This window comes from Rhodoplanes tepidamans (genome assembly GCF_030813915.1).
GTDB lineage: Bacteria > Pseudomonadota > Alphaproteobacteria > Rhizobiales > Xanthobacteraceae > Rhodoplanes > Rhodoplanes tepidamans.
In genome coordinates, this window is the sequence record NZ_JAUSUJ010000017.1 from 1 (window position 1) to 115343 (window position 115343).

Sequence of the window (115343 nt, forward strand, 5' to 3'; positions counted from 1 at the left end):
TAGACACAAGCCGATCTCCGATTCAGACCTCGATGATCGGCACCCTCCGCCCTCACGAACCCCCGAAGAAGGTGGGGCCAAAACGACGCTTACGCTGAAGTTCGAGAGCCTGGAATTTACGCGCAGCGGAATCGAGCTTTGCGCCGTGAGGCGGCTAGCCGACGGTCGCATGCAGGCGACCGTCTTCGTGCCGGACGGCAAGCTTGCATTTTTCCTCAAACGTATCGAAGCCTATCGCGACAGCGTTACGCGGCCGCGCGACGATGGTTCGACAAGCCCCCAGAATAAGGATTTGGTCGAGAGCATCTCGCATATCAGACTTGCTGCACTCGAAGCACTTTGGACCGACGACCCCAGCCTGTATCCGCAGGCCGATCAACCCGCGACATGGGAGGTGTGGCTACGCCGGTCGAATACCGTCGATCCCTTGGCACGGCTTCGCGAACATGCCGACCGCTTCGGCCTGACAGTGGGCGAGAACGCGATTGAGTTCGTCGACCGGACCATTGTGCTCGTACATGCCACCGCCGCGGCCATGTCGCGCTCGATCGACATCCTTGGTGCCATAGCGGAGTTGCGGCTGGCGAAAACCACTGCGGCCTTCTTTACCGAAATGAACGCCGTCGAACAGCGCGCATGGGTCGAGAACCTAGCCATACGATTGACGCCGCCGACCGAAGGCGCACCCTACGTTTGCTTGCTGGATACGGGCGTCAACGCCGCCCATCCGCTCCTCGCGCCGGTCGTTGATGCGAATGATCTGCACACCTACAAGCCGGCCTGGGGCGCGGACGACCGGCAGGGCCATGGCACGCCGATGGCCGGGATTGCCGCTTACGGAGATCTGGCGCCCTTGCTGGCGTCGCGGGATCCGGTGCCTTTGACGCACCGAATCGAGTCCGTCAAGATCATCAATCCGGCCGATCCGCATGAGAAAGACCTGTACGGCGCCGTCACCCGCGAATGCGCGTACCGGGTTGAGGTCACGGCGGATCGCCCGCGCGTTTTTTGCCTTTCGGTGACGACCACCGACAGCCGCGACCGGGGCCGTCCCTCGTCGTGGTCGGCGGCCGTAGATGCGCTGGCGGCGGGCGCGGACGATCAACGGCGCCTGTTCATTCTGTCCGCCGGCAACACCGATCCCGCAAAGCGAAAGGATTACCCGCATTCCAACATGACCGACGGCGTACATGATCCGGCACAAGCATGGAACGCCTTGACCGTCGGTGGATACACGGAAAAAGCCGTTGTTGACGCCGCGCGCTTTCCGGGCTGGATCCCCGTGGCGCGGGCCGGCGATCTGGCCCCGTGCAGTTGCACATCGACCACGTGGATGAAGACCAAATGGCCCATCAAGCCGGACATCGTGCTTGAAGCGGGCAACATGGCGGCAAATCCCGCGCATCCTGACCCCGACTATATCGATGACGGGCTTCAGCTTCTTTCGACCCACCATAATTTCACGCGCGACAAGCCGCTCGCGACCTTCGGCGACACCAGCGCGGCAGCGGCTGACGCCGCCCGGATGGCGGCGGCGCTTTGGGCGAAATATCCCGACTTCACGCCTGAAACTATCCGGGCGCTCATGATCCATGCTGCTGAATGGACGCCGGCAATGCTCGATCGTGTCACCGGACCTGACGGATCAGTGAATTACGAAACCTTACTTCGCTGCTACGGCTACGGCGTACCAAACTTCCGGCGGCTGATGTCGAGTGCAACCAATTCCCTGACCCTTATCTCACAAGGTTCGATTCAGCCGTTTTTCAAGCATAAGGACAAGAATGGCAAAGAGTCTGTGAAGACGCGGGAGATGCGGTTGCACGCTCTTCCCTGGCCCGCGGACATCCTCCGCGACCTCCAGGACGCTCCCGTCAAGATGCGCGTGACCCTGTCATATTTCATTGAGCCAAGTCCGGGCGCTCGGGGCTGGACCTCAAAATACGGTTATCAATCGTACGGATTGAGGTTTTCCGTGAAGAGACCTCTGGAAAGCCCGGGGGCATTTAAAGATCGCATTAACAAGTTTGATCGCGAAGATGACTATGAAGCCCCAGGATTGAAGGATACCGGGCGGTGGCTTTACGGCCATGCCGGACGGTCGCTTGTGACGCTCGGTTCGGTTCACTCCGATCTGTGGAGCGGAACGGCTGCTGATCTCGCGGCCCGGGACCATATCGCCGTGTTTCCCACCCTGGGGTGGTGGAACAAGCGTCCGCACCTCGGCGCATGGGAAAAGCAAGCCAAGTACGCGCTGATCGTAACCATCGCCACGCCGGAGTCCGACGTCGATATTTACACTCCGGTGGCGAACGAGATCGGCATACCGGTGGTCGTCGAAGCCTGATATCCCCAAGGCTGGGGTGGTGGGCCTAGGCGACTCGGCAGCGGAACGGGACGGCCGGTAGGGAATGTTGGTAGCGGAATCCCGTTACGTGCCCCCACAATGAGGTGAGTATGTAATATCGTACGGGAAAACAGCCGCTTGACCTGGAAAGTGGATCAGGAGGTCGGTGGTTCGAGTTTCGAGTCAACCCACCTGTACCACATGGCGTCCCGGCCCGGATTTTCACGTTTCAGCTTGCCAGCTCCGGGGTTCCAGCTCCGGCCCGCTCCTCCGATCGACAACCAGACAGTCCGCGCCCCGTTGCCCGGCGCCGCCTGCCTCACGCCTTCAGGGCGCGGACGTCCGGGCCGGCCAGCAGGGCGCGGGCGGCCGCGACGTCGGCCGTCGCGGGGCCGTCCGGCAGGCGGGCCAGGACGGCGCGGAGGGCCGACAGGGCGCTCACGGATGCCGCGTCGCGACCGGAGTCGCCGCCGCGGCGCCGGGCCCGAGCCGCGATGCTGGTCGCGGTCCGCAGCTCCCAGGCGAGCGCCTTCTGGGCGCGGGCGACGTCGAGCGATCGCGCGAACCAGTCCGTCGCCGAAGCGTCGGCGGGGTCGCGGCCGGCGATCTCGCCCTTGATGCGCAGGAGCTCGGCGACGCACCACGCCTCGTCGGTCGCCTCGCAGCGGGTCAGCGCCTCGTCGATCACGGCGCGCGCCTCGTCGAGCCGGTCGGCCCGGCACAGGCCGGCGGCGAGCTGGCCGAGAAAGCACGTCAGGTACTGCACGAAGGTCGCCTTGCGCAGCGTGTCGATGCCGGCCTGCAGCCGCGCGATGCCGCCGGCGAGATCGCCGGACTGCAGCAGCGCGTCGCCCTCGAAGCAGGTCGCGTAGGTGCGCCAGCCGTGCAGCGCGTCGCGCGTCGTCAGGCCGACCAGCAGCGCGGTCCAGCGCCGCGCCGCGTCGAGATCGCCGACCATCAGGGCGATCGGGCAGGCGGCCTGGGCGAGCAGGTTGCACAGCGACAGCGGATGGTCGAGCGCCTCGGCGGCCGCGACCGTCTCGGCCGCCATCCGCAGCGCCTGGTCGGGCCGGCCCTGCAGCCACAGGACGCGGCTCAGCGTCATCCGGGCCGTCACGGTCTGGTCGAACTGGAAGCGGACCAGATCGGAGCGATGCCGCGGCGCCCGATAGGTGGCCAGCATGCGCTCGATGTGCCGCCTTGCGGCGTCCTGCTCGCCGAGGAAGTGGAGCGAGTCGCCGATCATTCGCTCGCCGACCAGCACGTCGCTGGTCTGCCCGGTCGCCTTCGCCAGCGCGCTGAACCGCCCGGCGATCGCGGCGGCGTCGCGGAACCGGCCGCGGTTCTTCGAATCCGCCCACAGGCCCCACAGGGCGCGCAGCTGGTGGTCGACGTCGCCGAAGGCCTCCGCCAGCGCCAGCGCGTGCGACCACATCGCGCTCGTCTCGCGGGCGCGCGTCGACGTGTACATCTGCGACCAGGCGAGCGCCGTGTAGAGCCGCATCGCGTCCGGGCTCTCGGCCGTGCCGGCCTGCTCGAGCGCGACCAGCGCCTTCTCGGCGCGGACCCGGCACTCCTCCAGCAGCGACAGCTCGAGCCACAGCGGCACCGCCGCGACCGTGAGGGCGACGGCGAGCGCGACGTCGCCGTCCGGGCCGCAGGCCCAGTTGAGCGCGGCGCGCAGATCGTCGGCGAGCGGCTGCCACGCCGCCCGCCACGCCGCGGTCGGCTGCAGATCCCACTCGCGCTCCGCGGTGACGAACAGGTCGCGGCAATGCGCGGCATGGGCGCGCTTCGCGGGGCCGAGCTCGCCGGTCTCGGCGAGCTTTTCGAGCGCGTAGGCCCGCGTGGTGTCGAGCAGGCGATAGCGCGCCGTCTCGCCGGCGACGTCGACGACGACGAGCGATTTCGAGGCGAGGCTCGCGATCGCCTCGGCGACGCAGAGCGGGCCGATCTCGTCGGCCGTCACCATGGTCTCGGCCGCCGTGGCCGTGAACCAGCCGGCGAACACGCCGAGCCGGCGGAAGAGCAGGCGCTCCGGTGCGGGCAGCAGGCCGTAGCTCCAGTCGAGCGCCGCCGCGAGGGTCTGGTGGCGGGCGAGCGCCGTGCGCCGGCCACGCGTCAGCAGACGGAAGCGGTCGTCGAGCAGACGCGCGATGTCGGCGAGGCCGAGCGAGTCGACGCAGCCCGCCGCCATCTCGATCGCCAGCGCGATGCCGTCGAGCCTGCGGCAGATCGCGGCGACGAGCGGCGCCTCGGCGTCCGTGAAGGTGAAGCTGTCGCGGGTCGCGATGGCGCGCTCGACGAACATGCGGACCGCCGGAAAGGCCAGCGCCTCGGCGGCGGAGAGGCCCTCGCTGCGGTCCGGCACGGCGAGCGGCGGCAGCCGCAGCACCCGCTCGCCGCCGGCGCGCAGCGGCTCGCGGCTGGTGGCGAGCACGGCGCACGCGGTGTCGCGCACCAGCGCCTCGGCGAGGCCGGCGGCCGCGGCGACGAGATGCTCGCAGTTGTCGAGCACGATCAGCATCGCCTTGTCCTGAAGCGACGTGATCAGCTCCGGGATCGGCAGCGTCGAGCGTACCGGACGCCCGAGCAGCGCGGCGAGCGCGGTCGGCACCAGCGCCGGGTCGGTCACGGGTGCGAGATCGACGAACCAGACGCCGTCCGGGAAGCGGGCGAGGAGCCGGCCGGCGGCCGCGACCGCGACCGTCGTCTTGCCGATGCCGCCCGGACCGACGACGGTGACGAGGCGGGCGTCCGACACCAGGCGGACGATCGTCTCGACCTGATCGGCGCGGCCGACGACGCTCCCGAGCTGCGCGGGAAGATTGCTGGGCGGCGGAGCGACGCCGGCACCGGGACACGGCGCGTCCGGCTCCTCGACCACGCGGACCGGGGCGACGAACTTGTAGCCGCGGCCCGGGATGTTGACGATGTAGCGGAGGTCGGCCTGACCGTCGCGCAGCGCCTTGCGCAACGCCGCGACGTGCACCTTCAGATTGCCTTCGTCGACGAAGGTGCTGGGCCACGCCCGGGCGATCAGCTCCTGCTTGGTGACGAGATCGCCGGCGCGCTCCACCAGGGCGAGGAGGATGTCGAGCGCGCGATGGCCGACGCGCACCGGCTGCTCGTTCTCGAGGAGAACGAGCTCCGCCGGACTCAGTCGGAAGGGGCCGAAGGACAATACACGACCCGGTCCGGCGGGCGCCGGCTGCTCCACTGCTCGTCCCCGATCTGCCGTCCACGAGGAGAGCATCATAGAAGCGGGCGGCGGGAACCTCCAAATGCGCCGCGGCCGTTCCGGACAGGCATCGCGAGGCCGGCCGATCGTGTCGCGCCAGCTTCGTCTTGCACGATGGTAGTCAGGTCCGTCGGGCGGACCGGCGGGGCCGCTCGAGCCCTCAGCGCTTGCGGTTCGTCTCGAACAGGAACCAGGCGCGCCGCTCGGCCCCGTCGGTCCAGTCGTCGATCAGGCTCGACGAGGCGTTGTCCTTGGCCTCGTCGGCGATCTCCTTGGCGGCCCGCAGCGTCTCGACGAGGGTGCGGTTGTCCTGCTCGAGCTCCGCCAGCATCGCGTCGGGCGGCACGAACTCGGCGTCGTTGTCGGCGATGCGCTGGCGGCGCGCGATGTCGCCGATTGAGCGCAGCGTGGTGCCGCCGATCTTGCGCACGCGCTCGGCGATATCGTCGGTGGTGGCGAGGATCTGGCTGGCCTGCTCGTCGAGCATCAGGTGGTAGTCGCGGAAGTGCGGCCCCGACATGTGCCAGTGGAAGTTCTTCGTCTTCAGGTAGAGCGCGAAGGTGTCGGCGAGGACGCCGTTGAGCGCGTCGGCGACGCCCGAGACGGCGTTGCGGGCGAGGTCGGTCGGTGTCGCGAGGGCGTTCTTGGACGGCATCGGGGGTCTCCGGGTCGTGAGGATCGTGGTCGTCCTCGATGAAACTCCGACCGTGGTATCGGGTTCGAGGCGGTCGCGACGATGTGTGCGGCGCGCGCGAACGATGTCGGACCGGGCCGGCGTTGTCACGTCGCCCCGGGCGGGCTTTACCGAAATTTACTCGCCTCGCGTCGCCCCGGCGCGCACCGTCGCCCGGCGCGAGGGGCAGCGGAGACGACCGGCGGAGCCATGACGACATCGACCCGCACACTCGGCGGTCTCGCGCCGGCGACCGGCCGGGCTTCCGCGCCCGTGCCGGGCCCGGCCTCCGGCGCCGCGGCCGGCACGGCGCCCCGCGGCGGGGCGCTGGCGGCCCTGTTCCATGCCACGGCGACCCAGGCGGGGGTCGCCGTCGTGGTGGTGCTCGCGCTCCTCGCGGCGCTGGTGGGAACGGCGCCGTTCGCGCGGCAGCCGACACAGGGGACCGAGATCCTCGTCCCGGCCTACGCGGCCGCGAGCTTCGTGCTGGAGACGCTGACCGCCGCGCTGCTGTTCGCCATGTTCCATGTCCAGCGCTCGCGGGCGCTGTTGCGGCTGGCCGCCGGCTATCTGTTCGCGGCCCTGATGGTGCCGGCCTGGGCGCTGACCTTCCCGGGCGTGCTCTCGGGCCTCGGCGTCGACGCCGGGCTGCAGACCACGGCGGCGATCGCGGCGGTGCGTCGGCTCGGCTTTCCGCTGTTCGTGCTCGGCTACGCGCTCGCCCCGGTCTGCTCGGACACCAGCCCGCGGAGCCTGGTGCCGATCCTGCGCACCGTGCTGGCCGTGGCGGGGCTGGCGGCCGTGTGCCTGTGGCTGATCGTCGAAGGGCGGCCGGTGCTGCCCGGCTTCATGGCCGACGATCGCGACGTGACGCGGCTGTGGTACCGGGTGCCGGCCGTCGCCATCCTGCTGTACGGCCTCGCGGCGGCGATCCTGGTGTGGCGCCGCCGCTTCGCCCTCGACATGTGGGTCTGCCTGGTCCTCGTCTCGCTGACCGTCGAGCTGGCGTTGATGTCGTGGCTCGGCGGCGCGACGCGGCTCGGCGTCGGCTGGTGGGCCGGCCGGCTCTACGGCCTCGCCGCGGCCAGCATCGTGCTCCTCGTGCTGCTGTCGGAGACGACGACGGTCCATCTGCGGCTCGCCCGCGCGGTCGCCGCCGAGCGCCGCGCCCGCCAGGATCGCCTGACCGCCATGGAGGCGCTGTCGGCCACGATCGCGCACGAGATCAACCAGCCGCTCGCCAGCATGGTCACCAATGCCGACGCTGGCCTGCGCTGGCTCGGCAAGGCCGAGCCGCGGATCGACATGGTCGACGCCGCGCTGCGCCGCATCGTCGCCGACGGCCATCGCGCCAACAAGGTGGTGGTCGGCATCCGCACCATGTTCATGACCGGCGCGCAGGAGCGCGAGCCGCTCGACCTCGGGGCGCTCCTGCGCGAGACGGTGCGGGACAAGGCGTCGGAGGCGCGGGCCGCCGGCATCGCGATCGACCTCGATCTCGACCCGGCGCTGCCGCCGGTGATCGGCAACGCGCTGCAGCTGCGCCAGGTCGTCGCCAACCTGATCGAGAACGCCATCGACGCGATGACGGCGACGGCCGGGCGCGAGCGCCGGCTGCGCATCGCGGCGCGGGGTGCCGAGCGCGGCGAAGCGGAGGTCTCCGTCGCCGACACGGGCGGCGGCGTTCCGCCCGAGCTCGCCGAGCGCATCTTCGAGCCGTTCGTCTCCACCAAGCCGGAGGGCATGGGCATGGGACTGATGTTCTGCCGCGCCGTGGTCGAGGCGCATGGCGGCCGGCTGTGGGTCGCGCCGGCGCGCCCGCGCGGCGCCGTCTTCGCGTTCTCGATTCCCACCGCCCTCGTGCCGACGAATGCCCCGGAGGTGTCGCGATGACCGAGCAGTCCGCCGTGTTCGTGGTCGACGACGACCACTCCGTCCGTGCCTCGCTGGAGAGCCTGCTGAGCTCGGAGGGTCACGACGTGCACGTGTTCGGCAGCGCCGAGGCCTTCATCGCGGCGGAGCGTCCCGACCTGCCGGGCTGCATGGTGCTCGACGTGCGGCTGCGCCGCGAGAGCGGGCTCGAGGTCCAGCGCGAGCTCGGCCGGCGCGGCATCGACCTGCCGGTCGTCTTCATCACCGGTCACGGCGACGTGCCGATGTCGGTCGCCGCCATGAAGGCGGGCGCGATCGAGTTCCTGCTGAAGCCCTTCCGCGACCAGGATCTGCTCGACGCCGTGAACAAGGGAATCGCGATCGACCAGTCGCGCCGCGAGCGGGCCGCCCGCATGGCCGAGCTGCGCGATCGCTTCGCCGCGCTCACGCCGCGCGAGCGCGAGATCATGCCGCTGGTCGCCGGCGGCCTGCTCAACAAGCAGATCGCCGGCCATCTGCAGCTCTCGGAAGTCACCGTGAAGGTGCATCGCGCCCAGATCATGCAGAAGCTGCGCGCCCGCTCGCTGCCCGACCTCGTGCGCATGGCCGACCGCCTCGCCGACGATATCGCAAAGGCGTAGACGCGCGACCGATAAGAACAATTGCCATCGTCCCGGGCAGCCTCGACCCTGACCGGGTCCGGCACTCCGCCGGTGCGGCGGTGAGGAGCGCGATGGCGAGCGACGCGGCGGTGGCGATAGTCGAGGACGACGGCTCCGTTCGCGCCGCGCTGATCAGCCTCGTGGGAGCGTTGGGATTCACGGCCTGCGGCTTCGCCGACGCCGAGAGCTTCCTCGCCGACACGAGAGCCGGGCGGGTGGGCTGCCTCGTCGCCGACGTCCGGCTGCCGGGCCTCAGCGGGCTCGCGCTCCATCACGTCCTGCGTGCCTCCGGCATCGCGGTGCCGACCATCCTGATCACGGCCTATCCGGACGAGGCGAGCCGCGGCGTCGCGCTGCGGGCCGGCGCCTTCGGCTATCTCGTCAAGCCGGTGCAGCCGGAGGCGCTGCTCGCCTGCATCCGCGCGGCGCTCGGATCGTGACGCGGCGTCGTCCTATCCGCAGGTCCAGGGCCGACGATACCAGGGCACAATTGTCCCGAACCCGTGCTTCTCCATACAACTGCGCGTACACATCGAGAGGAGCCCGCATGCCCACCGCAACCCCCACGCCCGGCAGGACGCTCGTCGATCCGCGCAACCACATGCTGATCATGATCGACTTCCAGTCGCAGATGTCGTTCGCGACGAAGTCGATCGACGCCGTCGCGCTGCGCAACAACGCGGCGCTGGTCGCTCACGCGGCGGCCGGCTTCCAGGTGCCGACGATTCTCACGACGGTCGCCGAGAAGAGCTTCTCGGGCCCGATGTTCTCCGAGATCACCGACGCCTTCCCGGGCCAGGCGCTGCTCGACCGCACCTCGATGAACACCTGGGAGGACGCCCCCGTCATCGCCGAGGTGAACCGCATCGGCAGGGACCGCGTCGTGCTGTGCGGCCTGTGGACCAGCGTGTGCATCGTCGGCCCGGCGCTGTCGGCCATCGACCAGGGCTTCGAGGTGCACGTGATCGCCGACGCCTGCGGCGACATCTCCGAGGAGGCGCACGCGCGCGCCATGGACCGCATGGTGCAGGCCGGCGCGCGGCCGATGACCTCGCTCCAGTATCTGCTCGAGCTGCAGCGCGACTGGGCCCGCACCGGCACCTACGACATGACCACCGGCATCGCCAAGCAGTTCGGCGGCGCCTACGGGCTCGGCATCATCTACGCCAAGACGATGTTCGGCGCCGCCGAAGGCCACGCCAAGAGCGCCGCATGAGCGGCGTCGAGACGGCGACCCGGGACGTGATCACGACCACGCGAAGGACGGCGCTCGGCCTCGGCGCCGCCGCGGCGCTCGCCGCCGCCGCGGGCCTTCCGGGCGGGCCTCCGGCGGCCCGCGCCCAGACCTCCACCACCCCGAAAGGAAGCACCCCCATGCCCTTCGTCACCACCAAGGACGGCGTCGACATCTTCTACAAGGACTGGGGGCCGAAGGACGCCCGGCCGATCGTCTTCCATCACGGCTGGCCGCTCTCCTCGGACGACTGGGACGCCCAGATGCTGTTCTTCGTGCAGAAGGGCTTCCGCGTCGTCGCGCACGACCGCCGCGGCCACGGGCGCTCGACCCAGGTGTCGGACGGCCACGACATGGACCATTACGCCGCCGACGTCGCCGCCGTGGTCGAGCATCTCGACCTGAGGAACGCCGTGCATATCGGCCACTCCACCGGCGGCGGCGAGGCGCTGCACTACGTCGTCAAGCACGGCAAGGGCCGGGTCGGCAAGCTGGTGATGATCGGCGCCGTGCCGCCCATCATGCTGAAGACCGAAGCCAATCCGGGCGGCCTGCCGCGCGAGGTGTTCGACGGCTTCCGTGCGGCGCTCGCCGCCGACCGGGCGCAGTTCTATCTCGACGTCGCCTCGGGCCCGTTCTTCGGCTTCAACCGGCCGGGCGCGAAGGTGTCGCAGGGTGCCGTCCAGAACTGGTGGCGGCAGGGCATGATCGGCAGCGCCAAGGCGCATTACGACGGCATCAAGGCGTTCTCGGAGACCGACTTCACCGACGACCTGAAGGCCGTGACGGTGCCGACGCTTGTGATGCACGGCGACGACGACCAGATCGTGCCGATCGCCGACTCGGCGCTGCTCTCCGCCAAGCTGGTGAAGGGCGCGCAGCTCAAGGTCTACGAGAAGTTCCCGCACGGCATGTGCACGACCCATCCGGACGTGATCAACGCGGATCTGCTCGCCTTCGTCCAGACCTGACCGGGACGGTCGTATCCGCCGTCCCGCCATCTTCCGCTCGTGCCCGCGCAGGCGGGCATCCAGGGTGTCCCTGCCGTGTCGCCCCTGGGCCCCCGCCGGCGCGGGGACGAGCGGAGGTCGTGCGCCACGCCGTGAGCCGTCATGCGCGGGCGCGACCCGCGCATCCATCGCCGTCCGAGGACCGTGTGCCTTCTCGAAGACGGATGGATCGCCGGGTCGAGCCCCATGGACGCCGAGTTAGCAGCGAAGGCACAGCCTCTCGGTGGTCGTCGTCCGCGCAGGCGGACGACCCAGTATCCACCAGCGTTCGTTGTTTCAGTCGAAACGCTGCGGCGTACTGGGTGCTCCGCTTTCGCGGAGCACGACGACGGAGAGGCTTCGGACCTGAACACAGCGCCCATGGGTCGCGCCCGGCGACGACGCCGAGACAGCCAGCCGACGGGATCACGAGAATGCCCGATCTGAAAGCCTATCTCCTGTCGCTCGGCGCCGGCCTGCTGGTCGGCGTCGTCTACAGCCTGATCGGCGTGCGCTCGCCGGCGCCGCCCACCATCGCGCTGATCGGCCTGCTCGGCATCCTGCTCGGCGAGCAGGTCGTGCCGGTCGTGAAGCGGCTGATCGCCGGGCACGACGTCGCGGGCTTCGTCCGCACGACCTGCGCCGCGCACGTGCTCGGGCCGCTTCCGGGCGGCGAGCCCGCCGTGACGCCCGGTCCGGTAGCCCGCAGCTCGGCGGGCGCAGACGAGCCATCCTGATCACGAGCCCGACCCGATCCCGAGAATCCCCCCGAACCGGGAGATCCGCCGTGGCCCAGAACCCCGACCGCCGGACCGTCGTCGGCACGCTCGCCGCACTCGCCGCCGGCCTTTCCACGAGAGACAGCGTGACCGCCCAGACCGCTTCGCCCCCCGACCTCGTCCTGTTCAACGGCAGGATCACGACGCTCGACCGCGCGGCCCCCGAGGCGTGCGCGATCGCGATCCGGGACGGCCGCTTCGTCGCCGTCGGCAGCGACCGCGACGTGATCGCGCTCGCCGGTCCCCAGACGCGCCGCATCGACCTGCGCGGCCGCCGGGCGATCCCCGGCCTGATCGACAGCCACATGCACATCATCCGGGGCGGCCTCAACTACAACATGGAGTTGCGCTGGGACGGCGTGCGCTCGCTCGAGCAGGCGATGCGGATGCTGAAGGACCAAGTCGACCGCACGCCGGCGCCGCAGTGGGTGCGCGTCGTCGGCGGCTTCACCGAGCATCAGTTCGCCGAGAAGCGGCTGCCCACGCTCGACGAGATCAACGCCGTCGCGCCCGACACGCCGGTGTTCATCCTGCATCTCTACGATCGCGCGCTCCTCAACGGCGCCGCGCTGCGCGCCGTCGGCTACGGCAAGGACACGCCGGCGCCGCCCGGCGGCGAGATCGCCCGCGACGGCGCCGGCAATCCGACCGGCCTCCTGGTCGCCAGGCCGAACGCGACGATCCTCTACGCGACGCTCGCCAAGGGGCCGAAGCTGCCGCCCGAGTATCAGAAGAACTCGTCGCGCCACTTCATGCGCGAGGTCAACCGGCTCGGCGTGACGAGCGTGATCGATGCCGGCGGCGGCTTCCAGAACTACCCCGAGGACTATTCGATCATCGAGGAGCTGCACCGCGACGGCCAGCTCACGGTGCGCATCGCCTACAACCTGTTCACCCAGAAGCCCAAGGAGGAGCTGAAGGATTTCTCCACCTGGGCCGGCCAGGTGAAGCCGGGGCAGGGCGACGACACCTACCGGGCGAACGGCGCAGGCGAGATGCTGGTCTACTCCGCCGCCGACTTCGAGGACTTCAAGGTCGAGCGCCCCGAGATGCCGCCGACCATGGAGGGCGATCTCGAGCCGGTCGTCCGGCTGCTCGCCGAGAAGCGCTGGCCGTGGCGCCTGCACGCGACCTACGACGAGACGATCTCGCGCGCCCTCGACGTGTTCGAGAGGGTGAACCGCGACGTTCCCTTCGACGGGCTGCACTGGTTCTTCGATCACGCCGAGACGATCGACGACCGCAACATCGATCGCATCGCGGCGCTCGGCGGCGGCATCGCGGTCCAGCACCGGATGGCGTTCCAGGGCGAGGACTTCGTCGCCCGCTACGGCGAGCGCGCCGCCGAGCGCACGCCGCCGGTGCGGCGCATGCTGGCCGCCGGCCTGCCGGTCGGCGCCGGCACGGACGCGACGCGCGTCGCCTCCTACAATCCGTGGGTCTCGCTCGCCTGGCTCGTCACCGGCAGGACGCTCGGCGGGCTCGCGCTCTACCCGGCCGCCAACCGGCTCGACCGCGAGACGGCGCTGCGGCTGTGGACCGAGGGCAACACCTGGTTCTCGACCGAGCCCGGCAAGAAGGGGCGGGTCGAGGCCGGCCAGCTCGCCGATCTCGCGGTGCTGTCGGACGACTTCTTCGCGGTGCCCGAAGACGCGATCCAGGACATCACGTCGGTGCTCACGCTGCTCGGCGGCACGCCCGTGCACGGCGACAAGGAGTTCTCCGACCTCGCCCCGCCGCTGCCACCGGCGATGCCGGACTGGTCGCCGGTGCGCCGCTTCGGCGGCTATCAGATGCGGGCGGGCGCCGAGGGCGCGCGGCCGTATGCGTTCTCGTCCGAGGGGGCCGGAGCCGTCACGGCCGCGGCAGCCGGCGCCTGTGGCTGCGCGACGGGGTGCGGCGTGCACGGCCACGCACACGCGTCGGCCTGGGGGGCGGGCGTGCCGGTGTCGGACGCACGCGCCTTCTGGGGCGTGCTCGGCTGCTCCTGCTGGGCGTTCTGAGAACGGGGTCTTCGCTCGCTCGTCATTCCGGGGCGCCGCGCAGCGGCGAACCCGGAATCCAACCAAGAGTTCGTAGGTTGCCGCTGGATTCCGGGTTCGCACCTTCGGTGCGCCCCGGAATGACGGCGAGCCTATCGAATGAACAGGAATGTGAGGAGTCGTCGTGAGCGACATCATGCGTCCCGCCGCGGTGGCGCGTCTTCTCGATGTGCCCGGGCTCGATTATCTGCTCCGGCTGGCGCTCGCCTCGCCGTTCCTGATCAGCGGCGTGGTCAAGCTCCTGGACTTTTCCGGCGCCACCGCCGAGGTGGCCGGCTTGGGCGTCCAGCCGGCGGTGCCGGTCGCCGTGGCGGTGATCGCGACCGAGCTCGTCGGCTCGGCCCTGTTCCTGACCCGCCGCTGGTGCTGGCTCGGGGCCGGGCTGCTGGCCGGGTTCACGGTCGTCGCCACCCTGCTGGCGCACGCCTTCTGGACCTTCGACGGGCCGGAGCGTGCCCGGCAGGCCGCGACCTTCTTCGAGCATGTCTCGATGATCGGGGGGCTGGGGATGGCGGCGCTGTTGGCCGCCCGCGCGGTTTTGCCGCGATGACGGCGACCCGGGATCACGCCGATCCGGCCGGCCGGACGGCCGCCGCGGCCCCCGCGGGCGGTGCCTTCGCGCCGCTGCGCCACCGGCTATTCGCGGTGATCTGGGCCGCCACCGTGCTCGGCAATGTCGGCACCTTCATGCGCGACGTGGCGAGCGCCTGGCTGGTCACCGAGATCAGCCCGACGCCGGCCGCCGTGGCGCTGATCCAGGCCGCCGCGTCGCTGCCGATCTTCCTGTTCGCGATTCCCGCCGGCGTGCTGTCCGACATCCTGGATCGCCGAAAATTCCTGATCGTCGTCCAGGTGATGCTCGGCACGGTCAGCGCCGTCCTGGCCGGGCTCGCCGCGACCGGCGCGGTGTCGGTCACGTCGCTGGCGCTCCTCACCTTCCTGGGCGGCACCGGGGCGGCGCTGGCGATGCCGACCTGGCAGGCGATCGTGCCCGAGCTGGTGCCGCGGCCCGATCTCAAGGGCGCCGTGGCGCTCGGCTCGCTCGGCTTCAACATCGCGCGGGCGGTCGGCCCGGCGCTCGGCGGCGTCGCGCTCGCCGTCTTCGGCGCCGCCGTCACCTACGGGCTCGACGTCGCGAGCTACGTCCTGGTGATCGGCGCGCTGATCTGGTGGCGGCGCGACGCGACGGCCGACGACGAGCTGCGCGAGCATTTCGGCGGGGCGCTGCGGGCCGGCCTGCGCTTCGCGCGGGCGAGCCGCGACATGCACCGCCTGCTGTGGCGCGCCGTGCTGTTCTTCGTCTTCGCCAGCGCCGTGTGGGCGCTGCTGCCGCTGGTCGCCCGCCAGGAGCTCGGCGGCAGCCCCGGCTTCTACGGCCTGATGCTGGGCAGCGTCGGCGCCGGCGCGATTCTCGGCGCCCTGCTGCTGCCGCGGCTGCGCGCCGCCATCGGTCAGGATCGGCTGGTGCTCGGCGCCTCGCTCGTCACCGCGGCATCGACCATCCTGCTCGCGCCGGCGCAGGCGCCCTGGCACGGCATCGTGCTCATGGTGATTCTCGGGGCCGCCTGGATCGCCATCCTCACGACGCTCAACGCGACCATGCAGGCGATCCTGCCGAACTGGACGCGCGGCCGCGGGCTCGCGATCTATCTCACGGTGTTCAACGGCGCCATGGCGGCCGGCAGCCTCGGCTGGGGCGTTTTTGCCCAGGCGGTCGGCATCGACGCGGCGCTGGTGACGGCCGGCCTCGGGCTCGCCGCGGCCTCGGCGCTCGCCTGTCGGGCGCGGCTGCCGAGCGGCGAGGCCGACCTGATGCCATCGATGCACTGGCCCGAGCCGATCGTCGCCGATCCGGTGCCGGACGACCGCGGTCCCGTGCTGATCACGATCACGTACCGGGTCGCGGCGCAGGACCGGGCGGCGTTCGCCGCCGTGCTCGACCGGCTCTCCGCCGCGCGGCGGCGCGACGGCGCCTATGCCTGGGGGCTCACCGAGGACGCCGCCGATCCGGAGCGGCTGGTGGAGTGGTTCTTCGTCGAGTCCTGGGCCGAGCACCGCCGCCAGCATCGCCGCGTGTCGCGGGTCGACGCCGACCTGCAGGCCGAGGCGGTCGCGCTGCACCGCGGACCGGAGCCGCCGGTCGTGCGGCATCACCTCGCCGTCCGGGTGCGGGGGGCGTCCACGCCCCGCGCGGCGGACGCGCCGTCGACCTGAGCGCCGTCCGCGCGACGGGTCCGGATGATCACGGCCGGCCGCGGCGCACCCTCACGCCGTGGCGTCGAGCAGCGTCTGGGTCATCTCGTCGTCGGCCTGGACGAGGCGGGCATCGGCCGTGAACGTGTAGCTGGCGATCACCTGCTCGACCATCTCCTGGGAGAGGTCGACGATCGGGGCGGCGACGAGGCCGTTCGGGTCGGCGAACGGGGCCTGCGGATCGGAGGTCGGCACATGGGCCGGGGTCGCGGCCGTCACGGTCGCGCGGGTGCCGCCGCCCGCCACCGCGGTCTGGGTGACGCGCAACGGCGTGTAGGCCTGCTGCAGGCCCTCCGGCACGCGGCCGTCGGCGGCCGGGAGCGCACCGGTGGAGCGGACGTTCGCGACATTGCCGGCGGAGACCTCGACGCGGCGCACCGCGGCGGTCATGCCGGACACTGCGATGGTCGAGATGCTGCTCACGCTGGCCTCGTGGGACGGTCGCGGGACCCCCATAGGCGCACGCCGCCCGGAAAGGCCGGCTTGACGCGGCCGCCGCAAGTCGAGCGATCCCGTCAACCGGGCGTCAACCTCGTCGGGTCGACGCGACGTAGGACATCCGGCCCGACCTCCGGCCCAATCGTCCGTGCGGCGGGCCGGGCGGTGCCCGGCCCGCGACGCTGCCGGGGCCGGGGGCGTCGGTCAGGCCGGCTCCGGCTGCAGGGTCGGATAGTCCGTGTAGCCCGCGGCGCCGCCGCCGTAGAAGGTCGCCTGGTCGGGGGTGTTCAGCGGCGCACCGCGGCGCAGCCGCTCGACCAGGTCGGGGTTGGCGATGAACGCCTTGCCGAAGGCGACGAGATCGGCGCGACCCTCCGCCACCGCCGCCTCGGCCAGTGCCGGCGTGTAGCCGTTGTTGGCGATGTAGGCGCCCTTGAAGGCGCGGCGCAGCGCCGTCCAGTCGAACGGCACGTTGTCGCGCGGCCCGCCGGTCGCCCCCTCGATCACGTGCAGATAGGCGGGCGCCAGCGTGTTCATGCGGGCGACCAGGTGGCCGAACAGGGCGGCCGGGTCGCTGTCGGCGATGTCGTTGGCCGGCGACACCGGCGAGATGCGGATGCCGGTGCGCTCGCGACCGATCTCGCCGATCACCGCGGCGAGCACCTGGAGGGTCAGCCGCACCCGGTTCTCCAGCGCTCCGCCGTAGTCGTCGGTCCGCTGGTTGGTGGAATCGCGCAGGAACTGGTCGAGCAGATAGCCGTTGGCGGCGTGCACCTCGACGCCGTCGAAGCCGGCCGCGACGGCGTTGGCGGCGGCCTGCCGATAGGCGTCGACGATGCCGGGCAGCTCCTCGGTGCGCAGCGCCCGCGGCGCCGAGGTCTCGACGAACTTGCCGCCGACCCAGGTCTTGGTCTTCGCGGGAATGGCCGACGGCGCCACCGGGGCGCGGCCGCCCGGCTGCAGCGCCACGTGCGAGACGCGCCCGACATGCCAGAGCTGGATGACGATGCGGCCGCCCTTCGCGTGCACGGCGTCGGTCACCTTGCGCCAGCCGGCGATCTGCTCGCGCGAATGGATGCCCGGCGTCGCCTCGTAGCCCTGGCCTTCCGGCACGATCTGGCTCGCCTCGGTGATCAGGAGGCCGGCGCTCGCGCGCTGCGCATAGTAGGTGGCGGCGAGCGGGCCCGGCACGTTGCCGGCGGCGGCGCGGTTGCGCGTCAGCGGCGCCATGACGATCCGGTTGGGGAGCTCCATCCCGCCGAGCCGGAACGGCTCGAAGAGCTTGCCCGTGGATGCGGGACTGGCCATCGTGATGTCCTTCGTTGATCGCGTCGTGATTGCATGCGACGAGACGCGCCGCGAAGCGAGGCGCAGCGCGTCGGGGGTTGCGGGGGCGCCGTTGCTGCGGCGCCCGCGGCTGACGTGGGTGCGGTGCACGCGTTCGTCAATGGCGCCGGTCTCGGCGCATCGGAGCAGCGGCCATGCAGCCGATCACGGATCCGCGAGACGGCGACGCCGAGGACGACGCGTCCAGCACCCGCCAGCGCTCGCTGCTCGCGCTCGCCGGCAGCCTGCTGGCCGAGATCAGCCTGCCGAAGCTGGTCGTCGCCTGGCTGCTGCTGATCGGCCTGCCCGGCCTGCTGCTCGGGCTGGCGCCGCTCCTCGCCTCGATCTGGCTGTCGGCGGTATCGACCAAAGTCGCATATGCGCTGTCCGGCGCCTGGTCGGCGCTGGTGCTCGCCGCCGTGGTGGCGCTCGGCTGGTTCGGCGGGCGACGCCTGTTCCGAATCGCCGAGGGCAGCTTCTGGGCGCTCGCCTCGCTCGCCGTGCAGCCGGTCTATGCGATGGCGCGCGAGGCGCTGCGCCACCTCGCCGAGGCCGGGCTGGCGAGCCGGGCCGGGCCGGCGACGCGGGCGCGGCTGCGTGCCGCGACGGCCGCGGTCGCCGGGATCGCCGTGGCGGTGCCGGCCGTGCTGCTGGTCGCCTGGCTGTGGCCGGCGACCCGCTGGACCGGCACGCTCGCCGATCTCGCCGCGCCGCTGCGCCTCGCCTCGGCCGGCATCGCCAACGGGGTCGTGCTGGTGGCCGGCTATTTCGCCGCGGCGGCCGCCGTGTGGGGCTTCGCCGACGCGACCATGGACCAGCCGCGCACCCGCCGGTTCGAGGGCGAGCCGGCGCCGCCCGACACGGCGCCGCGCTGGCGCATCGTCCATCTGTCGGACATCCACGTCGTCGGCGAGCCTTACGGCTTCCGCATCGAGTGTGGCCGGGCGGGGCCGCGCGGCGACGACCGCCTGCACCGCGTGCTCGCGCGGATCGCGGCGATTCACGCGGCGGCGCCGCTCGACCTCGTGCTGATCACCGGCGACGTGACGGACGCGGGCCGCTCCGGCGAATGGGCCGCGTTCTTCGATGCGCTGGCGCCGTATCCGGCGATCGCCGCGCGGCTGCTGATCCAGCCCGGCAATCACGACGTCAACGTGGTCGACCGCGCCAATCCGGCACGGCTCGACCTGCCGTTCAGCCCGGTGAAGCGGCTGCGTCAGGTGCGGGCGCTCTCCGCCATGGCGGCCGTGCAGGGTGGGCGCGTGCGCGTCGTCGACCTCGCCGGCGAGGCGCTCGGCGACACGCTCGACGCGGCGCTGGCACCGCACCGCGCGCGGCTCGCCGGCTTCGCCGACACGGGGGCGCTGCGCGACGTGCCGTTCGTCGCCGACCTGTGGGCGCGGCTGTTCCCGATGGTGCTGCCGCCGGAGCGGCCGGACGGGCTCGGCATCGTGCTGCTCGACTCCAACGCCGACACGCATTTCTCCTTCACCAACGCGCTCGGCCTCGTGTCGACCGAGCAGATGCGCGGAATCGAGATCGCCATCGCGGCTTGGCCGGCGGCCTCCTGGCTGGTCGCGCTGCACCACCACGTGGTCGAGTATCCGATGCCGGCGAAGCAGCTCTCCGAGCGGATCGGCACGGCGCTGGTCAACGGCAGCTGGTTCGTCCGCCGCCTGCAAAGGATCGCGCCCGACGCCGTGGTGATGCACGGCCACCGCCATGTCGACTGGATCGGCGCCTGCGGCGACCTCACCATCGTCTCGGCGCCGTCGCCCGTCATGGAGGCGACCGACGACCGCGACACCGCCTTCTACGTCCACACGCTGACGAGCGACCAGGACGGCCGGCTGCATCTCCTGGCACCGGAGCGGATCGTGATCCCGGGCGACCCGTCATTCCGGGGCGCGGCCTGAAAGGCCGCGAACCCGGAATCCAGCCGGGGCCACGGATTGCGTCGCTGGATTCCGGGCTCGCCGCTGCGCGGCGCCCCGGAATGACCGGAACTGGTCGTCAGGCGGACGGTGCCGCCGTCTCCTCCGCCTCCCGCCCGGCCTCCTCGTCCGGGGCCTCGCCCGCCAGCAGGGCGGCGACCCAGCGGCTCGCCGGGTACTGCTCGCACACGGTGAGGATGGCGATGACGATCGGCACGCCCATGAAGGCGCCGGCGATGCCCCACAGGAAGCTCCACAGGAACACGGCGAGCAGCACCACGAAGGGGGACAGCGACAGCCGGCTGCCGGCGACGCGCGGCTCCAGATAGCTGCCGACCACGAACTGGATCAGGTTGAGGGCGGCGAAGACGACGAGCATCGTCTCCCACGACTGGAAGTGCGCCAGCGCGAACAGGGTCGGCGCCAGCGTCGCGACGAACGGGCCGATGAACGGGACGTAGTTCAGCGCGAAGGCGATGACGCCCCATTCGGCGTAGAGCGGCAGCCCGATCGCGGCGGCGAATCCGGCGACCAGCGCGCCGGTGATCACGCTCATCACGCTGCGCACCAGCATGTAGGTCTGCAGCTTGGCGGCGGTCGTCGCCCCGGCCCGGACCAGCGCGTCGCCGCCGACCGCGCGCAGCTTGCGGGCCGTGGCCTCGACCTCGAGCAGGCCGAGGATGAGGAACACCAGCGCCACCACGGCGAAGCTCGCGACGCTCTGCAGGCGCGAGGCGACCTCCTGGACGGCGCGCACCATCCAGCTCGTGCTGAACACGTCGCTGAACACGCCGGTGACGACGAAGCCGTGGCCCTCCAGCCAGATCGTCGCCTCCTGGTACATGGCCTGGAACCGCGCCGTGTCGGCGATCAGCCAGCGCGCCGCGCGGCCGAAGCCCCAGCCGATCATGGTGCCGAGTCCGGTCAGCACCACGGCCACCGCGACCACGGTGACCAGCAGGGCGACGAGCTTCGGCAGGCGGGCCTGCAGGGCCGCCTGCACGGGCCACGCCACGGCGACCACGAACAGCGCGAACACCACGGGCGCCAGGATGGCGCGGCCGTAATGGAGCGCGATGCACACCAGCACGGTGGTGCACACCGCCAGCAGGGTCAGGTGTCCGCGGTGGGGCGTCACAGGCATCGACTAAGCACCTCGCGCGCCGGGAGCATGAGGGGGGCGGCGGCCGCGGTCAGGCCGTCACCGTGTCGGGTGCCTCGATCGCCTTCCGCCAGTGGCAGTCGCGGAAGCAGCAGCCGCGGATGCCGCGCTGCAGCCGTTCCTCGATGCGGGCGAGCCGCCCGGAGAGGCCCGCCGCCACGATCGGCTTGCCGATCGGATAGCAGGCGTTCAGGCCGATCCCGTAAGCGAAGTCGGCGGCGGCGAAGCGGTGGGCGCGGTTGCCGGTGCCGGTGAGCAGCACCGGGGCCGTGTAGAAGAGCTCGGCGAGCGTCCGCAGGAAGCCGGCGACCGGCGCGCCCTCGACCGTCAGGTCGGTGACGATGCAGTCGAAGTTCTCGCTGCCGAGCAGCATCTCGCCCTCGGCGAAGCTCGCCGCCGCGATGGCCGCCCAGCCGGTGCGGTCGGCGATCGCGCAGACGTGGCGGCGGACGGCGGGATCGTCGTCGAGGACGAGCAGGCCTCGTCGCCAGGCGGTCTCGCAGGGCTGCGGCTGCAGCGGACTCGAACGGCTCGGCACCCGCGTCTCCCGTCGTGCGTCGTCGGCCGGCCCGGCGCGCCGGCCGATCTGTTCCGGACAGCGGATCATGCCCGCGCTTCGCTGAAAAGCGGTTAATGCGGCCGCCGACGCGCGCCGGTGGTGCCGGGCACGGCGGCTGCGGCACCGTGCCTCCGGCAAAATCGCGGGGCAGGGTCTGCGGGAGGCCCGCTACCGGGCCGTTCCGGCCCCCGTGTAAGAGGAGAAATCGACACAAGAACGAGGAAACCGCCATGGGTCGTCTGGAAGGGAAGGTGGCCGTCGTCACGGGAGCCGGCGGCGGCATCGGAGCCGCCATCTGCCGTGCCTTCGCCGCCGAGGGAGCCGCCGTCGTCGCGCTCGACATCGCCGCGGCGCCGCTCGAGCAGGTGGTGGCCGAGGTGACGGGGGCGGGCGGGCGCATCGCCGGCCTGGTCGCCGACGTCGCCGAGGAGGCGACCGCCGAGGCCGCTGTGGCCCGTGCCGTGACCGAGTTCGGCCGGCTCGACGTGCTGGTCTCCAACGCCGTGTTCGACCTGCCGCTGGCGCCGCTGACCACACTGTCGCTCGCCGACTGGCGGCGCACCTTCGCGGTCAACCTGGATTCCTCGTTCCTGCTCTCCAAGCACGCCATCCCGGTGATGGAGCGGGGCGGCGGCGGCAGCATCGTCCTGGTGGCGTCGCAGCAGGCCCGCGTCGCCCGCCCCGGCCGGCCGTGGTACTGCGCCGCCAAGGGCGCGCTGGTGCAGCTCGCCAAGGCGATGGCGGTCGACCATTCGGCGCAGGGGATCCGGGTCAACACGCTGTCGCCCGGCCCGGTCGAGACCGGCCGCTACCTGAAGAACTTCGCCACCCTCGAGGCGGCGCGCGCCAGCCACCACACCCTGCTGGGCCGGCTCGGCGCCCCCGACGAGGTCGCCACCGGGGCCGTGTTCCTGGCGAGCGACGAGTCCTCCTTCATGACCGGCTCGGATCTCCTCATCGACGGCGGCTACACGGCCGTGTGAACCTGTTCCCGGGCGATCAGTGCTCCGTCATTCCGGGGCGCGGCGCAGCCGCGAACCCGAAGTCAAGCGACAAGCTCCGAGTTCTCGGCTGGATGCCGGGGTCGGCGCTGCGCGCCGCCCCGGAATGACCAAGACGTTGTTCGGCCGGATGCCGTACGAGCTGAACGAAAGCGCCCGGGACGGGCCCGGGCGCTTCCTTCGCAACGACGGCGGCTGCGACGCGCGGCCGGTCAGTTCCCCGCGCCGCGGTCGAGCTCGCGGTGCAGCGTCTCGTGATCGAGCGCGCCGTCCCAGTCGGCGATGAAGATCGTCGCCACCGCGCTGCCGATGTAGTTCACCGGCACCAGGCCCTCGGCCAGCAGGCGGTGCACGCCGAGGATCAGCGCCACGCTGGTGACCGGGATGCTGCCGACCGACGACAACGTCGCCGCCAGCACGACGAAGGCGGCGCCGGAGACGCCGGCCGCGCCTTTCGAGGTGAGCAGCAGGACCAGCAGCAGGCCGACCTGATGGTACAGGGTCAGCGGCGTGTTGGTCGCCTGGGCGAGGAAGACGGCGGCGAAGGAGAGATACAGGCAGGTGCCGTCGAGATTGAACGAGTAGCCGGTCGGGACCACGAGGCCGACGATGCTCTTGCGGCAGCCGATCCGTTCCATCTTGTCGAGCAGCCGCGGCAGCACCACCTCGGACGACGTGGTGGCGAGGCAGATCAGCAGCTCCTCGCGCAGGTAGCGGATCAGCTTGACGATGCTGAAGCCGCACCAGCGCGCCACCAGGCCGAGCACGCCGAACACGAAGACGAGGCACACGGCGTAGAAGCCGAGCAGCAGCTTGCCGAGCGTGATCAGCGAGCCGGCGCCGTACTTGCCGACCGTGAAGGCGATGGCGCCGAAGGCGCCGATCGGGGCCGCCCACATGACGATGCCGACGGCGCCGAACAGCATCTTGGAGCCGACCTCGACGAGATGGACGAGCGGCTTGCCGGAGTCGCCCAGCGCCGCCAGCGAGAAGCCGAACAGCACCGACAGCACCAGCACCTGCAGGATGTTGCCGTCGGCGAGGGCGCCGAACACGGTGTTGGGGATGAGGCCCATCAGGAACTGGACGGTCCCGTGGTCCTGGGCCTGGGTGACGTAGTGCTTGACCGCGCCGGCGTCGATCGCGCCGACGTCGATGTTCATGCCGGCGCCCGGCTGCAGCAGGTTGACGCCGAGCAGGCCGAGCACGAGGGCGATCGTCGTCAGCACCTCGAAATAGATCAGCGCCTGGATGGCGACCTTGCCGACCTTGGCCATGTCGCCCATGCCGGCGATGCCGAGCACCACCGTGCACAGGATGATCGGCGCGATCAGCATCCGGATCGCGCGGATGAAGCCGTCGCCGAACGGCTGCATCATGGTACCGAATTCCGGATACCAGTGCCCCACCGCCACGCCGAGGATCATCGACAGCAGCACGTAGAACCACAACTGTCGGTACCAGGCGTTCTTGCCGGTGGCCGGTGCGTGCACGGTTGTAAGGGTGACGTCAGTCATCGACTGCCCCAGTCTGGAACATTGTTGATTTGTCGGGGGTCTTCGGGCGCAACGCGGCGCGTCTCGATATAGGGGTGCGCGCTGATGGCGACCAAGGATGCTGGTTTTCTATCAGCTATCGATTTCGGTTATAGTGAGATCCGCTCATGGCCGCCGGTCGCCCGGTGTGAAGACGGCCGGGTGATGAATCGATAGAGAGTGCGCCCGAGGCTCCACCGCGCGATCCGTCGCGGCGGAGCGGACCCGGACGCATCGCGGTCGGTCGAGGATCCGTTGAATCTCAGACAGCTCGAATACTTCGTCTGCGTCGCCGAGCAGGGCAGCTTCAGCAAGGCCGCCATCGTGCTGGGCGTCGCGCAGCCGGCGCTGTCGCGCCAGGTGCGTCTGCTGGAGGAGGATCTCAAGGTCCGTCTCCTCACCCGCAACGGGCGCGGCGTGGTGCTGACCGAGTCCGGCAAGCACCTGTTCCGCCACTCGATCGACGTCATGCAGATGATGTCGCGCATCCGCGAGCAGATCCTGTCGGAGCGCGACGAGCCGTCCGGCCTGATCACCATCGGCATGCCGCCGAGCTTCGGGCGGATGCTGACGCTGCGCCTGGCCGCCGAGTTCCGCAGCAACCTGCCGCGCGCCCGCCTGTCGATCATCGAGGGGCTGACGACGCATCTCACCGAGTGGATCGCCACCGACCGGATCGACCTCGCGGTGCTGCTCAATCCGGAGCCCTACACGGCGCTCGACATCCTGCCGGTGCTCGACGATCCGGTCTGCCTCGTCTCGGCCGCAGACGGCGGCAGGCCCGCGACGCCGACGATCGCCTTCGCGGACCTGCCGGGCCTGCCGCTGATCCTGCCCGGGCAGAGCCACTCGATCCGGCGGCTGGTCGAGACCCAGGCGGTGCTCGCCGGCATCAAGCTCGACGTCGCCTGGGAGGTGGCGAGCGTGCCGTCGATCCTGGAGCTCGTGCTGGCGGGCTACGGTCACGCGGTGCTGCCGTCCTCGGCCATCGCCGCGAGCCACGCGCCCGAGCGCTACCGGCTGCAGACCGTGACCCGGCCGAACCTGACCAGCACGCTGTGCCTCGCCGCCTCGGCCTACAAGAAGCCGACGCCGCTGCTGCTGCATGTCCGCGAGATGCTGGCCACGAGCCTGGTCGAGGCGGTGGCGCGTCCGGCCGGGGCGGCCGGGCCCGGCGCGGCGGAGCCGGGGCCGGCGCGCGACGACGGGGACGGCGGAGCCGGGGGGTTGCGGAATCGCGTCCGGCTCCGGCATACCCCAGCCCCCGGCGCCGTGGTTCCCGCGGCGGCCGGCCGAGGGTCGGGAGGACGAAGGTGAGCGCAACCATCAATCGCCGCATCGCCGAGGAGCTGGGCGTCCGCGAGGAGCAGGTCGCGGCCGCCGTGGAGCTCCTGGACGGCGGCGCCACCGTCCCGTTCGTCGCCCGCTACCGCAAGGAGGCGACCGGCGCGCTCGACGACGCGCAGCTCCGCACCCTGGAGGAGCGGCTGCGCTACCTGCGCGAGCTGGAGGAGCGCCGTACCGCCATCCTCGAGTCGATCAGGAGCCAGGGCAAGCTCGACGACGCCCTCGAGGCCCAGATCATGGCGGCCGACTCGAAGGCGCGGCTCGAGGACATCTACCTGCCGTTCAAGCCGAAACGCCGCACCAAGGCCGAGATCGCCCGCGAGGCGGGCCTCGCCCCGCTCGCCGAGCAGCTCCTCGCCGACCCGACCAACGATCCGCAGGCGCTCGCCGCCAGCTTCGTGAACCCCGACAAGAACGTCGCCGACGCGGCGGCGGCCCTCGACGGCGCCCGCGCCATCCTGGTGGAGCGCTTCGCCGAGGATGCCGACCTGATCGGCAAGCTGCGCGAGGCGCTGTGGACGAGCGGCCGGCTGGTCTCCAAGGTGCGCGACGGCAAGGCCGAGGCCGGTGCCAAGTTCGCCGACTATTTCGACTTCTCCGAGCCGCTGGCGAAGCTGCCGTCGCACCGGATTCTGGCGATGTTCCGCGGCGAGCGCGAGGAGATGCTCGACGTGCGCATCGAGGGCGAGGACGCCGGCTCCTCGGGCCCGAGCTCCTACGAGCTGTCGATCATGCACCGCTTCGCCATCGCCGACCGCGGGCGGCCGGCCGACAAATGGCTGGTCGACACGGCGCGCTGGGCGTGGCGCACCAAGATCTTCGTCCACCTCACCATCGACCTGCGGCTCCGCCTGTGGACGGCGGCCGAGGAGGAGGCGGTGCGGGTCTTCGCCGCCAATCTGCGCGACCTGCTGCTCGCCGCGCCGGCCGGCACCCGCGCCACCATGGGGCTCGATCCCGGCTACCGTACCGGCGTCAAGGTCGCCGTGGTCGACGCCACCGGAAAGGTGGTGGCGACCGACGCGATCTTCCCGCACGAGCCGCAGCGGCGCTGGGACGCCTCGATCGCCACGCTCGCCGCGCTCGCCCGCGCCCACAAGGTCGAGCTGATCGCCATTGGCAACGGCACCGCCTCGCGCGAGACCGACAAGCTCGCCGTCGAGCTGATCAAGAAGCACCCCGAGCTGAAGCTCTCCAAGATCGTCGTGTCGGAGGCGGGCGCCTCGGTCTACTCGGCCTCGGCCTACGCGTCCGAGGAGCTGCCCGGGCTCGACGTGACGCTGCGCGGCGCCGTGTCGATCGCGCGGCGGCTGCAGGATCCGCTCGCCGAGCTGGTCAAGATCGACCCGAAGTCGATCGGCGTCGGCCAGTACCAGCACGACCTCTCCGAGTCCAAGCTGTCGCGCTCGCTCGACGCCGTGGTCGAGGACTGCGTCAACGCGGTCGGCGTCGACGTCAACACGGCGTCGGCGCCGCTGCTCGCCCGCGTCTCCGGCATCGGCTCCGGCCTCGCCCAGAACATCGTCCTGCATCGCGACACCAACGGCCCGTTCAAGAGCCGCAAGGCCCTGAAGGAGGTGCCGCGGCTCGGGCCGAAGGCGTTCGAGCAGTGCGCCGGGTTCCTGCGCATCCGCGACGGCGAGGATCCCCTCGACGCCTCGGGCGTGCACCCGGAGGCCTATCCGGTGGTGCGGCGGATCCTCCAGGCGACCAAGAGCGACATCAAGGCGCTGATCGGCAATTCGGCGACGCTGCGCGGTCTCGCGCCGAAGAGCTTCGTCGACGAGACGTTCGGGCTGCCGACCGTCACCGACATCCTCAAGGAGCTGGAGAAGCCGGGCCGCGACCCGCGCCCGGCCTTCAAGACCGCCGAGTTCAAGGAGGGCGTCGAGACGCTCGACGACCTCAAGCCCGGCATGATCCTGGAAGGCGTCGTCACCAACGTCGCGGCGTTCGGCGCCTTCGTCGACGTCGGGGTGCACCAGGACGGGCTCGTCCACGTCTCGGCGATGTCGAAGACCTTCGTGAAGGATCCGCGCGAGGTGGCGAAGCCCGGCGACATCGTGCGGGTGAAGGTGCTGGAGGTCGACAAGCCGAGGAAGCGCATCTCGCTCACCATGCGGCTCGACGACCAGCCCGGACAGGACCAGCGCTCCGGCGCCGGCCGTGCGGGCGGCGGCCGCGACCAGCGCGACGCGCGCGGCGGCGGAGGGCGCAACGACTACGGGCGGAAGCCCGAGCGCGACACCGGCAACAACGCGCTCGCCGAGGCGCTGCGCCGTGCCGGGCTCGGCGGCGGCAGCAACGAGAAGGGCCGGCGCTGACACCTGCTTCGCGGGCTCATGCCCTCTGCTCGGAGGAGGATGCTCCGTTCGTCCCCGCGAAGGCGGGGACCCAGGAGCGGCACGACCTGGGACCCTGGATTCCCGCTTGCGCGGGAATGAGCCGAGTTCGGGAAGAGCCGCCGGACGTCTGATCAGCTCCCGCCACCGCCCCACGGCCGCAGCTTCTCGGGGAACCGCATGTCCTTCGGCACGACCGCGTCGCGGGCGATGCCGCGCATCCGGTCCGGCAGATCGCGAAAGCCGCGGCGGCGGTCGTAGCCGTAGGTGAGGCGGCGGCGCGGCCGCTCGGTTCCGCTCGCCGCGAGCGCGGCGGCGACGTCGAGCGCCGTGACGCCGAGCACCGCCGCCATCGCGAGCCCGCGGGCGCCGCGCCGGCGGCTCGACCCGTCGCTCCCGGCCGCCAGCGTCGCGAGGTCGAGCACGTCGCCGGCGACCCGGCCCCACAGCCACGGCGCCGGCTGCGACGTGGTGAGAAGCCCGATGCCGGTGGTGATCTCGCGGGCTCCACAGGCCTGCACGAGCCCTTCCTGGCCGCGCAGGCCGATCCGCCGGGTGAGGGCGCGGGGCGCGAACAGCTCCGCCGCGCCGAGCGCGAGGGAGAACCAGCCGAGCCCGCGGGCGAGCGCGTGCGCGGTCGAGGCGGACGGCATCCGGGTGCGATCGAGCATCTCGGTTCTCCTCACGGCTGCAGGACGACCTTGACGCAGCCGTCATGCTTGTCGCGGAACGTCTTGTAGAGCTCGGGCCCGTCGGCGAGGCTCGCCCGGTGCGTGATCACGAAGGTCGGGTCGATCTGGCCCTCCTCGATCCGCTTCAGCAGGTCGTCGGTCCACCGGTTCACGTGGGTCTGGCCGGTCCGAATGGTGAGGCTCTTGTTCATCGCCATGCCGAACGGGATCTTGTCGAGCACGCCGCCGTACACGCCCGGCACCGAGAGGACGCCGGCCGGGCGGCACACATACATCATCTCGCGCAGCACGTGCGGCCGGTCGGTCTCCAGCATCACGGCCTGCTTGGCACGGTCGTACATCGAGTCGAGCGTGGCGGTCGCGTGCGCCTCCAGCCCGACCGCGTCGATGCACTTCTCGGGGCCCTTGCCGCCGGTGAGGTCGTTGAGCCGCTCGACGACGCTCTCGGTCTCGAAATCGATCGTGGTCGCGCCGCCGGCCCTGGCCATCGCCAGGCGCTCCGGCACGCGGTCGATGGCGATCACCTGCCGGGCGCCGAGCATCACGGCGCTGCGGATGCAGAACTGGCCGACCGGGCCGCAGCCCCAGATCGCCACCGTGTCGGTCGGCTCGATGTCGCACTGCACGACCGCCTGCCAGCCGGTCGGGAAGATGTCGCCGAGAAACAGCACCTGCTCGTCGGTCAAATTGCTCGGCACCTTCACGGGCGCCACGTCGGCATAGGGCACCCGGACGTATTCGGCCTGGCCGCCGGCATAGCCCCCGGTGAGATGCGTGTAGCCGAACAGGCCCGCGGTGGTGTGCCCGAACACCTTGTCGCCGACCGACTTGTTGCGGTTGGAGCGCTCGCAGACCGAGAAGTAACCGCGCCGGCACTGATCGCATTCGCCGCAACAGATCGTGAACGGGACGACGACGCGATCGCCGACCTTCAGCTTCTTGTTCTCCGATCCGACCTCGACCACCTCGCCCATGAACTCGTGGCCCATGATGTCGCCGGACTCCATGCCGGGCATGAAGCCGTCGTAAAGGTGCAGGTCCGAGCCGCAGATGGCGCAGCTCGTCACCTTCACGATCGCATCGCGCGGATGCTCGATCTTCGGATCCGGAACTTCGTCGCAGCGGATGTCCTGCTTGCCGTGCCAGCACAATGCCTTCATTGCGATCTCCCGAGGCGCGATCCGCACCCCCTCGGCGGACCGCGGCCGCCGGCCGTCCGGGCGGGAGCCGCGACCTGTGCGGCTCGTGCCGCCGGGCCGATGCGATCATTGCGGGGTCAACGTCGCGCCGCGGCCGGCGTTCCTGGCCGGGACGCCCGGCGGACGCTGTGTGCGGAACCCCACGGAACAAAACGCGGCCCCGGTGTCTTGATACGGAGGACCGAACCGACTCCGAGCCCGCGATGCCCCGCTACACGATCAGGATCAGCAACGAGGAGACCGCCTACGAGGCGTCCGACCTCGTTCTCCCGGACCCCGACAAGGCCTGCGAGCTGGCGGTCAAGCTGGTCGCCGACCTGTTCTCGTCCGGCCCGTCCGCCTTCGCGGACGGATGGTCGCGCTGCTCGATCCGGGTGATGGCGGAGGACGGGGAACAGGTCTTCGCGGCGAGCGCCGCCGAGGCGGCGCTGATCGAGCGCGACATCGTCCGCTCGGAATCCGCGGCCCTGGCCAACAACTGAGCGGCGCCCGACAGGGCGGGCGCGTCGGCGGGGCGACCGGCGCCCTCCCGCGATACGCCGCGGCCGCGTCGCAGCTCACGCATCCACGCCGCGAATGCATGCCTGAATCACGAAACGCCCCGGCCGGCCGTTCTCCGCGGGGAGAACGGTCGACAAGAGCAGGAACCGCGAACTGCGATCTGGGCGCCGGTCGTGAGCGGCCGGCGCGCGGCCGTGCGAGAGGCGGTCGCGGAGCCGGCCGGGCCGAGGCTCCGTTCCGCGCAGGCTCAGCGACGCGAGTCGAGCGACACGCCGAGCGAATAGGCCTTCTGGCGGGTCGCCCCTTCGGTGCGCTTCAGCGCCTTGGCGATCTTCGCCGTCGGCAGCTTCTGCTTGGCGAGCGCCTTCAGCTCCTTCACGTCGTCCTTGGTCCAGCCACGCCGCTTCGACGCGCCCGTCTTCTTGGCGGCAGCCGCCGTCTTGACCGTGGTGGCCGCCTTGCCGGCGGTCGCCTTCTTGGCAGCCGTGGCCGTCACCTTCTTGGCCGGAGCCGGCTTCTTGGCCGGGGCGGCCTTCTTCTTGGGGGCGGGCGCCTTCTTGGCGGTCGTCGCTCGTGCCATCGAATACTCCTCGATAATGGCTGGGGCAGAACGCGCGATGCTGCGGCCTCGAGACGCTGCGGTCCTGCGATGTCGATCGTGCGAGTCTGTCTAAAGATGCTCGGTTCTGGTCGGCCGCATCACGACACGATGGAACGCATGACGACCATCGCGCGGCATTCAAAGGAATGCTTCGGTTATCTCATCACGACGCGGATGTAAACCTTTCGTCCGCATTTCATGTCGCATAACCGTCGGACAACTCGATCAGACCGCGTGTGACGCGCCGCGAGATGGAATTAGATCGGGTGCCGGACCGGCTTTTGCAGCAGCGCGAGGGCCCCGGCCCGCGATGCGGTCCGGCGACGATAACGAATTGTTAACACGACGACATCTTCTCGTGATCACGTCGAGAGGCGAGGCCGTTCCGCGGCCGCCGCCTCAGCTGATCAGCAGCACGGTGCGAGCGGCCTGCTGTGATCAGACCCGGCGGCGTCGGGTTTTCTCTCCATACGCGGAACCCGCGGTTCGATCGGGCGCGGCAGCGCGCCGCACGGGCGCGCTCGACGGGCCGGGCCTGCTGATCAGGCGGCCGATGCCGGGACGTGATGCCCGCGACGGTTGCCGCGGCACGGCGATCTGCTCACGACGGCCGGTGCCGCCGTCGTGAGCCGCGTTCGACGGAGCGTCCGGGCGCGCCGCGGCTCAGCCGCCGAGGGTCGACGTCTCGACCGGCGTGGCGAAGGGCCGGCCCTTCACGGCCCGGCGGGCGTTGTCGGCGCACACCGCGGCGAGCCGCCCGGCGAGCGCGCGGCTGCCGATGCCGGCGAGATGCGGCGTGACGATCAGGTTCGGCGCCGTCCAGACCGGACTGTCCGCCGGCACCGGCTCGCGCTCGAACACGTCGAGCGCCGCGCCGCCGAGGCCGCCGTCGGCGAGCGCCGCGATCAGCGCGTCCTGCACGATGGTGTCGCCGCGTCCGACATTGACGACGAGCGCGCCGCGCGGCAGCCGCGCCAGCCGCTCGGCGTCGAGCAGGCCGCGGGTCGCCGGCGTCGAGGGCAGGACCGCGACCAGCGCGTCGGCGCGCGGCAGCACCTCGTCGAGTGCCTCGACGGTCGCGAACTCGTCGACGTCGGCATGGCTGCGACGGGTGCGGGCGACGGCGATCACGTGTGCATCGAACGCCTTCAGGCGGCGGGCGATCGCCTGCCCGATGGCGCCGAAGCCGAGCAGCACGATCGTGCTCGCCTCCAGCGACCGCAGGCGCGGCCGCAGATCCGCGGCGGCCCAGCGCCGCTCGCGTTGCGCTGCCACGGCGGCCGGCAGCTGACGGAGCAGGGCGGAGAGGAGCGTCACCGCGTGCTCGGCGACCGTCGGAGCCCAGGCGGCGGCCGAGTTGGTGATCGCGACGCCCGCCGGCGGCGGAAAGCGCAGCAGCGGATCGACGCCCGACGAGACGAAGTGAATCCAGCGCAGCCGCGGCGCCGCCGCGACCGCATCGGCGGTCTCCTGGTCGTAGAGGCTCGCCATCACGGCGAGCGCGTCGGCCGAGGCGAGCGCGGCGCTCAGCTCCTCCTTGGTCGTCGCGACCACCGGCGCGGCGCCGGGGATCTCCCGCAAGGCCGCGACGAAGGCCTCGGCGCCGAACGGGACATGGAGGGCGATGCGCATGACGGAACTCCGGATGTGCTGCTTCGATGCGAAGCCGGGGGCGAAAGACCGCACGATACGTCAGAAGCGGTCGCCGCAGGACGTGCCCGCGTCGCGTTTCGTTTTCGTGTCGTCGGCCGGCGGAGGCCGGCTTGCGCTTCGGAGAGAATTATTTTTTACTGCGCGAACCAGAGATTCATGCGGAAGAAAAATTATTCTTCCGAAGTGAGAAGAAATGAAGCAGGACACTCCTCCGACCCGGGTCCGCAAGGTGGATGCGGTCGATCGCCGGATTCTCACGGTGCTGCAGCGCGACGCCAGCATCACGCTCGCCGCGCTCGCCAAGCAGGTGCATCTGTCGCAGACGCCGTGCTGGAAGCGCATCCAGCGGCTGGAAGCCGACGGCGTCATCACCGGCCGGGTGGCGCTGGTGTCGCCCGAGAAGATCGGCCTCGGCCTCACCGTGTTCGTCTCGATCGAGACCGGCGACCATTCGAAGGAGTGGCTCGACGCCTTCGCCAAGTCGATCTCGGCGATGCCCGAGGTGATGGACGTCTACCGCATGGCCGGCGACGTCGACTACATGCTGCGCGTCGTGGTGGCCGACATGGGCGCCTACGACACCTTCTACAAGAAGCTGATCGAGACGGTGCCGCTGAAGAACGTGACGTCGCGCTTCGCCATGGAGCGGGTCAAGTCGAGCACCGCCTATCCGGTGCCGGGTCCGGCCGCCGAGCCCCGCGTCGCTACCCGCGCCCCGGCGTCAGCGAGGTGGCGAGTAGCGAACGGCGAGTAGCAGCGCCGGTCCTCTTCCCTATTCGCCATTCGCCACTCGCTAGCTGTTCGCCCCGTCCGTTCCGAACAGCCGCATCGTGCGCAGCCGGACGTGCATCACGTCGCCGCGGGCGACCGAGACGTCGGCCGGCAGCTCGATCTCGACCGGCGGCACGCCGTCGGCGAGCCGCAGCTCGGCGCGCCGCGCCGGCCCGGCGCGGCGGACGCCGATCACGGTGGCGGCGAGCGCGCCCGACCGGGCGTCGGCGGCGACCAGGTCGCGCGGCCGCACGAACAGTGCCGCGGTCCCGGACACGGTGGCGTCGGGAGCGGGCAGCACGTGCTCGCCGATCCGCACCAGCCCGCCCTCGACCGTCACCGTCACCCGCACCGCCTCGCCGATGAAGCCGGCCACGAAGGCGCTCGCCGGCCGGTCGTAGACCTCGTCGGGCGTGCCGATCTGCTCGATGCGGCCCTGGTTGAGGATCGCCACCCGGTCCGAGAGCTCCAGCGCCTCGTCCTGGTCGTGGGTGACGAACAGCGTGGTGTGGCCGGTGCGGTCGTGCAGCTCGCGCAGCCAGCGGCGCAGCTCGCGCCGCACCTTGGCGTCGAGCGCGCCGAACGGCTCGTCGAGCAGCAGCACCTTGGGCTCGACCGCGAGCGCCCGGGCGAGCGCCACGCGCTGCCGCTGGCCGCCGGAGAGCTGCGAGGGGAACCGCCGTTCGAGGCCGCCGAGCTGGACGAGGTCGAGCAGCTCGGCGACCCTGCTGCGGATCGCCGCGCGGCTCGGCCGGGCATGGCGCGGCCGCACCTTCAGCCCGTAGGCGACGTTGCCGCCGACGTCGAGATGCTTGAACAGCGCGTAGCTCTGGAACACGAAGCCGACCCGGCGCGCCTGCACAGGCAGGGCGGTCGCCTCCTCGCCGCCGAACCAGATGTGTCCGGCGGTCGGCCGCTCCAGGCCGGCGACGATGCGCAGCAGCGTGGTCTTGCCGGAGCCCGACGGGCCGAGCAGCGCCACGAGCTCGCCGGCCTCGACCGACAGGTCGACGCCGTTGAGCGCCGGCGTGCCGCCGAACCTCTTCTCCAGCCCTTCGGCCCGTATCGCGACCGTGTCCACGTGGTCAGTATAGCCGGGTCCGGCCGAGCGCGTCACCGTAGCGCCACTCGAGGACGGACTTGGCGAGGAGGGTGACGAGGGCGAGGCCGGCGAGGAGGGAAGCGACCGCGAAAGCCGCCACGAAGTTGTACTCATTGTAGAGAATCTCCACGTGCAGCGGCATCGTGTTGGTCAGGCCGCGCACGTGGCCGGAGACCACCGAGACGGCGCCGAACTCGCCCATCGCGCGGGCGTTGCACAGGAGCACGCCGTAGAGCAGCGCCCATTTGGTGTTCGGCAGCGTGACGGTCAGGAAGGTGCGCAGTCCCGAGGCGCCGAGGGTGAGGGCGGCCTCCTCCTCGGCCGTGCCCTGCTCCTGCATCAGCGGGATCAGCTCGCGGGCGACGAACGGGAAGGTGACGAAGACGGTGGCGAGCACGATGCCGGGCACCGCGAAGACGATCTGCAGGTCGTGCGCGGCGAGCCACTTGCCGAAATAGCCCTGCGCCCCGAACAGGAGCACGAAGACCAGGCCCGAGACCACCGGCGACACCGAGAAGGGCAGGTCGATCAGCGTGGTCAGCAGGCTCTTGCCGGGGAACTCGAACTTGGCGATCGCCCAGGCCGCGCAGATGCCGAACACCAGGTTGAGCGGCACCGCGATGGCCGCCACCGTGAGGGTGAGGCGGATGGCCGCCTGGGTGTCGGGATCGGCGAAGGACTCGAGATAGTGGTCGACGCCGCGGCGAAACGCCTCGGCGAACACGGCGATCAGCGGCAGCACGACGAACAGGGCCAGGAACGCCACCGCGGTGCCGATCAGGATCGCCTTGGTGGCCCGGGTCTCGTCCACGGTCGGCCGCGGCCGGATCACCGGCGTCGGCCTGGCGGCGGGGCGGCCGGACCCCTCGTCGGGCAGCGCCGCGGGCTGATCAGACATGGCCGAATCTCCGCCGGCTGAACGCCTGCAGCAGGTTGATGGCGAGCAGCAGCAGGAACGAGATCGCCAGCATCACGGTGGCGATGGCGGTGGCGCCGGCATAGTTGAACTCCTCGAGCTGGATGACGATGAGGAGCGGCGCGATCTCCGACTTGAACGGGAGGTTGCCGGCGATGAAGATCACCGAGCCGTACTCGCCGACGGCGCGGCCGAAGGCGAGCGCGAAGCCGGTCAGCACCGCCGGCAGCAGCGCCGGCAGCACCACCCGCACGATGGTCTGCCGCCGCGTCGCGCCGAGCGTCGCCGAGGCCTCCTCGATCTCGCGGTCGAAGTCGGCCAGCACGGGCTGCACGGTGCGCACCACGAAGGGCAGGCCGACGAACACCAGCGCGATGAAGATGCCGAGCGGCGTGAACGCGATCTGGATGCCGAGCGGCGCGACCAGGCCGCCGATCCAGCCGTTGGGGGCGTAGATGGCGGCGAGCGCGATGCCGGCGACCGCGGTCGGCAGCGCGAAGGGCAGATCCACCACGGCGTCGAGCAGGCGGCGCCCGGGGAACTCGTAGCGGGTCAGCACCCAGGCGACCAGGAGGCCGAACACGGCGTTCACGGCGGCGGCGGCGAGCGACAGGCCGAAGCTGGTCTGCAGCGCCGCCAGCACGCGCGGCGACGACGTGATGCGCCAGATGCCGTCGAGCCCGAGGCCGCTCGCCCGCATCACCAGGGCGGCGAGCGGGATCAGCACGATCAGCGACAGCCAGGTGACGGCGAAGCCGAAGGTGAGGCCGAAGCCGGGCAGCGCGCTCGGCTGCCGGAACCGCCAAGGGGCCGCCGCGGCGCGCGGCGATGCGGATGCGGTCGCGGTCATCGTCCCTGGGCGCCCGCCTGGTAGATCTGGTCGAACACGGCGCCGTCGGCGAAGTGCTCGGCCTGCGCCTTCGCCCAGCCGCCGAACACCCCGTCGATGGTCACGAGCCGCGTCTTGCCGAAGCGCGCCAGATCCTCGGGCGCGGCGTGCTCGGGCCGGAACGGCCGGTAGAAATGCGACGCGATGAGGCGCTGCGCTGCCGGCCCGTAGAGGAACGCGAGATAGGCCTGCGCCACCGCGCGGGTGCCGCGCTTGTCGACGACCTGGTCGACCAGCGCCACCGGCGGCTCGGCGACGATGGAGAGCGACGGATAGACGATGTCGAACCGGTCGGCGCCGAACTCCTGCTTGGCCAGGAACGCCTCGTTCTCCCAGGCGACCAGCACGTCGCCGAGGCCGCGCTGGACGAACGTGGTGGTCGAGCCGCGCGCCCCGGTGTCGAGCACCGGCACGTTGCGGAAGATCGCCGCGACCAGCGCCTTCGCCTTGCCGGCGTCGCCGCCCGAGCGGTCGAGCTCGAAGGCCCAGGCGGCGAGATAGTTCCAGCGCGCGCCGCCCGAGGTCTTCGGGTTCGGCGTGATCACCTGGACGCCCGGCTTCGCCAGGTCGTCCCAGTCCTTGATGCCCTTGGGGTTGCCCTTGCGGACGAGCAGCACGATCGTCGAGGTGTAGGGCGACGAATTGTTCGGCAGGCGCGTCTGCCAGTCGGCCGGCAGGCGCTTCGATTCGCGAGCGATGGCGTCGATGTCGCCGGCCAGCGCCAGCGTCACCACGTCGGCGTCGAGGCCGTCGATGACCGAGCGGGCCTGGCGGCCGGAGCCGCCGTGCGACGTGCGGATCGTCACCTTCTGGCCGGTCTTGGCCTGCCACTCCTTGGCGAAGGCGTCGTTGACGGCGCGGTAGAGCTCGCGGGTCGGATCGTAGGAGACGTTGACGAGCGTGACCGCCTGGGCGCGCGCCGCGGCCGGCAGGCCGCAGATCAGGCCGACGCCGAGGACGAGCAGCGCCGCGAGCCGTGCGGCCGCCGGCGCCGCCGCGCAGTGAACGGCCGGGCGAGCCGGCGTCGAACGGACCGCAATGGGTCGGAGAAGCATCGCGTCACCTGTCTTCCTGTCGTCCGCAGTTCGGCGCGACCGGGATCGGTTCGATCGCGAGCCGCCGTCACGGGCGGTCCCGAGGCCGCCGAATCGAAGCGGCGCGTGCGGCCTGCCGTCCGGCCGGGAACCTTGCGTCGTCCGGGCCGGGATGCGGAACGGATCCGTTGTCGCAGAGCGCGGCAGGCCGGATCATGACGGCCGCATGCTGGACAAGCGCCGCCTTCGGGTCAACCCGCCGCGCGGGAGCGATCCGGGTCCGCGGCGGCCGCGGTTCGCGCGAAAGCTGCGGTGCGGCCGGGGCGCCCGCCGGGCCGGTTCCGGCTCACAGATGATAAAGCCGCACCGCGTTGTCGTGCAGCACCGCGCGCCGCTCGGCCGCGCCGCGCTCGGCGAGCGCCGTCCGCACCGCGTCGACGATCGCGCCGTAATTCGTCCACAGCTTCTCGATCGGGAAGTTGGAGCCCCAGACGCAGCGCTCCGGGCCGAACAGCTCCAGCGTCTCGTGCACGATCTCGGCGATGTGGGCGGGATCGTTGCGGCGGACGAAGGTGCCGAGCGCCGACAGCTTGGTGCTCACATTGGGCGCGTCGGCGAGGCGCCGCATGCCGTCGCGCCAGGCGCGGCGACCCTCCGGCGAGCGATCCTCCGGCATCCCGGCATGCTCCAGCACCAGCGTGACGCCCGGGAAGGCGCGGGCGAGCGCGGCGCCGTCCGCCATCTGGCCGGCGAACACCTGCAGCTCGAACAGGAAGCCGAAATCCTCCAGCCGCGCGAAATTGCGCCGGAAGGCGGCGTCGTTCATCACGTCCGGGCGCGGCGCGAAGCGGTACAGCGGGTTGTCGTGCCAGTGCAGCTGCTGGCGCACGCCGCGCATCCGCGGGCAGCGCGCCTGCGCCGTCATCACGTCGGCGGCGTCGTCCGCGGTCAGGTCGACGAAGCCGACGATGGCGTGCGGCCAGCCGGTGCGGTCGGCGACCGACTGGACCCACTCGACCTCCTCGACGGCGCCGGCCGGGGCCCAGTTGGTCTGGACGTAGACCGAGCGGACGACGCCGCAGCCGTCGAGATCCTGGAGGAACTCCTCGATCGGGTAGTCGCGCTTGATCGGCTCGTAGTCGCCGAAGATGCGCGGCACGGTCGGGCCCTGCAGCCAGGGCTGGTCGGCACGGCGCCAGATGTGATGATGGGCGTCGACGATCGGTTCGACCACGGGAGGCGTCCTTGCGGGGCGGGAGGGCACGCGGCGGAGCGGACGGGCGAAGGTCGCAACGAAAGCGAAAACGACGGCGGGTGTCGAGCCGCGGCCGGCGCGGATCAGACGAGCGCGAGCAGCGCACCGGCGCCCGCACCGAGCAGCACGACCAGCCATGGCGGCGCCGCCCAGGCGGTGAGCAGCAGGAACGCCGCGCCGGCGAGCGCCACGTCGGTGCCGCCGTGGATCGCCGCGGTCCACACCGGATCGTAAAGGGCGGCGAGCAGGATGCCGACCACGGCGGCGTTGACGCCCTTCAGCATCGCCTGGGCGGCGGCGCGCCGGCGCAGCGCCTCCCAGAACGGCAGGGCGCCGATCACCAGCAGGAAGGACGGCAGGAAGATCGCGGCGAGCGCGACCGTCGCGCCGAGCCAGCCGTTGGGGGCGGGACCGGCCACGGCGCCCAGATAGGCCGCGAAGGTGAACAGCGGTCCCGGCACCGCCTGGGCGGCGCCGTAGCCGGCCAGGAAGGCGTCGTTGCTCACCCAGCCGGGCGGCACCACGGCGGCCTGCAGCAGCGGCAGCACCACGTGGCCGCCGCCGAACACCAGCGACCCGGCCCGGTAGAACGCCTCGACCATGGCGGCGAGATGCGATCCCGTCGCGGCGGCGACGAGCGGCAGGCCGGCGAGCAACATGACGAACAGCACGAGCGAGACGATGCCGGCGGTGCGGCCGACCGTCAGCGGCAGCGCCGCGTGATCGGGCGCGTCCGTCTCGCGCGGCAGCAGCACGAGGCCCGCGAGGCCGCCGAGCAGAATGGCGCCGATCTGGCTCCACGCCGACGGCATGGTCAGCACGATCGCGGCGGCGATCACGGCGAAGGTGGCGCGCCGCCGGTCGGGCGCGAGCGCGCGCATCATCCCGAGCACCGCCTGGGCGACGACCGCGACGGCGACGATCTTCAGCCCGTGCAACCAGCCCGCCCCGGAGACGTCGCCGAGCGCCTTCACGCCATAGGCGAACAGGACGAGCGCGATCGCCGACGGCAGCGTGAATCCGGTCCACGCCGCGAGCGCGCCGGGCAGGCCGGCGCGCGAGAGGCCGATGGCGATGCCGACCTGGCTCGACGCCGGCCCGGGCAGGAACTGGCAGAGCGCGACCAGATCCGCATAGGCGCGGTCGTCGAGCCAGCGCAGGCGGGTCACGAAGGCATCGCGGAAATAGCCGAGATGCGCGACCGGGCCGCCGAACGAGGTGAGGCCGAGACACAGGAACACGACCAGCACCTCGGCGGCGGTGCCGCGCGTCGCGCCCGTCGCGGCGGCCGGCTCGTCCGCGTTCATTCGGAACCCTCTCGGCCGGAACCCTCTCGGCGCGCCCCCGTTGGCTCAGCGACCGAGGCGTCGAGCGATGCCGCCGTCGGTCCGGCTTCAACGGCTCCGACCGGCACAGGGAGAAGCACCATGGCGAGCGCCGCCGACAGGGATCCCCGGCAGCATACCCAGAAGATGCAGAAGGCGTTGACCGACATCAAGAATCATCTACGCGAGGACATCCACAAGGTGGACGAGCCGCAGCTCAAGGCGATGTTCGAGACCTCGGCCGAGGTGCTGGAGGGACTCGCCAAGGCGTTCCGCGACTACGAGCAGAAGAACGAAGCCGCGTGGCGCTGATGTGACGGCCGGCTCCGCGCCGGCGACCGGCCCCCGAAGGGGCTTCGATCGTCGCGATGCGGTCGCGGCGCCGGTTGCTGGCGTCACGGCCGGATCAGCCGGTTTCTCAGCACGCCGATCTTCTCGATCTCGAGCTCGATCACGTCGCCCGAGGACAGCGTGCGGCCGAGCTCGTGGGCCGAGCCGGTGCCGACCGTGCCGGAGCCGATGATCTCGCCGGCATAGAGCGTCTCGCCGCGCGAGACGTAGGCGAGGATGTCCCAGAACGTCCAGTGCATGTCGGCCGAGTTGCCGCCGCCCCAGCGCTCGCCGTTGACCCGCACCTCCATGGCCAGCGCGTGCGGGTCGCCGATCTCGTCGGGCGTCACGATCCACGGGCCGAACACGTTGCCGGTGTCGAAGTCCTTCCCCTTGGCCGGGCCGAGGCCCGCCCGCATCTCGTCGAACTGCACGTCGCGGGCGCTGAAGTCGTTGTAGATGGTGAAGCCGAACACGTGGGCGGGCGCGTCCGCCACGGCGATGTCCTTGCCGGTGCGGCCGATCACGCAGGCGAGCTCGAGCTCGTAGTCCATCCAGTCCGAGAAGGACGGCCAGATCACGTCGGCCTCGTGGCCGACCACGTTGAAGCGGTTGCACTTGTAGTAGACGGGGTGCTCGTACCAGACGTCCGGCATCTTCTGCGGCCGGCCGGTGCGCTTCGCCACCTGGTCGCGGCTGTTCCTCACATGCGCCTCGAACGCCATGCCGTCACGGAGCTGGCGCGGGATCGGAATCGGCGCCAGGAACCGGACGCCGTCGAGATCGTCCACCGCCTCGGTCGGCCACTCGCGCACCAGTTCGTCGACGCGCGCGAGCCCGGGGGCCGCGGCGTCGATCAGCGCGAGCATGTCGCCGAAGGTCGGATCCGGCCGCTTGAACACCGCCTCGGCTGCCGCGGCGAGATCGAGCACGGCGCGCTGCTCGAGGTCGACCACGCCGAGCCGCGGACGCTTCCGAAGGCCGATGAAGGTGGCGAGTTTCATGTGAGATCCGCCCGGCGGGCAGGGGTCGGAAGGGCTAGCCCGGTCGCGGACGCTAGCACGCTCCCGCGAGGTCTCGAAAGCACCCCGGCACCGTCGCGCGCACTCGTGTTGCGGTCGTCGTTAAAAGTCATGATCGACCCGACGGGCGTCGGTCGTGCGACCGCCGCCCGTCGATCACTCGACCGGCACGTCGAACGGCTCGGTCGGCGCACCCGGGGCGTGATACTCGAAGTGCCACCATTCCTGATCGTAATTGGTGAAGCCCTCGCGGACGAGCGCCCGCAGGAGCCGGTCGCGGTTGGCCCGCGCGGCCGGCGGGATGTCGCGCCGGGCGGTCGCGCTGGTGTCCGAGAAGCAGTCGAAGGCGGTGCCGAGGTCGAGGCTCGATTCGCGGGCGCGGCCCTCGAACGGCCCGTCGCAGGCACCCCCGCCGGCCGGCGTCGGCAGCGGCGGATCGTCGAGCCGGACGAGACCGAGATCGACCGCGATGCCGAGTGAGTGCTTGGAGCGCGTCGCGATGTAGCCGAGCGCGAACAGCCGCGACTTCTCCAGCGCCGGGTAGAAGACCGGCTTCATCTCGTCGCGGCCGGGCGCCTTCGCCCACTCGGCGAAGGCCTTCACGGCCCGGACCGGCCGGTAGCAGTCCCAGACCTTCAGCCGGTAGCCCTCCGCGGCGAGCCGGGCCTGGGCGCGGGCGAGCGCCTGCGCGGCCGGCCGCCACAGGATGCACTCCGCCGCGCGATAGCCCGGCACCGGCGCGCCGGTGAAGTTGAACGGCCCGGCGTAGCGCATGTCCTGCAGGATGTCGGGCGCGACCTCGCGCAGCCGCACCAGCCCGCCGGGAAGCGGCTCCGCCGCGGCAGCGGGGGCTCCGCCCGACCAGACGATCGCGAGCCCGAGCGCCGCGGTCGCCGTCAGTCTCGTCGCCTTCCGCTTCATGTCGTCCGCCCCGCTCGTCCGGCCGCGACCGTGGTCGCCGCCGCGGAGACTACGCCGATCGGGCACGGCGGCAACAGGCGGGGCGGCCGCGGCGGCGCCAGTGCCGCTTGGCTCAGGCGAGCAGCGCCGCCATGATGCGCTCGCGGCTGAGCGGCAGCGCCCGGATGCGGGTGCCCAGCGCCCGGGCCACGGCATTGCCGATCGCCGCCGCGGTCGGCCCCATGGCGGCCTCGCCGACGCCGAGCGGCGGATCGCGGGACTCGCCGACCAGCCGGATCTCGATCTCCGGCATCTCGGAGAAGCGCAGGATCGGGTAGTCGTCCCAGTTGGTGGTCGCCACCTTGCCGTCGGCGAAGCGCAGCTCCTCCTTGAGGGCCCAGCTCGCCGCCTGGATGATGCCGCCCTCGAGCTGGTTCTTCGCCCCGTCCGGCGTGATCACGAGGCCGCAGTCGGCGGCGCCCCAGATCCTCACCAGCCGCACCGCCTCGTCGACCTCGACCTCGGCGGCGACCGCCATGTAGGCGGCGCGGTTCTTGTAGCGGCCGAAGCCCAGCCCGAGCCCGCGGCCTTCGCCGCGCGGCGCGTCGCCCGGCCAGCCGCACATCTCGGCGGCCGCCTCGATCACGGCGCGGGCCCGCGGATCCGACATCAGCGACAGCCGGTAGGCGACCGCGTCGGCGCCGGCCGCCTCGGCCAGCTCGTCCATGAAGGACTCGATGGCGAAGATGTTGGCGTAGGCGCCGAGCCCGCGCAGCGACGAGGTGCGCAGCGGAACCGGGTCGACGGTGCGGTGGATCAGCCGGTGGAACGGCAGGTCGTAGAGCGCGTAGCCGTTGCGGGTGGCGCCGCCGCCGGCGGCGTCGGGATTGTCGTTGCGGATCACCGGCTGCGGCGGCGGGTCGGGCAGGGCCTCGCGGCTGCGGAAGCCGTGATGGCCGTGCGAGCCGGGACGATTGCTGTGCACCGGGCTGGCAATGTCGATGGTCCAGCTCGCCGGCCGCCGGTCGGGCCCGAGCACGGCGCGCAGCCCGATCACCATGGCGGCTCCGAACGGGGCGGCCATGAACTCGTCCTCGCGGGTGAACAGCACCCGGACGGTGCGGCCGGGCCGGCGGGTCGCGAGAAAGGCCGCGTCGAAGGCGGCGTCGTCGGCGGTGTTGTGGCCGTAGCAGCCGGCCGCCTGCCGGTGCAGCACCGTCACGGCGCCGTCGAGCCCCAGGCAGCGGGCGAGCTGCTCGCGCAGCGCATAGGGATTCTGGGTGTGCGACCACACGGTCAGCTGGCCGTCCTCGAAGCGCGCGAGCGCGCAGGACGGGCCGATCGAGCCGTAGGTCTGGAACGGCCGCCAGTAGGTCGCGCTGACGACCTCGCCGTCCTCGCGCTCGGGCGGCGTGCCGGTGTCGACGACGCGGGTGCGCGACGGCTGCGCCAGCACCCAGTCCGGGCTGTTGGTGTCGTCGGGCAGCGGCGTGCCGCCCTCCCACACCGCCTTCTCGCGGGCGATCAGGGCGGCGCGCTGCACGGCGAACTCGCGCTCGCCGAGGAGCGCGGCGAAGTCGCCCTCGCGCAGGATCTCGATCGGGAGACCGGCGGCGCGGCGCACCGCCGCCTCGTCGAGCGACGCCAGCCGGGCGTCGCGCCACGGCCGGTGGACGATGCGGGCGTGCACGAGGTCGGGCGCCACCATGTCGTGGATGAAGCCGCGGCCCTCGATCTTGGCCGGCAGGTCGACGCGCGGCAGGTCGGTGCCGACCACCCGGTACTGGGTCGGCGACTTGGCCGGTGCGCCGCCGGTGGCCGGCCGGGTGAGATCGATCTCGGCGGCGAGCGACCAGTAGTCGTGGCCGGTGTCGCGGCCGTCGCGGCGCAGCCGTCCGTCCTCCACGACGAGGCTCTCGGCCGGGACCCCGAGCCGGTCCGCTCCGTGGGCGAGGAACAGGGCGCGCACCTCGGCGCAGGCGAGCCGGATCGCGGCGCCCGACATGGCGACCGAGGTGCTGCCGGCGGTGACGCCCTCGTTCGGGCCGCCGGATGTTTCTCCAGAAACAGTTCTGATCCGGCTCGGGGCGACGTCGAGCTCCTCGGCGGCGATCTGCACCAGCGCTGTGAGGATGCCCTGGCCGATCTCGACCTTGCCGGTGGAGACCCGCACCCGGCCCTCCGGCTCGAAGCCGATCCAGTCGGACAGCAGCGGATTGTCGATAAGGCTCTGCGGCAGCGTGTTCGGGATCATGCGGTTCCCTCGTCGACGAGGCCGTCCATGGCGGCGCCGGCGCGCCGGACCGCCCGGACCACGCGGTTGTGCACGCCGCAGCGGCACAGATGGCGATCGAGCGCGTCGAGGATCTCGCGCCGGCTCGGCCGCCGGTTCCGCTCCAGGAGGGCGGCGCCCGAGATCATCATGCCGGACAGGCAGTAGCCGCACTGCCCGGCCTGCTCGTCGAGCAGCGCCTGCTGCAGCGGATGCAGGCCGCGGCCGCCGCCCAGCCCCTCGACCGTGACGATGCTGCGGCCCGCGAGCGCACCGATCTCGCGCGAGCAGGAGTAGACTGGCTCGCCATCGATCAGCACCATGCAGGCGCCGCACTGCTCCTGGCCGCAGCCGAATCGCGTGCCGACGAGGCCGAGCTCCTCGCGCAGCACGGCGAGCAGCGGGCGGGTCGGATCGCCGGCGAGGCGCACCGGTGCGCCGTTGACGATCAGAATCGTTTCGGTGGTGTCGTCGGCGGTTGCGGGCGTGGTCGTCACGATGAGACCGTGGTTTGGGAACCGAGGTTCGCGGGAGGAGGGCGGCGCGTTGCGGGAAGACCTCGATTATACGGACGCGAGCGGTCACGGCAAATGCGGCCGATCGCGCCGGGCGGGGTTTCGGCCTGCGCCATCTTCTGCTACCGAGGGATTCGTGCTTCCGCCGGGCGCGGAAGTCGTTCGTTTCGCGTTGCCGCTCGAAGCACCTTCCGGCTTCGACGATGAGACGACGGAGTTGGTTGATGCGAGCACGTTTGGCTGGGGCCCTCGCACTGCTTCTGCTGGTCGGCGGATGCGGGTTCTTCGACATGCAGCCACAGAAGGGCGACAAGGGCGATCCCGGACCGCCCGGGCCGGCGGGGCCGGCCGGGCCGGCGGGTCCTCCGGGGCCGGCGGGGCGCGGCATCGGCTGGCGATTCGCCGAGTTCACCTGCCAGACCGCCGCCTGCTCGGCCGCCTGCGAGCCGAACGAGCGGCTCATCAACGCCTTCGCGGTCAATCCGGCCGGTACCGTCACGTTCGACGACGAGCGCACCGTCATCTACACGCCGCCGAAGCGCGGCCCGTCCGGCAAGCTGGTGCTGGTCTGCGTGGTGCCGTGACGGCGTGAGAGCGTCGCCGGCGGACCCTAGGCCAGCGCGAGCAGCGCCAGCGCGGCGAGCGCCGCGGCGAGGCCGAGGCCCTTGCGGGCCGTCATCGCCTCGCCGCCGAAGCCGATCCCGAGCAGGGCCGCCGGCACGAAGCCCATCTGGGCGATCGGCACGACGACGCTCGCCTGGCCGGCGGCGAGCGCGTGCACGAAGAACAGGAAGGCGGCCGACAGCACCACGGCGGCAGGCACCGCGTGCCGCCACAGGCCGGGCGGCCAGCGCAGGCTCCGCTCCACCGTCGCGGTCGACAGCGTCGCGAGGCTGGCGAACACCATGGCCTGGGCGGCGACCAGCGACGCCGGCGGGGCGCCGCCGAGGCTGCCGAGCTTGTGGCAGAAATAGCCGGCGCCGGCCGCCACGGTGGCGACCAGCACCTCGGCGAGCGATCGCCCGGCGAGCCTCCGGCCGCCGTTCGACGCCGGCGCAGCACCGAGCAGCAGCGGCACGGCGACGAGCGCCAGGGCGAGCCCGCCCGCCTTGGCGGCGGTCAGCGGCTCGCCCAGGAAGGCGATCGCGAGGACGACCGTGACCACGAAGCCGAGGCGGAAGATCGGCCCGTTGACGCTCACCGGCCCGGTCCGCAGGCTGCGGGCGAACAGCAGGAAGCCGACGAACAGGAACAGCCCGGCGAGATTGCCCCACAGGGCGGCGCCGCCGACCGTCAGGGTCCCCGTCGCGGCGGCGAACAGAATCACGAACGGGCAGAACAGCCAGGCCTGGCCCATCAGGAAGTGATGCGCCGCGACGCCGTCGCGGGCGGCGCGGCGGTAGATCCAGTCGCCGACCCCGAAGCAGATCAGGGCCGCGAAGGCACAGCCGGTCGCGGTCGTCATCCCCGGCTTTCGCGCATCAGCTTTGCAGACAAGGCATACGGCGTCGGTGGGGGCACGCCATCCCGCGCTGCGGCAGCTCTTTTCGCCGTGCCTACCCTTTGCAATTTCCAAATCCCTGTCGGATGATCGACACCTGCGACCGAACGGATCGCCAATTCGCCGCCAAACGCGGCGCCGGCTCGGGCGGCCGCCCGCGTCTCTCCGCGAGAGACCACGGGCGACCGCGTCGCTGCCGACATAACAACATGAGGAGCGAAACGCCATGCCGAGAGTGACTCGCCGTGCCGTGCTGGCCGGCACCGCCGCCGGAACCGCCGCCGCCGTGATCGGGATGCCGGCGATCGCGCAAGCGACCCCCTTCAAGATCGGCCTTCTCACCGTGAAGACCGGTCCGCTGGCGCAGGGCGGCATCCAGATGGAGCAGGGCATCATGACCCTGCTCAAGCAGCGCGGCAGCACATTCGCGGGCCGCAAGGTCGAGCTGGTCTCGGCCGACACGGGCGGCAATCCCGCCGGCGCCAAGACCAAGGCCTCGGAGCTGATCGAGCGCGACAACGTGGACGTGATCCTCGGGCCGCTCGCCGCCTTCGAGCTCCTCGCCCTCAACGACTACATCCGCCAGAAGGGCACGCCGCTGATGAGCCTCGCGGCGGCCGAGGACGTCACCCAGCGCCAGACCAACCCGTTCATCATGCGTCCCTCGGCGACCTCGGCGCAGTGCTGCCACGTGCTCGGCGACTACGCCGCCAAGGAGCTGAAATACAGGCGCGCCGCCACCATCTCCGAGGACTTCGCCTTCGGCTACGAGCAGATGTCAGGCTTCCAGCGGGTGTTCGAGGACGGCGGCGGCAAGGTGGTCAAGAAGCTGTGGCCGCCGCTGGTGACGCCCGACTACACGCCCTACATCGCCCAGATCGGCAATGTCGACTGCGTCGCCAACGGCTTCGCCGGGTCGAACCCGGTCAAGTTCATGCGTGCCTACGCGGATCTCGGCATGAAGCGCATTCCGCTGCTCGCCGGCTGGACCGCCATGGACGACGCCCTCCTGAAGAGCCTCGGCGACGAGGCGGTCGGGGTGGTGTCGGCGGCCTGGTACTCGGCCTCGCTCGACAGCCCGGTCAACAAGCAGTTCGTCGCCGACATGGCCAAGGACCATAACGTTCTGCCGGGCGGCTACTCGGCCGGCATGTACATCGCCGGCCAGGTGGTCGAGGCGGCGCTGCAGAAGACCGGCGGCAAGTCGGACGACAAGAAGGCCTTCAACGAGGCGCTGCGCGGCGTCTCGCTGCAGGACACACCGCGCGGCCCGGTGAAGTTCGACAAGTACGGCAACGTCGTCGGCGACGTGCACATCCGCCGCTGCGAGCGCAAGGGCGGGCAGCTCGTCAACACCATCGTCAAGACCTATCCCGACGTGAGCCAGTTCTGGACCTATGGCGACCAGGCCTTCCTCGCCAATCCGGTCTACTCCCGCGACTATCCGCCGGCCAAGAACCTGGAATAGCGCAAGCAGCAGAGCACGCGGCGGACTCGGCTCTGACCTCTCCCCGGCGGAGAGAGGTCGACGCGCGAAGCGCGTCGGGTGAGGGGGGTGCCCACGCCGGCATCCGATCCCCTCACCCCGAGCACGGGCGTCGCTCGCGCTCGGCCCTGTCCCAACGGGAGAGGGTGAGGGCCCGTGTCGCGCCCAGCGGCGATCCTCGACCGTCATGCGAGGAGCTGACGGCATCTTGCATAGTCCGGAGTTCTTCATGAGTCTCTGGTTGACCCTCGCCGTGAACAGCTTCGGGCTCGGCGGGCTGCTGTTCCTGCTGTCGTCCGGGTTCTCGCTGATCTTCGGGCTGATGCGCATCCCCAACCTGATGCACGGCTCGTTCTTCATGCTCGGCGCCTATTTCGGCGTGACGCTGCTCGATCGCGGCGTGAACTTCTGGGTCGCGGCGATCGGCGCCGGGCTGCTCACCGCGCTGATCGGCGGGCTTATCGAGCGTTTCCTGCTGCGCCGGCTGGAGGGCCAGGTGCTGCCGCAGGTGTTGCTGACGCTCGGCTTCGCCTTCATCATCGGCGACGTCTGCCTGATGGTGTGGACCGGCGACCCCTGGCAGCCGGCGACGCCGGCGCATCTCGCCGGCGCCGTGCAGGTCGCCGGCCTGTTCTTCCCGCTCTATCGCCTGGTGATCCTCGCGGTCGCCGTGGTGGTCGCGATCGCACTGTGGATCATGGTCGACTGGACCCGGCTCGGCGCCATGATCCGGGCCGGCGTCGACGACCCGCCGATCGCCCGCGTCGTCGGCATAAGGGTGTCGCAGCTCTTCACCCTGGTGTTCTCGCTCGGCGCCGCGCTCGCCGCCTTCGCCGGCGTGATGGGGGCGCCCTATCTCTCGGTCTATCCCGGCCTCGACTTCGAGATGCTGCCGCTCGCCCTGATCGTCGTCATCCTGGGCGGCACCGGCAGCCTGCTCGGCGCCCTGGTCGGCAGCTTCATCATCGGGTTCCTCTACAATTTCGGACAGGCGATGTTCCCGGACCTCGCCTATGTGATCCTGTTCCTGCCGATGCTGCTCGTGCTCGTGCTGCGCCCGCAGGGCCTGTTCGGCAAGGTCGTGACATGAGCGCGGTGTCGGGTCTCCTCGCGCCGCGGACCGCGGCGATCGCGATGGCGGTGCTGCTGCTGCTCGTGCTGCCGCTGTGGGTCGGCAACGCCTACTACGTCAACATCGCGAGCCAGATCCTGTTCTTCGCGGTGTTCGCCCTCGCCCTCAACGTGCTGGTCGGCTACGGCGGGCTCACCTCGCTCGGCCATGCCGGGCTGTTCGCCATGGCGGGCTACACGGCGGCGCTGCTGCTCGCCCGCGGCCACGGGCACCTCGTCGCCGACACGGCGGCCCTGCTGGTCACGGTGGCGACGGCGGCCGTCTACGCCGTGCTGTCGCTGCGCGCCACCGGCATCGGCTTCCTGATGATCACGCTGGCGATCGGCCAGATCCTGTGGGGCATCGCCTATCGCTGGGCGAGCCTCACCAACGGCGACAACGGCGTCAACGTGTCGTCGCGGCCTATGCCGTTCGGGCTCGACCTCTCCGGGGCCGACGGCTTCTACTATCTGTGCCTCGTCGTCTTCCTCGCCTGCGTCGGGTCGATGGCCGTGGTGGTGCGATCGCCCTTCGGCGCCAGCCTGCGCGGCACCCGCGACCAGGAGCGCCGCATGGCGGCGCTCGGCTACGACGTGTGGCTGATCCGCTTCTGGGCGTTCCTGCTGTCGGGCTTCTGGTCGGGCGTCGCCGGGCTCCTCTTCCTCTACTACAACCAGTTCATCAGCCCGCAGGTGGTCGCCCTCACCACCTCGGCCGAGGCGCTGCTGATGGTCATCGCCGGCGGCACCGCGACCCTGCTCGGCCCGATCGTCGGGGCCGCCCTCGTGGTGATCATGAAGAACGTGGTCAGTGCCTACATCGTGCGCTGGAACATGGTGCTCGGCATCATCTTCATCCTGATCGTCAGCTTCATGCCGGAGGGGCTGGTGCCGGGCTCGGCGCGGCTGTGGGCGTGGGCGCGCCATCGCCTGCGCCACGGCAAGCCGAAGCCGGCCGCGCCGGGGCCGGTCGCCGCGCCGCCGGCGTCCGGCGGGAAGGAGGGCGTCCGATGATCGCGCTGGAGGTCAGGGCGCTGAAGAAGTCGTTCGGCGGCCTCTACGTGACGCGGCGGGTCGATCTCGCCGTGGAGGAGGGCGAGCGGCGGCTGATCATCGGCCCGAACGGTGCCGGCAAGACCACGCTCTTTAACCTGGTCACCGGCGAGATCACCCCGGATTCCGGCTCGATCGCGCTGTTCGGCCGCGACATCACCCGCAAGCCGGTGCGCACCCGCGCCCATCTCGGCATGGCGCGCACCTACCAGATCATCACCCTGTTCGGCCGCGACACGCTGCGCCACAACGTCATGCTGGCGCTGCTCGGGCTCAGCCCGCGGCGCTGGAACCCGCTGATCGACTTCGCCGGCCAGCGCGACCTCGCCGAGCAGGCGGAGGCGGCGCTCGCCCGGGTCGGGCTCGCCCATCTCGCCGGCCGGCCGCTCGCCGAGACCTCCTACGGCGAGCGGCGGCGCGTCGAGATCGCCATGGCGCTGGCCCAGAAGCCGCGCGTGCTGCTGCTCGACGAGCCCTTCGCCGGCCTGTCGATCGACGAGCGCCAGGACGTCCACAGGCTGCTGATGGCGGTGCCGCGCGACGTCACAATGGTGATGATCGAGCACAACATGGACGTGGCGCTGGAGTTCGCCGAGAGGATCACGCTGCTGCATTTCGGCGAGGTGATCGTCGAGGGCACGCGCGCCGAGGTGGTCGCCCATCCGCGCACCCGGGAGGTCTATCTTGGCCACTGATGCGCTCGCGCTCGACGCCGTGGACGCCTATTACGGCGACAGCCACATCCTCCAGGGCGTGACGTTCCGGCTCGGCCAGGGCCGGCTGCTCGGCCTCCTCGGCCGCAACGGCGCCGGCAAGACCACCTGCATGAACGTCACGGTCGGGCTCGTCCCGCCGCGGCGCGGCGGCGTCGCCGTGTTCGGCGAGGCGGTCGGCCGGCTGTCGCCCGAGCAGATCGCGCTGCGTGGCGTCGCGCTGGTGCCGCAGGGACGCCGCGTCTTCCGCAGCCTGACGGTGCGCGAGAATCTCGTCGTCGCCGCCCGCAAGCCGGTCGGCGGCGGTGCCGCGGCGTGGACGCTCGACACCGTCTACGCCATGTTCCCGCGGCTCGACGAGCGCAAGCACCAGATGGCGGCGCATCTGTCCGGCGGCGAGCAGCAGATGCTGGCGATCGGCCGCGCCCTGATGTCGAACCCGCGCGTTCTGCTGATGGACGAGCCCTCGGAAGGCCTCGCTCCGCAGATCGTCGCCGACGTGATGGTCACGGTGCGCAAGCTGAAGGAGAGCGGCCTGTCGATCGTGCTGGTCGAGCAGAACCCCAAGCTCGTCTTCGACGTCGCCGACGACATCGTCATCCTCGACACCGGCCGCGTCGCCGTCGCGGCGCCCACCGCCGAGGTCGAGCACGGCGTCGATCTCGGACGGTATCTGGGCGTGTTCTGAGAGAGGCGCCGTATGGCGACTGCCGCCGGCGGCGCTCGTCCGCCACGCTCTCGTCATGGCCGGGCTCGTCCCGGCCATCCACGCCTTTGGCGTGGCGCATCGGCAGGACGTGGATGCCCGCGACGAGCGCGGGCATGACGCGGCAGAGATAGTGGGCGCTGCCTCACTCCTCCGCGTCGGCCAGCAGGGCGGCGTTGCCGCCTGCGGCGGCGGTGTTGACCGTGACGGTCTGCTCGAGCGCGAAGCGGCGGACGTAGTCCGGGCCGCCGGCCTTGGGGCCGGTGCCGGAGAGGCCGCTGCCGCCGAACGGCTGGGTGCCGACCACGGCGCCGATCATGTTGCGGTTGACGTAGACGTTGCCGTGCGACAGCCGCGCGACGACCTGGTCCGCAACGGCGCCGATGCGCGAGTGGATGCCGAGCGTCAGCCGGGTGCCGTTGCGGGCGATGTCGTCGAGCAGCGCGTCGAGGGCGTCGGCGCGCCAGCGCACGACGTGCAGGACCGGGCCGAACACCTCCTCGCGAAGATCGCTCGCCCGGTCGAGGGCGATCACGGCGGGCGGCACGAAGTGCCCACGGTCGGGCAGCGGCCGGTCACGGTCGGCCCGCCAGAGCAGGCGGCCCTGCGCCTCCGCCCGCGCGATCCAGCCGAGCAGCCGGTCGCGCGCCGCGGCGTCGATCACCGGGCCGACATGGGTCGCGACGTCGCGCGGGTCGCCGATCGCCAGCTCCTGCGCGGCGCCGATCAGCATGGCGATCACGTCGTCGGCGACGTCCTCCTGCACGCAGAGGAGCCGCAGCGCCGAGCAGCGCTGCCCGGCGGAGCGGAACGCCGAGGCGATCACGTCGTCGGTGAGCTGCTCGGGCAGCGCCGTGGCGTCGGCGATCATGGCGTTGATGCCGCCGGTCTCGGCGACCATCGGCACGATCGGCCCGTCACGCGCGGCGAGGTCCTGGGCGATGCTGCGGGCTGCCCCGGTCGAGCCCGTGAAGGCGACGCCGGCGAGCCGCGGGTCGCGCACCACCAGGGCGCCGATCTCGCCGTCGCCCGGAAGGAGATGCAGCGCGGTGTCCGGAATGCCGGCCGCGTGCAGCAGCCGCACGGCGCGGGCGGCGACGAGCGGCGTCTGCTCCGCCGGCTTCGCCACCACGGCGTTGCCGGCCACCAGGGCCGCGACGATCTGGCCCGTGAAGATCGCCAGCGGAAAGTTCCACGGGCTGATGCAGGCGACGACGCCGCGGCCGCGACGCGTGAGCACGTTGCGCTCGCCGGTCGGGCCGGGAAGCGCCTCCGGCTTCAGGGTCCGGCGGGCTTCGAGGGCGTAGTAGCGGCACAGATCGACGGCCTCGCGGATCTCCGCCACGGCGTCGTCGAGCGTCTTGCCGCCCTCCGCCTGGAGGAGGGCGATCAGCGGCCCGCGATCCTGCTCGATGAGGTCGGCGGCGGCGAGCAGGGCGGCGGCCCGCGTCTCCAGCGGGGTCGCGTCCCAGGTCGGAAAGCCGGCCTCGGCGGCCGCCATGGCGGCGATCACGATCGCCTCGTCGGCCTCGGTGACGGTGCCGATCGTCGCGCCGTCGATCGGCGAGGCGACTTCGCGGACATGGCCGGGCAGGGCGACGCCGTCGACCAGCGGCGCCGCCGCCGCGGCATCGGGCAGCCGCGCCTCGGCACATAGGGCCGCCAGGCTCGCGGCATGGCCGAGCTCGACGCCGTCCGCGGTCCGGCGGCCGGGGTGGATGTCGCAGGGCGGGGGCAGCCTCGGGTTGCGGGCCTGCGTGGCCGAGCCGACGATCGCCTCCGGGGACTTCAGCACGGCGTCGAGCGGCACGGCCGGATCGGCGGCCCGCGACACGAAGGACGAGTTGGCACCGTTCTCCAGGAGCCGCCGCACCAGATAGGCGAGCAGGTCGCGATGCTCGCCGACTGGCGCGTAGATCCGGCAGGTCGCATCGGGCTCGTCGGCGAGCAGCCGCTCGTACAGCGCCTCGCCCATGCCGTGCAGGCGCTGGAACTCGTAGCCTGCGGTGCCGCCGGCGATCTCGATCACGCTCGCGACCGTCAGGGCGTTGTGGGTGGCGAACTGCGGGACGAGGTGCGGCCGGGCCGCCAGCAGGGCCCGGGCACAGGCGAGATAGGAGAGGTCGGTCATCGCCTTGCGGGTGAACACCGGATAATCGGCAAGGCCGCGCTCCTGGGCCCGCTTGATCTCGGTGTCCCAGTAGGCGCCCTTGACCAGCCGCACCGGGATGCGGGCGCCGCGCGCCCGGGCGAGGTCGGCGAGCCAGGCGATCACGGCGCCGGCGCGCTTCTGGTAGGCCTGGACCGCGAGGCCCACGCCGCCCCAGCCGGCGAGGTCGGAGTCGGCCAGCAGCGCCGCGAACAGGTCGAGCGACAGCTCCAGCCGGTCGGCCTCCTCGGCATCGAGGGTGAGGCCGATGTCGTGCGCCCGCGCCGCATGGGCGAGGTCGAGGAGCCGCGGTCCGAGCTCCGCCGTCACCCGCCGGCGCGACGGCGCCTCGCAGCGCGGGTGCAGGGCCGTGAGCTTGACCGAAAGGCTCGGCCGGCCGCCGGAGCGCGCCGGGCCCGGATGCGCCGCGATGGCGGCGAGGGCGGCGGCGTAGCCGGCCGCGTAGCGGTCGGCGTCGGCGGCCGTGCGGGCGCCCTCGCCGAGCATGTCGAAGGAGTACCGCAGGCGCGGATGCCGCTCGGCCCGTCCGAACGCCTCGGCGATGGTCTCGCCGAGCACGAAATGGGTGCCGAGCAGCCGGATCGCCTGGCGCACGGCGGCCCGCACGGCCGGCCGTCCGAGGCGGCCGATCAGCGGCGCCACCAGCCCGTGCGGCGTGTGCTCGGCGGCGACCACGCGGGCCGACAGGCCGAGCGCCCACGCCCCGACCGAGCCGACCAGGGTGCCGGAGCGGCCGGCATGACCGGCGAAGTCGGCGGCGCGCAGCCGGTCCTCGATCAGCCGGTCGGCGGTGGCGTCGTCCGGCACCCGCAGCAGCGCCTCGGCCAGCACCATCAGGGCGAGCCCCTCGCGGGTGGAGAGCGCGTATTCCTTGAGGAGGTCGTCGATGCCGCCGATGCCGCCCGGCGCGCGGCGGACCGCCGCGACCAGCCGGCGGGCCCGCGCGTCGATGCGGGCCGTGGCCGCGGCGTCGAATCCCGGCGCCGCGAGGAGCTCCGCCGCCAGCGCCTCGTCGGGCGGCGCGAGCGGGGCCCGGAACGGGCCGGGAGCGGCCGCCGACCCGCGGCCCGCGCCGGCGGTCACGACCGCCTCCCGGGCCGCCCGCCGCCGCGGCGCGGGGCATGAACGGAGGCTGTTGCGGCTGCGACATAGTGTCGAGCGCGCGGCCCTGGGACGCGGTGGAAATCCCGCGCGGCCCGGACGCCTTTGTGGCATCGTCCGCACGGCCGGGCCGGCCGCGCCGCGCGACCCGGCCGGCCACGCGACGAGGCCGGACTCGAGACCCGAACAAGGGCAAGAACAATGACCATCCGCGGGCTCCTGCGGCGCCTTCCGCTGCTCCCTGTGCTGGCCGCCGCGGCCGTGGCGGCCGCCGTGGTGCTGGGCGGGGGGGCGACGGCCGCCGCCCAGCCCTTCCTGAAGTTCACCCTCGACGGACGCATCGACAGCGACGCCGCTCCCTTTCTGCTGGCCCTCGACCAGGGCCTGCTGAAGGCCGAGGGCCTCGACGTGTCGATCGATCCCGCGGCCTCGCCGCAGGAGGCGCTCGCCCGGGTCGCGGCCGGCACCTACGATCTCGGCGTCGTCGACATCAACGCCCTCATCAAGTACCGCGACCAGAACCCCACGGCCGCCATGCCGGCCGTGTTCATGATCGAGAACCGGCCGCCCTTCGCGGTGCTGGCGCGGCGCAGCCGCGGCATCGTCGACCCGAAGGACCTCGACGGCAAGCGGGTCGGCGCCGCGACCGCCGACGGCTCCGCGGCCTATCTGCAGATCTTCGCGAAGATCAACGGCCTCGATCCGGCCCGGATCCGGCTCGAGACCGTCGCGCTGCCGGTGCGCGAGCCGATGCTGGCCTCCGGCCAGGTCGACGCCATCAGTGCCAGCACCCTGACCGCGGTCGATCTCGAGGCGCGCGGCGTGCCGCCCGGCGACATCGTCGTGCTGCCGATGGCGGACTGGGGCGTCGTCCTCTACGGCCAGGCGATCATCGCCAGCCCGCGCATGCTGGCCGAGCGTCGCGATGCCGTGCGGGGCGTCCTGCGGGCTTTCGTCAAGGCCCTGCAGGAGACCGTCCGGAACCCGGCCCGGGCGATCGACTCGGTGATCAAGCGGATCGATCCGACCCATCGCGAGCGTGAGCTCGCGCGGCTGCGCATCGCCGTGGCCGGGAGCCTCCTCACGCCCGAGGTGCGGGAGATCGGCTTCGGGGCCGTCGACCCGGCGCGGCTCGCCCGCGCCATCGATCAGCTCGCGCTGGGATACGAGTTCCGGGTCAAGCCGAAGGCCGCCGACGTGTTCGATCCCGCCCTGCTGCCGCCGATCGAGGATCGCCTGCCGCGCTGAGACGCCGCCCCGCCGGGCGTCGGCGCCGGGCCGTCACCAGTCCTGCGGTCACGGGCCTGCGGTCACGGGCCTGCGGTCACGGCGTCTGGAGTCACGGCGCCCGGGGTCCCGGGCCGCGATCGGACGGGTGTCACGCCACCGACTGCATGCCGGAGCGGGCGGCGGCGCGGACGTCCGGCGCGCGACCGTCGGCCGTGCCGGGCCTCTCGGTCGTGCCGGGCTTGCCGCGCGGGCGCAGCGTCTCGGCCAGCATGGCGACCAGGTCGTCGCGCACCGCCGGATCGGCGTCGGTTCCCACGCAGATGCTGCAGGCGACGTCCGCGAGGGGCGGCAGGCCGGCGTCGTCGCACACCGTGGCCGGATCGGCCAGGCTGCGGGTCATGGCCGACAGGCCGAGCCCGGCCGCCACGGCGCGGCGCAGCTCGTCGACATGGCCGGCCGTGAAGACCATCTCGAAGCTGCGCCCGGCCGTCTCCAGCGCCGCCACCATGTGGCGATGGAACAGGCAGCTCTCGCCGCGGCTGACCAGCGGCAGCGGCTGCGCCGGATCGATGGCGATCGGCCCGCGCGTCCACACCAGCTCGTCGCGCCAGTGGTGGCTCGCCATCTCGTGCGGGTGCGGGCTCGTCATCGCGACGATGACGTCGATCTCGCCCTGCTCGAGCTCGTGCAGCAGGGCGCTGCTGCAGCAGGTCTTCATGTGCAGGCGCACGTCCGGCCAGCGGGCCCGGAACGCCGCCAGGCTCTGCCACAGGGGCAGACCGACGAAGTCGCCCGGCAGGCCGAAGCGCAGCAGGCGGCCGCGGCCGCTGCCGTGGGCGAGCGAGACGATCTGGTCGTTGATGGCGAGCAGCTTGCGGGCCTGGCTGACGACGTGGCTGCCCTTCTCGGTGAGGCTGACGCCGGGCGCGCTCTTGTCGAGCAGGTCGAAGCCCAGGAGGAACTGGAGCCGCTTGATCTGGGCGCTGACCGCGGGCTGGGTCACGCCGAGCTTCTGGGCGGCCTTGGTGAAGCTGCGGAGGTCGACGACCGTCAGCAGCGTGCGCAGAAGCTCGGTCGGAATATTCGTCATGAGAAACCCGCTTGTGCCTCGGTGCAGTGCGCTCGATCGGCCCTTGCTCCTGGCTCGATCCGGTCAGCGTGCCAAATCTCGCCGCCCATCTATTTGATCTAGGTCAGTTCACGCGCTGCAGCGCGGGATTTTCGGGGCCCGCCACGGTGCTGCAGCGTGCATCGCAGTGCGGACCCGTGCGGGCGGCCACGTCGTCCACGCCGCGCCGGTAGGCCGGCCCGGCGCGCCCGCGAAGCCGCGACACAGGGCGCACCGTGTTCCGGCGGCCCCGTGCGCGCCGGAACCGCGCCACGTCCGGCGGACCGAACGCGCGCCGGCGGGCGGCACCGGCATGTCGTCGCACCCACCCTGCCATTCCGTCCGCGCGGGGATCGGCGGGCCCGCGGCGTGTCGAACTTTGGTCGCTTTCCTGGAGCTTAGGTCGCCCGGGCGATCGATCGGGCCGCGCGGTTTTGCGTCGGCGGGCCGGATCGGATTACACTGGCGCCCGCCCGTGACGCGGTCCGGGCGCGATCTCGATCAAACGGGGCTGGTCATCCGATGCGCGTGTCGTCTCCGCTCGTCGTCTTCCCGGCCGTCGTCGGCCTCGCGCTCGCGGTCGCGGTCGCCGATGCGAGAGCCGCCGGCGAGTCGCTCCTGCTGGTCGAAGCCGACACCGGCAAGGTGCTGAAGGCCGAGAACGCCACCCATCCCTGGTATCCGGCCTCGGTCACCAAGCTGATGACCGCCTACGTGACGCTGCGCGCCGTCAAGGAGGGACGCATCACCCTCGACTCCGTGTTCACGGTGTCGCCGAACGCGCTCGCGCAGCAGCCGACCAAGATGGGCTTCGCCACCGGTACCCAGGTCACGGTCGACAACGCCCTGAAGATGATGATGGTCAAGTCGGCCAACGACATCGCCGTGGTGCTGGCGGAGGGCGTGTCGGGCTCCATCGAGGCCTTCGCGGACGAGATGAACGCCGCCTCGGCGCGCCTCGGCATGACGCAGTCGAGCTGGGTCAATCCGAACGGCCTGCCGGCGGACGGCCAGATCACCTCGGCGCGCGACATGGCGATCCTGGCGCTGGCGCTGCTGCGCGAGTTCCCGGAATACGAGGGCTACTGGAGCATCCCGGCGATCCGCTTCGGCAAGCGCATCATCCGCAACACCAACTCGCTCCTGGTCCGCTACCCGGGCGCCGACGGGATGAAGACCGGCTTCATCTGCGCCTCCGGCTTCAACGTGGTCGCCACCGCGACGCGCGACAACCGCCGGCTGATCGCCGTGGTGTTCGGCGCGCCGTCGCCGGCCGTGCGGGCCGCCAAGGCCGCCTTCCTGTTCGAGAACGCCTTCGCCGCCACCGGCCTGAACTGGCTGATGCCGGCCTACGGCAACGTCGCCTCGCTGCAGCCGGTCGTCGCCGAGCCGCCGAACCTACGCGAGGAGATGTGCGGCAAGCACCGCCGCCGGCCGGCCGCCGAGCAGGCCGACGAGGAGGAGGTCGCCGGCACCGGCCCGAGCGCCGGCGAGCCCGGCGGCGTGCAGGCGCTGTTCTACGCCGGCTCGCGCACGAGCGGCCCCAAGGCGTCCGCCCTGGTGGCCCAGACGATCGCGGTCGGCCCGCCGGTCGACGTCTATGTCGGGCCGCCGCGCAAGCCCGGCACGGCGCTCGCCTCGACCGGCCCGGCCCGCATCGTGCCGCCCGGCAAGCCGCCCGCCGCCGCGGCCGCGGTCTCCACCGGCACCCGGCCGGCCGGGGCGAAGCCGGCGCCGAAGGGGCTCGTCGCGCTGCCGACCAGAGGACCGACCGCCGGAGCCGTGCCGGTTCCGGCCGCCAAGCCGACGGCCGCCAAGCCCGCCGCCGCCAAGCCCGCCGTCAAGCCGGCCGCGACCAAGCCGGCCGCGGCGAAGCCCCCGGCAGCGCCGAAGCCGACGGTCGCGACCGCCCCCGCGGCGGCGACCGCCGCCAGGCCCAAGCCGGCGACCGCGGCGCCGACCTCGGCCGCCGCCAGGCCGAACCCCGCCGCCGCGGCGGCCGCCAAGCCGGCGGCGCCGGGCGCCAAGCCCACCGTCGCGACCGAAAAGCCGTCGCCCACCCGGACCCAATGACCGAACCGTTCGACGTGCGGGCGCGGGGCCCCGTCGCCCCGCTCCCGCTCTCCGTGCTCACCGGCTTCCTCGGTGCCGGCAAGACCACGCTGCTCAACCGCCTGGTGCGGGATCCGGCGCTCGCCGACACGGCGATGCTGATCAACGAGTTCGGCGAGATCGGCCTCGACCATCTGCTGGTCCGGCCGGTGCGCGACGGCGTCGTGATGCTGTCCACCGGCTGCCTGTGCTGCACCGTGAGGGGCGACCTCGTCACCTCGCTGGAGAGCCTGCTGCGCGACCGCGACAACGGCCGCGTCGCGTTCGGCCGCGTCGTCATCGAGACCACCGGGCTCGCCGATCCGGCGCCGATCCTGCACACCATCATGGTGCACCCGTATCTGGTGATGCGGTTCCGCCTCGACGGGGTGATCACCGTGGTGGACGCCGTCAACGGCGCCGCGACGCTCGACGCCCATCCGGAGGCGGTGAAGCAGGCCGCCATGGCCGACCGGCTGGTGGTCACCAAGACGGATCTCCTCGACACGCCGGAGCGGCACGCCGCCTACGCGCGTCTCGTCGACCGCCTGACCGCCCTCAATCCGGCGGCCCCGTGCCTTCCGGTGGACGAGGCGGTGCCGGCCCGGCTGTTCGGCTGCGGTCTCTACGATCCCGCCACCAAGACGGCCGACGTGCGCCGCTGGCTCGCCGCCGAGGCCTATGCCCCGGCGGACGCGCACGGCCACGCGCATCACCACCACGGCCATGATCACGAGGGTCATGATCACGACGGCCATGGTCACGGCCACGATCATGGCCATGACGGGCACCATCACGGTCACGATCCCAACCGCCACGACGACCACATCCGCGCCTTCACGCTGTCGACCGACGAGGCGGTGCCGGCCTCCGCCTTCGACATGTTCCTGGAGCTCCTGCGCTCCGTGCACGGGCCCGAGCTCCTGCGGCTGAAGGGGATCGTGAAGCTCGCCGAGCAGCCGGACGCCCCGATGGTCATCCACGGCGTGCAGCACGTCTTCCATCCGCCCGTGCAGCTTCCCGCCTGGCCGGACGACGACCATCGCACCCGCCTGGTGCTGATCGTCCGCGACATCGCCGAGGCGCGCATCCGCGAGCTGTTCGCCGCCTTCCTGTCGGCGGTCGGACCGGACCGGCCGGACCGCACGGCCCTGATCGACAATCCCCTGGTGCCGTTCGGCGGCATCGACCGATGAGGCACGCATGAGCCCACCCGCACCGACCGGCACCACCGACCTGCCGGCTCCGGCCGACGTCGTCGCCTGGTGGGTCGGGCTCGGGCCGGCGCGCTGGTTCGTCAAGGATCTGTCGCTCGACGAGGAGATCCGGCAGCGCTTCGGTGCGGCCCATGCGGCGGCCGCGGCCGGCCGCCTCGCCGCCTGGGAGGAGACGCCCGAGGGGGCGCTGGCGCTCCTGCTGCTGCTCGACCAGTTCCCCCGCAACATGTTCCGCGGCTCGGCCGAGGCGTTCGCGACGGACGCACCGGCGCTCGCCATCGCGATCCGGGCGATCGACCGCGGCTTCGATCGCGCCTTCGCCAACCCGGTCCGTCGCTTCTTCTACCTGCCGTACATGCACTCCGAGGACCTCGCCGATCAGGAGCGCTGCATCGCGCTCTGCCGGGACGCGGACGATCCCGAGGGGGTCCATCACGCCGAGGTGCATGCCGACATCATCCGCCGGTTCGGCCGGTTCCCCCATCGCAACCCCATGCTGGGCCGGACGACCACGCCGGAGGAGCAGGCCTTCCTGGACGCCGGCGGCTTCGCCGGCTGATCGTCCCGGATGCTGCCGGAACGGGCTGCGGTCAGCGCCGAAAGCGGCCGTGGCGCCAAGGTTTCGACGATTTTGACGTGTTCAAGACCCGGGGGACCGACGATCACACGAACACCGTTTGGAGCCGACCCATGATCGACACCACGCGTGCAGGCCGCAGCGGATGGCTGGTTCTCGCCGGGCTTCTGCTCGGCGCGGCCCCCGCCCTGGCGGCCGAACCGAACGGCGAATGGATGGTGGCCGACGGGGTCGCCAAGGTCCGGATCGAGACCTGCGGGAGCGAGCTCTGGGGCGTCGTCTCGTGGGAGAAGGTGCCGGGCGGCATCGACCAGTACAATCCGGATCCGGCCAAGCGGACCCGTCCGACGCTCGGCATGCCGCTGCTGCTCGGCATGCAGCAGGCGGCCCCCAACCGCTGGGACGGCGAGATCTACAACGCCCAGAACGGCAAGACCTACACGGCCAACATCAAGCTCGCGAGCCCCGACCAGCTCGAGCTGCAGGGCTGCGTGCTCGGCTTCCTGTGCGGTGGCCAGACCTGGACCCGCACGGCCGCCGCGCTGCCGGCCCAGAAGCCGTCGGCCTCGGCCAGGCCGGCGACCGCCAAGCCGCCGGCCCGTGGCACCACGGGCCAGGCTGCGGCCGCGCCGGCGGACGGCGTAGCGAAGACCTTCGAGACCGTGAAGGACGTCTGCACGGCGGTCGCCGAGGCGACCGGCCTGCCGGTCGTCGCCGAGCAGCCCGCCGCGCCGGCCTCGCGCCCGCCTGCCGGCGGCAGCCGCCCGGTTCCGCGCTGAGGCGACGAACCGAGCGCCTCGCCGATCGTCGACCATTCGCCGACGAAAAATGCCCGCCGTGCGGCGGGCATTTTTTGTGCGTCATCCGTTCTCCGGCGGATCGGTCCGGCGCCGAACCCTCTCTCCCAGCGGGCAGGTCACTCCGCCGCCGAGACCGGGTGGTCCTTGCGGGCCGGCGTCTCGTCGGGCTCCGGGGCGCTCGGCTCTTCCTTCTCGATCACCCGCGGCGGGCCCATCAGGGCCGGCTGGAACAGCACCGCGAAGCACATCGTGGTGACCAGCGACAGCGCCAGCAGCTCGCCCATGCTCGACGTGCCCGGATGGCTCGACATCCACAGCGAGCCGAAGGCCGTCGCGGTGGTCAGCGCGCTCCAGATCACGGCGCGGGTGAGGCTCGACTGCAGGAGCCCGGTCTGTCCGGCCCGCCAGGCCATGATGTAGTAGATCTTGAAGGCGACGCCGACGCCGAGCAGCAGCGGCAGCGCGATGATGTTGGCGAAGTTCATCGGCATGCCGATGATGACGCAGAACTCCAGCGTCAGCACGCCGGCGAGCAGCAGCGGCACCAGGGTCAGCAGCACGTCGCCGAAGCGCCGCAGCACGATCCACAGGAGCAGCATGATCGAGACGAGGGCGTAGATGCCGGCGTGGATGAAGGCCGACACCACCGTCTCGCCCGACTTCAGGATCGAGATCGGTGCGCCGGTCGCGGTCGGGAAGGCGGTCAGCATCGCCTCGGCGAAGCTGCGCAGCACCTCGGTGTCGTTGGGATCGCCTTTCGGGGTCGCCTCGACCCGGATGCGGCCGTCGGGCGTCTTCCAGTCCCTGACGAGATCGGCCGGCAGCGTCTCCAGGCTGATCGGCTGCGCCTCCAGGAGATCGCGCCACTGGTCGAACACGGTCTTCAGCGGAACGATGAAGGCGGCCTCCACGGCCTGCCGGGTGGCCTGGCCCGCCTCGGCGAGGCGGCCGAGCGCGGCGGCGAGCCGCGCCGAGGCCTCGGCGCCCGGACCGGGCCGGTCGACCTGGATCTGGGTCAGCAGGTCCTGGCCGCGGCGCAGCGCCGCCACGTTGTCGGCGTCGCTCGGCGTCGGCATCATGCGCGGGCTGAGGGCGGGGCCCAGCACCTTCTTCAGGCCCTCGACGATGGCGAGCTTCTGCTCCTGATCGGACGGCACGAAGCTGGTGAGCGTCATCACCCGGGCGACCTCCGGCAGCGACCGCAGCTTCTCGGCGGCGGCGGCGGCTTCGGCGGCGTTCGGCGCCAGGACGTCGATGGCGTTGGCGCCGATGTTCGGATCGGCCCGCAGGTCCAGGAGGGTCGCGACCGACTCGACGTTCTTGTTGCGCAGGTTGATCGGGTTGAAGTCGAAGGTGAGGAAGTAGAGGAGCGGCGCGCCGAGGAGGGCGACCAGCGCGGTGCCGCCGACCACGGCGATGCGGTGCCGCTCCAGGAAGCGGTCGACCGGGGCGAGCTGGCGGTAGCCGATCTCGTCCGGCTCGCCGGGCGGGTTGAGCACCTTGAGCAGCGCCGGCAGCAGCGTGACGCTGGTGATCAGGGCGATCAGCATGCCGATGCCGGCGATCTTGCCGAGCTCGGAGATGCCCGAATAGTCGGTCGGCGTGAACGACAGGAAGGCGGCCGCGACGGCGCTGGCGGCGAGCGTCAGCGGGGCGCCGATGCGGCGCGCCGTGGCGACCAGCGCGGTCTTGAGGTCGTCGATCTCGTGCCGCTCGGTGCGGTAGCGCACCGCGAACTGGATGCCGAAATCGACGCCGAGGCCGATGAACAGCACCGCGAAGGCGACCGAGATCGGGTTGAGGGCGTCGACCAGCAGGAGGCCGATCGCCGCCGTCATCGACAGGCCGACGAACATGTTGGCGTAGACGGCGAAGATCAGCTTGGCCGAGCGCAGCGCAAGCCACAGGATGCCGAGCACCACCACGATGGTGAGGACCATGTCGCGCACGGCGCCGGTCTGCATGGTGGAGAATTCCTCGTCCGCCATGGCGATCGGCCCGGTGAGCCTGACCCGCGCCTGGTACTGCCCGGCGAGATCGAGCTCGCGGGCGGCCTCGCGGATCGCCGCGGAGGCCGCCGCCCCCGGCTCCAGGGCCGTGTAGTCGAGCACCGGCCGCACCTCGACGAAGCGGCGCAGATCCTCCGGCGCCGGCTCCTTGCCGGTCATCAGCGCCTGCCAGGAGAAGCTCGCCGGCCGGCCCGCCAGGGCGTCCTCGATCGTCTCGGCGGCGCGGTCGAAGGCCGGTGCGGCGGCGTCGAGTTGCACCATGTTGCCGCGCACGCCGGAGAGCACCAGCGACAGGCCCTGGACGAGGCCGCGCAGATTGGGGTCACCGCCCAGCGTGCGCACCAGCGGACCGGCCTGGGACAGGCCCTTGGCGGTGGCCTCGAGCTCCTCGACCGACTGGAACAGCAGGCCGTTGCGGGAGAAGAACGGGCCGCCGCCCGGCTCCTCGACGCCGCGGAACGCGACGGTGTTCTGCTTGAGCCGCGCCGCGAGCGTCGAGGTGGCCCGCGCGGCGAGCTCCGGGGTCGGCGCGTCGACCACCACCAGGATGGTGTCGAAGCGGCCCGGGAAGGACTTCTCGAAGGCGATCTCGCGCTGTCGCCAGTCGAGCGCCGGCGAGATCAGCTTGTTGACGTCGGTGTCGATGGCGAAGTTGCGCGCCGCGTAGACGCCGGCCGCGACCGCCAGCACCAGATAGAGCGCGACGACGGCCTTCGGGTGCCGGATGCAGAACCGTACGGTGCGGACGATCGTCGAGACGAGCATGGGTTCGGTCGGTGGGGGTCAGAGGGGCCTGTCGCGTGCCTTGGGCGGATGCCTGTCGTGAGCCGAGCGAGCCCGGAGGGGCGAGCTCGACGGGGGTGAGCCCTCGAAGGGCGAACCCGATATGGCGCTTGCCGCGTCACCGCACCGACGACGAAAAAAACGCGGCCCCCGCGGGGCCGACAGAGCGTGTCCTTCATAATAGGGCCGGAATTGAGGTGGCAACCCCGTCGACGGCAGGCCTGAAACGCGCCGCCGGGGCCGAGGCGGTCCCGACGGAACCGCCCCGGCTGGTCAACGCGATGCCGGCGGCACCGGTTCAACTCACGGATTATCAAGATCTTGCAAGGTAAACGGGGCGTCTGTCGCCGGGCTCGGGCGCCGACCTGCGGTCGACGGAGGTCGACGGCGGGCCGAATCCGGCGACGGAACCATGAAACAAGCGCGGCGTGGCCCGGTTGCCGATATCCTGGAATTGATCTCGGGATCGATCCCGGGCGGCTGAACAGGCGTTCATCGTTCGCGGGTGCGCTTGAACCGCCGGCATCTTCCGACTAACACAAACAGTTCTGTCGCGCCGCCGAAGGCGCGCCGGCGGGTCCGCATGCGAGTTCGGGAAGCAGGAACAATGGCAATACCGTTCTTCAAGGAAATGCGTATTGGCGCGTATGTGCTCAAGCAGAAGCTGCTCGGCCGGAAACGCTATCCGCTGGTTCTGATGCTCGAGCCGCTGTTCCGCTGCAATCTGGCCTGCGCCGGGTGCGGCAAGATCGACTACCCCGAGACGATCCTGAACCAGCGCATGTCGGTGGAGGAGTGCCTCCGGGCCGTCGACGAGTGCGGCGCCCCGATGGTCGCCATCCCGGGCGGCGAGCCGCTGATCCACAAGGAGATCGGCGAGATCGTCAAGGGCATCGTGGCGCGCAAGAAGTTCGTGTCGCTGTGCACCAACGCGCTGCTGCTCGAGAAGAAGCTGCACCTGTTCGAGCCGTCGCCCTACCTGTTCTTCTCGGTCCATCTGGACGGCCTGAAGGAGCACCACGACCGCTCGGTCTGCCAGAAGGGCACCTTCGACCGCGCCGTCTCGGCCATCAAGGCCGCCAAGGCCAAGGGCTTCGCCGTCAACGTCAACGCGACGATCTTCGAGGGCATGCCGGCCGAGGACATCGCCGCCTTCATGGACTTCACCGAGGAGCTCGGCGTCGGCGTCTCGATCTCGCCCGGCTACGCCTACGAGCGCGCTCCCGACCAGCAGCACTTCCTCGCCCGCAAGCGCACCAAGGAGCTGTTCCGCAAGGTCTTCGCCCTCGGCAAGGGGAAGAAGTGGCAGTTCATGCATTCCGGCCTGTTCCTCGACTTCCTGGCCGGCAATCAGGAGTTCCGCTGCTCGCCGTGGGGCATGGCGACCCGCAACATCTTCGGCTGGCAGAAGCCCTGCTACCTGATCGGCGAAGGCTACGCCAAGACCTTCAAGGAGCTGATGGAGACCACCGACTGGGACTCCTACGGCACCGGCCGCTACGAGAAGTGCGCCGACTGCATGGCACATTGCGGCTACGAGCCGACCGCCGCCGACGCGACGATGAAGATGCCCTTGGCGGCCCTCAAGGTCGCGCTGTTCGGGGTCAGGACCGAGGGCGAGATGGCTCCCGAGATCTCGCTCGAGAACCAGCGGCCGGCCGAGTTCGTCTTCTCGCGCCACGTCGAGAACAAGATCGCCGAGATCCACGCCGCCGAGACGCCGAAGCAGCACCTCACCGCGGCCGAGTGACGCGGGCGGCCTCGAATTGCGAGGCCGGCTTCGTCTTGACCCTCTCCCCTCGCGGGAGAGGGGTCGGCCCGTCACGGGGCCGACCGAGTCCCTCTCCTACATCCCGAACGCCACCCGGCGGTCGTTGGCGCGCTTGAGGTTGCGGTAGCGCGCCATCGCCCACAGCGGGAAGAATTTCCGGTAGCCGTGGTAGCGCAGGTAGAACACCCGCGGGAACCCGGTCGCCGTGTAGCGGGCCTCGTCCCACAGGCCCTCGGCGTTCTGGGTGCGGGCCAGATACGCCACGCCGCGCTCGACGGCCGGATGGTCGACCTCGCCGGCCGCCATCAGGGCGAGCAGCGCCCAGGCGGTCTGTGACGCGGTGCTGGGCGCCGGCTCGTACCCCTTGTAGTCGAGCTTGTAGCTCGTGCCGTCCTCGCCCCAGCCGCCGTCGACGTTCTGGATGCGGATCAGCCAGTCGGCCGCCTTGCGCACCGCCGGGTCGTCGCGGCCGAGGCCGGCGGCGTTTAGGCCGCACAGCACCGACCAGGTGCCGTAAACGTAGTTGAGGCCCCAGCGGCCGTACCAGCTGCCGTCCGGCAGCTGGGTCTCGCGCAGATAGGCGAGGCCGCGCGCCATCGCCGGGCTGGTCTCCGGCGTCTCGCCGAGCTGCGCCAGCATCGACACGCAGCGCGCCGCGACGTCCTCGGTCGGCGGATCGAGCAGGGCGCCGTGGTCGGAGAACGGGATGTTGTTGAGATACGAGTGGGTGTTGTCGGCGTCGAAGGCGGCCCAGCCGCCGTTGCGGCTCTGCAGGCCGAGCACCCATTCGCGCGCCCGCTCGATCGCCCGGTCGTAGCGGGCGTCGCCGCCGGCCGCGTTGCGGGCCCGGTCCATCGCCATCACCACCACGGCGGTGTCGTCCAGATCCGGATAGTGGGCGTTGGCGTACTGGAAGGCCCAGCCGCCCGGCCGCACGCCCGGCCGCGCATGCGCCCAGTCGCCGGCGAGGTCCAGCACCTGAAGCGGCTTCAGCCAGTCGAGCCCCGCGCGGGCCTTGTCGACCGCCGTGTCGCCGCCCGCCTCGAGCAGCGCGTGGCAGGTCAGCGCCGTGTCCCACACGGGCGAGACGCAGGGCTGGCAGTAGGCCTCCTCGTCGCCGACCACCAGCAGCTTCTCGATCGAGCGGCGGGCGGTGGCGCGCTCCGGATACTCGGGCGGGAAGCCGAGCACGTCGAACATCATCACCGAGTTGGCCATCGGCGGGTAGATGGCGCCGAGCCCGTCCTCGCCGTTCAGCCGCTCGCGCACGAAGGCGACGGCCGCCTCGAGGGCGCGCTTGCGCGGGCCGCGCGGCATCAGCGGGTCGATCACGCGCAGCACGCTGTCGATGCCGCGGAACAGCAGGAACCAGGCCCAGCTCTGGTGCGGCGCCTTCTTGGGCGGGCCGACCGTCGCGGGCGGCTCCAGGAACAGCTCGTCGATGGTCACGCCGCGGGGGTTGCGCGCCCTCGGCTTGAGGGTCTGCAGCACCAGCAGCGGCACGATGGTGGTGCGCGCCCAGTAGGAGACCTTCCAGATGGTAAAGGGCGACCAGCGCGGCAGGAAGATGATCTCGGGCGGCATCACCGGCACGGCCTTCCACGACACGACGCCGTAGAGGGCGAGCTGGATGCGGGTGAAGACGTTGACCTTCGAGGCGCCGCCGTGCGCCAGGATCGCCTCGCGGGCGCGGCGCATGTGCTCGGCGTCGGGATCGTCGCCGATCATCTTCAGCGCGAAATAGGCCTTCACGCTCGCCGAGATGTCGAAGTCGCCGGCCTGGAACAGCGGCCAGCCGCCGTGCGCGCCCTGGATGCGGCGCAGATAGGCGCCGATCCTGCGCTCGAGATCGAGGTCCGGCGTCTCGCCGAGATGGTGGACGAGCAGCACGTATTCGGACGGGATGGTGGCGTCGGCCTCCAGCTCGAACACCCAGTGGCCGTCGCCCTGCTGATACGACAGGAGCGCGTCGGTCGCCTTCCGGATGTGGGTTTCCAGTGCCGCCGTCAGGGTCGCGCCGGCGACCGGGGTGGCGTCGGCCAGGGTCGTCACGTCTCGCATCGGACTGCTCTCGTCTTCGGTCGGATCGTCGGATCAGATCAAGGCGGCAGCGGCGTTCCCGGATCGTATGGCCCCCTCGATGGTCGACGGCAGACCGGTGTCGGTCCAGTCGCCGGCGAGCAGGAGATTCGTCCACGCGGTCGTCGGGCCCGGGCGGCGCGCGTTCTGCTCGGGTGTCGCCGCGAAGGTGGCGCGGCGCTCGCGTACAATCTGCCAGGCCGGCAGATTGTCCGTGAGGCCGATCACGGAGCAGACTTCGTGCCAGATGGTCTCGGCGAGCGTTTCGCGCGGCTCCTTCATGAAGCGGTCGGCGTTGGAGGTCGTCACCGAGACGCGGTCCGGGAAGACGAAGATCCACTCGGCCGTGCCGCCGACGACGCCGACGAGCGGCGGCGTGCCGGGCGGCGCGACGGTGCGGAAATGCGTGTTGAGGATCGGGCGGAACGCGGTCGGTCCTTCGAGGCCCGGTACCAGCGCGGTCGCGGCCCAGGGCGGCACCGCCAGGATCACGCCGTCGTCGGGGCCGAGATCGACGCGCTCGTCCCCGAAGTCGAGCGCGCGCACCCGGTCGCCGTCGAGGACGAGGGCGCGCAGCTCGTGGGTCATCAGCACCTCGGCGCCGTGCGCCCGCAGGAACTCGACCGCCGGCTCGACGAACACGGTGCCGAGCCCGTCGCGGGCGATGCGCGGCCGGCAGGCGGCGCCGCCGAGCGCCAGCGTCTCGCGCACGATGTTGCGGGCGAGCGCCGCCGACGCCTCGGCCGGCGCGACGTTGAGGGCCGCCACCATCAGCGGCTCGATCAGCCGCTCGTGCAGCGCGCCCTTGCAGGGGATCACCTCGCCGAGCGGCCGCTCGCCGGTGACCAGCAGCTTCGCCAGCGCCACGTAGTCGCGCCACGAGGTGTCGGGCACGCGCCGGCCGGAATCGAAGATCCACCACGGGAAGCGGCCGTCGTTGATGTGCAGCCGCCACTTCGTCCGGGTGCGCAGGTCGTGGAAGTCGAACACCGCCTGGTCCGGGCCGGTCAGCCGGTCGGCCGTGCCGATCGCCGCCGCATAGGCGAGGGCCGCCGTGTTGGCCGAGAGGAGCAGGTGGTTGCCGTTGTCGATGAACAGGCCGGTGGCGTGGTCGTGATACGAGCGGCAGCGCCCGCCCGGGTGCTTGGCGCCCTCGTGCACGACGATGCGGCGGCCGCTCCCCGACAGCCGCACCGCCGCCGCGAGGCCGGCGAGGCCGGCCCCGATGATGTGGACGGCACCGGCCATCAGACGAACCCGTACTGCAGCACGATCATCAGCAGCGACAGCTTGTTGACCTTCACGGGCTCGCGCGGCGGGTCGAAGCCGCGCACCGCGAGGTCGTCCAGGATGGTGCGGTAGACCTTGCCCATGATGCGCGGCGCCCGGACCATCCAGCGCGGCGACCGGTCCATCACCTCGTCGGCCGCCTCGAAGTGCTTTCGCGCGCGCTCGATCAGGGCGTGGCCGACCGTCGCGACGCCCGGATGGGCGGCGACCGCCGCCGGCTCGGTGGTCGCGATCCCGGCCTCGTCCAGGAGCTCGCGCGGCAGGTAGAGGCGGCCGTTCTCGGCGTCCTCGTCGATGTCGCGCAGGATGTTGACGATCTGCAGGGCGCGGCCGAGATGGTGGGCGAGGCGCTCGCCGTCCGGCTCGCCCATGCCGAAGGCCTTGACCGACAGGCGGCCGACGGCGCTGGCGACACGGTCGCAGTAGAGGTCGAAGGTGGCGAGGTCGGGGGCCCGGATGTCCGCCGCGGCGTCCATCTCCATGCCCTCGATGATGGCGATGAAGTCCTCCCTGCGCAGGCCGAACTCGGCGATCGCCCGGGCGAGGCCGCGATGCTCGGGCGACACCCGGCCGGCATAGATCTCGTCGAGCTCGCGCCGCCAGCGCCCGAGGCCGGCGATGCGCTCGGCCCGCGGCGCCTCGGAGTCGGCGATGTCGTCGACGTCGCGGCAGAACGAGTAGATCTCGAACATGGCGTCGCGGCGGGCCCGCGGCAGCATGCGCATGGCGAAGTAGAACGAGCTGCCGGCGGCGCGGCGCGACGCCAGCGGCTCGGGCTCCTCGGTGGTGACGGCGAGCTGGGTCATGACCGACGTCGCTGGTTGGCGGGATCGGCCGCCGGCGGAGCCGGTGCGGCCGCCGCGGCGGACGGGCGGCGGAGGCGTCCGAGCAGGCCCCGGACGATGCCGACGAGGCCGAAGGCGGCGACCTCGGGCTTGCCGAGATGGACGCGCTCCGACAGCGGATCGCGCACCTTCAGCATCCCGGTCAGCCGCTCGGCGAGCGTCTGGATGACGGCGACCTCGAGGGCGAGGCGGCGGTCGCGGATCAGCGAGGAGAACACCCGGCTCTCGCCGAGCAGGCCTTCGGTGCGGGTCGCGAGGTCGGCGATGCAGGCCTTCAGGGCCGGGCTCGCCTGCGCGGCGCCGAGATCCTCGACGGCGGCGCCGTGCGCCGCGAAGGTGTCGAGCGGGATGTAGACGCGGTCGAGCGAGCGGAAATCCTTGGCGCAGTCCTGCAGGTGATTGATGATCTGCAGGGCGGCGCACAGCCGGTCGTTGGCGTCCCAGGTCGAGCCGCGCTCGCCGTGCACGTCGAGCACGAAGCGGCCGACCGGCATGGCCGAGACGCTGCAGTAGTCGATCAGGTCGTCGAAGTCGGTGTAGCGCCGCTTGGTGACGTCGAGCCGGAACGCGGTGAGGAGGTCGCGGGCGTGGTGCGGCGACAGCGCCCGGTCGGCGAGCGCGATCTTCAGCGCGACGCCCTCCGGCTCGCTCGCGCCGCGGCCGAGCAGGCTGCCCTCCAGCCGGTCCAGATAGGCGAGCTTGTCGGCCTCGGGCAGACCCGGGTGGTCGGCGATATCGTCGGCGACCCGCACGAACTCGTAGAAGGCGAGGATCGCCGGACGGTGGCGCGGATGCACGATCCACGACGCCACGGGGAAGTTCTCGTCGTGCGATCCCTTGCCGGATCGCAGTTCGGCGGCCGAGACGGTCACGATGCGATCCCGCTGCGAGGCGCGGCGGCGGCCCGGTCGGGCCGGGGGCGCGCGGAATGGAACACGGGGGCGGAAACGGCGATCATGGCGCGACCGGCAGGCCTTCTCTCGTGAATCGATGCCCGCGCGTGGACCAGCGACTGGCCATGGAGCGGGCCGGATCCCCTGGGGGCAGCGCGCGCGGACGACAGCGCAATGTTCGAGTGCTGCAAGGCGTCCAAAGTTCAAAGCATGCAGGGGCGTGGGAGTCAACGCGCCGGGCGGGCCGGAGGCTTGTTTCGTCTTGCTTTTCGGCTCCGGCGGCGGCATCGGGGGCCGGCCTGTCCGGGGTCGGTGCGAACCGGGCGGCCGGCTGCCGACACCCCTTGCCGCGGCGCCGTCCCGGCCGGCAAGCCGGTTGCCCTCGCGGGCCGCGATGATTAAGCCAGGAGCGACAGTTCCCGTCATCGGACGGCCCGACCCTGCGCCATGCGGGCGCGGGTGGCCGGGGCCCCGACGGACGGGTATCCGGGGAGAGCCGACTTGTTGGGCAACACCAAGCACGCCGACGTCGCCGCGGGCGACGCCGGATTTCCCGAGCGGCTGGACGCCGTCGCCGCCGACACGGAGTCCCTGCTCGATCGCCTGCTCGGCGCCGCACCGGTGGCCGGGGAGCGGGCCCGTCCGGGCCGTCTTCTGGAGGCGATGCGCTACGCCAGCCTCGGCGGCGGCAAGCGCTTCCGTCCGTTCCTCGCCGTCGAGGCGGCCGCCCTGTTCGGCGGAGACCGTGCCCGCGCCCTGATGGTCGGCGCCGCGGTCGAGTTCGTCCACTGCTACTCGCTGGTGCACGACGACCTGCCCGCGATGGACAACGACGATCTCCGCCGCGGCCGGCCGACCACCCACAAGGCGTTCGACGACGCCACCGCCATCCTGGCCGGCGACGCCCTGCTCACCCTCGCCTTCGACGTGCTGGGCCGGCCCGAGACCCATCCGGACGCGGCGGTGCGCATCGATCTCGTGCTGGCGCTCGCCCGCGCCTCAGGGCTCGGCGGCATGGTCGGCGGCCAGATGCTCGATCTCGCGGCCGAGGGGCGGTTCAACGGCAACGTGCCGCAGCCGCTCGACCGCGCCGCCACCGAGACGATGGAATCGATGAAGACCGGGGCGCTGCTGCGCTTCTCCTGCGTCGGCGGGGCGATCGTCGCCGGCGCCGACAAGGACGCCCAGGCGGCGCTCGATCGCTACGGCACCGCGGTCGGCAAGGCCTTCCAGGTGGCCGACGACCTGCTCGACGCGGTCGGCGACGCCGCCACGGTCGGCAAGGCGACCGGCAAGGACGCCGGCCTGCACAAGGCGACCCTGGTGCGGATCATGGGCGTCGACGGCGCCCGTAGGGCGCTGGCCGACCTCGTCGCCGAGGCCGAGGCGGCGGTCGCCCCGTTCGGACCGAAGGCCGACATTCTGCGCGCCGCGGCACGGTTCGTCGCCGAACGCAGCCACTGAGCCGGCCGGTCGGGCGAGACGGGTCGGTCCCGGGCGCGCGGCTCCGCCGCAGCCCGGTACGCCGGCCCGATCACCGGGGGCGGGTGTCTCACCACGCCTCCCCGCGTGGCACCCAGGACTCTCCCTGCTTCACATAGGCCCGCTTGACGGCGCTCCAGGCGATCCGGAAGGCGATCGCCTCGCGGTCCGGGTCGTCGGCATGGGCCGCGAACGCGGCGTTGAAGGCGGCCCGGAAGATGTCCTGGGCGTGCGCCGGCAGGTGCGCCCGCACCGACGGCGGCAGGTCCGTGTTGCTCGCATAGGGCACGGCGACCCTCCCGGCGGACGCGGGCGGCGCCCGACGCCGGCCGACCGGCCGCGACGCGATTCGGTGCGGCGCGCGGCCGACGAGGCGGACGGCCCGGCTGCTCGCCCAGAGGTTTGGTGCCGGGGTGCCGATTTCAATCCTTCGTTTGCCATACGCCGCACGAATGCCGGCCCTGTGCGGCAGCGGCAGCTTCATCCGCGCTTTCCCGGACCGCGCTACCTCCGGACCAGCGGGAAGGCCTGTCGGCGTAGGCGAACCCGGCGGTCGCGGGGACCCGCGAAAACCCGCCTCGCGCCCCTCGGCCGGTGCGCTTTGCGAAACGGCGGACCGTCGTTTGAGCGAGGTCAATGTGACGGCGACATGGAGCGTTCATGTCACGTTCCGAGAAGAAACCCGAGGGGAAGCGCTCGACGTCCTGGTCCTTCGCCGGGCAGGGTGCTTTCGTTCAATCCTCGCAGGCGACGTGCCATGTCGAGCCAAATGGATGCGAGCGGCTTCGAGATCGTCGCGCGCCAGGACTTTTCCGACGTCACCTATCTGCTCGAGGTGCGCCATCCGCTGATGGCGAAGGCCGCGCGCGCCGGCCAGTTCGTGATCGTGATGCTGAACGATCACGGCGAGCGGATCCCGCTCACCATCGCCGACTTCGACCGCGCGCGCGGCACCATCACGCTGGTCATCCAGGCGGTGGGCAAGACGACCCGCGAGATGCAGCAGGTCTGCAAGGTCGGCACCCGCCTCTACGCGCTCGCCGGGCCGATGGGCGAGCCGAGCCACATCGGCGGCCAGCGCCGCGTGGTGTGCGTCGGCGGCGGCCTCGGCGTCGCGCCGATCTATCCGCAGGCCCGCGCCTACAAGGAGACGGGCGCCAAGGTGACGGCGGTGGTCGGCTTCCGCAACAAGGACCTGGTCTTCTGGGAGGACAAGTTCCGCGCCTGCTGCGACGAGGTGATCGTCTGCACCGACGACGGCTCGGCCGGCATCAAGGGCAACGTGACCGAGGGCCTGCGGCAGGCGATCGCGGCCCATCCCGACATCGAGGAGGTCGTGGCGATCGGCCCCCCCGTCATGATGAAGGCCTGCGCCGAGACGACGCGGCCGCACGGCATCAGGACGGTGGTCAGCCTCAATCCCATCATGGTCGACGGCACCGGGATGTGCGGCGGCTGCCGGGTCAAGATCGGCGAGGGCATCAAGTTCGCCTGCGTCGACGGTCCCGACTTCGACGCGCACCAGGTCGACTTCGACGATCTCATGGTCCGCCTCAAACGCTTCGCGGCCGTCGAGAAGGCGGCCGCGGAGAAGTTCGAGGAGAGTTGCCGGATCGGCCGCAAGGCCGGCGGGTGACGGACGGGACGGACGCGAACGCCTGCGAGAGTGCGGGGAAGCGATGGCCAAGAGAAAGACGATCCGGACGATCCCGCGCGAGCGGGCGCCGGTGGGCGAGCAGGATCCGCAGGCGCGCATCCGCAACTTCGACGAGGTGACGCTGCGCTTCACGCCCGAGCAGGCGCAGCTCGAGGCGAGCCGCTGCATCGAGTGCCCGCGGCCGGTGTGCACGCCCGGCTGCCCGGTCGGCGTCGACATCAAGGGCTTCATCGCGAAGATCGCGGCGAACGACCTGCGCGGCGCCTACGACGTCATCACCCAGACCAACCTGCTGCCCGCCGTCTGCGGCCGCGTCTGCCCGCAGGAGAACCAGTGCGAGGGAAGCTGCGTGGTCGGCAATCAGCTCGCGCCGGTCGCCATCGGGCGGCTGGAGCGCTATGTCGGCGACACCGCGATCGCCGAGGGCTGGAGCAGCATCCCCTACATCGAGCCGAACGGGTTCAAGATCGGCATCGTCGGCTCGGGGCCGGCCGGCATGGCGTGCGCGGCCGACATGGCGAAGGCGGGCTGCGACGTCACCGTCTACGAGGCCTTCCACGTCCCGGGCGGCGTGCTGCGCTACGGCATCCCGGACTTCCGCCTGCCCAACAGCGTGGTCGACGCCGAGATCCGCAATCTCGAGAAGCTCGGCGTCAAGTTCGTCTGCAACACCCTGGTCGGCCGCCTGTTCACGATCGAGCAGATGATCGACGAGCTCGGCTTCCACGCCGTGTTCATCGGCACCGGTGCCGGCTATCCGAGCTTCATGGGCATCCCGGGCGACAACCTCAACGGCGTCCTGTCGGCCAACGAGCTGCTCACCCGCTGCAACATGATGCAGGCGAAGGACCGCGGCTTCGACACGCCGCTGCCGATCGGCGCCCGCGTCGCCGTGATCGGCGCCGGCAACACCGCCATGGACGCCATGCGGGTGTGCCGCCGGCTCGGCGCCGAGGAGGTGCACTGCATCTACCGCCGCAGCCGCGCCGAGGCGCCGGCCCGCATCGAGGAGGTGCACCACGCCGAGCAGGAGGGCATCGACTTCCACTGGCTCACCGCGCCGGTCGCCATCCTGGACGACGGCAAGGGCGGCGTGCGCGGCATGCGCTGCGTCCGCATGGAGCTCGGCGAGCCCGACGCCTCCGGCCGCCGCCGGCCCGTCGAGGTGAAGGGCAGCGAGTACGAGTTCGCCTGCGACCTGGTGGTGGTCGCGATCGGCACCAACGCCAACCCGATCATCGGCCAGACCTCGAAGATCAAGCTGGACAAGCGCGGCTACATCGCCACCGACGCCGATCTGGCGACCTCGCTCGCCGGCGTCTACGCCGGCGGCGACATCGTCACCGGTGCCGCCACCGTGATCAAGGCGATGGGGGCCGGCCGCACGGCGGCACTGAGCATGAAGAAATACCTCGGGCTGCGCGACAGCGACGCCGTCTACGGCGAGCCGCCGAAACCGGAGGCGACGCTGTTCGGCCTCGATCCGGCCGAGCACAACTTCGTTCGGGTGCGGACCGCGTGAGACGCGGGCCCGTCTCCCGGGCCCCCACGACGGACCAGAAACACGAGAATGTCATGAACGAGACCCTGGCGCCGGTGCGAGAGGACGAGACGGTCGAGCCGTCGCTGCCCCGCGGATCCCTGGCCAAGACGGCGGTCACCGTGCTCGACGAGTGCGTCGTCGAGATCATCAGCGACTCGGGCGAGGGGGCGCAGCGCTGCGGCCAGTCGCTCGGCGCCATCGCGGCCCGCATGGGCAACGGCGTGTGGACGGTCGAGATCATCCCGGCCGAGATCCAGCCGCCGGCCCGCAGCGTCGCCGGCGCCAGCGGCAACCGCATCCGGCTCGGCGCGAGCCGCATCGCCAACGGCGGCGACGGCGTCGACGTGGTCGTCGCCTTCAACGAGCAGGTGCTGCTCGGGCGGGTGCGGGCGGGCGAGCTGAAGCCCGGCTGCACCATCTTCCTGGAGAGCATGTGGCGCACCCACGGCGACGCGCGCATCGCCGCCGCCTACCGGGAGACCTACGAGGAGCTGGTCGAGCGCGGCTATCTGGTCGTCGAGGTGCCGTTCGAGCGGCTGTGCAAGCCGGTGGTGCCGGATCCGCGGCGCGGCAAGAACATGTTCGTGCTGGGGCTCCTGTGCAGCCTGTTCAGCTTCGACCTCAAGCTGGCGCGCGAGCAGGTGCGGCTGACCTTCCGCAAGAAGTCCGACACCGTGGTGCGCGCCAACCTGGCGCTGCTCGAGGCCGGCGCCGCCTGGGCCGAGGACAATCTCGACGTCAAGTACCGCATCCCGGCGGTGCGGGCGACCGAGCCGCAGATCGTCGTCAACGGCAACACCTCGCTGGCGCTCGGCGTGCTCGCCTCGGGCATGGAAATCTGCGCCATGTACCCGATCACGCCGGCGACCTCGGCGTCGCATTACTTGAGCGAGGTGTTCGAGCGGGTCGGCGGCATCGTCCACCAGGCGGAGGACGAGATCGCCGCCTGCACGTTCGCGATCGGCGCCTCCTACGCCGGCAAGTGCGCCGTCACCATCACGTCGGGCCCGGGCTACTCGCTCAAGCAGGAGGCGATCGGGCTGGCCGTGATGTGCGAGATCCCGCTGGTCGTGATCAACGTCCAGCGCGGCGGCCCGTCGACCGGCCAGCCGACCAAGGGCGAGCAGGGCGACCTCCTCACCGCCATCTACGGCAGCCACGGCGACGCCCCCAAGGTGGTGATGGCGGCCTCGACCATCGAGGACTGCTTCTACTCGGTGATCACGGCGCGCAAGATCGCCGAGGCGTTCAACATGGTCGTGGTGGTGCTCTCCGACTCCAACCTCGCCACCTCGCAGCAGCCGTTCCCGCGGCCGAAGTTCGACGAGGCGTGGCTCGCCCCGCCGATCGACCAGAGCCCGGTGCCGTTCGGCACCAAGCCCTACGACTGGAACCCCGACACGGGCCTGATCCGCCGCATCGTGCCGGGCCAGCCGAACGGCATGCACACCATCACGGGGCTCGCGCACGACCGCGACAGCCGCGTCGCCTACGATCCGGTGATCAACCAGGAGGCGATCCGGGCCCGCAGCCTCAAGCTCGCCGCCCTGCAGAAGACCCTGAAGGCCCCGCCGGTGTTCGGCGATCCCGAGGGCGACCTCCTGATCGTCGGCTGGGGGTCGACCCGCGGCGCCATCGAGGAGGCGGTGACGCGCGCCCGCGCCGAGGGCCTCAAGGTCTCCTCCACGCATCTGCACTTCCTGCAGCCGCTGCAGCCCGGCATCCGCGAGATCATGCAGCGCTTCGGCAAGGTGCTGTGCGTCGAGGCCAACTGGTGCGACCGCCCCGAGGACAGGCTGATCGACGAGAACAACCGCCGCTTCTCGGCGCTCGCCATGATGCTGCGCAGCCGGTTCCTGGTCGACATCGACTGCTGGGGCGAGGTGATGGGCCAGCCGATCAAGCCCGCCACCATCCACGACGTCATCCGCGCGCGGCTCGCCTGACGGGAGAAACGCCATGTCGATGCCGATGCACGACTGCCTGATCCGGATGGTCGAGGACGATCATCCCCTGGAGGACTACCAGAGCGGCATTCCGCGCTGGTGCTCGGGCTGCGGCGACAACGCCGTACTGGCCGCGGTGCAACGCCTGTGCCGCGACGAGAACCTGCGGCCCGAGAAGCTCGCCTTCGTGTCGGGCATCGGCTGCGCCAGCCGCTTCCCGCACTACATGCGCACCTACGGGTTCCACGGCATCCACGGCCGCGCCCTGCCGATCGCCGAAGGCGTCAAGATGGCGCGGCCGGACCTGCACGTCTTCGTCAACACCGGCGACGGCGACTGCTGCTCGATCGGCGCGGCGCACTGGCTGCACGCGATCCGCTACAACATGAACATGACCGTGGTGCTGCACGACAACCACGTCTACGGCCTCACCAAGAAGCAGGTGTCGCCGACCTCGCCCAAGGGCCTGCGCAGCAACACCACGCCGCACGGCTCCTATCTCGACGCGATGAACCCGCTGACCGTGACGCTCGGCGTCACCAACGTGTCGTTCGTGGCGCAGGCGGTCGACTGGATTCCGGAGGCCGTCTACGCGGTCATCCGGGCGGCCTATCACCACAAGGGCTTCTCCTTCGTGCGCATCATCCAGCGCTGCCCCGAGTTCCTGCCGACCATGTGGGAGCCGTGGCTGCGCGATCCGGAGAAGACGCTGCTGCTCGAGCACGAGGACGGCATCGCCTATAGCGCCGGCCTGCAGCGCATCTACAAGAACCGCCAGGCGCACGACCCGTCCGACATCCACCGGGCCCGCGAGATCGCCTCCAGCATCGATCCGGTGCCGGTCGGGATCCTGTACCGGGACGAGAGCGTGCCCTGCTACGAGGACGTCCGCGAGGCCGGCAAGCCGCGACCGATCGAGATGGTCAAGAGCGGGCTCGAGGCCGAGCTCGACAAGTTCACGGTGTGGCCCGACGCCGACGAGACCGGCCGCACCGCCTGATTCCTCCGGAGGCCCGCCGCGGCGGGACGAGACCCATGGACGCCGACGTCAAGACCCAGCTCGCCTTCCACGTGCTCGGACGCAGCGCCGCCGGCGGCAAGCCGGCCGACAGCGTCGGGCGGCTGCGGCCGGCGCTGCTCGCCGCGTTCACGGATCTGACGCGGCTGCGCCACGACTACCCGCTGGTGCTGGTGCGCGACGCGGCGCCGGCCGAGGCGGTGCAGACGCTCTCCGGTCTCGTCGGCGCGGCCCTGCAGGCGGCGGCGCCGCGCGGCGCCGCCGGCGAGCGCATGCGCCGCCAGGTGCTGCGGCTGGAGCGCGAGATCCGCCGGCGGTCGGCGCAGGGCGGGCTCCTCTCCGCCGTGTGGGACGAGGCGGCCGCCGCGCTCGCCGCCGAGGGCGAGGCCGGCTTCGCCGAGAGCGCCGCCGCGGCACGCGCCGCCGTCACGGTCGACGGCGAGCTCCTCGACTGCTCGGCCGCGACGCCGCTGCGGCTGGTCCGCCACATCTGGCGCCTCGTCCAGGAGCAGAAGCTCGCCGGCCTGGTCGGGCGGGTCGAGAACATCATCCTCGATCTCACCGAGATTCTCGCCGCCGACCTCGCCCGCTCCGAGGTGGGCCGGGCGCCCGACGCGCTGTCGGCCGCGGTCGGCCCGGGATTCGCGTCGCTGTTCGACTTCGGCACCATGTCGCAGCTCCTCGGCTCGGTGTCGGCCTCCGGGCCGGTATCGAAGCGCCGCCGCCGCCGCATCGAGCAGGCGCTCGCCGTGCTGGAGGCGCAGCCGCTCATCACGGCGTTGCGCGCCCGCGACCGCGCCGCCGAGGAGAAGGCGCTCGACGCCCTGGTGGTCACCGACTGCGCCGGGGCGCTCGCCGCCTGGCGGGCGCGCCGGCCGGACCTCGTCGCGCTGATCAGGGCGATCGCCATCGCCGAGCTGGAGATCGACGGGCGCTACTCGGAGGAGGAGCACGACCCGTTCTTCGCGGCCTTCCAGGAGTCGTCGCTCGGCGCGGCCGACCTGGCGCTCGGGCCCGACATGCTGGTCTGCGTCGAGGACGCCGGCGCGCTGCGCCGCGCCGAGGTGCTGGAGCTGCTCGCCGCCGGCGTGCCGGCGACCGTGCTGGTCGTCACCGACGACGTGCTCGGCGACCCCGGCGTCGACGCGGGCGGCCCGACGCTCGCCGGCACCCGCCTCGCCACCATGGCGACCGGTCTCGACGACGTCTTCGTGCTGCAGGCCTCGGTCGCGGCGCTCGGCCGCTGCGGCGGCCGCATCGCCCGCGGCCTCGCCTATGCGGGACCGACGCTGATCTCGGTCTACACCGGTGCCGGCGCGGCCGACGATCCGGTGCCGCCCTATCTGCGCGCCGCCGCGGCGACGCAGGCGCGGGTGTTCCCGTCCTTCACCTACGATCCGTCCGCCGGCCCCGGCCTCGCCGAGCGCTGGGACGTCGCCGACAATCCGCGGCCCGACGCCGACTGGAGCGTCCATCCGTTCCGCTGCGAGGACACCAAGCAGCAGCGCATCGTCGGCGAGATCGCCTTCACGGCGGCCGACCTGATCGCCGGCGATCCGCGCCATGCCGGGCTGTTCTCGCTGGTCGAGAGCGCCCACTGGACCGACGCGATGGTGCCGGTCGACGCCTGGCTCGCCGGTCCGCAGCCGGCCGGCGCCGTGCCCTATGTGCCGGTGGTCGACGAGCAGAACCGGCTGTGGCGCGCCGTGGCGAGCGAGCCGGTGATCACCGCGACGCGGCGGGCCCGCGAGGCGTGGCATCGCCTGCAGGAGCTCGGCGACATCCACAACTCGTGGGCGGAGCGCCGCGCCGCGGCGGACCGCCTCGCCTTCGAGCAGGCCGCCCGCGAGGCGGCCGCCGCCGATGCCGCCGCGGCGGGCGCGGAGGCGCCGGCCGAGGCGCCCGCGCCGGCCCCGGTGCCCGCGCCTGCAGCGGCCGCACCCGCCGCCGCCAAGGCGCCGGCCACGGAGGCAGCCAAGCCGGCGGCAAAGCCGGCGGCGAAGCCCGCGCCGGCGCCCGAGCCGCCGCCGGCACCGAGCGGCGAGGCCTATGTCGAGACGCCGCGCTGCACGAGCTGCAACGCCTGCCTGCAGGTGAACGCCCGGCTGTTCGTCTACGACGGCAACAAGCAGGCGACAATCGGCGACCTCTCGGCCGGCACCTTCCGCCAGCTCGTCGAGGCGGCCGAGAGCTGCCCGGTCGGCATCATCCATCCCGGCGAGCCGCGCAACCCGAACGAGTCCGATCTCGACGATCTCCGCCGCCGCGCGAAGGCGTTCGGCTGACGCGCGGTCGGCGGCCGACTCACGGCTGTCATGCAGAGCAGCCCGGCCTCGCGCCGGCATCCCCCGGCGCGGTTCTTGCTTTTTTCAAGGCGCCCGCGGTTCGCTCCGCCGGCGGGCAGGACCGGGGGGTGAGGGCGTGGATCCGAAGCAGGCCAGGCGCAAGCGGCATCTCGTGCGCGCCGTCGTCGAAACCGCTGCGGCGCCGGTGCTGGCGCTGCTGCTCCTTCTGGCGTGGCAGGTGGGCGCGCCGCTCGCCGGGCTCTCCGCCTTCATCCTGCCGACGCCGTGGCAGATCCTGTCGCGCATCGCGGCCGACCATCAGCTCATCGCCGTGCACGCCGGGGTGACGCTGTTCGAGACGGTGGCGGGCTTCCTGATCGCAGCCGTGGCGGGGGTCGGCACGGCGCTGATGATCTTCTACTCGCGCATCTTCGAGCGGGCCATCTACCCGCTGCTGGTGGCGCTGCAGACCATCCCGAAGGTCGCGCTGGCGCCGCTGCTGGTGCTGTATTTCGGCTACGGCTTCGCGCCCAAGCTCTTCCTCGCCTTCCTGCTCGCCTTCTTCCCGATCGTCATCGCCACCGTGGTCGGGCTCGAGGGGCTCGACAAGGCGATGGTCAATCTCGTCCGCTCGATGGGGGCGAGCGAGTGGCAGACCTTCTTCAAGATCCGCCTGCCGGCGGCGCTGCCGAGCCTGTTCGGCGGCCTCAAGGTCGGCATCAGCCTGGCCGTGATCGGCGCCGTCATCGGCGAGTATGTCGCGGCCGAGATGGGGCTCGGCTACCTGCAGCTGCAGGCGAGCGCGCAGTTCGACACGACGCTGAGCTTCGCCGCGATGGTGGTCATCGCGGCGCTCGGCGTCGTCACCTTCTGGGGCCTGGAGGTGCTGGAGAAGCGCGCCGTGTTCCAGCGCGAGGCGGCACGATGAAGGACCCGACACCGGCGACGGCGCGCCTGCACGGCGCCGCGGTCGCGATCGAGACCGTCACCAAGAGCTACGAGCTGCGCGACGGCGGCGACCTGCTGGCGCTCGACCGCTGCGATCTGTCGATCACGCCGGGCGCCTTCGTCGCCATCGTCGGGCCGAGCGGCTGCGGCAAGAGCACGCTCCTGTCGCTGGTCGCCGGCCTCGCGCGGCCCTCCACGGGCCGCATCCTGATCGACGGCGAGGAGGTGAGGCGGCCGCACGCCAAGGTCGGCGTCGTCTTCCAGACCGACCTGCTGCTCTACTGGCGCACCGTGATGGACAACATCCTGCTGCCGGTGGAGATCAAGGGCTGGCGGCGCGAGGATTACCTGCCGCGCGCCGAGCGGCTGCTCGAGCAGGTCGGGCTCGCCGGCTTCGCCGGCAAGTATCCGAGCGAGCTGTCCGGCGGCATGCGCCAGCGCACCGCGATCTGCCGCGCTTTGGTGCAGGAGCCCGGCCTCCTGCTGATGGACGAGCCGTTCGGCGCGCTCGACGCGCTCACCCGCGAGCAGATGATCTCGGACCTGCAGGCGATGTGGCTGTCGGTCGGCAACACGGTGCTGTTCATCACCCACTCGATCGAAGAGGCGGTGTTCCTCGCCGACCGCGTGCTGGTGATGTCGCCGCGGCCGGGCCGCATCGATCTCGACCTCACCGTCTCGATCGAGCGCCCGCGCAGCTGGCGCAGCCGCACCGACCAGGCCTTCATCGACCACATGTCGCAGATCCGCGGCATCTTCGAGGCCCGCGGCGTGCTGAGCAAAGAGTAGGGCGGCTGCGGCCCGCCTCCACTCCGTCACCGCACCAGCAGCGGGAACGTCACGGCGATCGCCCAGGCGAAGCCGAGCGCGTTGGCCAGCGCGCCGACCCAGGGGTGGCCGGTGCGGTGATAGGCCCAGCGGCTGAACAGGCCGTAGACGACGAAGAAGGCGAGGATCACGGGCACGATCAGGATCAGGAAGAACAGCGCCCGCAGGTTCAGCGCCACGGCGGCGGCGAGCGACAGGAGGAACAGCGCCTTGGTGGCCGCATAGGCGCCGCGACCCGTGCCGGGCCCGCGCGTCGCCCATTCGTCGGCGAGGAAATAGGGCAGGGTGCCGGCGGCGAGCGCCAGCACCAGCAGCCAGCGCGGCCCGACCGGCACGAAGGACGTGACGAACCAGTCGATGGCCCCGCCCAACGCCCCGATCGCATAGGCCGTGACCAGCGCGGTGGCGAGCAGGAAGGCGGCGGGCGATCGCGCATCCCGGCGCGTGCTTCCGTCATTCCGGGGCGCGGACCGCAGGTCCGCGAGCCCGGAATCCATAACCCCTGCGTCTGCGTATGGATTCCGGGTCCGCTGCTTCGCAGCGTCCCGGAATGACCACCGCTTCACCAGCACCAGCATGGCCGCCGTCAGCAGGCCATACGTGGCGAAATGCACGGCGAGATAGTCGCCGACCAGCACCGGGAGAAAGCTCGTCGGCGCCTTCCACAGGAGGAGCGGCGTCAGCACGGCCGGCACCACGGCGACCGGCCACAGCCGTCGCCAAGGCAGCCCGGCGCCGCGCGGCGTCTCGCTCACCCGCGGCAGCAGGCCGGCGAGCGGCTTCGCCAGCAGCACGATGCCGAGGATCAGCAGGCCGATCCAGGCGCCGCGGTCGTCGACATAGCCGGAGTCCTTGCGGGCGAAGACGCCGTCGAGCCAGGCGAGCGCCTCGCGGCTCGACGCCGGGCTGTACAGCACGGCGATGTGCTCGACGCTCGGCGAGAAGGCGGCGCGCCGCGCCGTGCCGTCGGAAAAGCGTCCATAGGTGACACCCGGCTGGACCGCGTCGCCGAACGACAGGCCGACGGCGCGCAGCGCCTCCTCCTTCAGGCGGCGCTCCCAGTCGCCGACCACGACCAGCAGGTTCTTCGGGCTGTCGGCCGTGACGGCCGGCGAGAACATCGACACCGCGACCACGGCGGCGATGCCGGGATCGGCCTGGGCGGCACGCACGATGATGTCGGAGGCCATCGAATGGCCGAGCACGGCGAGCCGCCCGTCGCCGCCCGCCAGCGTGCGCGCGAAGGCGGCGACGCGGCCGACCTCGTCGACCAGGAAGTTGGTGGTGCCGCTCACCCGGGTGATGTCGCCGCCGAGCTTCTCGGCATTCCGCCCGTGTCCCAGGAAGTCGAACGTCACCGCGACGTAGCCGTTGCGCGCCAGCGTCACGGCGAAGGGCTGCATGAGCTGCTGCGAGCCGGCGAAGCCGTGCGCGATCACCACCACGGGCGCCGGCGGCCCGCCGGCGAGGCGATAGACCGTGACGGGCGTCGGCCCCACACGGGTGCGCGCGATGTCGAGCCCCGCCGTGGTGGCGACGAGCTGCCACAGCGCCACCGCGATGGCGACGGCCGCGAGGAGACCGAGGACGAGATCGCGAAAGGAACGGGTCACGGAGCCTCGTGCGGTTGCGAGCACCCCGTGGGTATGGCGACGCGGTGCGGCGGGCGCAAGCGCGGGGGTGTCGCGGACCACTTGCCCCGAATTCTGCTCATTCCCGCGAAAGCGGGAATCCAGGGCGACTTGCCGTGTCGCCCCTGGGTCCCGGCCTTCGCGGGGACGAGCGGAACGGATGGTCTACAGCGCCCCGTCCAGCATCAGCTCGATGAGGAACGGCTCGTCGTCGGCGAGCGCACGGTCGAGGGCTTGGGCGATCTGGTCGGGGCGCTCGACCCGCACGGCCGACACCCCCAGTCCCTGCGCCAGGAGGTCGAAGCGCAGGTTCTGGGGCGCGAGGTCGAAGCTCTCCGGAAACGGATCGTCCGGCGGCAGGCCGAGCTCCTGCCGATAGGCCTGCAGATTGTACTCGAGGATGCGGTACTTGCGATTGTTCAGCAGCACGAACTTGGCGCCGACGCGGTGGCGTGCCGCGGTCGCCAGCGCCTGCACGGTGGAGATGCCGCCGCCGTCGCCGGCGAAGCCGAACACCACGCGGTCCGGCTGCGCGATCTTCAGGCCCACCGCGCCGGGCAGGCCGGTGCCGAGCATGCCGCAGCGGGTCTGGAACCAGGTGCCCGGCACGTCGGGCGGCAGATGGCGCAGGAGCTCGGGCGCGTGGGTCAGCGCCTCGTCGAAGATCACGGCCGGCTCCGGCAGCGCCTTAAGCCGCGCGGCGAGCGCCGCGAAGAAGCGCGGCGCCCGCATCGGCAGCGTGTCGGGCAGCGCCGCGTCGGCGGCGAGCGCCTGACGCTGCGCCGCCGCCTTCGCGGCGCCGTGCCGCTCGGTCCGCGCGCGGGCGCGGGCCCGCTCCGCCTCGGTCGTCCGGGCGCGCAGCGCGGCGGCGAGGCGGCCGAGCGCCAGCTTCGGATCGGCGAGCATCCCGATGTCGACGCCGTCGTTCTTGCCGATCTCCGAGACGCCGAGATCGATCTGCACCAGCTTCGCGCCGTCGGCGAACACGCCCGCCGTGAGCGGAAAAACCTCGGGCAGCACCGTGGTGCCGACGATCAGCACCACGTCGGCGGCGGCCGTCACGGGCCGGCTCGCGGTGCCGAACATGTGGCCGAGAAAGCCGCCGAACAGCGGATGCGAGGCCGGCATGTTCACCTCGGAGGCGTTGCCGCCCCACGCCACGGCGCCCAGCAACTCGGCGACCGCGACGAGCTCGTCCTGGGCGTCGGCGGCGGCGATCCCGTCGCCCATGAGGATCAGCGGCCGCTCGCCGCCGCGCAGGAGATCGGCCGCGGCCGCGATCGTCGCGTCGTCCGGCGCGACGCGGGTCTCGACCAGCCGGGTCGGCACCACGGCCTCGGGGCAGGGCTGGTCGAGCACGTCCATGGGCAGGGTGAGGAACACCGGCCCGCAGGGCGGCGTCGCCGCGGTCTTGATGGCGCGCCGCGTCAGCCGCAGCAGCGAGCCGGGGTCGACGACGCGCCACGCGCACGGGCCGGCGTGGTCGGACTTCACGAAGGGCCGCGCGATCGCCGGCAGGTCGGCGGCCATCTGGCCGTCCAGCGCCTCGTAGCGCAGCCCCGCCTCGCCGGCGAACACCACCATCGGGGTGTAGCCGCGGCGCGCGTAGTACATCATGCCGAGGCCGTTCGCGAGGCCCGCATAGGAGTGGAGCTGCACCAGCGCCGGCCGCCGCCACGGCCGCGGATCGCCGCCGCGCTGCACGGCCGGCGCGGCCCGCGCATAGGCGTCGGCGATCGCCACGGCGGGCCCCTCGTGCAGGGCGAGGATGTAGCGCAGGCCCGTGAACTCCGGCGCCCGCAGCGCATCGAGCAGGTTCTCCTCCGAGCTGCCGGGATTGCCGAACACATGGGTGATCCCGTCCGCCTGGAGCTGGCGCAGGAAGGCGTAGCGGCCGGTGTCGGCGGCCGGGATGGCGCGGGCCCTCGGCGGGGCCGGGGCGGTTCGGGCATCGGTGTCGGACATCGCCATGCTGCCTCCGCGCGCGCGACGGGACCTCGGCCGCACGCCCCGGACGGGGTGGCGGGGTGAAGCACGCTTCGGTTGCGAGTATGTCCGATAAACGTTCAGATTGTAAACGTCGGCGGGCACCATCATCGGTCCGCTCCGGTTGTCGGATTTGCGACAGCGGCCGCGGGACGTCCGGCCGCGCCGGCCTGTCGGAAACCGGACAGCGGCCGCGGCGGTCGCGGAAAGGTGCCTGTTTTTCATGCGTCTAGTCCGCGATCCCCCGGACGGCGGAGCTGGCCCGCTTCCTGCTATCCTTTTGGTTGCAGCGTTGCGGCGAGGGCCGAGTCATGACCGACAGCACGACCGTCAGCGAGAGGCCGGAGCCCCCGGCGGTCGCGGATCCGGCCGGCGGGGCTCCGATCGCCACGCCGGCCGCCATTCCGGCCGCCGTCCCGGACGGGGCGCCGGCGGAGGCGCGCTGCCCGTTCCACGCGGGGGCGATGGCGGGTGCGCCGGGGCCCGGTGTCCTGGCGGGTGCCGGCCTGGCGCCGGCCGCCGCGGCCGGCCCGAAGACCATGGTGCTGACCGGCGCCTCGCGCGGCATCGGCCACGCCACGGTGCGGCTCTTCGCCGAGGCCGGCTGGCGCATCATCACCTGCTCGCGCCAGCCGTTCGACCGCGCCCGCTGCCCGTGGGAGGAGGGGCCGGACGATCACGTCCAGGTCGACCTCAACGACCTGCGCGCCCTCAACCTCGCCATCGTCGACATCAAGGCGCGCCTCGGCGGCGGTCCGCTGCATGCGCTGATCAACAACGCCGGCATCTCGCCCAAGTCGCCCGAGGGCGGTCGCCTCTCGTCGCTCACCACGCCGGTCGCCACCTGGATGGAGGTCCTGCACGTCAACTTTCTGGCGCCGGTGCTGCTGGCGCGCGGACTGTTCGACGAGCTGAAGGCCGGGCAGGGCACGGTGGTCAACGTCACGTCGATCGTCGGCTCGCGCGTGCACCCCTTCGCCGGCACCGCCTATGCGACCTCGAAGGCCGCGCTGGCCTGTCTGACGCGCGAGATGGCACACGATTTTGCACCGCATGGGATTCGCGTCAACGCGATCGCTCCCGGCGAGATCAAGACCGACATTCTGTCGCCCGACACCGAGGCCCGTCTCGCGCCACTGATCCCGATGCGGCGCGTCGGCTCGCCCATGGAGGTGGCGAAGGTTCTTCATTTCCTCTGCTCCGACGCGGCGAGCTACGTGACGGGCGAAGAGATTCACATCAATGGTGGTCAGGCTCTCTGAGAGGAGAGACGGCGTTTTCTCATTGCGGCGAATTGAATGCGAAAGACGTGTCTGTTCCTTCCGTCCCCGAAAAGTCGTGCGCTGATCGAGAACGACGTCGGCTGTGCCAAGGACCCGGCACGGCCGCGGCGCAGAGGCAAAAAATGCGCATCGAAACGGCTTTTTGAGCAGGTCGCGGCGACAAATATAGGCGCGACAGCCTTCTGATTCCCACGCATACTTATGGTCGAAAAACAGTGACAGTGGGATGGAGCACCGAGGGACGATGGAGCGTTGCGAATGCTTCATGCAGATCCTGAACGCCCGGCCCGAGCGGCGATAGCAGCGACGCCGTCGGCCGCGCGCAGCGAGATCGCCCTCACGGGCGTCTACGAAATCTCGAAGATCCTGACCTCGGCGAGCCGGCTCGAGACGATGCTGGCCAACGTGGTCAATCTGCTGGCGTCGTTCATGCAGATGCGCCACGGCGTCATCGCGCTGCTGAACGACGACGGCATTCCCGACATCGCGGTCGGCGCCGGCTGGACCGAGGAGGCCGACGACCGCTTCCACGCGAGCCTGCCGCAGAAGGCGGTCGGCCAGGTGATCGTCACCGGCATGCCGCTGGTGGTGCCGAACATCGCCACTCATCCGCTGTTCGAGCCGGGCGACGTCGCCAAGCTCTCGGCCGGCACCACCGACGTCGTGTCGTTCATCGGCGTGCCGATCCGCATCGGCCAGAAGGTCGTCGGCACGCTGACGATCGACCGGGCGCACGACGCCCAGTCGGCCCAGCGGCTCGACTTCGACGTCCGCTTCCTGGTGATGGTGGCGAACCTGATCGGCCAGACCGTGCAGCTCCATCGCGTCCTGCTGCGCGACCGCGAGCGGCTGATGACCGAGAGCCACCGGCTGCAGAAGGAGCTCGACGAGTACAAGCCGCGCGTCCCCAACACGGCCGCGATCGCCGGCATCGTCGGCGACAGCCCGGCGATCCGCTCGCTGCTCGACAAGGTCGCCGTGGTGGCGCGGTCGCGCTCGCCGGTGCTGCTGCGCGGCGAGTCCGGCACCGGCAAGGAGCTGTTCGCCCGCGCCATTCACGACCTGTCGGCCTGCGCGGGCGGGCCGTTCATCAAGGTCAACTGCGCGGCGCTGCCGGAGTCGGTGCTGGAGTCGGAGCTGTTCGGGCACGAGAAGGGCGCCTTCACGGGCGCCATCCAGGCCCGCAAGGGGCGCTTCGAGCTCGCCCATGGCGGCACCCTGTTCCTCGACGAGATCGGCGAGATGTCGCTGGTCTTCCAGGCGAAGCTCCTGCGCGTCCTGCAGGAGGGTGAGTTCGAGCGGGTCGGCGGCACCAAGACCATCAAGGTCGCGGTGCGGCTCGTCACCGCCACCAACCGCAATCTCGAGGACGCGGTGTCGAAGGGCGAGTTCCGCGCCGACCTGTATTACCGCATCAACGTCGTGCCGGTGATCCTGCCGCCGCTGCGCGACCGCAAGAGCGACATCCCGCTGCTCAGCCGCGAGTTCCTGGCGCGCTTCAACACCGAGAACGGCCGCGAGCTCGAGCTCGGTCCCGGCGCCGTCGAGGTGCTGACCGGCTGCTGCTTCCCGGGCAATGTGCGGGAGCTGGAGAACTGCGTCCGCCGCGCCGCCACCCTCGCGCCCGGCCCGACGCTCGCGGCCGACGACTTCGCCTGCCGCAACGACCAGTGCGTCTCCGCCATTCTGTGGAAGGGCCGCAACCCGCAGGCGCTCGCCAACACGGCGGTCTCGCTGCCGGCTCCGCCCGCCCCGCCCGCCGGCGGCGGGCCGCGGCCGGTCGAGGCGGCTCCGCCGGAGGGCCACGCGGCGCACGAGGTCGACCCGGGCCTGCGCGGCGGCCGCATGTCGGAGCGCGAGCGCCTCGTCGAGGCGATGGAGCGGGCCGGCTGGGTGCAGGCCAAGGCGGCCCGCCTGCTCGGCCTCACCCCGCGCCAGATCGGCTACGCCCTCAAGAAGCACGGCGTCGAGCTGAAGCGGTTCTGATCACGCCGTACGTCCCCCGCCGTCGTCATGGCCGGGCGCGTCCCGGCCATCCACGTTTTCGCAGCCGCGATTCGAACGTGGATGGCCGCGACAGGCGCGGCCCTGTCGATGCCGACAGGGCCGACAGTCCACGAATCCTCCGATCGCGTGCCCCGACACCCCTGTCGGGGACCCGACACGATCGCGTCGGGTTGCGCGTCGGCTTGTCGGACGCACGACAGCCGCGCGGCCAGGAGCCAATTCGTAAGTGCCTGAGAACACGAACGCTTCTCCCATGGCACGGGGCTTGAATTGCTGCCTCGCGTCACCGTGCCCGTGAGGAACCCCGATGGCCAGCTTCGTGTCGCTCGACAGCCTCTCCGGAACGACCTCGGCCGACGCCATGCGCGAGGCCCTGAGCACGTCGGGGTGCAAGTCCTCCGCCTGCGGCTCGAGCGCCGGTCCGGGCGACATGCCGGCCGAGCTGTGGAACCGGATCAAGGACCATCCGTGCTACTCGGAGGAGGCGCACCACTATTTCGCCCGCATGCATGTGGCGGTGGCGCCGGCCTGCAACATCCAGTGCAACTACTGTAACCGCAAGTACGACTGCGCCAACGAGAGCCGTCCCGGCGTGGTCTCCGAGAAGCTCACCCCGGACCAGGCCTTCCGCAAGGTCGTGACGGTCGCCAACGAGGTGCCGCAGCTTTCGGTGCTCGGCATCGCCGGTCCGGGCGACGCGCTCTACGACTGGCGCAAGACCAAGGCGACGTTCGAGCTGGTGTCGCGCGAAATTCCCGACATCAAGCTGTGCATCTCGACCAACGGCCTGGCGCTGCCCGACCATGTCGACGAGCTGGTCGACATGAACATCGATCACGTCACCATCACGATCAACATGATCGACCCGCTGATCGGGACGAAGATCTATCCGTGGATCTTCTACGACCACAAGCGCTACACGGGCCTCGTCGCCTCGCAGATCCTGCACGAGCGGCAGATGCTCGGCCTCGAGATGCTGGCCGAGCGCGGCATCCTGGTGAAGGTCAACTCGGTGCTGATCCCGGGCATCAACGACCAGCACCTGATCGAGGTCAACGCCGCCGTGAAGGCGCGCGGTGCCTTCCTGCACAACATCATGCCGCTGATCTCCGATCCGGCGCACGGCACCCATTTCGGCCTCACCGGGCAGCGCGGCCCGAAGCATGCCGAGCTGATGGCCGTGCAGGAAGCGTGCTCCGGGGGCGCCAATCTGATGCGCCACTGCCGCCAGTGCCGCGCCGACGCGGTCGGCCTGCTCGGCGAGGACCGCGGCCAGGAGTTCACGCTCGACCAGATCCCGGCGGAGGTCGCCTACGACCCCTCCATCCGCTCGACCTACCGCGAGGTCGTGGCGCGCGAGCGGCAGGACCACGTCGCCGCCAAGCAGGAGGCGACCGAGGTGCTGGACCTGACGGACAGCGACGCCCGCATCCTGGTCGCGGTGGCGACCAAGGGCGGCGGCCGCGTCAACCAGCATTTCGGCCACGCCAAGGAGTTCCAGGTCTACGAGGCCTCGGCCGAGGGCGTCCGTTTCATCGGCCATCGCAAGGTCGAGGACGCCTACTGCCAGGGCGGCTTCGGCGAGGACGCGACGCTCGACAGCGTGATGAAGACGCTCGAGGGGATCGACACGGTGCTGTGCGCCAAGATCGGCGACTGCCCGCAGGAGCAGCTGAAGGCCGCCGGCATCGCGGCGAGCGACGCCTTCGCGTTCGAGTACATCGAGACGGCCATTTCGGCCCTGTACGCCAGCCGTTACGGACGGGCCCTCCAGGCGCGGGTCGCCTGACGCCGCCGTCCGCCGGTCATGAAGGAGAACCACCATGGCTCTGAAGATCGTCGCGTCGCAGTGCACCGTGTGCGGGGCCTGCGAGTTCGAATGCCCGAACGCCGCGATCAAGATGAAGCGCGACGTCTACGTCATCGACCCGGCCAAGTGCACCGAGTGCGAAGGGCACTTCGACAGCCCGCAATGCGTCGCGGTGTGCCCGGTCCCCAACACCTGCATCGCCGCGTGAGCGCACCGCCATGATCGCCGCGGGCAGCCAGGCCGCCGCACCGGAACCGACCGACTGGCTCGGCCGTCCGGTGTCCTGCGTGGACTGCCCGCACGAGGAGATCCGGGCCGAAGGCCGCTGCGACCGCGGGCGCGTCTGCGTCCGCGACCGCCGCGCCCGGCGGATCGACCGTTTCTTCGCCGGCAATCCCGGCGAGGCGGAGAAGTACCTGTCGCATCCCTATTTCGAGATCCGGGCGCTGGCCGCCAGGCGGGCGAGCCTGTTTCTGCTGCCGCCGCTGGTCGACGACCCCGAGCCGGACGTGCGCGCCGTCGTGGCGCAGCGCCTGCCGCTCGCCCGCGTCGCCCGGCTGCGCGACGATCCGGACCGCAAGGTCCGCATGGTGATGGCCCAGCGCCTCGAAGGCGCGGCGCTGGTCGCCATGCTGGGCGATCCCGACTACGCCGTGCGGCTGGTCGCGGTGCGCCACGTGCCGCCCGGCGTGCTGCCCGGCGCCATGCAGGATCCCGATCCGCAGGTGCGCTGCGAGGTGGCGCGGCGGGTCAGGGCCGACGTGCTGCCGGCCATGCTCTACGACCACGATCCGCTGGTGCGCATCGCGGTGGCCGAGCGGCTCGAGCCGCCGCAGCTCGTCGCCCTCGTCGACGACGAGGATCTGCGCGTGCGCTTCATCGTCGCCGAGCGCGGCGCCGCGTCGGCGCTGCCGGCGCTGCGCGACGACCCCGATCCGGAGGTACGGCAGCGGGCGCGCGACCGCCTCGCCGCCCTCCAGGCCCCGAAGCAGCAGGAGGAGCGCGATGGGTCTCGGGCGTGAGGAGGAGGTCGAGATCAGCGCCGCCCCGCGCTTCCTGCCGGGCGAGAAGGTGCAGTCCACCAGGCACATCAAGAACGACGGCACCTATCCGCGCCGCGAGATCGGCGACATCCTGGTGCGCAAGGGCGACGTCGGCTACGTGCGCGACATCGGCACCTTCCTGCAGCAGTTCTACGTCTATGCCGTCGAGTTCGTCGATCGCGCCGTCATCGTCGGCATGCGCGGGCGCGAGCTCGTGAGCCTCGACCGGCCGGCCGCGACGGCGGCCGCCGGCCCCTCCACACTCCAGCCCGGGAACCCGACACCGTGAAGATCATGATCCGCAGGACCGACAAGGGCCTGTCCGCCTACGTCCCGAAGAAGGACCTCGAGCAGCCCGTCGTCGAGCAGGAGAAGGACGATCTGTGGGGCGGCTGGGTGAAGCTGAAGAACGGCTGGGTGCTGGCGCTGCCGGACCTGCCGGCGGAGACGCGCCTGCCGATCACGGTCGAGGCGAAGCGGATCGGCGAGGACGCATGAGCGCGAGCCAGGCGGCAACCGACACGATCGACGCGCTCCCGCCGGTCGCCGGGCCGGAGCGCCTGCCCGGCCTCGCGGCCGACCTGAGGGCCGGCCGGCTGCTGCCCTATCTCGGTCCCGACGTGCTGCCCGACGATCCGGCCGGCGTGCCGCGCACGCCCGAGGCGCTGGCGCTGGCGCTGCACGCCCGGGCCGCCGTCTCGGCCCGCATCCGCGGCAATCTGTGGGCGACGGCGCAGTCGATCGAGGGCCGCAAGCATCGCAAGACCCTGACGGCCCTGATGGCGGAGATCTTCCGCCCGCCGGTGGCGCCCACCGCGCTGCACCGGGCGCTCGCGGTGCTGCCGCTGCCGCTGATCGTCGACACCTGGTACGACGGCGCCATGCGCCGCGCGCTCGTCGACACCGGCCGCACCGACTGGGGCGAGATCCAGGGCGTCACCCGGGCGCATGCGACCCGCGACATCTGGTGGCGGGCCTACGCCGCCGACGGCGCCGAGGTCGATCCCGCCGTGGCGGACGGCTGGACCACCATCCTCTACAAGCCGCATGGCGGCGTGGTTCCGGCCGAGAACTTCCTCGTGTCGGATTCCGACTATGTCGAGGTCCTGACCGAGATCGACATCCAGACGCCGATCCCGGCGCCCGTGCAGGAGCGCCGCGCCGGCCGCGGCTTCCTGTTCGCCGGCGCCCGCTTCCACGACCAGACGCTGCGCATCTTCGCCCGCCAGATCTCCAAGCGCTCCGGCGACGGCCACGCCGCCCTGGTCGATCCCGCCGGGCTGACCCGCAACGAGAGCCGCTTCCTGGAGTCGGCCGCCATCGCCCCGGTCGCCGCCGCCCCGGCGGACCTCGCCGCCGCGCTGGGCTGATCACGCCTCTCGCCCGGAGTCCGTAGGGTGGGCAAAGGCGCGCGAGCGCCGTGCCCACGCCGACGGGCGTCGCCGGTTCGCACGCGACCGCCGGTGCCCGACCGCGTGGGCACGCTTCGCTTTGCCCACCCTGCATCTGAGCCCCCGCCTGCTCACATCGTTCTGCGGCGGGGTTCATCCACCTCCCGAGCCCTCCCCCTCGAGGGGGGAGGGAACAGGGTGCGGCACCGTCGTCACGTCGTCTTGCTCGGCCTCACGAGCGGCTCGCTTCGCCCTCTTCTGATGACGAGACGATGACGGCGTTCGTCGTCGTCGATCCCTCACCCCTCGCGGGGGAGGGGAGTCGCGCGAAGCGCGACGGGAGGGGGTGAGCGCCGCCGCTCCATCTCCGCATCGTGAAACGCCGGTCGCGGCGCCTCCGACACCCGACAGCCTTGTCACCTTTGTCGGGTTCCAAACAGCCCGACACGGCCCGACAGGGACGTCGACACGATCGCACAAGCCCTTGTGCCGTCGACGCTTCTTCGATGTCGGCAAGGGCCGCGCCGCGGTTGGCACGGGCGTTGCTGATCAAGGGTGCGGAACGGGCGCCGGTGTCACCAGCGACGCGAACGGCGCGAAGACGAAAGGAACCGGCATGAGCTCTCTTCGGCAGATCGCCTTCTACGGCAAGGGTGGCATCGGCAAGTCCACCACCTCGCAGAACACCCTCGCGGCCCTGGTCGAGATGGGCCAGAAGATCCTGATCGTCGGCTGCGACCCCAAGGCCGACTCGACCCGCCTCATCCTCAACACCAAGCTGCAGGACACCGTGCTGAGCCTGGCCGCCGAGGCCGGCTCGGTCGAGGACCTGGAGCTCGACGACGTCCTGAAGATCGGCTTCAAGGGCATCAAGTGCGTCGAGTCCGGCGGTCCGGAGCCGGGCGTCGGCTGCGCCGGCCGCGGCGTCATCACCTCGATCAACTTCCTCGAAGAGAACGGCGCCTACGACGACGTCGACTACGTCTCCTACGACGTGCTGGGCGACGTGGTGTGCGGCGGCTTCGCCATGCCGATCCGCGAGAACAAGGCGCAGGAAATCTACATCGTCATGTCCGGCGAGATGATGGCGCTGTACGCCGCCAACAACATCTCCAAGGGCATTCTCAAATACGCCCATTCGGGCGGCGTGCGGCTGGGCGGGCTCATCTGCAACGAGCGCCAGACCGACCGCGAGATCGACCTCTCCGAGGCGCTCGCCAAGAAGCTCAACACCCAGCTCATCCACTTCGTGCCGCGCGACAACATCGTGCAGCACGCCGAGCTGCGCCGCCAGACCGTGATCCAGTACGCGCCCGATTCGCAGCAGGCGAAGGAGTACCGGACGCTCGCCGAGAAGATCCACGCCAACTGCGGCAAGGGCACCATCCCGACCCCGGTGTCGATGGACGAGCTCGAGCAGATGCTGCTCGACTTCGGCATCATGAAGACCGAGGAGCAGCAGCTCGCCGAGCTCGCCGCCAAGGAAGCCGCCAAGGCGGCCGCCGCGGTCTGACCGGTCGTCCCGACACGAGCCGCGCGGCGACCGCCGGTCGCCGCCGCCGACATCCGAGCGAGGAACGAGCCATGAGCCTCGATTACGAGAACGATGGCGCCTTCAACGAGAAGGTCATCGAGGAAGTCCTGTCCGCCTATCCGGACAAGTTCGCCAAGCGGCGCAAGAAGCACCTCAGCGTCGCGAAGGGAGCCGAGGAGGGCGCCACCGGAGCGGAAGGCGAGGAAGGCCAGCTCCTCTCCGAATGCGACGTCAAGTCCAACATCAAGTCCATCCCGGGCGTGATGACCATCCGGGGCTGCGCCTATGCCGGCTCCAAGGGCGTGGTGTGGGGTCCGGTGAAGGACATGGTCCACATCAGCCACGGCCCGGTCGGCTGCGGGCAGTACTCCTGGTCGCAGCGCCGCAACTACTACATCGGCTCGACCGGCATCGACAGCTTCGTCACCATGCAGGTCACCTCCGACTTCCAGGAGCGTGACATCGTGTTCGGCGGCGACAAGAAGCTCGCCAAGGTGATCGACGAGCTGGAGGAGATGTTCCCGCTCAGCCACGGCATCTCGATCCAGTCCGAGTGCCCGATCGGCCTGATCGGCGACGACATCGAGGCGGTGTCGAAGAAGAAGGGCAAGGAGATCGGCAAGACCATCGTGCCGGTCCGCTGCGAGGGCTTCCGCGGCGTCTCGCAGTCGCTCGGCCACCACATCGCCAACGACACGATCCGCGACTGGGTGCTCGACAAGAAGGAGACCACCTTCGAGGCCGGCCCCTACGACGTCAACGTCATCGGCGACTACAACATCGGCGGCGACGCCTGGGCCTCGCGCATGCTGCTCGAGGAGATGGGCCTGCGGGTGGTCGGCAACTGGTCCGGCGACGCGACGCTCGCCGAGATCGAGCGCTCTCCCAAGGCGAAGCTCAACCTCATCCACTGCTACCGGTCGATGAACTACATCTGCCGGCACATGGAGGAGAAGTACGGCATCCACTGGATGGAGTACAACTTCTTCGGCCCGAGCCAGATCGCCCACTCGCTGCGCAAGATCGCCAAGCACTTCGGTCCGGAGATCGAGGAGAAGGCCGAGGCGGTGATCGCCAAGTACCAGCCGCTGGTCGACGGCGTGATCGCCAAGTACCGGCCGCGGCTCGAGGGCAAGAGCGTCATGCTCTATGTCGGCGGCCTGCGTCCGCGCCACGTCATCACGGCGTACGAAGACCTCGGCATGCAGATCGCCGGCACGGGCTACGAGTTCGCCCACAACGACGACTATCAGCGGACCGGGCACTACGTCCGCAAGGGCACGCTGATCTACGACGACGTGACCGGCTACGAGCTCGAGAAGTTCATCGAGCGCGTTCGCCCGGACCTGGTCGGCTCCGGCATCAAGGAGAAGTACCCGGTCCAGAAGATGGGCATCCCGTTCCGCCAGATGCACTCGTGGGACTATTCGGGCCCGTATCACGGCTACGACGGGTTCGCCATCTTCGCCCGCGACATGGATCTCGCGATCAACAATCCGGTGTGGGGCCTGTTCGACGCCCCCTGGAAGAAGAAGGAGCAGGCGCCCGCCCTGCAAGCCGCCGAATAGACGGTCCGCGCGGGTTCCCGGCACTCGCGTGAGGGGAGCCCCGCGACGACGGCCTCGTGCCGCCGTCGCGGGACACCCCCCCGGGATCCGGCCCGCGGGCCGCCAGCCCCGAGGCCTCCGAGCGCGTTCGGAGGCCGGCCACGGGGAAGAGCTTTCGCCGAACGCGCTCTATGCCGCGTGCCGCCGTATGGCGCGGCCGCGCAGAGATGACAGGAGCTACCCATGCCGCAGTCGGCCGAAAAGGTCCTCGACCACGCCAAGCTCTTCCACGAGCCCGAGTACCAGGAGCTGTTCAAGCGCAAGCGCGAGACCTTCGAGTGCCCGGCCTCGGCCGAGGCGGTCGAGGCGCAGCGCGAGCACACCAAGACCTGGGCCTATCGCGAGAAGAACCTCGCCCGCGAGGCGGTGTCGATCAATCCGGCCAAGGCCTGCCAGCCGCTCGGCGCGGTGTTCGCGGCGGCCGGCTTCGAGAAGACGATGTCGTTCGTGCACGGCTCGCAGGGCTGCGTCGCCTACTACCGGTCGCACCTGTCGCGCCACTTCAAGGAGCCGGCCTCCGCCGTCTCCTCCTCGATGACCGAGGACGCGGCGGTGTTCGGCGGCCTCAACAACATGATCGACGGGCTCGCCAACACCTACTCGCTGTACGAGCCGAAGATGATCGCGGTCTCGACCACCTGCATGGCCGAGGTCATCGGCGACGACCTGAAGTCGTTCATCGGCAACGCCAAGAACAAGGGCTCGGTGCCGCAGGACTACGACGTCCCGCACGCCCACACGCCCGCCTTCGTCGGCAGCCACGTCGACGGCTACGACAACATGATGAAGGGCATCCTGGAGCACTTCTGGGAGGGCAAGGAGCGCCAGGCCGGCACCGCCATCAACATCATCCCGGGCTTCGACGGCTTCTGCGTCGGCAACAATCGCGAGCTCAAGCGCATCCTCGACCAGATGGGCGTGAGCTACACGCTGGTCCAGGACGCGTCCGACCAGTTCGACACGCCATCCGACGGGCACTTCCGCATGTATTCGGGCGGCACCACCCTGGCCGACACGGCGGCGGCCCTGAACGCCAAGGCGACCGTCTCGCTGCAGAGCTACTGCACCCGCAAGACGCTCGACTACATCGCCGACAAGGGCCAGGAGACGGCGGGCTTCCACTATCCGCTCGGCGTCGCCGCGACCGACGAGCTCCTGCTCAAGATCTCCGAGCTCGCCGGCGTCGACATCCCGGACAGCCTCACGCTGGAGCGCGGCCGCCTGGTCGACGCCATGGCCGACAGCCAGGCCTATCTGCACGGCAAGAAGTACGCGATCTTCGGCGATCCGGACTTCGTCTACGCCATGGCGCGCTTCGTCATGGAGACGGGCGGCGAGCCGACCCACTGCCTCGCCACCAACGGCAACAAGGCGTGGGAGGAGGAGATGACCCAGCTGCTCGCCTCCTCGCCGTTCGGCAAGGACGGCAAGGTGTGGGCCGGCAAGGACCTGTGGGCGTTGCGCTCGCTGATGCTCACCGAGCCGGTCGACTTCGTGATCGGCAGCTCCTACGGCAAGTATCTCGAGCGCGACACCGGCACGCCGTTGATCCGCCTCACCTTCCCGATCTTCGACCGGCATCACCATCACCGCTTCCCGGTGATGGGCTATCAGGGCGGCCTGCGCCTGCTGACCACCATCCTCGACAAGGTGTTCGACAAGCTCGACCGCGACAGCGAGATCCCGGCCAAGACCGACATCTCGTTCGACCTGACGCGCTGAGACTCACGCCCAGCGACGAGATCTGCTCCCTCTCCCCATCGGGGAGAGGGTCGGGGTGAGGGGGTTCGGGAGCAGATTGGTGAAGTCGGCTCCCCCTCACCCGCCCGAGCTTCGCTCGGTCGACCTCTCCCCGCGTGCGGGGAGAGGTGAAACTCCACCGCGGCGACGGCCGCGGCGGCTCACTCCGGGAGGTGAGACGGATGCTGAAGGACAAGGTCAAGGCGCTGTTCGAGGAACCGGCCTGCGGGAAGAACCAGGCCAAGTCCGAGAAGGACCGCAAGGCGGGCTGCTCCAAGCCGCTGACCCCCGGGGCCGCCGCCGGCGGCTGTGCCTTCGACGGGGCGAAGATCGCCCTGCAGCCCGTCACCGACGCGGCGCATCTGGTCCACGGCCCGCTCGCCTGCGAGGGCAACTCCTGGGACAACCGCGGCTCCGGCTCGTCGGGCTCGGATCTGTGGCGCCGCTCCTTCACCACCGACCTCACCGAGCTCGACATCGTCACCGGCACGGGCGAGAAGAAGCTGTACAAGGCGGTCCGCGAGATCACCCAGCGGTTCTCGCCGGCCGCCGTCTTCGTCTACTCCACCTGCGTCACGGCGCTGATCGGCGACGACATCGACGCGGTGTGCCGGCACGCGAGCGCCAAGTACGGCGTGCCGGTGATCCCGGTGAACGGCGCCGGCTTCGTCGGCTCCAAGAATCTCGGAAACAAGATCGCCGGCCAGGCGCTGCTCGACCACGTCATCGGAACGGTCGAGCCCGACGACGCCGGCCCGACCGACGTTGTCATCCTGGGCGAGTTCAACCTGGCCGGCGAGTTCTGGCAGGTGAAGCCGCTGCTCGACCGGCTCGGCATCCGCATCCGCGCCTGCGTGCCGGGCGACGCCCGCTACGCCGAGATCGCGAGCGCCCACACGGCGCGCGTCACCATGGTGGTATGCTCCACGGCGCTGGTCGGCCTCGCCCGCCAGATGCAGGAGCGCTGGGGAATCCCGTATTTCGAGGGCTCGTTCTACGGCGTGCTCGACACGTCAGAGTCGCTGCGCCAGATGGCGAAGCTGCTGGTCGCCCGCGGCGCGCCCGCCGACCTGATCGCGCGCACCGAGGCGCTGGTGACCGAGGAGGAGGCGCGCGCCTTCGCCCGGCTCGAGCCGTACAAGGCGCGGCTCGCCGGCAAGCGCGTGCTGCTCAACACCGGCGGCGTCAAGTCGTGGTCGGTGGTCGCCGCGCTGATGGAGGTCGGCATGGACATCGTCGGCACCTCGGTGAAGAAGTCCACCGCCGAGGACCGCGAGCGCATCAAGATCCTGATGCGGGAAGACCCGCACATGTTCGAGTCGATGGCGCCGCGCGACCTCTACAGGATGCTGGCCGACGGCGAGGCCGACATCATGCTCTCGGGCGGCCGCACCCAGTTCATCGCGCTCAAGGCCAGGACTCCCTGGCTCGACATCAACCAGGAGCGCGTCCACCCCTATGCCGGCTACGACGGCATGGTCGAGCTGGTGAAGCAGATCGACCTCGCACTGCGCAATCCCGTGTGGGCCCAGGTGCGCATCTCGGCGCCGTGGGACGACGAGGGGAATCCGATCGAGACCGTGGTGGGTTTCCCCGCGACGGACGCCCTTTCACCTCTCCCCGCCGGGGAGAGGTCGCGCGCGCAGCACGGGGGAGAGGTGTCGGAGGTCGGCGCCACTGCGTCCGTCATCCCGATCGATCGCGCCGCCGCTTCGGCCGCCTCCGAGCCCGACGACTCCTTCGCGGCGCGGCACCGCAAGAAGTTCGCCGAGAGCCGGGTGGAGAGCTCCGATCCGGACTATCTCGCGCGGCACCGCAAGAAGTTCAGGAACACCGACGCCGACGACATGGGGGAGTGCTGACATGGCCGTGGTCACGGCGACCCAGAAGGCCGCCAGCGTCAACCCGCTGAAGTCGTCGCAGCCGCTCGGCGCCGCGCTCGCCTTTCTCGGCGTCGCCGAGGCGATGCCGCTGTTCCACGGCAGCCAGGGCTGCACGTCGTTCGCGCTCGTCCTGTTCGTGCGCCACTTCAAGGAGACGATCCCGCTCCAGACCACCGCCATGGACGAGGTGGCGACCATCCTGGGCGGCGCCGACCATCTCGAGGAGGCGCTGCTCAACCTCAAGAACCGCACCCGGCCGAAGCTGATCGGCGTCTGCACCACCGCGCTGGTCGAGACCCGCGGCGAGGACTTCTGGGGCGACATCACGCTGATCAAGCAGAAGCGGGCGCAGGAGCTCGCCGGCACCGACGTGCTGCTCGTCCACACGCCCGAATTCGAGGGGGCGATCGAGGAGGGCTACGGCAAGGCCGTGGCGGCGCTGGTCGACGGGCTGGTGCAGCCGGCCGCCGGCACCGATGCGGCGGACCGGTCCGCCAGCAAGGTCGCGATCCTTCCGGGCTGGCACCACACGGTCGCCGACATCGACCTCATCCGCGACACGGTCGAGAGCTTCGGGCTCGAGCCGGTGATCGTGCCGGACATCTCCGGCTCGCTCGACGGCACCGTGCCGGGCCGCTGGATCCCGACCACCTATGGCGGCACGCCCGTGGAGGCGATCCGCGGGCTCGGCGACGCCGCCCACTGCATCGCGATCGGCCGGCACGTCCGCAAGGCGGCCGAGCGGCTGTCGGCGATCGGCGGCGTGCCGTTCACGGTGTTCGACACGCTCGGCTCGCTGGAGGCGGCCGACCGCTTCGTCGCGCTGCTGGCGACGATCTCCGGCCGGCCCGTGCCGGCGAAGCTGCGGCGCGGCCGCAGCCGTCTGCAGGACGCGATGCTCGACGGCCACTTCCATTTCGGCGGCAGGCGCGTCGCGATCGCGGCCGAGCCCGACCACCTCTATCAGCTCGCGACCTTCTTCGGCGGCATGGGGGCCGAGGTCGTCGCCGCCGTCACGACGACGGGCCACTCGTCCATTCTCGAAGCCGTGCCGGTCGAGACCGTCACGGTCGGCGATCTCGACGACTTCGAGACGCTCGCCGGTCAGGCCGGCTGCGACCTCCTCGTCACCCACAGCCACGGCCGCCAGGCCTCCGAGCGGCTCGGCGTGCCGCTCATGCGGGTCGGCTTTCCGATCTTCGACCGGCTCGGCAGCCAGCACCGCCGCACCATCCTGTACGACGGCGTTCGCGACCAGATCATCGAGGCCGCGAACATCTTCCAGGCGCATCAGCGCCTTCACACACCGGAGAGTCTCGACCCGTTCCGGGATCGTGGAGAGACCCATGACGGCCATTCGCAAGTTGCGCATCATTGATCAGGACGAGTCCGCGCCGACCGCCCCCACCGCCGCCGTGCGGGTGGCGATCGCGACCCAGGACCGCAAGAGCCTCAACGCCCATTTCGGCTCGGCCCGCTGCTTCACGGTCTACGACGTGACGGCGCAGGGCTGGACGCATGTCGAGACGATCACCTGCGACACCGTCTCGGACGAGCAGGGCCAGCACCAGACCGACGGCGAGGACCGCATCACGCCGAAGGTGAAGGCGCTCGAGGGGTGCCATCTGCTGTTCTGCATCGCCATCGGCGGGCCGTCGGCCGCCAAGGTGGTGGCGGCGAAGATCCACCCGATCAAGATGCCGGCCCAGCCGATCGACGCGGTGCTGGAGCGCACCCGCGTGATGCTGAACGGCGCCCCGCCGCCCTGGCTGCGCAAGGTGCTGGCGAGCGCCGGCGTCGCCGGCGAGAAACCGTCCTTCGTCGACGACGAGTGAGCCCGGAGCCCGGACCATGACCGACACCACCACCGCCCGCGACCCGGCGGTCGCCGACCTCGAGGCGCTGGCGACGCCGTTCCTGCAGTGCCTGGTCCGGCTGATCCGGGCGCAGGACAGCTATGGCGCCTGGGACGGCAAGTCCGACGCCCAGCTCCTCGCCGACTACGTCGTCACCAAGGAGCAGCGCCGCGCGCTGCCGATCATGGGCGATCCCGACCCGGACATCCTGTGGCGGATCGAGCAGTTCTACGCCGCCATCGGCCTGTCGGTCGAGCAGGGGACGGGGCTCGTCGCCAGCCCGATGATGAAGATGCATCACGAGGGCTTCGGCCGCATGATTCTCACCACCGGCCGGCTGGTGGTGCTGACCAAGCATCTGCGCGACGTGCACCGCTTCGGCTTCGACAGCCTCGCCGGGCTCGCCGCCGAGGGCACCAAGCAGGTCGCCGCCTGCACGGCCGTCATCGACAAGTATCCGGAGGTCGCGCGCGCCTGAGCGCCCGCCGACCCGCAGCGGCGCGCCGCCGCGCAGGAGACAGCCATGTTCACGACCCGCGATGGATCGCCCTGGGAGCCCGCCTATCTCACCGCGATCGACGGCAGCAAGTGCATCGGCTGCGGCCGCTGCTTCAAGGTCTGCGCCCGCGACGTGATGCACCTGATGGGCGTCAACGACGACGACGAGCTGGTCGCCTGCTCGGGGGACGACGAGGACGAGGAGTTCGTCCGCAAGGTGATGGTGCTGCACCAGGCCGGCAACTGCATCGGCTGCGGGGCGTGCTCCCGGGTGTGCCCGAAGGCCTGCCAGACCCACGTCCCAGCCGGCGCGCTCGCGGCGGCCTGACCATGGCACCCGCGCTCTCGCCGGGGCTCGCCGGACCGGTTCCGCCCGGCTTCTGCCGCGACGCCGCGTGCAGCGCCCGCAGCGCTGCGGCGATCTATCGCGGCCTCACCGGCTGGTGGCCGGCCGAGGTCAGCATCCACGCCGACGACGACTTCGATACCCACGTGTTCGCCTCGCTGATCGCGGTCGCCGCATCCGAGGGCGGGGCCGTCCACCTGCGGCTCGGCCTGTCGGCGGCGGAGCTGCGGCAGCTGCTGGACCGGCGCTTTCCCGGCGCCGCCGTGCTGCTGCGGCCCGACGAGGGCGAGGCGGTGCCGCACGACGAGGAGGTCGCCATGGTGCACGACCTCCTGCTCGCCTATGCGAGCGACGAGACCGAGGACAGCCGCCGGCTCGCCGCCATGATCGCCCGCCGCGCCGTCGAGCCGAACCATCTGTGGGAGGATCTCGGCCTGCGGAACCGGGGCGAGCTGACCCGGCTCATGGAGCGGCACTTCGGCGCGCTGGCGGCGAAGAACGTCCGCAACATGCGCTGGAAGCGGTTCTTCTACCGCACCATGTGCGAGACCGACGGCTTCGTCATGTGCGCGACGCCGGTGTGCTCCGCCTGCCCGGACTTCGACGCCTGCTTCGGCGAGGAGACCGGCGAGAGCCGCCTCGCCCGCGCCCGCCGCGACGCCGGGGCGCCGACGCTGTCGTGATCATCCAAAGCAGACTCGCGCCGTCGTCCTGAGGTGCCCGGCAAAGCCGGGCCTCGACGGACGCCGGGCACGGTTCGGGCCGTCGCCCTTCGAGGCTCGACCTGCGGTCGAGCACCTTGTATCAGCGCGAACCGTTACAATGATGCCGTTCCGTGAGGAATGACCCGGCCCGGGTGGCCACCCGGGCCGGGTCGCCGATCGTCGGATCGTTTGCACCTCAGGGTGACGGTCGTGGCGCGCTGCGCCTCCCCGTTCGGGCGAACCATAGGGCTTGCGACAAACCCGACATGCACGGTCCGGAGGGCGTGTCGGCTTTGCGACGGCGACCGCCGGCGAGATCCCGTCTCTTCCTGAAGCCTCCTGATTCATCGGCACTTCTTCGCGCCGCGACGGGCTGGCACGGCAGTTGCTGATCGGTCGTGACGGATCCTGAAAGGAGAGCCCCCACGATGATCACCTTGTCGACCGAAGCCGCCGCTGCCGTGAAGACCGCGATGTCGCGCGCCGGCAAGCCCGACGCGGGGCTGCGGGTGATGATCGAGACCGGCGGCTGCGCCGGCAACAAGTACATGATCGGCCTCGACGCCGAGCCGCGTCCCGACGACGCCGTGATCGAGTCGGGCGGCGTCAGGCTGTTCGTCGACCCGCAGTCGCAGCCGCTCGTCGCCGGCCTCACCATCGGCTTCACCGAGACGCTCGCCGGCAAGGGCTTCACGTTCGAGAACCCGAACGCCGCCTCGAGCTGCTCGTGCGGCAAGTCGTTCGGCTGAGGAGAGACACGATGCACGCCACCCCCGCCGCCGACACCGCGCCGTCCGCGCTGACGCCCGCCGCCGCGGCGGCGCTGCGCGACAACCTGATCGCCCAGGCGGTCGCCGAGCTGCGCCCCAATCTGCAGAAGCACGGCGGCGACTGCGAGCTGGTGAAGATCGAGGGCTCGACCGTCCACGTGAAGCTCACCGGCGCCTGCGTCGGCTGCGTCCTCGCCTCGGTGACGATCCAGGGCGTGCAGGGCCGGCTGATGGCGAAGCTCGGCTTCCCGATCCGCGTCGTCCCGGCCGCGTAGGCGAGACGAGAGAGAGCCGCCCCGATGACCTCCGTCTATCTCGACAACAACGCCACCACGCGGGTCGACATCCGCGTGGCCGAGGCGATGCTGCCGACCCTGACGGAGGTCTTCGGCAATCCGTCCTCGCTGCACGCCTTCGGGGCCGTCGCCAAGGCGGCCGTCGCCGCGGCGCGCGAAGACGTGCGGGCGCTGATCGGCGCCGCCCATGCCGACGAGATCGTGTTCACCTCGGGCGGCACCGAGAGCGACGCGCTGGCGATCCTGGGCGCGCTCGGCAGCGCGACGTCGGGTCGCACCGAGATCGTGATCAGCGTGGTCGAGCACCCGGCCGTCCGCCGGCTCTGCCAATCGCTCCAGAAGACCCGCGGTCTGGTGCTGCACGAGATCCCGGTCGACGGCCACGGCCGCCTCGATCGCGCCGCCTACGCGGCGGCGCTGTCGGCACGCACCGCGCTCGTCTCGATCATGTGGGCCAACAACGAGACCGGCACGGTGTTTCCGGTCGCGGATCTCGCCGCCGCGGCGAAGACCGCCGGCGCGCTGTTCCACACCGACGCCGTGCAGGCGGTCGGCCGGCTGCCCGTCGGGGTGGCCGAAAGGATGATTGATCTTCTCTCGCTGTCCGGACACAAGCTCCACGCGCCGAAAGGCGTGGGCGCGCTCTATGTCCGCCGCGGGGTCAGGCTCGCGGCGCAGACGAGCGGCGGTTCGCAGGAGCGCGGGCGGCGCGCCGGCACGGAGAACGTGCCCGGCATCGTCGCGCTCGGCGCCGCCTGTGCGCTCGCGGCCGAACGGATCGCATCCGACACCCCCCGGATCGCGGCGTTGCGCGACACTCTGGAGACGGGGCTTCTCGCCCGCGTCGCCGGAGCGCGCGTGCTCGGGGATTCCGAGAGCCGCGTCGCCAACACGACGAGCATCGCTTTCGCCGCGGTCGAGAGCGAGGCGGTCGTGCGCCTGCTCGACCGGCACGGCATCGCCGTGTCGTCGGGCTCCGCCTGCGCGGCCGGCTCCGTCGAGCCGTCGCACGTGGTGCGGGCGATGGGCGTGCCCGAGGACTTCGCCCGCGGCGTCGTGCGGTTCTCGCTGTCGCGCGAGACCACCGCGGCCGAGATCGATCGCGTGCTCGCGGTCGTTCCGGCCGTGATCGGCGAGCTGCGGGCCGACCGGTTCGAGCCGGCGGCCTGAGCCGGCCGATCGCGCCGGATGCTGATCGAGCGGATGCTTGAGGAGACCACGAGGATGATCCGACCCGTCGCCGAGACGACGACGCGAGAGACCCCTGCGCCCCGCGTCGTCCTGAACGACACGACGCTGCGCGACGGCGAGCAGGCGCCCGGCGTCGCCTTCACGGCCGACGAGAAGGTGGCGATCGCCCGCGCGCTCGCCGAGGCCGGCGTCACCGAGGTCGAGGCCGGCACCCCGGCGATGGGGACGCAGGAGATCGCGGCGATCCGCGCCGTCGTCGAGGCGCGGCTGCCGCTCACCGCCATCGCCTGGTGCCGCATGCGACGCGAGGACGTCGACGCGGCGCGGGCCGCCGGCGTCTCGATGGTCAACGTCTCGCTGCCGGTCTCCGACGTGCAGATCGCCGCCAAGATCAAGGGCGGCCGCGCCGCCGGTCTCGCCATGCTGGCCGACGTGGTTGGCTACGCCCGCAGCCACGGCCTCGAGGTCGCGGTCGGCGGCGAGGACTCGTCGCGGGCCGACGTGGCGTTCCTGGCCGAGGTGGTGGCGGCGGCGAAGGTCGCCGGCGCCCGCCGCTTCCGCATCGCCGACACGCTGAGCGTCCTCGATCCCTTCACCACGCGGGCCCTGGTCGCCGCGGTGCGGGCCGCGACCGATCTGGAGATCGAGTTCCACGGCCACGACGATCTCGGGCTCGCCACCGCCAACACGCTCGCCGCCGTGCAGGCGGGCGCCACCCATGCGTCCGTCACCGTGATGGGGCTCGGCGAGCGCGCCGGCAACGCCCCGCTGGAGGAGGTCGCGGTGGCGCTGAAGCAGCTGCACGGGCGCGAGACCGGGGTCGCCTTCGAGCGGCTCGGCGACGTCGCCGCCGTGGTGGCGGCCGCCGCGGCGCGGCCGATCCCGGTCGACAAGGCGATCGTCGGCGATCACATCTTCACCCACGAGTCCGGCATCCATGTCGACGGGCTCCTGAAGGACCATCGCACCTACCAGGCGCTCGACCCGGGCCTGCTCGGCCGCGCCCATCGCATCACCATCGGCAAGCATTCCGGCCTCGCGGCGATCGCCATGTCGCTCGCCGAGCTGCGGCTGCCGGCCGAGGAGAGCGAGCTCGCCGCCATCCTGGCGCGGGTGCGCGAGCGGGCCGTGCGGGTCAAGGGACCGGTGGGCGAGGAGGCGCTGCGCGCCATCTGGCGCGAGGTGCGGGATCCGATCCGGCGTGTCGAGGAGGCGCTGCAATGAGCTCGTGCGGGAATCACGGTCACGTCGTCGCGCCGGACGCGCTGGCGAGGCTGAAGGCGGCCGGCTCGGCCGAGGAGTTCTTCCAGATCCTCGGCGTCGCCTACGACCCGCAGGTCGTCAACGTCGCGCGCCTGCACATCCTCAAGCGGATGGGCGAGTATCTCGGCGGCGACGAGCTCGACGGCATTCCCGAGCCGATCGCCGTGGCGCGCTGCCAGAGCGTGCTGAGCCGCGCCTACGAGGAGTTCGTCGCCTCCTCGCCGCTGGAGCAGCGCGTCTTCAAGGTGCTGAAGGAGGCGGTCGAGCCCAAGGCGCCGAAGAACTTCGTGCCCTTCGACGACCTCAAGTGAGCCGAACCGAGCCAGGAGCCAGCGAGGCCGCCATGCACATCGTCGTCTGCATCAAGCAGGTCCCGGACTCGGCGCAGATCCGCGTCCATCCGGTCACCAACACCATCATGCGGCAGGGCGTGCCGACCATCATCAACCCCTACGACCTGTTCGCGGTCGAGGAGGCGCTGCGCCTGCGCGACCAGCACGGCGGCACCGTGACGATCCTCACCATGGGCCCGCCCATGGCCGAGGAATCGCTGCGCAAGGCGCTGACCTTCGGGGCCGACCGCGCCGTGCTGCTGACCGACCGCTTCTTCGCCGGCTCCGACACGCTGGCGACCAGCTACGCGCTGGCCTCGGCCATCGCCAGGATCGGCGAGACCTTCGAGCCGGTCGACATCGTCTTCACCGGCAAGCAGACCATCGACGGCGACACCGCCCAGGTCGGCCCCGGCATCGCCAAGCGGCTCGGCCTCGCCCAGCTCACCTACGTCTCGCGGGTCGCCGCGGTCGATCTCGTCGGCCGCGCGATCGAGGTGGACCGTCGCGCCGAGGGCGGCGTGCAGGCGCTGCGCACCAGGCTGCCCTGCCTGATCACCATGCTGGAGGGCACCAACGACATCCGCCGCGGCTCGCTGCCCGACGCGCTGCGCGCGGCCCGCGCCGAGATCGTGGTGTGGAGCGCCAAGGACGCCGGCATCGCCGACGTCGGCAAGTGCGGCCTGCGCGGCTCGCCGACCGTGGTGAAGCGCGTCTTCGCGCCGAGCCCGCGCGCCGAGAAGGCCGCCATGGTCGAGGCGGGCGGGCCGGAGGCGGCCGACGCGCTGATCGAGGCGATCTTCGCCCAGCGTCCGCGCCTCGAAGCCGATCTCGCCACGCTCGTGCGCGGCTACTGAGACCCGGGAGACAGACATGGCCGAACCCGCAAAGCCCGCCGCGCCCGCCTCCGGCCGCGCCAACACCAAGAAGGAGCTGCCCGAGCGGTTCAGGAACCACAAGCACGTCTGGGTGTTCGTCGAGCAGGAGCGCGGCCAGGTCCACCCGGTCTCGTGGGAGCTGATGGGCGAGGGCCGCAAGCTCGCCGACAAGCTCGGCGTCGAGCTCGCCGGCGTCGTCATCGGCGCGCCCGGCGAGGCGACGCTGGCGGCCGCCCGCGAGGCCGCCTGCTACGGCGCCGACCTCGCCTACACGGTGACGCACGACATCCTGGCGGACTACCGCAACGAGCCGTACTCCAAGGCGCTGACCGATCTGGTCGAGACCTTCCAGCCCGAGATCCTTCTGCTCGGCGCGACGACGCTCGGCCGCGACCTCGCCGGCGCCGTGGCGACGACGCTGCTCACCGGTCTCACCGCCGACTGCACGGCGCTCGACGTCGACGCCGACGGCTCGCTCGCCGCCACCCGGCCGACCTTCGGCGGCTCGCTCCTGTGCACCATCTACACGCTGAACTTCCGGCCCCAGATGGCGACCGTGCGGCCGCGCGTGATGGCGATGCCCGAGCGGGTCGAGCGGCCGCTCGGCCGGCTCGTCGAGCACCCGCTGTCGATGGCCGAGGAGGACGTCGTAACCAAGGTGCTGCGCTACATCCCGGACCGCGACTCGGCGAAGTCGAACCTCGCCTATGCGGACGTGGTGGTCGCCGGCGGCCTCGGCCTCGGCTCGCCCGAGAACTTCCAGCTGATCACCCAGCTCGCCTCGGTGCTCGGCGCCGAGTACGGCTGCTCGCGCCCGCTGGTGCAGAAGGGCTGGCAGCCGGCGGAGCGCCAGATCGGCCAGACCGGCAAGACCATCCGGCCGAAGCTCTACATCGCGGCCGGCATCTCGGGCGCCATCCAGCATCGCGTCGGCGTCGAGGGCGCCGACCTGGTCGTCGCCATCAACACCGACAAGAACGCCCCGATCTTCGACTTCGCGCATATCGGCATCGTCACCGACGCCCTGCACCTGCTGCCGAGGCTGACCGAGGCCTTCCGCCGGCGGCTGTCGCCGCACATCCGCGACCGTATCGCGAGCTGAGAGAGGACGCGCCATGACCGAGAAGTTCGACGCGATCGTGGTGGGGGCCGGCATGGCCGGCAACGCCGCCGCCCTCACCATGGCGAAGCGCGGCCTCAAGGTGCTGCAGCTCGAGCGCGGCGAGTATGCCGGCTCGAAGAACGTGCAGGGGGCGATCCTCTACGCGGCGCAGGTGGAGAAGCTGATCCCCGAGTTCCGCGAGGACGCGCCGCTGGAGCGCCACCTCGTCGAGCAGCGCTTCTGGATGATGGACGACGCCTCGCACACCGGGCTGCACTACCGCTCGGAGGAGTTCAACGAGGAGCGGCCGAACCGCTACACCATCATCCGCTCGCAGTTCGACCGCTGGTTCTCCAAGCACGTCCAGCAGGCCGGCGCGATCGTGCTCACCGAGACGACGGCCGTGGAGCTCCTGCAGGATCCGCGCGGCCGGGTGATCGGCGTGCGCACCGACCGCGCCCAGGGCGACGTGCTCGCCGACGTGGTGATCCTGGCGGAGGGCGTCAACGGCCTGCTCGGCACCCGCGCGGGCCTGCGCGAGCGGCCGACCCGCGAGAACGTCGCGCTCGCCGTCAAGGAGATGCACTTCCTGCCGCGCGAGACCATCGAGGCGCGCTTCAACCTGAAGGGCGACGAGGGCGCCGTGATCGAGGCGGCCGGCACCATCTCGCGCGGCATGGCCGGGATGGGATTCATCTACACCAACCGCGAGAGCATCTCGATCGGCATCGGCTGCATCGTGTCGGATCTCGCCAAGACCGGGCACTCTCCCTACGAGCTGCTCGAGGCGTTCAAGCGGCATCCGTCGGTGGCGCCGCTGATCGAGGGCTCCGAGGTGAAGGAGTACGCCGCGCACCTCATCCCGGAGGGCGGCTACAAGGCGGTGCCGAAGCTGTGCGGCGACGGCTGGCTGGTCGCCGGCGACGCCGCGCAGCTCAACAACGCGATCCATCGCGAGGGCTCGAACCTGGCGCTCGCCTCCGGGCAGATGGCCGGCGAGACGGTCGCCGAGCTGAAGGGGCGGGGCCTCGAGCCCACCGCCAGGAACCTGGCCCTCTACCGGACCCGCATGATGGACTCGTTCGTCATGCAGGATCTGAAGAAGTACAAGGACATGCCGGCGCTGCTGCACGCCAGCGCGCAGAACTTCTTCCTCACCTATCCGCAGCTCGTGTCCAAGGCGATGCAGAACTTCGTGCGCGTCGACGGCACGCCGAAGATCGAGAAGGAGCGCCGCACGATGAAGTCCTTCTTCGCGGCGCGCTCGATCGGCGGGCTCGTGGGCGATGCTGTCCGCATGGCGCGGGCGTGGCGCTGATCGCGTGACGACAGACCCGAACGGGAGGAAGCGATGACCAAGGACGTCGAGGTCCGCGTCGAGGACAAGCTCTACCAGAACCGCTACCGGGTCGATTCCGGACGCTCGCACATCACCGTGACGCCGCACGAGACGCCGTCGGCCGAGCTGCTCGCCCTGGTGAAGCTCTGCCCGGCGCGCTGCTACGAGCTCAACGGCAAGGGCCAGGTCGAGGTCGCCCACGACGGCTGCATGGAGTGCGGCACCTGCCGGGTGCTCGCCGAGGGCCAGGGCGACATCACCTGGACCTATCCGCGCGGCGGCTACGGCGTCCTGTTCAAGTTCGGCTGAGGTCCCGGCCTCATCGCGTCGCCATGCGCTCGCGCAGTGTCGCGGCGCGGGCCGACAGCGCGGCGGCGTCCGCCGTCCGCCCTGTCGCGTCGCGCACATCGGCGAGGGCGTCGAGCGCATCCGCCAGAACCATGTCGCGGAGCCGTGCCGGTGCGGCCTGCTCGGCGAGCGCCACGGCGCGGGCCGCCAGCGGCTCCGCCTCGTCGGGGCGCGCCCGGACGCTGTCCAGCGTCGCCAGATGGACGAGGCTGAGGGCGACTCCCAGCGGGGACTTGCCGTCCGCATCCGCCTTTTCCGAGACGGCGAGGCGCCGGCGGGCGAACCGCTCGGCCTCCTCCGGCCCGCCGTTGGCGGCGTACAGATCGACCAGCCGCTGCAGCACGTGCACCACGATCGCGTTGTCCGGGCCCCACTGCGCGTCGGTGGCCGCGATCGCCTCGTGATAGAGCCCGGCCGCGGCGTCGACCCGGCCGGTCGCGGCGTAGACGTCGGCGAGGCCGCGGGCCGTCGCCGCGGCGAGGCGCGGCCGGTCTGCCGGAGGCATCCCGCCGACGATGCCGCGGGCGCGCACGAACAGCCGCTCGGCGTCCTCCCAGCGCGTCTGCTGGAGGTGAAGCAGCGCCAGCGTGGCGAGCGCGTCGGCGGTCTCGCGCGAGGCCGCGCCGTGATGCCGTTCGGTCGCGGCGAGCGCCGTCGTCAGCAGCGGCTCGGCCCGGTCGAGCCGCCCGGCGTCGCGGTGCAGCGTGCCGAGCGCCGACAGCGCGGCGGCGTAGCGCGGGCCGGTCTCGCCGTCCTGGGCGCGGGCGAGGGCGACGGCCCGCTCGGCGAGCGGCAGCGCCTCGTCGAAGCGCTGGGCGACGTGCAGCACCGTGACCCGCGTGGCGAGCGCGTCGAGCTCGGACGGCCGTGTCCGGGCATAGGCCACGGCCGCCAGCGCGGCCGCGGCGGCGATCAGGACACCGGCGACGGCGGTCGCTTTGGTTCGGCGCATCGTGCGGGCCTCCGTCTGGACGACTCCAGGCGTTGGAGGCTCGGGCCGGCCGCTCGGTTCACGTGCGTCGGAACGGCAGCGGCGTCGGCAGCTGCGGCGGTGCCGGCTCGCGCGGCGGGGCGGCCGCCTTCGCCCGCAGGGTCGCCGCGAGGCCGAGCAGCCGCGGCGTCTGGTTGCGGATCTCGATCGCGACCTCGCGGTCGAGGCGCTTGAGCCAGTGCGCCGGGATGGCGTCGACCCCGTAGGTGGCGCCGGCCAGCATGGCGACGATGGCGCCCGTGGTGTCGGCGTCGCCGCCCTGGTTGACCGTCTTCACGACGGCGTCGGCGAACGAGCCGGTGCCGAAATAGAAGTGCAGCACGGTCCGCAGGGTGTCGACCACATAGGCGGACGACTGCCCGGGCGAGCTGTCGAAGCGGAAGCCGCGATGCTCGGCGACGAGCGCGTCGGCGATGTCGCGCACCGCCTCCCTGGGCTCGCCGGCGAGCAGCCGGTGCAGCATCCGCACCAGCGCCAGCGCCGCCGCGTCGGAGAGCGGATGATGGTGCGTGGTGCGGCACTGGGCGACGCACCACTCGGCGGCGGCCGCGGGCGAGCCGAGCGTCGCCAGCGCCACCGGCAGGATACGCATGGTGGCGCCGTTGCCGGCGTCGCCGTCGAAGAACGGGCCCTGGACGCTGCCGTCGGTGATGAAGCGGCGGATGCCGCGCCGGCAGGTGTTGCCGACGTCGATCGGGCCGGAGCGCAGCCAGCGGGCGAACTCCTCGCACAGGTCCTGCAGGTCGAGCCCGTCCTTGCGCAGCAGCGAGCGGCCGACCGCCAGCGTCATCTCGGTGTCGTCGGTCACCTGGCCGGCGGCGAGCCGCAGCCAGCCGCCGCCGACGATGCGGTCGTGCACGCCGTAGCGCGTCGCGATCTCGCCCCGGGTCATGAACTCCACGGTGCCGCCCAGCGCGTCGCCGACGGCGAAGCCCAGGAAGGCGCCGAGTGCCCTCTCGTCCAGGGTCGGACCCTGCATGCCGCTGTCCTACACGTAGCTCGCCTTGACCCGGTAGTCGCCGCCGATCACCAGGTACTCGCCTTCGCCCTTGAGCGGATGGCCGGCCAGGAGCGTGTTGAAGAAGGCGATCTTCGTCGCCGGCACCCGGGCGGTCAGGATGATGTCGCCGAAGCAGTCGGCGACGTCGCGTTCCGACGTGAAGGAGGCGAGGTTGTTCATGCGCACCACGGCGTTGCGTCTGTCGGTCCGCTCGACGATCTGGTGCTCGTCGAAGTCGTTGACGCCGCGATAGAGCGTCACGTGGCTGTCGCCCGGCGCCACCATGGTGGCGAGCGCCCACTGGCAGAACTCGTAGACGAGGTCGAGCTGCGTGTAGATCGAGTTGTTGTGGAACCGGCTCGACATCTTCTCTTCGACATAGGTGGTCCAGCCGTCGCCGGTCGCACGGTCGATGATCTGCTTGTGGAAGGTCGGGAAGATGCCGAAGCGGCTCTCCACCCAGCCCTTCATCACGGCGCCTTCCGGGCTGTTGGAGTCGTAGCCCCAGCCCTTGATCAGGCGCAGGAAGGACGAGCGGTAGCGGCGCGGCGCCACGGCGCGGCCGTCGTGCACCGGCTCGCGCTGCTCGGGGTCGAGACCGAACATCGCCATCATGTAGCTGGCGAAGGCGATCCCGGCGTCCGGCAGGTCCGGAGCTTGCGACAGCATCTCGAACAGGCTCCGGTTCATCTCGCGCACGCCCGAGATCCGCAGCGGAACCGGGTGCTCGTTGTAGGCGCAGCTCGCCAGCAGATCGGTCGGCAGGCCCACCAGATTGGTCGAGTGTCCGACGGAACTGCGCCCCGGCATTCGCTGTCGTCCTTGCAAGTGTCGGGCCGCGGATACCGTGCGAGCGGTGCGGCGTGCGACGGGACCGTCGAGAAGAAGGATCGCGAGTGGACGACGGGCCGGCCGCCGGGGTGCGGGGCGCCGTCGCATGCTGCCTCATGGCGCAGGCGACGCACCGTCCGCGCTGATCTCCGTCAACTTCTGCGACAGGGGAGGAATTTCGGCACCGGCGCGCCGCCGGCGACAGGCTCGCGAGGCGGCGGCCGCGTGCCGCGATGCGGTGCATTCCGCGCGCGAGCCATAAAGGTATCTCTATGATCTATCGAAATGCGATATGTCTTTCGCGGCGAGCTGCTCCGCCCAATTCCGCGCCATGCCTAAACTGCGGGCGCGGCGAAAAAAATTTGCTGAACCGGCGGGCGACGGATTGTGCCCGTTTCAAGTCATGATAATCAGTTTGCATCGAAGTTTCGGCCGAACGACTTGGCCATGAATGCGGGCCCCGTCCTGCGTCTGACCGACGAGATCTGACTGAACATCGAGAAACCCGCTGCGGCCGGCTCGCCGTCCGCGGATCTAGACCTGCTCGTCAGTCGAAAGGACGTCCATGAGCACCGGCACCGTGAAATGGTTCAACGCGCAGAAGGGCTACGGCTTCATCCAGCCCGACGATGGCGGCAAGGATGTGTTCGTTCATATCAGCGCCGTCGAGCGCGCCGGGATGACCAATCTGCGTGAGGGCCAGAAGCTGTCGTACGAGCTCACCCAGGAT

Annotated in this window: 99 protein-coding genes (1 of these 99 running past the window's edge); 64 read left to right on the forward strand and 35 right to left on the reverse strand. The window is 71.4% G+C overall.

Annotation, left to right across the window (positions count from 1 at the left end):
* Positions 1–169: 169 nt before the first annotated feature.
* Entirely contained in the window at positions 170–2347 is a 2178-nt protein-coding gene (locus J2S22_RS19555; protein WP_307155861.1) for a S8 family peptidase, read from the forward strand.
* Positions 2348–2666: 319 nt separating this feature from the next.
* Here the strand turns inward: J2S22_RS19555 and J2S22_RS19560 are convergent, their stop codons facing one another.
* Together J2S22_RS19560 and J2S22_RS19565 are read right to left on the reverse strand one after the other, a co-directional pair.
* On the reverse strand, positions 2667–5468 hold the full coding sequence (locus J2S22_RS19560) for an ATP-binding protein (protein WP_272780590.1): 2802 nt from the start codon (positions 5466–5468) through the stop codon (positions 2667–2669).
* Between the two features lie 280 nt (positions 5469–5748).
* Positions 5749–6243 carry a Dps family protein gene (locus J2S22_RS19565; RefSeq protein WP_272780591.1) on the reverse strand — a complete coding sequence of 165 codons (495 nt, stop codon included), beginning with the start codon at positions 6241–6243 and terminating at the stop codon, positions 5749–5751.
* A 228-nt stretch (positions 6244–6471) separates the two neighbouring features.
* Here J2S22_RS19565 and J2S22_RS19570 point away from each other — a divergent pair, with 228 nt between their 5' ends.
* The 9 genes from J2S22_RS19570 (at position 6472) to J2S22_RS19610 (ending at position 16053) form a co-directional block, all read left to right on the forward strand.
* A complete protein-coding gene (locus J2S22_RS19570) occupies positions 6472–8154 on the forward strand; it encodes a sensor histidine kinase (protein WP_272780592.1) in 1683 nt (560 codons plus the stop codon).
* Positions 8151–8774, forward strand: a complete 624-nt coding sequence (locus tag J2S22_RS19575) for a response regulator transcription factor (protein ID WP_272780593.1) — start codon at positions 8151–8153, stop codon at positions 8772–8774. Before J2S22_RS19570 ends, J2S22_RS19575 begins: the two co-directional genes overlap by 4 nt.
* A 92-nt stretch (positions 8775–8866) precedes the next feature.
* Positions 8867–9235 (forward strand): response regulator transcription factor, encoded by a 369-nt coding sequence (locus tag J2S22_RS19580; protein WP_272780594.1) that lies wholly within the window; start codon positions 8867–8869, stop codon positions 9233–9235.
* A gap of 107 nt (positions 9236–9342) precedes the next feature.
* On the forward strand, positions 9343–10011 hold the full coding sequence (locus J2S22_RS19585) for a hydrolase (protein WP_272780595.1): 669 nt from the start codon (positions 9343–9345) through the stop codon (positions 10009–10011).
* A gap of 158 nt (positions 10012–10169) precedes the next feature.
* The gene (locus tag J2S22_RS19590) at positions 10170–11000 is read left to right on the forward strand and encodes an alpha/beta fold hydrolase (RefSeq protein ID WP_272780599.1); all 831 of its coding nucleotides are present in this window, start codon (positions 10170–10172) and stop codon (positions 10998–11000) included.
* A gap of 461 nt (positions 11001–11461) precedes the next feature.
* Positions 11462–11755 carry a DUF1427 family protein gene (locus J2S22_RS19595; RefSeq protein WP_272780600.1) on the forward strand — a complete coding sequence of 98 codons (294 nt, stop codon included), beginning with the start codon at positions 11462–11464 and terminating at the stop codon, positions 11753–11755.
* Between the two features lie 50 nt (positions 11756–11805).
* Positions 11806–13800 carry an amidohydrolase gene (locus tag J2S22_RS19600; RefSeq protein WP_370878224.1) on the forward strand — a complete coding sequence of 665 codons (1995 nt, stop codon included), beginning with the start codon at positions 11806–11808 and terminating at the stop codon, positions 13798–13800.
* Between the two features lie 163 nt (positions 13801–13963).
* Positions 13964–14389, forward strand: a complete 426-nt coding sequence (locus tag J2S22_RS19605) for a DoxX family protein (RefSeq protein ID WP_272780596.1) — start codon at positions 13964–13966, stop codon at positions 14387–14389.
* The gene (locus J2S22_RS19610; protein WP_272780597.1) at positions 14386–16053 is read left to right on the forward strand and encodes an MFS transporter; all 1668 of its coding nucleotides are present in this window, start codon (positions 14386–14388) and stop codon (positions 16051–16053) included. Before J2S22_RS19605 ends, J2S22_RS19610 begins: the two co-directional genes overlap by 4 nt.
* A 51-nt stretch (positions 16054–16104) precedes the next feature.
* On the opposite strand, the gene J2S22_RS19615 is transcribed toward J2S22_RS19610, so the two are convergent.
* The gene (locus J2S22_RS19615; RefSeq protein WP_272780598.1) at positions 16105–16515 is read right to left on the reverse strand and encodes a flagellar basal body rod protein FlgC; all 411 of its coding nucleotides are present in this window, start codon (positions 16513–16515) and stop codon (positions 16105–16107) included.
* A 219-nt stretch (positions 16516–16734) separates the two neighbouring features.
* Positions 16735–17838 (reverse strand): alkene reductase, encoded by a 1104-nt coding sequence (locus J2S22_RS19620; protein ID WP_272776861.1) that lies wholly within the window; start codon positions 17836–17838, stop codon positions 16735–16737.
* Positions 17839–18011: 173 nt separating this feature from the next.
* Here J2S22_RS19620 and J2S22_RS19625 point away from each other — a divergent pair, with 173 nt between their 5' ends.
* Positions 18012–19772 (forward strand): metallophosphoesterase family protein, encoded by a 1761-nt coding sequence (locus J2S22_RS19625; RefSeq protein WP_272776860.1) that lies wholly within the window; start codon positions 18012–18014, stop codon positions 19770–19772.
* A 97-nt stretch (positions 19773–19869) separates the two neighbouring features.
* On the opposite strand, the gene J2S22_RS19630 is transcribed toward J2S22_RS19625, so the two are convergent.
* Positions 19870–20934, reverse strand: coding sequence for an AI-2E family transporter (locus tag J2S22_RS19630; protein ID WP_272776859.1), 1065 nt, complete (start codon positions 20932–20934; stop codon positions 19870–19872).
* A gap of 49 nt (positions 20935–20983) precedes the next feature.
* Positions 20984–21490, reverse strand: a complete 507-nt coding sequence (locus J2S22_RS19635) for a DNA-binding transcriptional response regulator (RefSeq protein WP_272776858.1) — start codon at positions 21488–21490, stop codon at positions 20984–20986.
* Between the two features lie 251 nt (positions 21491–21741).
* Between J2S22_RS19635 and J2S22_RS19640 the strand changes: the two genes are divergently transcribed.
* Positions 21742–22494, forward strand: coding sequence for an SDR family NAD(P)-dependent oxidoreductase (locus J2S22_RS19640; protein ID WP_272776857.1), 753 nt, complete (start codon positions 21742–21744; stop codon positions 22492–22494).
* A gap of 230 nt (positions 22495–22724) precedes the next feature.
* Here the strand turns inward: J2S22_RS19640 and dctA are convergent, their stop codons facing one another.
* Positions 22725–24029, reverse strand: coding sequence for a C4-dicarboxylate transporter DctA (gene dctA / locus J2S22_RS19645; RefSeq protein ID WP_272776856.1), 1305 nt, complete (start codon positions 24027–24029; stop codon positions 22725–22727).
* Positions 24030–24302: 273 nt separating this feature from the next.
* Here dctA and J2S22_RS19650 point away from each other — a divergent pair, with 273 nt between their 5' ends.
* Together J2S22_RS19650 and J2S22_RS19655 are read left to right on the forward strand one after the other, a co-directional pair.
* Positions 24303–25364, forward strand: a complete 1062-nt coding sequence (locus tag J2S22_RS19650; RefSeq protein ID WP_307155862.1) for a LysR family transcriptional regulator — start codon at positions 24303–24305, stop codon at positions 25362–25364.
* A complete protein-coding gene (locus J2S22_RS19655) occupies positions 25361–27718 on the forward strand; it encodes a Tex family protein (RefSeq protein ID WP_272776855.1) in 2358 nt (785 codons plus the stop codon). The genes J2S22_RS19650 and J2S22_RS19655 overlap by 4 nt, the downstream gene beginning before the upstream one ends.
* A gap of 152 nt (positions 27719–27870) precedes the next feature.
* Here J2S22_RS19655 and J2S22_RS19660 read toward each other — a convergent pair whose 3' ends face one another.
* Together J2S22_RS19660 and J2S22_RS19665 are read right to left on the reverse strand one after the other, a co-directional pair.
* On the reverse strand, positions 27871–28407 hold the full coding sequence (locus tag J2S22_RS19660; RefSeq protein ID WP_272776854.1) for a cyclase dehydrase: 537 nt from the start codon (positions 28405–28407) through the stop codon (positions 27871–27873).
* An 11-nt stretch (positions 28408–28418) separates the two neighbouring features.
* Positions 28419–29588 carry a zinc-dependent alcohol dehydrogenase gene (locus J2S22_RS19665; RefSeq protein ID WP_272776853.1) on the reverse strand — a complete coding sequence of 390 codons (1170 nt, stop codon included), beginning with the start codon at positions 29586–29588 and terminating at the stop codon, positions 28419–28421.
* A gap of 242 nt (positions 29589–29830) precedes the next feature.
* Here J2S22_RS19665 and J2S22_RS19670 point away from each other — a divergent pair, with 242 nt between their 5' ends.
* Positions 29831–30109 (forward strand): DUF6894 family protein, encoded by a 279-nt coding sequence (locus J2S22_RS19670; RefSeq protein WP_272776852.1) that lies wholly within the window; start codon positions 29831–29833, stop codon positions 30107–30109.
* Between the two features lie 266 nt (positions 30110–30375).
* Here the strand turns inward: J2S22_RS19670 and J2S22_RS19675 are convergent, their stop codons facing one another.
* Together J2S22_RS19675 and J2S22_RS19680 are read right to left on the reverse strand one after the other, a co-directional pair.
* Entirely contained in the window at positions 30376–30708 is a 333-nt protein-coding gene (locus J2S22_RS19675; protein WP_284701221.1) for a hypothetical protein, read from the reverse strand.
* Positions 30709–31392: 684 nt separating this feature from the next.
* Positions 31393–32361, reverse strand: a complete 969-nt coding sequence (locus tag J2S22_RS19680; protein WP_272776851.1) for a D-2-hydroxyacid dehydrogenase — start codon at positions 32359–32361, stop codon at positions 31393–31395.
* A gap of 214 nt (positions 32362–32575) precedes the next feature.
* Here J2S22_RS19680 and J2S22_RS19685 point away from each other — a divergent pair, with 214 nt between their 5' ends.
* Positions 32576–33136: an Lrp/AsnC family transcriptional regulator gene (locus J2S22_RS19685; RefSeq protein WP_284701213.1), complete on the forward strand. Its 561-nt coding sequence runs from the start codon at positions 32576–32578 to the stop codon at positions 33134–33136.
* Positions 33137–33175: 39 nt separating this feature from the next.
* Here J2S22_RS19685 and J2S22_RS19690 read toward each other — a convergent pair whose 3' ends face one another.
* The 6 genes from J2S22_RS19690 to chrA form a co-directional block, all read right to left on the reverse strand.
* Complete coding sequence (locus J2S22_RS19690) at positions 33176–34234, reverse strand: sulfate/molybdate ABC transporter ATP-binding protein (protein ID WP_272776850.1); 1059 nt, start codon at positions 34232–34234, stop codon at positions 33176–33178.
* Positions 34235–34238: 4 nt separating this feature from the next.
* A complete protein-coding gene (gene cysW / locus J2S22_RS19695; protein ID WP_272776849.1) occupies positions 34239–35153 on the reverse strand; it encodes a sulfate ABC transporter permease subunit CysW in 915 nt (304 codons plus the stop codon).
* Positions 35146–36021, reverse strand: coding sequence for a sulfate ABC transporter permease subunit CysT (gene cysT, locus J2S22_RS19700; RefSeq protein WP_272776848.1), 876 nt, complete (start codon positions 36019–36021; stop codon positions 35146–35148). Before cysT ends, cysW begins: the two co-directional genes overlap by 8 nt.
* Complete coding sequence (locus J2S22_RS19705) at positions 36018–37115, reverse strand: sulfate ABC transporter substrate-binding protein (protein ID WP_272776847.1); 1098 nt, start codon at positions 37113–37115, stop codon at positions 36018–36020. The genes cysT and J2S22_RS19705 overlap by 4 nt, the downstream gene beginning before the upstream one ends.
* Positions 37116–37440: 325 nt before the next feature.
* Complete coding sequence (locus J2S22_RS19710; RefSeq protein WP_272776846.1) at positions 37441–38328, reverse strand: amidohydrolase family protein; 888 nt, start codon at positions 38326–38328, stop codon at positions 37441–37443.
* Between the two features lie 104 nt (positions 38329–38432).
* Positions 38433–39656, reverse strand: coding sequence for a chromate efflux transporter (gene chrA / locus J2S22_RS19715; RefSeq protein WP_272776845.1), 1224 nt, complete (start codon positions 39654–39656; stop codon positions 38433–38435).
* 120 nt (positions 39657–39776) lie between these two features.
* Here chrA and J2S22_RS19720 point away from each other — a divergent pair, with 120 nt between their 5' ends.
* The gene (locus J2S22_RS19720) at positions 39777–39986 is read left to right on the forward strand and encodes a hypothetical protein (protein ID WP_272776844.1); all 210 of its coding nucleotides are present in this window, start codon (positions 39777–39779) and stop codon (positions 39984–39986) included.
* An 83-nt stretch (positions 39987–40069) separates the two neighbouring features.
* On the opposite strand, the gene J2S22_RS19725 is transcribed toward J2S22_RS19720, so the two are convergent.
* From J2S22_RS19725 to J2S22_RS19740, 4 genes are all read right to left on the reverse strand, one after another.
* Positions 40070–41008 (reverse strand): fumarylacetoacetate hydrolase family protein, encoded by a 939-nt coding sequence (locus J2S22_RS19725; protein WP_272776843.1) that lies wholly within the window; start codon positions 41006–41008, stop codon positions 40070–40072.
* Positions 41009–41182: 174 nt separating this feature from the next.
* Positions 41183–41947: a M15 family metallopeptidase gene (locus J2S22_RS19730; RefSeq protein ID WP_272776842.1), complete on the reverse strand. Its 765-nt coding sequence runs from the start codon at positions 41945–41947 to the stop codon at positions 41183–41185.
* A gap of 112 nt (positions 41948–42059) precedes the next feature.
* Entirely contained in the window at positions 42060–44180 is a 2121-nt protein-coding gene (locus J2S22_RS19735; RefSeq protein WP_272776841.1) for a xanthine dehydrogenase family protein molybdopterin-binding subunit, read from the reverse strand.
* The gene (locus tag J2S22_RS19740) at positions 44177–44695 is read right to left on the reverse strand and encodes a (2Fe-2S)-binding protein (protein ID WP_272776840.1); all 519 of its coding nucleotides are present in this window, start codon (positions 44693–44695) and stop codon (positions 44177–44179) included. Before J2S22_RS19740 ends, J2S22_RS19735 begins: the two co-directional genes overlap by 4 nt.
* Positions 44696–44937: 242 nt before the next feature.
* Here J2S22_RS19740 and J2S22_RS19745 point away from each other — a divergent pair, with 242 nt between their 5' ends.
* Positions 44938–45297, forward strand: a complete 360-nt coding sequence (locus J2S22_RS19745; RefSeq protein ID WP_272776839.1) for a hypothetical protein — start codon at positions 44938–44940, stop codon at positions 45295–45297.
* A gap of 26 nt (positions 45298–45323) precedes the next feature.
* On the opposite strand, the gene J2S22_RS19750 is transcribed toward J2S22_RS19745, so the two are convergent.
* A complete protein-coding gene (locus J2S22_RS19750; protein ID WP_272776838.1) occupies positions 45324–46178 on the reverse strand; it encodes an EamA family transporter in 855 nt (284 codons plus the stop codon).
* Between the two features lie 262 nt (positions 46179–46440).
* On the opposite strand from J2S22_RS19750, the gene J2S22_RS19755 reads away from it, so the two are divergent.
* From J2S22_RS19755 to J2S22_RS19775, 5 genes are all read left to right on the forward strand, one after another.
* Entirely contained in the window at positions 46441–47682 is a 1242-nt protein-coding gene (locus J2S22_RS19755) for an ABC transporter substrate-binding protein (protein ID WP_272776837.1), read from the forward strand.
* Between the two features lie 247 nt (positions 47683–47929).
* Positions 47930–48790, forward strand: coding sequence for a branched-chain amino acid ABC transporter permease (locus tag J2S22_RS19760; RefSeq protein ID WP_272776836.1), 861 nt, complete (start codon positions 47930–47932; stop codon positions 48788–48790).
* Positions 48787–49824 carry a branched-chain amino acid ABC transporter permease gene (locus J2S22_RS19765; protein WP_272776835.1) on the forward strand — a complete coding sequence of 346 codons (1038 nt, stop codon included), beginning with the start codon at positions 48787–48789 and terminating at the stop codon, positions 49822–49824. Before J2S22_RS19760 ends, J2S22_RS19765 begins: the two co-directional genes overlap by 4 nt.
* Entirely contained in the window at positions 49821–50558 is a 738-nt protein-coding gene (locus tag J2S22_RS19770; RefSeq protein WP_272776834.1) for an ABC transporter ATP-binding protein, read from the forward strand. Before J2S22_RS19765 ends, J2S22_RS19770 begins: the two co-directional genes overlap by 4 nt.
* Complete coding sequence (locus J2S22_RS19775) at positions 50548–51264, forward strand: ABC transporter ATP-binding protein (RefSeq protein ID WP_272776833.1); 717 nt, start codon at positions 50548–50550, stop codon at positions 51262–51264. Before J2S22_RS19770 ends, J2S22_RS19775 begins: the two co-directional genes overlap by 11 nt.
* 163 nt (positions 51265–51427) lie before the next feature.
* On the opposite strand, the gene putA is transcribed toward J2S22_RS19775, so the two are convergent.
* Positions 51428–54535 (reverse strand): bifunctional proline dehydrogenase/L-glutamate gamma-semialdehyde dehydrogenase PutA, encoded by a 3108-nt coding sequence (gene putA, locus J2S22_RS19780; protein ID WP_272776832.1) that lies wholly within the window; start codon positions 54533–54535, stop codon positions 51428–51430.
* 219 nt (positions 54536–54754) lie between these two features.
* Between putA and J2S22_RS19785 the strand changes: the two genes are divergently transcribed.
* Positions 54755–55801, forward strand: a complete 1047-nt coding sequence (locus J2S22_RS19785; RefSeq protein ID WP_272776831.1) for an ABC transporter substrate-binding protein — start codon at positions 54755–54757, stop codon at positions 55799–55801.
* 130 nt (positions 55802–55931) lie between these two features.
* On the opposite strand, the gene J2S22_RS19790 is transcribed toward J2S22_RS19785, so the two are convergent.
* Complete coding sequence (locus J2S22_RS19790; RefSeq protein WP_272776830.1) at positions 55932–56873, reverse strand: LysR family transcriptional regulator; 942 nt, start codon at positions 56871–56873, stop codon at positions 55932–55934.
* Positions 56874–57413: 540 nt separating this feature from the next.
* Between J2S22_RS19790 and J2S22_RS19795 the strand changes: the two genes are divergently transcribed.
* The 4 genes from J2S22_RS19795 to J2S22_RS19810 all read left to right on the forward strand — a co-directional run bounded on the left by J2S22_RS19795 (position 57414) and on the right by J2S22_RS19810 (position 61555).
* Positions 57414–58964 (forward strand): D-alanyl-D-alanine carboxypeptidase family protein, encoded by a 1551-nt coding sequence (locus tag J2S22_RS19795; RefSeq protein WP_272776829.1) that lies wholly within the window; start codon positions 57414–57416, stop codon positions 58962–58964.
* Complete coding sequence (locus J2S22_RS19800; protein WP_272776828.1) at positions 58961–60178, forward strand: CobW family GTP-binding protein; 1218 nt, start codon at positions 58961–58963, stop codon at positions 60176–60178. The genes J2S22_RS19795 and J2S22_RS19800 overlap by 4 nt, the downstream gene beginning before the upstream one ends.
* Positions 60179–60185: 7 nt before the next feature.
* Positions 60186–60758 (forward strand): DUF924 family protein, encoded by a 573-nt coding sequence (locus J2S22_RS19805; protein WP_272776827.1) that lies wholly within the window; start codon positions 60186–60188, stop codon positions 60756–60758.
* Positions 60759–60889: 131 nt separating this feature from the next.
* Complete coding sequence (locus tag J2S22_RS19810; RefSeq protein WP_272776826.1) at positions 60890–61555, forward strand: DUF2147 domain-containing protein; 666 nt, start codon at positions 60890–60892, stop codon at positions 61553–61555.
* A gap of 137 nt (positions 61556–61692) precedes the next feature.
* Here the strand turns inward: J2S22_RS19810 and hpnN are convergent, their stop codons facing one another.
* Complete coding sequence (gene hpnN / locus J2S22_RS19815) at positions 61693–64350, reverse strand: hopanoid transporter HpnN (RefSeq protein ID WP_272776825.1); 2658 nt, start codon at positions 64348–64350, stop codon at positions 61693–61695.
* Between the two features lie 625 nt (positions 64351–64975).
* Between hpnN and hpnH the strand changes: the two genes are divergently transcribed.
* On the forward strand, positions 64976–66118 hold the full coding sequence (hpnH, locus tag J2S22_RS19820) for an adenosyl-hopene transferase HpnH (RefSeq protein ID WP_272776824.1): 1143 nt from the start codon (positions 64976–64978) through the stop codon (positions 66116–66118).
* 96 nt (positions 66119–66214) lie between these two features.
* Here hpnH and shc read toward each other — a convergent pair whose 3' ends face one another.
* Genes shc through hpnC form a run of 4 tightly spaced genes read right to left on the reverse strand, consistent with a single transcriptional unit; the run spans position 66215 to position 71225 of the window.
* Positions 66215–68200, reverse strand: coding sequence for a squalene--hopene cyclase (gene shc, locus J2S22_RS19825; RefSeq protein WP_272776823.1), 1986 nt, complete (start codon positions 68198–68200; stop codon positions 66215–66217).
* A gap of 33 nt (positions 68201–68233) precedes the next feature.
* Positions 68234–69466, reverse strand: coding sequence for a hydroxysqualene dehydroxylase HpnE (hpnE, locus tag J2S22_RS19830; protein ID WP_272776822.1), 1233 nt, complete (start codon positions 69464–69466; stop codon positions 68234–68236).
* The gene (gene hpnD, locus J2S22_RS19835) at positions 69466–70314 is read right to left on the reverse strand and encodes a presqualene diphosphate synthase HpnD (RefSeq protein ID WP_272776821.1); all 849 of its coding nucleotides are present in this window, start codon (positions 70312–70314) and stop codon (positions 69466–69468) included. Before hpnD ends, hpnE begins: the two co-directional genes overlap by 1 nt.
* Positions 70311–71225, reverse strand: coding sequence for a squalene synthase HpnC (hpnC, locus tag J2S22_RS19840; RefSeq protein ID WP_272776820.1), 915 nt, complete (start codon positions 71223–71225; stop codon positions 70311–70313). The genes hpnD and hpnC overlap by 4 nt, the downstream gene beginning before the upstream one ends.
* A gap of 522 nt (positions 71226–71747) precedes the next feature.
* On the opposite strand from hpnC, the gene J2S22_RS19845 reads away from it, so the two are divergent.
* The gene (locus tag J2S22_RS19845) at positions 71748–72710 is read left to right on the forward strand and encodes a polyprenyl synthetase family protein (protein WP_272776819.1); all 963 of its coding nucleotides are present in this window, start codon (positions 71748–71750) and stop codon (positions 72708–72710) included.
* Positions 72711–72798: 88 nt separating this feature from the next.
* On the opposite strand, the gene J2S22_RS19850 is transcribed toward J2S22_RS19845, so the two are convergent.
* Positions 72799–73017: a ChaB family protein gene (locus J2S22_RS19850; RefSeq protein WP_272776818.1), complete on the reverse strand. Its 219-nt coding sequence runs from the start codon at positions 73015–73017 to the stop codon at positions 72799–72801.
* A 468-nt stretch (positions 73018–73485) separates the two neighbouring features.
* Here J2S22_RS19850 and J2S22_RS19855 point away from each other — a divergent pair, with 468 nt between their 5' ends.
* The 7 genes from J2S22_RS19855 (at position 73486) to J2S22_RS19885 (ending at position 82914) form a co-directional block, all read left to right on the forward strand.
* Complete coding sequence (locus tag J2S22_RS19855; protein ID WP_272776817.1) at positions 73486–74364, forward strand: sulfide/dihydroorotate dehydrogenase-like FAD/NAD-binding protein; 879 nt, start codon at positions 73486–73488, stop codon at positions 74362–74364.
* A gap of 43 nt (positions 74365–74407) precedes the next feature.
* A complete protein-coding gene (gene gltA / locus J2S22_RS19860) occupies positions 74408–75907 on the forward strand; it encodes an NADPH-dependent glutamate synthase (RefSeq protein WP_272776816.1) in 1500 nt (499 codons plus the stop codon).
* Positions 75908–75960: 53 nt separating this feature from the next.
* Positions 75961–77874: a 2-oxoacid:acceptor oxidoreductase subunit alpha gene (locus J2S22_RS19865; protein ID WP_272776815.1), complete on the forward strand. Its 1914-nt coding sequence runs from the start codon at positions 75961–75963 to the stop codon at positions 77872–77874.
* 13 nt (positions 77875–77887) lie between these two features.
* Positions 77888–78874: a thiamine pyrophosphate-dependent enzyme gene (locus J2S22_RS19870; RefSeq protein WP_272776814.1), complete on the forward strand. Its 987-nt coding sequence runs from the start codon at positions 77888–77890 to the stop codon at positions 78872–78874.
* A gap of 35 nt (positions 78875–78909) precedes the next feature.
* A complete protein-coding gene (locus J2S22_RS19875) occupies positions 78910–81177 on the forward strand; it encodes a 4Fe-4S domain-containing protein (protein ID WP_307155863.1) in 2268 nt (755 codons plus the stop codon).
* Positions 81178–81313: 136 nt separating this feature from the next.
* Positions 81314–82105, forward strand: a complete 792-nt coding sequence (locus J2S22_RS19880) for an ABC transporter permease (protein ID WP_272780033.1) — start codon at positions 81314–81316, stop codon at positions 82103–82105.
* The gene (locus J2S22_RS19885; protein WP_272780034.1) at positions 82102–82914 is read left to right on the forward strand and encodes an ABC transporter ATP-binding protein; all 813 of its coding nucleotides are present in this window, start codon (positions 82102–82104) and stop codon (positions 82912–82914) included. The genes J2S22_RS19880 and J2S22_RS19885 overlap by 4 nt, the downstream gene beginning before the upstream one ends.
* A 26-nt stretch (positions 82915–82940) precedes the next feature.
* Here J2S22_RS19885 and J2S22_RS19890 read toward each other — a convergent pair whose 3' ends face one another.
* The gene (locus J2S22_RS19890) at positions 82941–84566 is read right to left on the reverse strand and encodes an alpha/beta hydrolase (RefSeq protein ID WP_272780035.1); all 1626 of its coding nucleotides are present in this window, start codon (positions 84564–84566) and stop codon (positions 82941–82943) included.
* 183 nt (positions 84567–84749) lie between these two features.
* Complete coding sequence (locus J2S22_RS19895) at positions 84750–86555, reverse strand: thiamine pyrophosphate-binding protein (protein ID WP_272780036.1); 1806 nt, start codon at positions 86553–86555, stop codon at positions 84750–84752.
* Positions 86556–87034: 479 nt separating this feature from the next.
* Between J2S22_RS19895 and J2S22_RS19900 the strand changes: the two genes are divergently transcribed.
* From J2S22_RS19900 to J2S22_RS20025, 26 genes are all read left to right on the forward strand, one after another.
* Entirely contained in the window at positions 87035–87832 is a 798-nt protein-coding gene (locus tag J2S22_RS19900) for an SDR family NAD(P)-dependent oxidoreductase (protein WP_370878225.1), read from the forward strand.
* Positions 87833–88111: 279 nt separating this feature from the next.
* Complete coding sequence (gene nifA / locus J2S22_RS19905; protein ID WP_272780038.1) at positions 88112–89839, forward strand: nif-specific transcriptional activator NifA; 1728 nt, start codon at positions 88112–88114, stop codon at positions 89837–89839.
* Between the two features lie 328 nt (positions 89840–90167).
* On the forward strand, positions 90168–91649 hold the full coding sequence (nifB, locus tag J2S22_RS19910; protein ID WP_272780039.1) for a nitrogenase cofactor biosynthesis protein NifB: 1482 nt from the start codon (positions 90168–90170) through the stop codon (positions 91647–91649).
* 34 nt (positions 91650–91683) lie between these two features.
* Entirely contained in the window at positions 91684–91878 is a 195-nt protein-coding gene (locus tag J2S22_RS19915) for a 4Fe-4S dicluster domain-containing protein (protein WP_272780040.1), read from the forward strand.
* A 10-nt stretch (positions 91879–91888) separates the two neighbouring features.
* Positions 91889–92692, forward strand: a complete 804-nt coding sequence (locus J2S22_RS19920) for a 4Fe4S-binding leucine-rich repeat protein (RefSeq protein ID WP_272780041.1) — start codon at positions 91889–91891, stop codon at positions 92690–92692.
* Positions 92676–93002: a nitrogen fixation protein NifZ gene (locus J2S22_RS19925; RefSeq protein ID WP_272780042.1), complete on the forward strand. Its 327-nt coding sequence runs from the start codon at positions 92676–92678 to the stop codon at positions 93000–93002. The genes J2S22_RS19920 and J2S22_RS19925 overlap by 17 nt, the downstream gene beginning before the upstream one ends.
* Positions 92999–93211 carry a putative nitrogen fixation protein NifT gene (gene nifT, locus J2S22_RS19930; protein WP_272780043.1) on the forward strand — a complete coding sequence of 71 codons (213 nt, stop codon included), beginning with the start codon at positions 92999–93001 and terminating at the stop codon, positions 93209–93211. The genes J2S22_RS19925 and nifT overlap by 4 nt, the downstream gene beginning before the upstream one ends.
* Entirely contained in the window at positions 93208–94083 is an 876-nt protein-coding gene (locus J2S22_RS19935) for an SIR2 family NAD-dependent protein deacylase (protein WP_272780044.1), read from the forward strand. The genes nifT and J2S22_RS19935 overlap by 4 nt, the downstream gene beginning before the upstream one ends.
* Positions 94084–94720: 637 nt before the next feature.
* Positions 94721–95617, forward strand: a complete 897-nt coding sequence (nifH, locus tag J2S22_RS19940; RefSeq protein ID WP_111359696.1) for a nitrogenase iron protein — start codon at positions 94721–94723, stop codon at positions 95615–95617.
* Positions 95618–95688: 71 nt separating this feature from the next.
* Entirely contained in the window at positions 95689–97206 is a 1518-nt protein-coding gene (gene nifD / locus J2S22_RS19945; protein WP_272780045.1) for a nitrogenase molybdenum-iron protein alpha chain, read from the forward strand.
* A 222-nt stretch (positions 97207–97428) separates the two neighbouring features.
* On the forward strand, positions 97429–98967 hold the full coding sequence (nifK, locus tag J2S22_RS19950; RefSeq protein ID WP_272780046.1) for a nitrogenase molybdenum-iron protein subunit beta: 1539 nt from the start codon (positions 97429–97431) through the stop codon (positions 98965–98967).
* A gap of 200 nt (positions 98968–99167) precedes the next feature.
* Entirely contained in the window at positions 99168–100847 is a 1680-nt protein-coding gene (nifE, locus tag J2S22_RS19955) for a nitrogenase iron-molybdenum cofactor biosynthesis protein NifE (protein ID WP_272779251.1), read from the forward strand.
* A 1-nt stretch (position 100848) separates the two neighbouring features.
* A complete protein-coding gene (gene nifN / locus J2S22_RS19960; protein WP_272779250.1) occupies positions 100849–102246 on the forward strand; it encodes a nitrogenase iron-molybdenum cofactor biosynthesis protein NifN in 1398 nt (465 codons plus the stop codon).
* Complete coding sequence (gene nifX, locus J2S22_RS19965) at positions 102215–102703, forward strand: nitrogen fixation protein NifX (RefSeq protein ID WP_272779249.1); 489 nt, start codon at positions 102215–102217, stop codon at positions 102701–102703. Before nifN ends, nifX begins: the two co-directional genes overlap by 32 nt.
* A gap of 16 nt (positions 102704–102719) precedes the next feature.
* Positions 102720–103202 (forward strand): NifX-associated nitrogen fixation protein, encoded by a 483-nt coding sequence (locus J2S22_RS19970; RefSeq protein ID WP_272779248.1) that lies wholly within the window; start codon positions 102720–102722, stop codon positions 103200–103202.
* A 45-nt stretch (positions 103203–103247) separates the two neighbouring features.
* Positions 103248–103550, forward strand: a complete 303-nt coding sequence (gene fdxB, locus J2S22_RS19975; RefSeq protein ID WP_272779247.1) for a ferredoxin III, nif-specific — start codon at positions 103248–103250, stop codon at positions 103548–103550.
* Positions 103551–103552: 2 nt separating this feature from the next.
* Positions 103553–104251, forward strand: coding sequence for a nitrogen fixation protein NifQ (locus tag J2S22_RS19980; protein ID WP_272779246.1), 699 nt, complete (start codon positions 103553–103555; stop codon positions 104249–104251).
* Between the two features lie 449 nt (positions 104252–104700).
* Complete coding sequence (locus tag J2S22_RS19985; RefSeq protein ID WP_272779245.1) at positions 104701–105021, forward strand: HesB/IscA family protein; 321 nt, start codon at positions 104701–104703, stop codon at positions 105019–105021.
* Between the two features lie 11 nt (positions 105022–105032).
* Positions 105033–105317, forward strand: a complete 285-nt coding sequence (locus J2S22_RS19990) for a NifU family protein (protein WP_272779244.1) — start codon at positions 105033–105035, stop codon at positions 105315–105317.
* A 24-nt stretch (positions 105318–105341) separates the two neighbouring features.
* Positions 105342–106508: an aminotransferase class V-fold PLP-dependent enzyme gene (locus tag J2S22_RS19995; protein WP_272779243.1), complete on the forward strand. Its 1167-nt coding sequence runs from the start codon at positions 105342–105344 to the stop codon at positions 106506–106508.
* Between the two features lie 54 nt (positions 106509–106562).
* Positions 106563–107753 carry a homocitrate synthase gene (gene nifV, locus J2S22_RS20000; RefSeq protein ID WP_272779242.1) on the forward strand — a complete coding sequence of 397 codons (1191 nt, stop codon included), beginning with the start codon at positions 106563–106565 and terminating at the stop codon, positions 107751–107753.
* Positions 107750–108103: a nitrogenase stabilizing/protective protein NifW gene (gene nifW / locus J2S22_RS20005; protein WP_272779241.1), complete on the forward strand. Its 354-nt coding sequence runs from the start codon at positions 107750–107752 to the stop codon at positions 108101–108103. Before nifV ends, nifW begins: the two co-directional genes overlap by 4 nt.
* Positions 108104–108135: 32 nt before the next feature.
* Entirely contained in the window at positions 108136–108981 is an 846-nt protein-coding gene (locus J2S22_RS20010; protein ID WP_272779240.1) for an electron transfer flavoprotein subunit beta/FixA family protein, read from the forward strand.
* 16 nt (positions 108982–108997) lie between these two features.
* Positions 108998–110104, forward strand: a complete 1107-nt coding sequence (locus J2S22_RS20015) for an electron transfer flavoprotein subunit alpha/FixB family protein (RefSeq protein ID WP_272779239.1) — start codon at positions 108998–109000, stop codon at positions 110102–110104.
* Positions 110105–110117: 13 nt separating this feature from the next.
* Positions 110118–111422: an FAD-dependent oxidoreductase gene (locus tag J2S22_RS20020; protein ID WP_272779238.1), complete on the forward strand. Its 1305-nt coding sequence runs from the start codon at positions 110118–110120 to the stop codon at positions 111420–111422.
* Between the two features lie 33 nt (positions 111423–111455).
* The gene (locus tag J2S22_RS20025; RefSeq protein WP_272779237.1) at positions 111456–111752 is read left to right on the forward strand and encodes a ferredoxin family protein; all 297 of its coding nucleotides are present in this window, start codon (positions 111456–111458) and stop codon (positions 111750–111752) included.
* Between the two features lie 10 nt (positions 111753–111762).
* Here J2S22_RS20025 and J2S22_RS20030 read toward each other — a convergent pair whose 3' ends face one another.
* The 3 genes from J2S22_RS20030 to J2S22_RS20040 are packed head-to-tail and all read right to left on the reverse strand — an operon-like array spanning position 111763 to position 114592.
* Positions 111763–112743, reverse strand: coding sequence for a tetratricopeptide repeat protein (locus J2S22_RS20030; RefSeq protein WP_272779236.1), 981 nt, complete (start codon positions 112741–112743; stop codon positions 111763–111765).
* Between the two features lie 58 nt (positions 112744–112801).
* On the reverse strand, positions 112802–113761 hold the full coding sequence (gene draG, locus J2S22_RS20035) for an ADP-ribosyl-[dinitrogen reductase] hydrolase (protein WP_272779235.1): 960 nt from the start codon (positions 113759–113761) through the stop codon (positions 112802–112804).
* A gap of 9 nt (positions 113762–113770) precedes the next feature.
* A complete protein-coding gene (locus tag J2S22_RS20040; RefSeq protein ID WP_272779234.1) occupies positions 113771–114592 on the reverse strand; it encodes an NAD(+)--dinitrogen-reductase ADP-D-ribosyltransferase in 822 nt (273 codons plus the stop codon).
* 586 nt (positions 114593–115178) lie between these two features.
* Here J2S22_RS20040 and J2S22_RS20045 point away from each other — a divergent pair.
* Positions 115179–115343 carry the 5' portion of a cold-shock protein gene (locus tag J2S22_RS20045; protein WP_111357322.1) on the forward strand. The gene runs 45 nt beyond the window's last position, so 165 of the gene's 210 nt are visible here — the first part of the coding sequence; it begins with the start codon at positions 115179–115181; the stop codon falls past the right edge of the window.

Coding starts and splice junctions, on each gene's coding strand:
- J2S22_RS19555 (WP_307155861.1), top strand. CDS start 170: ATGCAGGCGACCGTCTTCGTGCCGGACGGCAAGCTTGCATTTTTCCTC.
- J2S22_RS19565 (WP_272780591.1), bottom strand. CDS start 6,243: ATGCCGTCCAAGAACGCCCTCGCGACACCGACCGACCTCGCCCGCAAC.
- J2S22_RS19570 (WP_272780592.1), top strand. CDS start 6,472: ATGACGACATCGACCCGCACACTCGGCGGTCTCGCGCCGGCGACCGGC.
- J2S22_RS19575 (WP_272780593.1), top strand. CDS start 8,151: ATGACCGAGCAGTCCGCCGTGTTCGTGGTCGACGACGACCACTCCGTC.
- J2S22_RS19580 (WP_272780594.1), top strand. CDS start 8,867: ATGGCGAGCGACGCGGCGGTGGCGATAGTCGAGGACGACGGCTCCGTT.
- J2S22_RS19585 (WP_272780595.1), top strand. CDS start 9,343: ATGCCCACCGCAACCCCCACGCCCGGCAGGACGCTCGTCGATCCGCGC.
- J2S22_RS19590 (WP_272780599.1), top strand. CDS start 10,170: ATGCCCTTCGTCACCACCAAGGACGGCGTCGACATCTTCTACAAGGAC.
- J2S22_RS19610 (WP_272780597.1), top strand. CDS start 14,386: ATGACGGCGACCCGGGATCACGCCGATCCGGCCGGCCGGACGGCCGCC.
- J2S22_RS19620 (WP_272776861.1), bottom strand. CDS start 17,838: ATGGCCAGTCCCGCATCCACGGGCAAGCTCTTCGAGCCGTTCCGGCTC.
- J2S22_RS19625 (WP_272776860.1), top strand. CDS start 18,012: ATGCAGCCGATCACGGATCCGCGAGACGGCGACGCCGAGGACGACGCG.
- J2S22_RS19630 (WP_272776859.1), bottom strand. CDS start 20,934: ATGCCTGTGACGCCCCACCGCGGACACCTGACCCTGCTGGCGGTGTGC.
- J2S22_RS19640 (WP_272776857.1), top strand. CDS start 21,742: ATGGGTCGTCTGGAAGGGAAGGTGGCCGTCGTCACGGGAGCCGGCGGC.
- dctA (WP_272776856.1), bottom strand. CDS start 24,029: ATGACTGACGTCACCCTTACAACCGTGCACGCACCGGCCACCGGCAAG.
- J2S22_RS19660 (WP_272776854.1), bottom strand. CDS start 28,407: ATGCTCGATCGCACCCGGATGCCGTCCGCCTCGACCGCGCACGCGCTC.
- J2S22_RS19665 (WP_272776853.1), bottom strand. CDS start 29,588: ATGAAGGCATTGTGCTGGCACGGCAAGCAGGACATCCGCTGCGACGAA.
- J2S22_RS19670 (WP_272776852.1), top strand. CDS start 29,831: ATGCCCCGCTACACGATCAGGATCAGCAACGAGGAGACCGCCTACGAG.
- J2S22_RS19675 (WP_284701221.1), bottom strand. CDS start 30,708: ATGGCACGAGCGACGACCGCCAAGAAGGCGCCCGCCCCCAAGAAGAAG.
- J2S22_RS19680 (WP_272776851.1), bottom strand. CDS start 32,361: ATGCGCATCGCCCTCCATGTCCCGTTCGGCGCCGAGGCCTTCGTCGCG.
- J2S22_RS19685 (WP_284701213.1), top strand. CDS start 32,576: ATGAAGCAGGACACTCCTCCGACCCGGGTCCGCAAGGTGGATGCGGTC.
- cysW (WP_272776849.1), bottom strand. CDS start 35,153: ATGTCTGATCAGCCCGCGGCGCTGCCCGACGAGGGGTCCGGCCGCCCC.
- cysT (WP_272776848.1), bottom strand. CDS start 36,021: ATGACCGCGACCGCATCCGCATCGCCGCGCGCCGCGGCGGCCCCTTGG.
- J2S22_RS19705 (WP_272776847.1), bottom strand. CDS start 37,115: ATGCTTCTCCGACCCATTGCGGTCCGTTCGACGCCGGCTCGCCCGGCC.
- chrA (WP_272776845.1), bottom strand. CDS start 39,656: ATGAACGCGGACGAGCCGGCCGCCGCGACGGGCGCGACGCGCGGCACC.
- J2S22_RS19720 (WP_272776844.1), top strand. CDS start 39,777: ATGGCGAGCGCCGCCGACAGGGATCCCCGGCAGCATACCCAGAAGATG.
- J2S22_RS19725 (WP_272776843.1), bottom strand. CDS start 41,008: ATGAAACTCGCCACCTTCATCGGCCTTCGGAAGCGTCCGCGGCTCGGC.
- J2S22_RS19730 (WP_272776842.1), bottom strand. CDS start 41,947: ATGAAGCGGAAGGCGACGAGACTGACGGCGACCGCGGCGCTCGGGCTC.
- J2S22_RS19735 (WP_272776841.1), bottom strand. CDS start 44,180: ATGATCCCGAACACGCTGCCGCAGAGCCTTATCGACAATCCGCTGCTG.
- J2S22_RS19745 (WP_272776839.1), top strand. CDS start 44,938: ATGCGAGCACGTTTGGCTGGGGCCCTCGCACTGCTTCTGCTGGTCGGC.
- J2S22_RS19750 (WP_272776838.1), bottom strand. CDS start 46,178: ATGACGACCGCGACCGGCTGTGCCTTCGCGGCCCTGATCTGCTTCGGG.
- J2S22_RS19755 (WP_272776837.1), top strand. CDS start 46,441: ATGCCGAGAGTGACTCGCCGTGCCGTGCTGGCCGGCACCGCCGCCGGA.
- J2S22_RS19760 (WP_272776836.1), top strand. CDS start 47,930: ATGAGTCTCTGGTTGACCCTCGCCGTGAACAGCTTCGGGCTCGGCGGG.
- J2S22_RS19765 (WP_272776835.1), top strand. CDS start 48,787: ATGAGCGCGGTGTCGGGTCTCCTCGCGCCGCGGACCGCGGCGATCGCG.
- J2S22_RS19770 (WP_272776834.1), top strand. CDS start 49,821: ATGATCGCGCTGGAGGTCAGGGCGCTGAAGAAGTCGTTCGGCGGCCTC.
- J2S22_RS19785 (WP_272776831.1), top strand. CDS start 54,755: ATGACCATCCGCGGGCTCCTGCGGCGCCTTCCGCTGCTCCCTGTGCTG.
- J2S22_RS19790 (WP_272776830.1), bottom strand. CDS start 56,873: ATGACGAATATTCCGACCGAGCTTCTGCGCACGCTGCTGACGGTCGTC.
- J2S22_RS19795 (WP_272776829.1), top strand. CDS start 57,414: ATGCGCGTGTCGTCTCCGCTCGTCGTCTTCCCGGCCGTCGTCGGCCTC.
- J2S22_RS19800 (WP_272776828.1), top strand. CDS start 58,961: ATGACCGAACCGTTCGACGTGCGGGCGCGGGGCCCCGTCGCCCCGCTC.
- J2S22_RS19805 (WP_272776827.1), top strand. CDS start 60,186: ATGAGCCCACCCGCACCGACCGGCACCACCGACCTGCCGGCTCCGGCC.
- J2S22_RS19810 (WP_272776826.1), top strand. CDS start 60,890: ATGATCGACACCACGCGTGCAGGCCGCAGCGGATGGCTGGTTCTCGCC.
- hpnN (WP_272776825.1), bottom strand. CDS start 64,350: ATGCTCGTCTCGACGATCGTCCGCACCGTACGGTTCTGCATCCGGCAC.
- hpnH (WP_272776824.1), top strand. CDS start 64,976: ATGGCAATACCGTTCTTCAAGGAAATGCGTATTGGCGCGTATGTGCTC.
- shc (WP_272776823.1), bottom strand. CDS start 68,200: ATGCGAGACGTGACGACCCTGGCCGACGCCACCCCGGTCGCCGGCGCG.
- hpnE (WP_272776822.1), bottom strand. CDS start 69,466: ATGGCCGGTGCCGTCCACATCATCGGGGCCGGCCTCGCCGGCCTCGCG.
- hpnD (WP_272776821.1), bottom strand. CDS start 70,314: ATGACCCAGCTCGCCGTCACCACCGAGGAGCCCGAGCCGCTGGCGTCG.
- J2S22_RS19855 (WP_272776817.1), top strand. CDS start 73,486: ATGTCGAGCCAAATGGATGCGAGCGGCTTCGAGATCGTCGCGCGCCAG.
- gltA (WP_272776816.1), top strand. CDS start 74,408: ATGGCCAAGAGAAAGACGATCCGGACGATCCCGCGCGAGCGGGCGCCG.
- J2S22_RS19865 (WP_272776815.1), top strand. CDS start 75,961: ATGAACGAGACCCTGGCGCCGGTGCGAGAGGACGAGACGGTCGAGCCG.
- J2S22_RS19870 (WP_272776814.1), top strand. CDS start 77,888: ATGTCGATGCCGATGCACGACTGCCTGATCCGGATGGTCGAGGACGAT.
- J2S22_RS19875 (WP_307155863.1), top strand. CDS start 78,910: ATGGACGCCGACGTCAAGACCCAGCTCGCCTTCCACGTGCTCGGACGC.
- J2S22_RS19885 (WP_272780034.1), top strand. CDS start 82,102: ATGAAGGACCCGACACCGGCGACGGCGCGCCTGCACGGCGCCGCGGTC.
- J2S22_RS19895 (WP_272780036.1), bottom strand. CDS start 86,555: ATGGCGATGTCCGACACCGATGCCCGAACCGCCCCGGCCCCGCCGAGG.
- J2S22_RS19900 (WP_370878225.1), top strand. CDS start 87,035: ATGGCGGGTGCGCCGGGGCCCGGTGTCCTGGCGGGTGCCGGCCTGGCG.
- nifA (WP_272780038.1), top strand. CDS start 88,112: ATGCTTCATGCAGATCCTGAACGCCCGGCCCGAGCGGCGATAGCAGCG.
- nifB (WP_272780039.1), top strand. CDS start 90,168: ATGGCCAGCTTCGTGTCGCTCGACAGCCTCTCCGGAACGACCTCGGCC.
- J2S22_RS19915 (WP_272780040.1), top strand. CDS start 91,684: ATGGCTCTGAAGATCGTCGCGTCGCAGTGCACCGTGTGCGGGGCCTGC.
- J2S22_RS19920 (WP_272780041.1), top strand. CDS start 91,889: ATGATCGCCGCGGGCAGCCAGGCCGCCGCACCGGAACCGACCGACTGG.
- J2S22_RS19925 (WP_272780042.1), top strand. CDS start 92,676: ATGGGTCTCGGGCGTGAGGAGGAGGTCGAGATCAGCGCCGCCCCGCGC.
- J2S22_RS19935 (WP_272780044.1), top strand. CDS start 93,208: ATGAGCGCGAGCCAGGCGGCAACCGACACGATCGACGCGCTCCCGCCG.
- nifH (WP_111359696.1), top strand. CDS start 94,721: ATGAGCTCTCTTCGGCAGATCGCCTTCTACGGCAAGGGTGGCATCGGC.
- nifD (WP_272780045.1), top strand. CDS start 95,689: ATGAGCCTCGATTACGAGAACGATGGCGCCTTCAACGAGAAGGTCATC.
- nifK (WP_272780046.1), top strand. CDS start 97,429: ATGCCGCAGTCGGCCGAAAAGGTCCTCGACCACGCCAAGCTCTTCCAC.
- nifE (WP_272779251.1), top strand. CDS start 99,168: ATGCTGAAGGACAAGGTCAAGGCGCTGTTCGAGGAACCGGCCTGCGGG.
- nifN (WP_272779250.1), top strand. CDS start 100,849: ATGGCCGTGGTCACGGCGACCCAGAAGGCCGCCAGCGTCAACCCGCTG.
- nifX (WP_272779249.1), top strand. CDS start 102,215: ATGACGGCCATTCGCAAGTTGCGCATCATTGATCAGGACGAGTCCGCG.
- J2S22_RS19970 (WP_272779248.1), top strand. CDS start 102,720: ATGACCGACACCACCACCGCCCGCGACCCGGCGGTCGCCGACCTCGAG.
- fdxB (WP_272779247.1), top strand. CDS start 103,248: ATGTTCACGACCCGCGATGGATCGCCCTGGGAGCCCGCCTATCTCACC.
- J2S22_RS19980 (WP_272779246.1), top strand. CDS start 103,553: ATGGCACCCGCGCTCTCGCCGGGGCTCGCCGGACCGGTTCCGCCCGGC.
- J2S22_RS19985 (WP_272779245.1), top strand. CDS start 104,701: ATGATCACCTTGTCGACCGAAGCCGCCGCTGCCGTGAAGACCGCGATG.
- J2S22_RS19990 (WP_272779244.1), top strand. CDS start 105,033: ATGCACGCCACCCCCGCCGCCGACACCGCGCCGTCCGCGCTGACGCCC.
- J2S22_RS19995 (WP_272779243.1), top strand. CDS start 105,342: ATGACCTCCGTCTATCTCGACAACAACGCCACCACGCGGGTCGACATC.
- nifV (WP_272779242.1), top strand. CDS start 106,563: ATGATCCGACCCGTCGCCGAGACGACGACGCGAGAGACCCCTGCGCCC.
- nifW (WP_272779241.1), top strand. CDS start 107,750: ATGAGCTCGTGCGGGAATCACGGTCACGTCGTCGCGCCGGACGCGCTG.
- J2S22_RS20010 (WP_272779240.1), top strand. CDS start 108,136: ATGCACATCGTCGTCTGCATCAAGCAGGTCCCGGACTCGGCGCAGATC.
- J2S22_RS20015 (WP_272779239.1), top strand. CDS start 108,998: ATGGCCGAACCCGCAAAGCCCGCCGCGCCCGCCTCCGGCCGCGCCAAC.
- J2S22_RS20020 (WP_272779238.1), top strand. CDS start 110,118: ATGACCGAGAAGTTCGACGCGATCGTGGTGGGGGCCGGCATGGCCGGC.
- J2S22_RS20025 (WP_272779237.1), top strand. CDS start 111,456: ATGACCAAGGACGTCGAGGTCCGCGTCGAGGACAAGCTCTACCAGAAC.
- J2S22_RS20030 (WP_272779236.1), bottom strand. CDS start 112,743: ATGCGCCGAACCAAAGCGACCGCCGTCGCCGGTGTCCTGATCGCCGCC.
- draG (WP_272779235.1), bottom strand. CDS start 113,761: ATGCAGGGTCCGACCCTGGACGAGAGGGCACTCGGCGCCTTCCTGGGC.
- J2S22_RS20040 (WP_272779234.1), bottom strand. CDS start 114,592: ATGCCGGGGCGCAGTTCCGTCGGACACTCGACCAATCTGGTGGGCCTG.